Genomic DNA, 115082 nt, shown 5'->3' on the forward strand with positions numbered 1-115082 from the left:
GTTGATCCACAGAGCGCGCCATGCGGCGATGCGCGGCTTGGCCTGACAGTCAGTCAGGCGCTGCGCCACGCCCCACCACCTGGCGCGCTCTGTGGATCAACGCGGGCTACGCGGAGACTTTGAACAGGCTCTTACGGCGGGGATGGGGTGGTTACCCGTTGCAGGCCACAGTCCTTCAGCACCACCGGCCAGGGGAACAACGGGCCGGGGTCGAGCTTGCGCGACACGTCCAGCGACGGGTCGTCGCTCGCCGGCATGCGGGCGATATCCAGATCCTCGTGGCCGGCGATGGCGCGCAGCTTGGGAAACTCGTTACGCAGATGCGCCAGCAGAGTCTGCAGGGCGGCGATCTGCGCGGCGGGGTAGGGCTCGGCCATGGTCTGGTGACGGGAATCCCACCAGTGCGGATACCGCCCCAGGTTCACCAGCTCGATGCCGATCGAGTGGGGGTTGTGGCCGCGCACATGGTTGGCTACGCGGGTGCCGGGCACGTAGCGGTAAATCGAGCCGTCGCGGTCGATGTAGTAGTGGCCGCAGTTGCCGGTGCCGCTCTCGTGCAGCACCCTTTCGCCGTACTCGCGGGCGGTGGCCAGGTCAGGCAGCTCGGTGCAATGGATCACCACCAATTCGATGGCGCTCGCAGGGCGCTCGGGCAGGCGCTCGACGTAGGGCAGGGGCTGATCGTGGATGGTCGGGGATGACATGCAGGCGAGTCTCGCATGCTGCCGGCTATCATGTGCACCCTTGCAGTACGCCTTTGGAGACCGCTATGCGCGGCCAGATCATTCTTTCCCACGGTTCGGATTCCGGCCCGGACGCCACCAAGGTCAGCGCGCTGGCCGCGCTTGCCGAATCGCTGGGCTGGTCCACGCAGCGGCCCGATTATCGCGAGGACGATAGCCACGGACATGCCGGTTCGGTGGCGCCACGCATTGCGCGCCTGCGCGCCGCCATAGGTGCGTTGGACGCCCCGCCAGTGTTGGTAGGGTCGAGCATGGGCGCTTTTGTGTCCGGGCTGGCTTCGTTGGAGCAGCCGGTGGCTGGGCTGTTTCTGCTGGCCACGCCGGCGGCGATTCCGGGCTACGAGGTCGCGTTCGATTTGCGCCTCGACGTACCCACCGTGTTGATCCACGGCTGGCGCGATGAGCTATGCCCGCTCGACGACATGTACGAGTTCGCCGGGCGCCGACAGCTGCCGCTGCTGATACTGGACGATGACCACCGACTCGGTGCGAGCGTGGATGCCATCTCGCGTCAGTTCCGCCTCTTTCTCGATCAACTGGCGGTGACCCCGTGAGCGCTTTCTTCGCCACCTGCCCCAAGGGCCTGGAATACCTGCTGCGCGACGAACTGGTCGCGCTGGGGGCATTGGACGTGCGCGAGGCATTGGCCGGCGTGCATTTCTCCGGCTCGGTGGAAACCGCCTACCGAGCCTGCCTGTGGTCGCGTCTGGCCAGCCGTGTGCTGTTGCCATTGGCGGAGTTCGACGCCGCCACGGACGACGCGCTCTACGCCGGTGTGCAAACCATCGACTGGTCGCAGCACTTGGCGGCGCATGCCACGCTCGCGGTGGATGCGGGCACCGCGCAAAGCAAGCTCACCCATAGCCAATTCATCGCGCAGCGCGTGAAAGACGCGGTGGTGGATCAGTTCCGCCAGCGCGATGGCTCGCGCCCCGGCGTGGATACGGAAGAGCCCGATGTGCGCATCAACCTGCGCCTGCGTCGCGACCGCGCCACGCTGTCGCTGGACCTGGCCGGTACGCCGCTGCATCGCCGCGGTTGGCGCGAGCTGCAAGGCGAAGCGCCGCTGAAGGAGAACCTCGCCGCGGCCATGTTGCTACGCGCGCGCTGGCCGGAGGTTTACGCCCAGGGTGGTGCGCTGCTCGATCCCATGTGCGGTTCCGGCACCTTGCTGATCGAAGGCGCGCTGATGGCGGCCGACGTAGCCCCCGGTATGCGCCGCGAGTACTTCGGTTTCCTGGGTTGGCAACAGCATGACATCGCTGTCTGGCGCGGGCTGTTGGAAGAGGCGCGCCAGCGCGCCGACACGGGCTTGCGTGCATTGCGCAGTTGTTTCTTCGGCAGCGATGCCGACTCTCGCATGGTGCAGACCGCCAAGCGCAACGCCCAAGAGGCAGGCGTCGCCGGGTTCTTCACCCTGGACAAGCACGACGCGCTGCATGTATCGCCACCACCCGGCGTCACGCACGGCCTGGTCATCACCAATCCACCTTATGGCGAACGCCTCGGCGAACGCGACGAGATGCCCAGGCTCTATCGCGCCCTCGGCGAAGCCCTGCGCGCTCGCTTTGCCGGCTGGCGCGCCGCCGTACTCGCGGGCGATGCCGAATTGGGGCGCGCCATGCCGCTGCGCGCCGAGAAGAAGTACGCGCTTTACAACGGCGCACTGGAAACCGTGTTGTTGGTGTTCGAGCTGCATGCCCGCGACGAAACTCCGCGCGAAGCCAAGCCGCTATCGGCCGGCGCGCAGATGCTCAAGAACCGGCTGGAAAAGAACGTCAAACACCTGCGCAAACGGCTGGAACGCGAGGGTATTCATTGCTGGCGCGCCTATGACCAAGACCTGCCCGAGTACGCGGCGGCCATCGACGTCTACGGCAATGCCGGCGGCGATGTCTGGCTGCACGTACAGGAATATCGCGCGCCGGTAGACGTTCCCGTCGAGACCGCGCGAGTACGCCTGCGTGAGATCGTGCGCGTGGCCGGTGAGGTGTTCAGTGTTTCGCGCGAGCGCATCGCGCTGAAGACCCGTGAGCGCGGCAAGGGCGGCTCCAAGTACGGGCAGTTCGACCAGCGCGGCGAATTCGTCGAGGTGGAAGAGGGCGGGCTCGATTTCCTGGTCAATCTCACCGACTACCTGGACACTGGCCTGTTCCTGGATCACCGGCTGGTGCGCGCCAGGTTGCGCGAGCTGGCCGAGGGGCGGCGCTTCCTGAACCTGTTCGCCTATACCGCCACGGCCAGCGTCTACGCCGCGGCAGGCGGCGCGCGCGATACCACCAGCGTGGATTTATCCGGCACTTATCTGGACTGGGCTTCGCGCAATCTCGCCCTGAACGGTTTCAGCGGTACGAAGCATCGGCTGATGCAGGCGGACGCGATGGAATTCCTGCAGCGCGATCGGGAACGCTACGGCCTGATCTATGTCGATCCGCCGACCTTTTCCAATTCCAAGCGCGCCGAGGATTTCGACGTGCAGCGCGACCACGTGCGCCTGCTGCAGGCTTGTGCTGGCCGGCTGACGGGTGACGGCATCATCGTGTTCTCCAACAATTTCCGCCGTTTCACCTTGGATCAGGCGGCGCTGGAACCGCACTTCCAGGTCGAGGATTGGAGCGCTGCCAGCATCCCATTCGACTTCGCCCGTCGAGCCGATATTCACGGTTGCTGGCTGTTGCGTCCGCATCCGCAAGAGTCACCCTGGGGCGAGAGTGTGAGTTACGTCCGAAACAAGATTAAACGATAGGAAACAGCCTCGTTTTGCTCAGTGCGGATTCAGCCCTTGGGCACGAGCATGGACACCGGCAGACAACGCTAGGTGGTTCTTTCGGAACAAGCCTGAAGTCGTTGTCGAGCCAACCTCTCGGAGATCTGAGTCATGAGCAAGTCGAAGCTTTCCACCGTCAAGCGTGTCGCGCTGGCGACGGCTGTGCTGCTGGGCTGCACGGCAGTCACGCCAGTCTTTGCCCGTGGCCACGTCAGCGTGGGCATCGGCGTCAATCTGCCAGGCGTGAGCGTTGGCTATAACGATGGCTACTATCGTCCGTACTACGGTCCGGCCTACTACCCGGCTCCGGTGTACTACCGCCCGGCACCGCGCGTGGTTTATTACGACGACCCGGTAGTGGTAGAGCGCCCGGTGTATGTGCGTCACGTGTATGAAGAGCGCGGCTACTACCGCGAAGGCTATCGTCACCACCATCATCACGACGATGACGGCGATTGATCGTTGCCGCCTTAGCAATGCAAAAAGAGCCCGGCTTGCGCCGGGCTCTTTGCTTTCATCGGGTGAGCGTTACGGCTTGGCCGTAGCCTTGGGACGGTGGTTGCCATAGCCCCGCTGGATGGCCTGCTTTTCCATCTGGTCGAACTGGTCCTTGTCGATCTTGCTGACCGACTGGATCGCGCACGGGGGCTGGTGCGGCAGCGATTGCACGGTCTCACCGGTTTCGCCGCAAATCGCTCCGAGGCCGGCGATCCGGTTGGACTCGTTGGCCTTGAAGAGCAGGCTCCGGCCTATGCCCAGGCGCGGGCATTCGGATTCGAGCTTGATCAGGTAGTAGTTCGGGCCGTTGCTTACGACCGTGGTGCGCGTGTCCACCACGTACCACGCATTGATGCGGTCCGGGCGCATGCAGTCGCTTACCGGGCGCAGTGGCTCGTGCGCCTCCGCCGGATTGTCGGCAGGGTTGTCGGCCTGTTTGTCGGCATGGGCCAGTCCACTGGCGGCAGCCATCGTAAGGACGAGTATGGCGGTGGCGGTTTTCATGAGATCACCTCTTCGGTTGATTGAAACTCCGTGGATTGCGCGCGCATTTGAGCGCGACCTGACCGGCGCTTGTCAAGCGCTGGCTACCCTTGGATCACGCAATGTGAACGGTACCTCCGGCAAGGTGGCGCGCATGCGGGCCCACCCACTCCAACCACGTCGACAAGACCCGATGGCCCAGGCACGTGGAAAGGATGTTGCCATGACCCTTCAGCGCACGGCGTCCCAGGCCGAAGGATTGGCGCACCGTTTCCGCCAGGTACGGGCTCGCAGCCTGGCCTTGTGTGCCGGCCTCACGGCCGAGGACATGATGGTGCAATCCATGCCCGACGCCAGCCCGGCGAAGTGGCACCTGGCGCATACCACTTGGTTCTTCGAGCAGTTCGTGCTGGGACGGGATCCGGCTTACCGGCCGCGCCATTCGGAATGGCACTACCTGTTCAACTCCTACTATCAGACGGTAGGCCCGATGCATGCGCGGCCACAGCGCGGTCTGCTGTCGCGCCCCAGTCTCGAAGAGGTGCTCGGCTATCGGCAGCACGTCGAAGCGGCCGTGCAGGAACGGCTGACGGATGACATCGAGCCTGCATTGGCTGGCATCGTCGAACTCGGTTTGCAACACGAGCAACAGCATCAGGAGCTGCTGCTTACCGACATCAAGCATGCGCTGTCGCTGAGTCCGCTGCGGCCGGCTTACGACGCAAGCATGGTCGCCGCCGAACCCGGCTCGCCGGTGCCGCTGGCGTTTTTCGCCGGCCGCGAAGGTATCGCGGATATCGGTCATGCTGGCGACGGCTTCGCGTTCGACAACGAAGGCCCACGCCACCGCACATGGCTGCAGCCGCATCTACTTGCCAACCGCCTGGTCACGAACGCGGAATATCGGATGTTCGTGCAGGACGGCGGGTATCGGGAGCCCTTGCTGTGGTTGTCCGACGGCTGGGCGACGGTGCAGACAGAAGGCTGGCAACGCCCCTTGTACTGGCAGGAGGATCTCTCCAGCGAGTTCACCCTGGGCGGCGTGCAGGCCGTGGATCCGGCGGCGCCGGTGGCCCATCTCAGCTACTACGAGGCCGATGCGTTCGCCCGCTGGGCCGGCGCGCGATTGCCGACCGAAGCCGAATGGGAGAGTGCCGCTGAATCGCTACCGGTGCGAGGCAACCTGCTGGACGAGCGACCGCAGCATCCACGGGCCGCGGCTGGCGAAGGCCTGCTGCAGATGTACGGCGACGTGTGGGAATGGACGGCCTCGCCTTATGTCAGCTATCCCGGCTTCCAACCGCTGCCAGGCGCGTTGGGCGAATACAACGGCAAGTTCATGTGCGGCCCATGGGTGTTGCGCGGTGGTTCCTGCGCAACGCCGCGCGATCACATCCGCGCCAGTTACCGCAATTTCTTTCCACCGCAGGCGCGCTGGCAGTTCGCCGGCTTGCGCCTTGCCCGCAACCGGTGAGAGCGAGCCGATGAGCCTGCAAACTCTTGAGGCGCGCGATGACAATCGTCGCCCACCCGCCAGCGAACTATTGGAAATAGTCCAACGTGGCTTGCGCGCAGAACCGAAGCAGCTGCCATCGTGGCTGTTCTACGACGAACGCGGCTCGCAGCTGTTCGAGCGCATCTGCGAGCAGCCGGAGTACTACCTCACCCGCGCCGAGATCGCCTTGATGGACACCCACGCCGCCGAGATAGCGGCGGTGCTCGGCCCTGACGTGCGTCTCGTCGAATACGGCAGCGGCAACGCCATCAAGACGCGGCTGCTGCTGGAACATTTAGCGTCACCGGTGTCCTACGTGCCGGTGGAAATCGCTTCCGCATCGTTGCAGGCGAGCGTGCAGCGTCTGGCCGCACAGTTTCCGACGCTACCACTGCAGCCGCTGCATACCGACTTCACCCGCGCGCTGCGCTTGCCCATTCCGCCTCGCGCGCCGCGCCGCACCATCCTTTATTTCCCTGGCTCCACCATCGGCAATTTCGAACAGCGGGATGCGGTCCAGCTGTTACGCAAAATGCGCGAAGAGATGGGAGACGCTGGCGGCATCCTGGTCGGGGCGGACTTGAAGAAGGACGCAGCGACGATCGAGGCCGCCTACAACGACCGCGCCGGTGTCACGGTCGACTTCACCCTCAACATGCTGACGCGGCTCAATCGCGAACTCGGCAGCGATTTCAAGCTCGATACTTTTCGTCATCGCGCGCACTACAACGTGCTGGCTGGTCGCATCGAGACGCACATCGTCAGCACGTGCGCGCAGAAGGTGCGGGTTGGCCGCATGCAGGCGAATTTTGCCGAAGGCGAGGCGATGCTGGTGGAGTACAGCTGCAAGTATTCGCCCAGCGATTTCAAGGCGCTGGCGGCCAAAGCCGGCCTTGAAGTCGCGCGCGTGTGGTTTGATCCGGATGTGCTTTTCAGCGTGCAGTATTTGGTTCGGAAGGGGCAGTCCAGCCTGTTGTAGGAGCGTACCTTGTGCGCGAAGGCCCCGCGTAAGCAGGGCAGGTGTTTGCTTCGCCATGCAAACCGGCAGTCCTGCCGGTTTGTCGCCCACAAGGTGCGCTCCTACAGAGGACCTAGTTCGGTCGACGCGCTCCCAGCGACACCAACACTTCCTGCGCGGTGCGTATCCGCTCGCTGGCGCCTGGCAGCTCCAGAATCACTCTGAGCTTGTCCTGGCCGTCGAGCTTGTACACGCGCGGCTGGCTCTGGATCAGGCGGATGATCGCCATCGGTTCCACTTCGGGTTTGTCGCGGAAGGTGATGCGGCCGCCGTTGGTGCCGAAGTCGAGTTTGCGGATGCCCAGCGGGGTAGCCATCAGTTTCAGGCCGGCGACGGCGAACAACTGTTTGGTGGGATCGGGCAACAGGCCGAAACGGTCGATCATTTCCACCTGCAGGTCGCGTAACGCATCGTCGTTGCGCGCGCTGGCGATGCGCTTGTACAGCGTCAGGCGTGTGTGCACGTCGGGCAGGTAATCGTCCGGAATCAGCGCGGGCAGGTGCAGTTCCACTTCGGTTTCGTGCTCGGAGCTGAGGTCGAAGTCCGGTACCTTGCCGGACTTGAGCGCACGCACCGCACGTTCCAGCAACTCGGTGTAGAGGCCGAAACCGATCTCCTGGATCTGGCCGGATTGCTCATCGCCCAGTAGCTCGCCAGCGCCGCGAATTTCCAGGTCGTGGGTAGCGAGCGTGAAGCCCGCGCCCAGCTCTTCCAGCGAGGCCAGCGCTTCCAGTCGCTTCTCCGCGTCGGCGGTCATCGCCTTGCGGTCGGGCACGACGAGGTAGGCATAGGCGCGATGGTGCGAGCGGCCCACGCGGCCACGCAGCTGATGCAGCTGCGCCAGGCCGAAGCGATCGGCGCGGTTGATGATGATGGTGTTGGCGGTCGGGATGTCGATGCCGGTTTCGATAATTGTGGTGCACACCAGCACGTTGAAGCGCTGACGGTGGAAATCCGCCATCACCTGTTCCAGCTCGCGTTCGGCCATCTGGCCGTGGGCGATGCCGATGCGCGCTTCGGGAATGAGTTCTTCCAGTTCGCGTGCACTGCGCTCGATGCTGTCCACTTCGTTGTGCAGGAAATACACCTGACCACCGCGCTGCAGCTCACGCTGGAACGCCTCGCGGATAGTGGCCGGATCCCAGGCGGCGATGAACGTGCGCACGGCCATGCGGTGCGCGGGTGGCGTGGCGATCAGCGACAGATCACGCAGGCCGCTCATCGCCATGTTGAGCGTGCGCGGGATCGGCGTAGCGGTCATGGTGAGCAGATCCACTTCCGCGCGCAGCTTCTTCAGCTGTTCTTTCTGGCGCACACCGAAGCGCTGTTCTTCGTCCACGATCACCAGGCCGAGTTGCTTGAACTTGATGTCCGGCTGCAGCAGCTTGTGCGTGCCGATAATCACGTCGATCTGGCCATCGGCAAGGCGCTTGAGCGCCTCATTCACTTCTTTGGTGGATTTGAAACGCGACAACACGTCCACGCGCACCGGCCAGTCAGCGAAACGATCGGCGAAGTTGCGGTAGTGCTGCTGAGCGAGCAGGGTGGTCGGTACCAGCACGGCGACCTGCTTGCCGGCCGTGGCGGCGGCGAACGCAGCGCGCAGCGCCACTTCGGTTTTGCCGAAACCCACGTCGCCGCAGATCACGCGATCCATCGCACGCGGCGCGGCGAGATCGCCCAGCACGGCGTCGATGGCCTGTTCCTGGTCGGGCGTTTCCTCGAACGGGAAGCTGGCGCCGAATTCTTCCACCAGCTGACGATCGATCAGCAACGATTCGCCGCCGCGCGCTTCGCGTTGGGCGTAGATCGCCAGCAATTCGGCGGCCACGTCGCGTACTTTTTCAGCAGCTTTTCTGCGCGCGCGTTCCCACGCATCACCGCCCAATGAATGCAGCGGCGCGAGCTCCGGCGCCGTGCCGGTGTAGCGGCTGACCAGGCCGAGCTGGGCCACCGGCACGTAGAGCTTGTCGCCCTTGGCGTATTCGATGGTGAGGAATTCGCCCTCCATGCCGCCCAGTTCCATCGACACCAGGCCCTGGTAGCGGCCCACGCCGTGATCGACGTGCACAATCGGCGCACCGATGGTGAGTTCGGTGAGGTCGCGGATGATGCTATCGGGATCGCGCGCCGCGCCGCGTCGGCGCTTGCGCTCGGTGCGCACGCGCTCGCCATACAGCTCGCGCTCGGTAAGCACGGTGATGGCCGGCTTGGTGAGCGCGAAGCCCTGTTCCAGTGCAGCGATGGTGATGGCGAACTTCAAGCCATCGGCGGTGCCGGCGAAATGTTGCCAGCCTTCGATGCTGTCCGGCTTCAATCCCGCAGCGGCCAGTGTTTCGATCAGCGCCTCGCGGCGTCCTGCCGAATCCGCCGCGATCAGCACGCGTCCCGGATAGCTGGTGATGAAATGCCGCAGCGACGTGCCCGGTTCTTCGCCCTTGCGATTGAGTGGCAGTTCCGGTGCCGGCTGCGTGCCTGCCGCGACGGCATGTTCGTGTCCGCTCTCCACCACTTCCACGCGCAAGCGCCGGTTGAGCTGTTCGCGCAGTTGCTCGGGCGGCAAATAAATCTCGGCCGGCGGCAGCACCGGGCGCTCGATGTCGTGGGCGCGCTGGTCGTAACGCTCGCCGGTCTGGCTCCAGAACTGATCGGCGGCGTCGAGCGCACCTTCGCCCAGCAGGAACACCGCGTTATCGGCGAGGTAGTCGAACAGCGTGGCAGTCTGCGCGAAGAACAGCGGCAGGTAGTACTCAATGCCGCCTGGCGTCACGCCTTCCTTCATGTCCTGGTAAAGCGGACAGCGGCGGATATCGATGGGAAAGCGTTCGCGCAGCTTGCCGCGGAAATCCTTGGCGGCTTCTTCGGTCAGCGGGAATTCGCGCCCGGGCAGCAGTTCGACGCGGTCCACCGGATGCTGAGAGCGCTGCGTTTCCGGATCGAAGCTGCGGATGGATTCGATCTCGTCGTCGAACAACTCGATGCGATACGGCTCGGCGGCGCCCATCGGGAAGATGTCGATCAGCGCGCCGCGCACGGCGAAATCGCCCGGCTCCGACACCTGAGGCACGTTGCGATAGCCGGCTGCTTCCAGCCGGCGCTGCTCGGCGGACATATCCAGCTTCTGACCCTTCCGCAGCATCAACCCGGCGCCGGTGATATGGCTGTGCGGCGCGATGCGCTGCATCAAGGTGGCGATGGGTACCACCAGCACGCCGCTCTGCGTGGTCGGCAGGCTGAACAGCGTGGCGATGCGCTGCGAGACGATGTCTGGGTGCGGACTGAAAATGTCGTACGGCAGGGTTTCCCAGTCCGGGAAATGCAGCACCGGCAGGCCCCCGGCGAAGATCCTCAGCTCATCTTCCAACGCATGCGCGCGCTGCGTGTCGCGCGTGACCGCTACCAGCAGGCCGTTGTGCGAGCGGGCGGCCTCGGCCACCAGCAGGGCGCGAGCCGAGCCGTGCGGGGGCGTCCAGTAGCGGCGCTGCTTGGGTGTGGTGGGGAGCGGCGGATGAGGAATGAGGCTGGGCATGTGGCGCTGCGTTCCGTGGCGCCGCCAGAGGGCCGCGCTGGTGAAAGCGGGCAAGTGTAACGCGACCGCCCCGGAAGACCGGGGCGGTGTTCACGCGATGGGTTCGAATCGTCGCTCTGTTGTAGGAGCCCACCCTGTGGGCGGCCGGTCGCCCACAGGGTGGGCTCCTACAGGCGCAGCGAGATCTGCGCGGTGCCCGGTTCGTCGGGTGCCAGGCGCCGGGTGAAGCCCAGCTCCTTGCACAACTTGAGCATCGGACGGTTTTCCTGCAGCACGTAGCCCCAGATTTCCGACAAGCCGCGCCGACGGCAATCGTCGACCAGACGCTGCAGCAGCAGGGCGCCGAGGCCAAGGCGGGTCCAGTCCTGTTCCACCAGCACCGAGAACTCGGCGCTATCGGCGGCCTCGTCCACGTAGATACGGCCCACACCACGCATCTCGGCCGGCCGCTCGGACTCGTCCATCAGCACATAGGCGGTTTCGATCTGTGGGTCGAGACGGCACAGGCGCTGGGCCATCGGAGCGGGCAGCTCGGACATGGCGTGCAGGAAACGGCGGCGGATGTCCTCCGGGGACAGGCGCGTAAAGCAGCGCTGCAGCGCTGCGACATCACCGGGCTCGATGCCGCGCAGGCGCAGTTCGCGTCTGTCGCGGGTCGTCACCTGCTCGCCCTTGGCAGGCGAGGTAGCCGGCGTCAGGTGAGGCCGGGCAAACCGCTCGGTACTGCGCGGGGGCAGCAGGCGCCTGGAGGCGCTGGCGATTTCGGAGAGAGAGGTCATGAGCATGTCCATACTTTACCGTACTGTGTGCGGTGCAGCATGAATGAATGCGTATGAATCTGAGTGAATACTGCGTCCTTGCGGCGCAGTCATGGGTATTCATGTTGCGTCCCGGCATGGCTATGGGGCAGACAGCCCGGGGCCTGGCCTTCAGAATGCTCCCCCGGGTCTGTGCCCGGCGTCGGCAAGGAGTGAATGCGGTGGGCAAATCAGTTAAAGGCATGCCAGCTAAAGGCATGACCGCGAAGCAGCTGGAAGCGCTTTGCGGCCGCTGGCCCGGGGTAACCCGCGATATCAAGTGGGGTGCCGATCTGGTGTTCAGTGTCGGCGGCAAGATGTTCGTGGTGACGCCTTCGGACGGCTCGGAAGGTGGGCGACTGTCCTTCAAGGCGGCGGACGAACGCTTCCTGGAACTCACCGATCAACCCGGCATCATCGCGGCACCGTATCTGGCGCGAGCGCGCTGGATCTCGGTGATCGAGCCGCAGCGTTTCGACACGCGCGAACTGGAGGCTCTTATCCGCGACGCCTATACGCTGGTGCGCGCCAAGCTCACCAAGAAATTGCAGGCCGAGCTGGCACCGTTGCCGCCTGCCTGATGATCCCAGCGGAGAAAGCATGAAACAGCATATCGGTGGCCTCGCCCTGATTGTGGCCGACTACGACGATGCGATCGCCTGGTACACCCGCGTGCTCGGCTTCGAGCTGCTGGAAGACACCCAGCTCGATGCGGACAAACGCTGGGTGTTGCTGGCGCCGCCTGGTTCGCAGGAGACGCGTTTGCTGCTGGCGAAGGCTTCAACGTCGGAACAGTTGGCCAGCGTGGGCCACCAGGCCGGCGGCCGCGTGTTCCTGTTCCTGCACACCGATGACTTCTGGCGTGACTACCAGCGCATGAAAGCCGCGGGTGCCGTGTTCTGCGAAGAGCCGCGCGAAGAGGCGTACGGCACCGTGGTGGTGTTCCAGGATCTGTACGGCAACAAGTGGGATCTGCTGCAGCGCAAGTGACCTCAGCGAATGCCGACGCCCAGGCCTACGCCGAAATGCACGTTGTTCTTGCCGCCGTTCATCTCGCTGGCCGTCCACACGTGCGATTGACCAACGCCGACCAGCGGGAACACATAGTTGGCCTCGCCGACCTTGCCAGCGCGATTGCCGGTAAGGCGGCCGGTGAGGGTCATCAGCGCGCCGGCGGGATAATCCAGCGGTTCAACGTAACCCGGCATCACCGCGATGAAGCGGCCGATGCCGCTGTCGTTGGCCTTTGGACGTTGCGAGCCATCCAGCGGATAAGCCAATACTTCGATCTCGCTGCGGTCGGTCAGATTGCGCACGGCGACGATACGGCCGCCCCAGAGCACATCGGCATTGGTGTAACGCTCAGGCGCTTCCGCCACGTTGAACGGCGCGGCGGCGATGGTGCCGGTGGCCTTGTAGATGGGCGCTGGTGCGCAAGCGGCCAGCCATAGCAGCGAAGCGGGCAGCGCCGCGCGAAAGAGTGATTTGGCTAGGTGGGCGCGCATGATCGATCTCCATTCGCTTTATCTAGGAACGATGCGTAGAGCTTAGCCTCCGCCGCCGGCATGCGATAGCGCTCCTACCTAGGTCAGCCACCTGTCGAATCTTCCAGCAGCCAGTCGAGATGCCAGGTGGCGGGGCGTTCCTTCGACAGTAGGCGGCTCAGGGCGCGCAGCGGTTCGCGAAGGGCATCATCCAACTTCCACGGCGCGTTGAGGATGACCATGCCCGAGCCGTTGAGGCGCAGCGGGGAGTCGTCCGGATGCACCAACAGCTCTGCACGAAGCACGCGACGCGCACCGCAGCGTTGCGTCCAGCGCAGGAACGGCTGCACCTGACTGCGCTGCTTGATCGGATACCACACGGCGTACATACCGGTCGGCCAGCGCTGCAGGGCAGCCTTCAATGCCTGTTCGATCACGCGATACTCCGCCTCTTGTGCTTCGTAGGGTGGATCGATCAGCACCAGCCCGCGCTTCTCCTTCGGTGGCAGCAGGGCTTTCAACGCCTCATAGCCATTGCGCTCATGCACATGCACACGATGATCGAGACGAAACAGCTCGCGCAGCCGTGTCGCTTCCTCGGGATGCAATTCGCATAGCTGCGCGCTGTCTTCCGCGCGCATGGCGTTGGCAACTTGCAGAGGGGAGCCTGGATAGAGCTTCAGTCCGTCCTCATTGCCGGGCAGATCGAGGATCGCATCCAGCCAGCGCCGCAGTAGCGGCGGCAGGCTGCCGGCGTTAGAGGTGTCGGTCTTATGCAGGTCAGGGAACAGCAACCGCACGATGCCATCCTTGTACTCGCCGGTCTTGCCGGCCTCATGACTGTCCAGCGCGTAGCAGCCGCTGCCAGCATGAGTGTCGATCACGCAGAACGGCGTCGGCTTGGCTCGCAGCGCCTCGATCAGCGCGAGCAGTACGGTGTGCTTGAGGACATCGGCGAAGTTGCCGGCGTGGTAGGCGTGGCGATAGTTCATGGCGGCATCACCGGCAGGGCAGGCGATTATAGGCGTTGGAGGCTCCCATAGATGTTGGAGGCTCCAAACAGGCTCCTGCCGCATGGAGCCTGCTCAAGAGTTGAGCGATGCTGCCGCGGTTGGCTATGCTCGCCGCATGTCCCGCCGTTTCCTCCCACACCTGCGTCGCTGTCGCCTGCCGTTTGCGCTGGCGCTGTGTGCGTGGCTGATGCTGGTGAGCATGGCCTGGGCTCAGAGCGGTTGCTGCGATGACATGCCTGGCGCTGGCAGCGCGATGACCATGGATGGCCACATGGGCGGCCATGCCGGCGCGCACGATATGGATCATCACGCCAGTCATCCCGCGGGCCACACGGCGAGCGACTGCACCTGCACGCATGCGCCAGCGACGCTACCCACTGTGGCAGCACTCGGCCTGCCGTCGACCTTGCCCAGTACGGATGGGCTGGCCCAGCCAGACAACGACACGCCACAACCGGCGAGCAAACCTCCCTTGCGGCCTCCGGCCGCCTGATCTCCGCAGCGCTTCGACCGGCATCGCCGGTTGTTTCCCCATGCCTGCACAGCGGGCACATGCATGACGGAGTAAATCCATGAATACGCAGGACCCACGCGGCATGCTTTTGCCGCGACGGCGTTTCGTACAAGGACTGGCATTGGGTGGCGTGGCCGCCGGGCTGGGCTTGTGGCGCGGCAACGCTTTCGCTCAGTCGGTGACGGCCATGCCTCGCGCCGAACTGAGCGGCGATCATTTCGAGCTGGAGATCGGCGAGTTGCCGGTCGACTACACCGGGCGCAAGCGCATCGCCACCGTGGTCAACGGCCAGTTGCCGGCACCGTTGCTGCGCTGGCGCCAGGGCGACACGGTGACTTTACGTGTGCGCAATCGCTTGGCCGTGACCAGCTCCATCCATTGGCACGGCATCATCCTGCCGGCAGATATGGACGGTGTGCCGGGTGTGAGTTTCAAAGGCATTCCGCCGGGTGGCGAATACCTCTACCGCTTCACCGTGAACCAGGCCGGCACCTATTGGTATCACAGCCATTCGCGCTTCCAGGAACAGACGGGGCTGTACGGCCCCATCGTGATCGAGCCACGCGATGGTGAGCGGCACCCCACGCAGCGCGACTACACCATTCTGTTGAGCGAGTGGACGGATACCGATCCCGAGCGGATCTACGCCAACCTCAAGAAGCAAGGCGACTATTACAACCTAGGTAAGCAAACCGCGAGCGATTTTCTGCGCGATGCACGCCACCAAGGCTTGTCACAGGCGCTGGCCGAGCGGCGCATGTGGCAACAGATGCGCATGAACCCCACCGACCTGGCGGACGTCTCCGCCATGGCCTACACCTATCTTGCCAACGGGCACGCACCAGCCGGTAACTGGACCGGCCTGTTCAACGCTGGCGAAAAAGTGCGGCTGCGTTTCATCAATGGCGCATCGATGACTTTCTTCGACGTACGCATTCCCGGATTGAAAATGACCGTGGTGGCCGCCGATGGGCAGCCGGTGGAGCCGGTCACCGTGGATGAGTTCCGCATCGGCACCGCCGAAACCTACGATGTGATCGTGGAGCCTTCCGCCGATCGCGCCTGGACCATCTTCGCGCAGAGCATGGACCGCACCGGTTACGCGCGCGCCACGCTCGCTCCACGCGCGGGCATGGCGGCCGACGTGCCGCCGCTCGATCCGCGTGCCTTGCTGAGCATGGGAGACATGATGGGCTCGATGTCGCATGGCGGCATGGATCATGAGGGTATGAGCCACGACATGGCTGGCATGGACCCCATGGCGATGGGGCATGCCATGTCCGCACCCATGCAGCCGCTCAAGACCAGCGTGGAAGTGGACATGCGCGTGCCGCAACCGCGCACCAACCTCGACGACCCCGGCGTCGGCCTGCGCAACACTGGCAGGCGCGCGCTGACCTACGCCGACCTGCATGCCGTTGATGCGCCGATTTCCCCACGCGTGGATCGCGAACTCACCCTGCGCCTCACTGGCAACATGGAACGTTACCTCTGGTCCTTCGACGGTACGCGCTTCTCCAACGCCGAACCGCTGCGCCTGAAGTACGGCGAGCATGTGCGCATCACCCTGGTGAACGACACCATGATGACGCACCCCGTTCACCTGCACGGCATGTGGAGTGAGCTGGAGAATCCGCAGGGCGAGTTCCAAGTACGCAAGCACACCCTCGTCGTGCAGCCCGCGCAGCAAGTCAGCTATCGGGTAAGCGCGGATGCCATCGGCCGCTGGGCCTACCACTGCCATCTGCTCTACCACATGGAGGCGGGCATGTTCCGCGAGGTGGTGGTGGCATGAGCAAGTTGAGCATGGGGATCACGGCCCTGTGGCTGGCGCTTCCAGGGCTGGTGGCCGCGCAGGATTCGATGACCGGACACGAGCATCACCATTCCGATACGCCGCCGGCCAAGCAAGCCAGGTCGGTATCGCATGAACCTATGCAGCATGGCGACATGGACGCGATGCCCGGCATGGGGCAGGCGGCGCAGGCCACAGAGTCGTCACCGGCAGATCACGCCGGCCACGACATGGTGAAGATGGACACCCAAACCCTGCCCCCGAACAACCACATCTCCCCACCGCCGCCACAGACGCAACTCGGCGACATGTCCCCGCAACACATGGTCGAGATGATGCAGATGAATGATCTCGCCAACCGTGGCATGTGGCTGTTCGATCGGCTCGAACGCACGCGCAGTATCCGCGGCGACTACGCCACGGCATGGCAAGCCGAAGGCTGGTGGGGTAGCGATATCAACCGCGTGTGGCTGCGCACCGAAGGCGAGCGAACCAACGAAGGCACCCATGACGCTCGCGTCGAGGTGCTATGGGGCCACGCCTGGAGTACGTTCTGGGACTGGCAGCTCGGCGTTCGCCACGATTTCGGCCAGGGGCCGAACCGCCAATGGTTGGCTGCGGGTGTGCAAGGGCTGGCGCCGTACTGGTTCAAAACCGAAGCGACGTTCTACGCCGGTTCGCAAGGCAGAACCGCCTTGCGCCTCGAAGCAAGCTACGACCTGCGATTCACCCAGCGCCTGATTCTGGCGCCGGAGCTGGAGCTGAATTTCTACGGCAAGGACGATCCGCGCCGTGGCGTTCGTTCCGGCTTGTCGGACATGGAGGCCGGTGTGCGACTGCGCTACGAGTTCAGCCGTCGCTTCGCGCCGTATATCGGCGTGAACTGGACGCGTCGTTTCGCAGATCGTGAACGTTTGGGGGGCGAGCCTGCCCGCGATACCGCATGGCTCGTCGGCGTACGACTTTGGTTCTGAGGAAAGGTCATGAAAACGATCGTTGTCTTGCTATGTGTTGTGCTGCTGGCCGCGGCGGCCGCCGCGGCCTTTGTTACCTCGGGCGTCTATGACATCGGCGCCGATCAGCCGCACTGGCGGCTTACCGAGAAAATAGTGGCAACCTTGCGCGACCGTTCCATCGCGCATCAGTCTGCAGGTATCACCGTGCCCAACCTAGACGACCCGGAGCGCATCCACCGCGGAGCGCGCCGTTACGCCGAGATGTGCGCGGCCTGCCATCTCACGCCGGGGATGCGCAGCACGGAACTGCGCGAAGGGCTGTATCCGCAGCCGCCCGATCTTTCGCGCCGTGGCTTGGACGATCCGGCCGAGGCGTTCTGGGTCATCAAGCACGGCATCAAGATGAGCGCGATGCCGGCGTGGGGGCGCAGTCATGACGATGCGGCGATCTGGGAGATGGTGGCGTTCGAGCGGAAGCTGCCGACGATGGATGAGGCGGCGTTTGAGGCAATGGCGGGGATGCCTGGGAACGATGGTCATGGGGGTGGGCATGGGATGCATCATCATGACGAGGATGAGCATGAGCATCCGGCGAGTTCGTCGTCTGCGCCCGAAGGTGATTCGGATCACGAGCACTGAGTGCCGCTATTTGCTCCCTCTCCCCCGGTTACCGATTTGTGCACGGGGGGGGAGGGGCGGGTGCTCGCGGGAACGTCTCTCTCGTTATGCCAGCGACTGGTAGAAGGTGACGGCAGCTAGATAGCTTTCTGCCTGAATTGCCATCCTTGTCACACATTCCCATGTCTTCAGGCACATGGCGCCCCATCAGATGCACTTGTCAGCGTGAAACCTATTGCATCTAATTGCTGCGGCCCTTAGGAGGGCTTTCATGCCGACGGCAGAGCGGCCGATCTCTGCCCACCATGCAACAGGAGGGTTGTCATGCAGAACGCTGAAGCCTCGACCGCCGTAGAGGCGATTGCACGTCCTTTCGCACACCTCGTTGGCGTCCAGATGGAGATGGCACGCGATAAGAACGATGGCCAGTTTTACACCTGGGGCTCCCGCGACCAGACCTGGGGTGATCTTTTCGATCATGACAGTTGATCGTCGCCGCGTTTGACATCTGAGACTTCGCCCCGGTGGGGCGATGCCGAATCCGCTCTGAATGATCAGGGCGGATTTTTGTTATGAGGGAGCGGAAGATGAAGCATGCTGACGTTCTGATTTTGGCGCCACCGGATGACCCGCATGCGGGAGCCATACATTGGGCCTTGCAACATCATGGTGTCGAAGCGCACTGGTCGCCATCCCTGCGTATAGCGTCCGATGCGGCATACGGCGTTTGGTGTGACAACGAAGGCGCGTGTCTGGAAGGTCCATGCGATGGACAGAAAGGTTGGCGCTCGATCTGGCACAGGCGCCCCCGATTGCCAGAAGCCGGACCTTGCATGGAGCAGGACAGAAGCTTCCTGGCCATGCAATGGAAGCGATTCCAGAAGAATATCTTTCAGCAGGCCGATGGCTTGACCGGAGCGCTATGGGTTAATCGCCCGGATGCGGCTGAGCAGGCCGAAAACAAATTGCTGCAGCTGCAAACGGCTAGAGAGCTCGCGTTGACCATTCCCGAAACGGTGTTCACCAACCGGGCCGAGGACGTGCGCAAGATGGTGCGTCGATTTGGTCGGGTGATTTTCAAATCGTTCTACCCGCACAGCTGGCAGAACCCGGAAACAGGTGAAGCGATTGGTGCCGGCGTGGCTTTGCTGGACGAGAGTTCGCCTCTGCCCGAGGCATCGATCGCGATGTGTCCGGGCATCTATCAGCGCTACATCGACAAGGCATTCGATATTCGCCTTACCGTGATCGGCGAGCATTATTTTGCGGTAAAGCTGAGCAAAGGCGGCAACGAGGCCTTTCTCGATTGGCGGCCTTATTCGGAGGACGAGCAGTTGCGGTATGAGCCGTTCGAACTGCCGCATGCCTTGGAGCAGAAGTTGCGCGCTTTCATGCGGCAGATGGGCCTGGTCTTCGGTTGTATCGATCTGGTGATCGATCGCGACGGCAACGCGGTGTTCCTTGAAGTCAATCAGGCTGGGCAGTTTTTGTTCGTCGAGAGGTGCTTGCCGTCCTTGCCCTTGCTACGCGCCATGACGGCGATGCTTCTTTCCGGCCGCCCCGACTACCGCCTGGATGAGTGTGAACCAGTGCGCTTCAAGGATTTCCTTGAATCCGATGCGTTCATTCGGATGGATACTGCCGCGAGGCGCAAGGCGGAAGCGGAGGCTTCGGACTTGCTTTCGGTGGAGTCCTAGGGATGCTCGAATCGAGCAGTGAACAAAGCTCCCTCTCCCCTTCGGGGAGAGGGTTGGGGTGAGGGGTGGGTGCTCGCGACAGCGCTTCAAATTTCGTCATTCCGGCGAAGGCCGGAATCTAGTGGCGTAGTGCTTCGATTGTCGCGTTTACTTGCTCTGGCTCGCCTGCGGCGGGCTTCCGTCCTCCTGCCGGAGGCCGGGTCACTTCTCTTTGTTTGGTCAAAGAGAAGTAACCAAGAGAAAGACCACCCCGGTTACGCGCCCTCCGGCTTCGCCTGCGGGTCCGTGAGGTCTGGCCGGGCTTTTCGACACGACATCCCTGTCGTGTCGAAAAGGCATGGGCATCCGTGCCCATGCCCCTGCGGGCCTTATCGTCCAGCCCTCACCGCTGCACAGGGGTCCTAAGAGCAACAGCAAAAGCGCAAAACAAAAGCGCGGGTAAAACCCGCGCTTTTGTTGTTGCTGTGTCGCAAGGTGCTTATCAGTACGCCACAGTAATCCGCTGATTCAACGCATCATGTTTCTCGATGCGATCAAGCAGGGCGATGGCGTAGTCGGCGATGGAGATTTTGCTGTTGCCTTCGGCATCGGTCAGCAGTTGGTCGCCGCCGACGCGGTATGTGCCGGTGCGCTCGCCGGGCTGGATCATGGCCGCGGGGCTGATATAGGTCCACTCCACCGGAGCTTTGCTGGCGCGAAACACGTCGAGCGCCTTGCCCTGCGCTTCGGCTTGCGGCTTCCATTCGGCGGGGAAGTGCGGGTCGTCGATGACGCGCTTGCCGGGGGCGACTTCGAGGGAGCCGGCGCCGCCGACCCACAGCAGACGCTTCACGCCGGCCTTCGAGATGTTGTCGAGCAGTACGCCGGCGTTGGCGGGCACGCTATCGAGATTGCCATCGCGGTTGGCGGAGAGGCTGGCGGCAACGGCGTCGGTGCCGCGCACGGCGTCGATCCAGGTGCTGGGGTTGGCGACGTCGCCGGTCACGACTTTGAGCTTGGCGTTGCTCTGCGGGAGGCGGGACGGGTCGCGCACGACGGCGACAACGTCATAGCCGCGCGACAGTGCCTCGTCGAGGATGCCCTGGCCGATGTGGCCGGTAGCGCCGAACAGTGCGATTTTCATGAGCGATCTCCAGAGGAAAGGGCAGGGGGGAATAGGTTGGTACGGTGCACAGCTTGCGCTGCTTTATTGGTTCGATAAACGTGCCAATGAATAATTCACTGTAAAGTTGTACTTTACAGTGAAAAGCCCGGCGGAAAACGCCCGTGAACGCAGAAGTCAATCTCAATCGCCTGACCGTATTCGTCGCGCTGGTGCGCGCCGGCTCCTTTACCGCGGCGGCCGAGCAGCTCGGCCTGACCAAAGCCATGGTCAGCCAGCATCTGGCGAAGCTCGAACAGGAACTCGGCGTGACGCTGCTGATGCGCAGCACGCGCCGCATGTCGCTCACCGAGGCGGGTGCCACCTTCCATGCCGACTGCGTGCGCATCCTGGCCGACGCTGAAGCGGCGATCGAGCGGGTAGGGGCGAGTCACGACACGCCAACCGGCACGCTGCGACTCACTACGTCGCACGACTATGGCATCAACGTGGTCGCGCCGATGCTGGCCAGTTTCATGCGCCTGCATCCGGCATTACAGGTGGATCTGGTGCTCAGCGATCAGATCAGCGACCTCATTGCCGAACGTTTCGACCTCGCCATTCGCATGGGCTGGCTGCGCGATTCCAGTCTGCGTGCCACTCGCCTGGGCGGGTTCCGGCAGCTGATGGTGGCCACCCCGGCCTACCTTGCGGAGCACGGCACGCCACGCCGCCCGGAAGATCTCGCCACCCATGGTTTGATCGCCATGTCGGCGTTGATCTCGCCCTTGCGCTGGACCTTCACCAGCCACCGTGGCGCCCGTCGCACCGTGCGCATGCGTCAGGCGGCGCTGGCCAACAATGCCACCGCCGTACGCGGTCTGGTGCTCGCCTCGGCGGGCATGGCGGTGTTGCCAGATTATTTGGTGGAGGAGGACATCCGCGCCGGTCGGCTGGTGGCCTTGCTGGCGCAGTATCGGCTGCCCGAAGGTGGCATCTACGCGGTCTATCCGGGGCGAAAACCACCGGCGAAGGTACGCGCGTTTATCGAACACCTTGGCAATCGGGCGTGAGAAATAAGGAGTGAGGGAGCCCAGCTCTACTCACTTCTCACTTCTCTTCACTCACTTCTAGCGCTTCAGTCCACCACGCTATGACTCTCCGCCGTGCCGAGCAGCTCGGTTTGCGTGGGTTCCCGTTGCTTGCGATTGAGCAACGGGTGCACGAACACCGCGGCCAGGATCACCGCGACGCCGATATAGAACTTTCCATTCAATTCATGCTGTTCGCCCAGCATCAGGATCGCCAGCAGAATGGCGTAGACCGGCTCCAGATTGGTCACCATCTGCGTGCCGAACGCGCTCATATGCCGCAAGGCGACCAGTGCCAGTGCGAACGGCAGCAGTGTGCAACCGAACGACAGCAGCAACAGCAGCGATGCGTCGTGCAAATTCGGAATCACGAAAGCTGGGCCAGTGTGGGGTAACAAAGGAGCGAGCAGGGTGAGAAAGGCGGCGCCGGTGCCGAGCTCGATGCACGTGACGGTGAGCGGATCGGCATGCTCCACGAAGCGCTTGTTGAGCGAGCCGAACACCGCAACCAGCAATGCGGATACGGTGCCCACGGCGATGCCCATGCGCATATCGGCGGGCACGCCGCCCACCACCATCACCACGCCCGGTACCACGGCAACGCCGATCAACAGCTCGCGCGGATCGAACTTGCGCCGCGCGATCCACGGTTCCACCAGCGCAAGAAACACTGGGCCGAGTGCAATGCAGGTGGCCGCTACGGAAGCATTGGCGAGCTTGATCGCGGCATAGAAAGTGAGCCAGTGCAGCGACACCAGCGCGCCAATGCCCGCATAGGCCCAGCGCAGGCGTGCCGACATGGCCTTCAGGTCGCGCCACACCTTGGGCACGAGTAGCAAAGCCATCGATACCAACAGCATGCGCCACCACACCAACGGCAAGGCCGGCAGCGTGATCAGCTTGCCGAGGATGGCGGTGAAGCCCCATAGCAGAACGCAGAAATGAATCTGCAGGCGGGCCTTGGCGACGGCTTGCATGGGGTACGTTCGCGTGGAGGTGGCTCGGCATTCTAACTGGGCCGATGCTCCCGCGGAGCCCCATGTAGGAGCGCACCCTGTGCGCGAAGGCTCCGCGAAGCGGGAGCCTGTTTTGTTGTGCACTGGATAAGGCGCGGCCCTTGCGAGCCGTTTTACTCGGGCCATCCCTGGCCCTCGCCCTGCGGGCGGCTTACGCCGTGCAAACCGGCAGTCCTGCCGTTTTGTCGCGCACAGGGTGCGCTCCTACAAATACGGGACATCACCTCACAGAGCCAACGCCCCCGCCTATGGCATGCTTGTCGCCTCACTGAGGGACTAGAGCCGATGCCGCGTGAACACAGCATGGGGGGCGGGCGCGCCGGCCGCCGCGGAGCCGTTGAGGCCGAGCCTAAGCAGAGTCTGCGCGAGCGTTTCGTAGCCCTGCGCAACCTGCCGCCGTTTCTGCGTGGCATCTGGCAGACCAGTCCCTTTATGAGCATCGCCACCGTCGTGCTGCGGCTGCTGCGCGCGCTATTGCCGGTGGCGACGCTCTATGTCGGCAAGTTGATCATCGACGAGGCGATCCACCTCATTCGCACCGGCGGCAACCATGCCGACCTGTCGGCCTGGCTGGACAGCGGGGAGCTGCACCGTTTGTGGTGGCTGCTGGCGCTGGAATTCGCGCTGGCAGCGGGCTCGGACATCCTGGGCCGCATCGTCTCGCTGATCGACTCCCTGCTGTCGGAGCTCTACGCCAACACCACCAGCGTGCAGCTGATGGAACATGCCGCTTCGCTGGATCTGGAGGATTTCGAAGACGCCGACCTGCAGGATCGACTCGACCGCGCGCGCCGCCAGGTGGCTGGGCGCAGTTCGCTGCTGTCGCAGCTGCTGGGGCAGGCGCAGGACGTGGTCACCATCATCAGCTTCGCCGTGGGGCTGATGGTGTACGCGCCGTGGCTGATCGTGCTGTTGCTGATCGCGCTGGTGCCGGTGTTCGTCGGCGAACTGCATTTCAATGCGCAGAGCTACGCGGTGAATTACCAGTGGACGCCGGAGCGCCGCGAACTGGATTACCTGCGCATGATCGGCGCCAGCGCAACCACCGCGAAGGAAGTGAAGAGCTTCAGCCTCAATCGCTTCCTTATCGATCGCTACCGTGTGCTATCGCAGTCGATCTATCAGGCCAACCGCCGCATCGCCATACGCCGCGCTGGGTGGGGCGGGCTCTTCACCACCATCGGCACCATCGGTTACTACGCCGCCTACGCGATCATCGCGTTCCGCACCGTGCAGGGCCATTTCAGCATTGGCGACCTGACCTTTCTGTCGGCTTCGTTCCGCCGCCTGCGCACCTTGCTTGAAGGATTGCTGGTGGGCTTCTCGCAAGTAGCAGGGCAGGCGTTGTATCTCAATGATTTGTTCTCATTCTTCCTGATCAAGCCGGAGATCTTCACGCCCGAACACCCACGCCCCTTTCCGAATCCGATCCGCGAGGGCTTCGTGTTCGAGAACGTGGGGTTTCGCTATCCGGATGGGGAGCGCTGGGCGGTACGGCATCTGAATTTCCACCTGCGTGCCGGTGAGGTTCTGGCTCTGGTCGGAGAGAACGGTGCCGGCAAGACCACCCTGGTCAAGCTGCTGTCGCGGCTCTATGACCCGGACGAGGGGCGCATTCTGCTCGACGGTCATCCCTTGGCCGAATACGACCTGCAGGAGCTGCGCGCGAACATCGGCGTGATCTTCCAGGACTTTGTGCGCTACTACCTGAGCGCAGCGGACAACATCGCTGTCGGTCGCATCGACGAGCGCGGCGATCAAACGCGCATCGAAGCGTCGGCGCGCCGGAGCATGGCCAACGAAGTCATCAAGCGCCTGCCCAAGGGCTACCAGCAAATGCTCGGCAAACTGTTCAAGGGCGGTGTGGATCTATCCGGCGGCGAGTGGCAAAAGATCGCCATCGCACGCGCCTATATGCGTGACGCGCCGTTGTTGATCCTCGACGAGCCGACCGCGGCGCTGGACGCGCGTTCGGAGTTCGAGGTGTTCCAACGCTTCAAGGAGCTGTCCCATGGCAAGACGGCCGTGATCATTTCGCATCGCTTCTCCACGGTGCGCATGGCCGATCGCATCATCGTGCTCGACGATGGGCGGATCGAGGAGATCGGCAGCCACGCGGAGTTGATTGATGCGGCTGGGCACTATGCGGAGTTGTTTGAGTTGCAGGCGGCTGGGTATCGCTGAGGGATGCGGGACACGTAGGGGAGGGGGTAAGCCCTTGCGACAAACTCTCCCGTGCTCGTGCTCTCGGCAAACACTCATTTCCGCAAGGCAACCGCCTTCCCCTTCACCGGCGCCACCACCTTCACCGGCACCCGCATCTGCTCCAACACCGTCTGGCACGTATTCGGCGGCTCCTGATGGCTAGTGGCCACCAGCGGCAGCAACGCCGCGACAGGAGCCGCGAACACCCCTAGCGCCACCGCACCACCGCTGCGCAACAGCAATGGCCCCGTCTGCACACCGACGTCCGGATGCTTCAGCGTGCCCTTCACATAAAGCGGCGAGCGCAGCGAGAACACGCGGAAGCCCTTGGTATGTGGCTTCACGTCTAGATTGAGCTGCTCGCTGGCGAAGTTCAGCGTGCCATCGATATCGACCACCGCATCCTCGGTGTCGAACACGAACAACCGCGCGCTGAAAAGACCGTTGCTTGCGGCCAGATCGGAAGCCGCGCAGTTGATCTTGACGACTTTGTCGCCGAACAGTTTGCCGATGACGATGTTGCCGACATTGAGGCCGGCGGTTTCCAGCAGGGTCTTGCTGATCGCACCATCGTTCATCAACAGCTTCAGTTCGCCGTTGGCGCTGCCGAGCAGCGCGGCGACGGAATTGCCGTGTGCGGTGAGTGCGGCATCGCCGTTGATTTCACCGAAGCTGGTATTCATCGCCTCGAAGGTGGGGAACAGCTGCTTGAGCTTGAGCCGCCGCGCATGGAGTTTGAGCGAGCCGCGCATCGCCGCCTGGCTGCCGTCGAGTTGGATAGTGCTGTTCACCGTGCCGCCGGCCAGGCCAAAGCCCAGCGGCTCCAGGCGTAGCACGCCGTCCTCCATCACCAGATGCGTGGTGAGGCTGTCGATGGGCAGATCCTTGCCGCGCACGATGCGTGCGCTGCTGAAGGTCACGTCGGCGTCCATGCTCTTCCAGCGCTCGGTACGGAACGGTTCCACCGGCAGTACCTTGTCTGGCGGCTGCAGCGTGGTGTCCCCGCGCTGTTGTTTTTCGGCATTGGTATCCGCGCCGATCAGCGGCGCGAGATCGGCAAACTGCAGTAGTTGCGAGCGAGCCGTGCCGCTGAGTTTGGGGCGCGCGCCTCCGGTGCTGACCTCAAGGCTGCCGGCCAGATCGCTGCCGCCGACGCGACCGCGGAAGTTGCGATAGCTGTAGTGGCTGCCACTGCGATGCAGTTCCGCTTTGAGGTGACCTTCCGTGGCATACGGCGGTGTGTCGGGCAGGGTGAGGCCGGTGATCGGGTAGAGCTTGGCCATGCTGGTACCGGAGAACCACAGCTTCAGGTCCAATGCGCCAAGGTGCATGGGATCGGTCAGCGTGCCGGCCAGGGCGATATGACTGTCGCCGATATGTACGTCCGCCTGTACCGGGAAGGGCCGGTCGTCTTGCTGCAGGGCGATGACGCCGCCGGTCTTGCCACTGCCCTTCAGCGGTGTGCCCTCATAACTGCCATCGGCCTGCCAAGCGAACAGATAGGTGGTGGCGGACGCCGGGGTGCCCACCTTGTCTTCGTCTTTTTCCTTGGCGTTAGCCAGCACCTTCTTGGCGGAGCTGCCTGCGGTACGTCCCGCCTGTTCGCGCGCATCCGTCGCTTGCTGGGCCATGATCTGGTCGAAAGGGATGGCCTGCTGCAGCGGTTCCACCGTGATCTTGAGCTTCACCTTGCTGGCGGCATCGTCGAGTTCGATCACGCCGCGGTCGAAACCGATCGCCTGCAGGTCGAGCTGCCATGCCGATGGCTCGCTACTTGGCGGCATGGCGAAATCCCAGCTGGCGCGCCCCTGCGCATCGCGTTCGAGGTCGATCACCGGATGCTCCAGCTGAAGGCTGGGAATGACAAGGCGATGCGAGAGCAGGGGCAGCGGCGCGAGGCGAAAGCGCACGGCGTCGAGCTGCGCGAACTGCGGCTGCTTCGCCCAGCCGGTATTCGCGATGCGGATGTCCTTCGCCACAAATTCCGGCCAGGGCACCAGTGCGTTCAGCCCGCCTTCGTTGGGCTCACGCCGCCATGCCACGGTGAGGTCGCCCTGGATCGCAAAGGGCCGGCCGATGGCCTGGCTCACCTTTTCGTTGATGCCGGGCTTGATACGGCTCCAGTCGTAAGTGGCGATGACCACGAACGCGGCCGCTAGCGTCATGAACGGCACCGACGCCATCCAGAACAGCACTCTACGGCTGCGCTTCATGCCTTTATCTCGCGGGCTGGCCATGGCATGCCTCCCGGCAGCGACACATAACCGCAATGAGGAACTATGGGTATACGCCTACCTACCTGTAAGCGGGCTCGGCGAACTGTGCAGGCGCCGTGAAGGAAGCCGACATGTCGATTCTTCCCTCGCCTATTCGTCGAGGTGCTGCTGGGACGTGTTTTCTGGCTATCGCGGGGTGTTGGCCAAGGATAGGTTGGCCGATAGTTTCGACTGTATCTGTCACGGGAGACCAGGGGCGCTCCAAAGGCGGCCATTTACCAGTAACACCACGTGCCTCTGCGTTGTACCGGCTGTCCGCAGGGGCGGGAAGTGTTGCGCCGAAGTTCCCAGAGTCGAAGAAACACCATCCTGGCGAAGGTGTCGCGCGCAAGCGCGGCGTTTCTTTTTACGGGGTGTGCGCAATCTCGTTGGAGATGCCGCACTGCCGTTTCAGCTGAGGAGTCGAATATGAATCGTCTTCGTTTCAAGCTGTTGATTACCGCCATGAGCCTTGCCGCCGCCGACTCATGGGCCGGGCCGGCGAACGATGTCGCGATGGCTAGCCTTCATCACGCTACCTTGCTGCGTCAGGGCGACGCGGTAACGGGACCGTTGTCCTCGTCGCAACCCATGCATGTCGTGGTCGCGCTGAAACCGCGCAACCAGGATCAATTGGACGCCTATATGGCTTTCCCTGGCTTCAAGCCGCTGACGCCGGAACAGTACAACGCGCAATACGCGCCCACGGAGGCGCAGGCCGAGGCCGTAGCCGATCACCTCCGTCGCGCGGGCTTGACCGATGTGCGAATCGGACCCAACCGGCTGATGGTGGAAGCTTCTGGCCGTGCCGATGCCGTGCAGGCGGCGTTTGCCACTCACTTGGTGCAGGTGCGCACGCATGACGGTCGCGATGCCTATGCCAACGCTAGCGATGTGCAGGTTCCCGCGGCATTGCAAGACTCGGTGGTCGCCGTGCTCGGCATGCAGAATGTGCACAGGCTGCATACCAATATCCGTTCCGGGGTGAGTGCCGGAACCCCCGCGCTGCCCGGAGCGGTCTTTCCGCACAGTCCTACCGATTTTCCCGCCATTTACGGCGCGCGCGGTCTGCCTGCCGCGACCTCGGTGACGCCGGGCATCCTCACCGCGGGTGATATGACGGCAGCGAAAAGCCATCTGAAGCTCTTCACTGCGATAACTGGGTTGCCTAGTGTCAACGTGAAGCTGGTCGGTCCCGGCAGCAGCGATACGAGCGGCAATCCTGAGTGGGATTTGGATACCCAGGCCATCGTCGGGATGGGCGGCGTGCGGTCGCTGGTGTTGTATGACGGCGTGTCATTGAACGATCCCGATATCTACGCCACGCTCAATCTGGCGCTGACTGACCAGGTCAACGCGCCACCGATCATCAATGTGTCGCTGGGCGAATGCGAGAACGACGCCAGGGCGAGTGGCTTAGTCGCCAGCGACGCGATCTTCCAGGCCGCGCAGAGTCAGGGCAGGACCTTCTCCGTAGCTTCCGGTGACTCGGGTGCCGACGAGTGCGGCAATGGCGGCACCACGCCTTGGTACCCGGCGAGCTCGCCCTACGTGCTCGCGGTGGGCGGCACCACGCTTTCCGCCACACCGGTGCTCAATATCTGGAGTAGCGAAACGGCATGGAACGGCAGTGGCGGCAGCCCCAGTACGTTCGAGCCGATACCGTCGTGGCAACGTGGCGTTGCGGGGATCACTAACCAGACGTATCGCGCCGTGCCGGATATCGCGTACGACGCGGATATGAAATCTGGAGCCTTTATCGTCACCGATAGCAGTGTGCTGGGACGGCCGGCGGGTATGCCGGTGATCACTCCGCTCGCCGGCACCAGTCTCGCCTCGCCGATCTTCGTCGGCGGGTGGGCACGTATCATCCAAGCCAAGGGCTACAACCCGGGCTTCGCGCCGACGGTGCTGTATGCCCTCGCGCAAAGCCGGTTCTACACGACAGCGTTCCACGACATTACTTCCGGGAACAACATCAGCACTCCCGGCGGAAGCAATGGCTATTTCGCCGCGCCGGGCTGGGACTACACCACGGGCTGGGGCAGCCTGATCATCGATCAGGCGGTGAATCACATCCCGTAGCGAAGTCTGTGGCATCGCTCTGGCTCCTCCCCCGCATGCAGCTGTTTCTTGTGCACAACTCAACGCGTGCATGAGCATGCTTCTACTCCCTCTCCCCCGTTCACCGATTTGTGTGCGGGGGAGAGGGTTGGGGTGAGGGCGGGTGCTCGCATGAGCGTGGCTCTTTGCCTTCGCCTCCTCTCCCCTCCGGGGAGAGGATTGAGGTGAGGGGCGGGTGCTTGCGACACCGCTTCTACTTGGTCACCCCGGCGAAGGCCGGGGTCCAGTGGCGTTGCCCTCAATGTTCGCGTTATCGCGACCTGGCCGCTTACGCAGCGGGCAGGTCAAGAAAACGCATCGATTGTCGCGAACCCAGAACACATCACAGGAACCGATCGCTAGATCGCCACGCGGACCGACACGCGACGACGGAATCGGTAGACCGACGCCGGGGGCAAGTTCAACACGGCGCTGCCGACGCGAACGGCCTCTAGCCCAAGGTGCCGTAATTGCTCTGGCGACAGCGGGCAGCGCGGGCCATAGGTGAACTGGTGAAACGCGCCGTCGTTGCGCAACTGGCGCGAGAAGGCGCCGTCGACAATCGCCATGGCTTTTTCCCGCGGCATCGACAGCAGGGGCAGGCCGCTTACCACCACGCCCGCGCGATCATTGCCGAAGATGGGTTCGGCCTCGCCGAGGTGGGCGGCGTCCATGCTCAACACTCGGGTGTCCGGAAAGCGCTGCACCAATTTGCCGGCAAAGTCAGGGTCGGCTTCGATCAGGGCCAGCCGATGCGCCAGGACGCCTCGGGCCAATAAGGCCTCGGTGAATACGCCTGTGCCTGGGCCCAGCTCGATGACTGGCCCGCTGCGCGGTCCGATGTCGGCGGTGATCAGCCGGGCCAGGGCCGGGCCGGAGGGTGCGACCGCACCGATCCTTGCCGGGTTACGCAGCCAGGCGCGCAAGAACAGCAAGGGATCGGTGAAGGGCATCGTTCGGGTTTCCGTAACCAGTCTGCGGCTTAGCTATATATCCGACGTCGATGAACAAAATGTTCGGAAACGCCAGGTCAAGCAGGTCCGATCATAGGCCTGGGCACTGATCCTCAGCGCTTGCCCGCGGGCTGTTCCCGGACCGGAATGTTGATGCTGCACAGGTCGATCTTGCCGGCCGGGTTCCGATAGAAGTCGTCGCGACGGTTGCGTTTGGCTTCGATCAGGGCGGCGAAGGTGGGGCTGTCGGTCCGCAGCACTTCGATCTTCGCGCGCTCACTCTCAGGCAGGTCCGCGGCCAGGCTCACGGAGTCGATGGTGACGCGCTGCTCGGGTTTCTCATAGAAGCCCAGCGGGCCGGTGCCGCGCGGCAGGGCGGAGAGGAACTCCATGCCTTGCAGCACGCGGCCGGCGATGGCGAGGTTGCGATCCAGCCCCCGCGGGGCTTGGCCGATCACCGCATACAGTGAGCTGCCGCTGCCGGTTTCCGGCCCCACGTCGCGGGCGACCCCGACCATACCGTAACAATGCGTCAGCCACTCCTGTCCGGTGGCCTTGTCGCGCGCCACCGGGAAACCTTCGGAGAAGCCGACTTCGGGGGCGTACACGTCGCCGTCCGGCAGTGCGGTCCACGGCAGCTTGGCGTCGATCGGGCGGGTGTATTCGGAGGGCAGCGTCTTCTTGGCCTTGCCGAGCGAACGCAGCTTGTTCTTGTCGCCCTTGTCGTCGTCCTCGGGATCGGCCCACTGGGTGACGAAGTTGTCCTGCACACGCACGATGGCGAGCTTGTCGAAGTAGTGCTCCTGCACCAGGGTGCGGATGTTGGCGGCATGCAGCGGCGTGAAATCCGGAGCCAGCTCGATCACCACCTTGCCCTGCGGCAACTGCATCTGCAGCAGGTTCTTCGGGTCCGGCTTGCGCCACTCCTCGGGCTTGGATTTCTCCAGCAACTCCTTGGGCGTAGGCGTCTTGTTGGCCGTGGGCGTATCGGCCTGCGCCGCCGGCAGGGCCAGCGCGCAAAGCAGGGAGAAGCCGAGCAGCTGCGGAACGAGTCGGGACATGACGGACCTTGGCAGTGGTGGAGTCGCGGAACCGCAAGGTAGCAGAGCAGGCCAGCCTGGGGAGCGTCCCATAGGGGGGGGCACGGCTCTAGTGGCAGGCTCCAATCCAGGCCGGCGGCTGCGGCGCCAGCTGCTGCGCCACCGGCAGGTACCGCCCGTCGAGTTGCGCAGCCAGCCAATACAGCGTGCTGCTGGTCTTCGGGTCCCACAACCCGCTGTAGCCAGCCTCGCCGACGCGCGCCCGATCCAGGTCGAACTTCACCGAGGTGTGCACGAATTCCTGATGGCTGCGCTGCCCCTCTGCGTAGGGCTGCAGCCAGTCGAGCGCTTTGCCCAGGGAGGCGCCGCCCGGAGCGGTATGGCGCAGCCAGTCGCCACCGCTGTCAAACGGCTTCGCCGCCAAGGCCGCCTGCACCAGGGGCTGCAGGTCATACACCACGTAGTGCAGCGCGTCGCGTTCCTTGAAATCGATCACCGAACCGTCGGGCAGGATGTTGTCCGCCACCTGCTGTTGGAACAGCACGCGCGCAGTGTTGAGCATGGCGGTGTCGCCGAGAGCCGCCGCGACCATCGTCACCAGCTTGACGCGATGGCTCTGCCAGTTGTTGATGGTCGTGCCGCGCCTGGGTTCATGGAGCTGCTGTCCATGAAACTGCTGAATGCGTTCGATGTAACCGTTGCCGAGCTTGCGCAGCAACGCGCGCGTGGCGTCGCGCGTCTCGGGATGCAGTCCATTCGAGGCGAGCACGTAGGCGTCGATCAGCCCATCCAGATTGGTTTCGTCGATCGGATTGAAATCCGGCTGATAGGTGCTGGCCCAGGCGGCGAGATAGTCGTTCACCTGCTGCAGGTAACGCGGGTCGGCACTGAGCCGCCAGGCCAGCGCCGCCTGGCGCATCAACGGCCAATCTTTTTCCGCCGCGATGCTTTCGTCGCGGGTGCCCTGATGCGGCAACGTGCCCTCGGTGTGCACGTGGGGCAGGGCATGTGGCTGATCGCCAAGATGCTTTTCGGCTTCGGCGAGAATCTTCTGGGCAGATGCGTTCTGCTCGCCGGCACCCGGTGCCACGGGCTGGCACAGGCTCACGGGGCGAGGCGGTGTCATGTCCTTGCGTACGGACATGGCGGCCGCGCCGGACAGTGTGGTGGTCAGGCCCGCCACCAGACTAAGCGTCAGCGCGATCGTCCTTCGGGAAACACGTAGCATGCGGCGTCATTCCATTTCGTGTCGTAGCGGCTAGTGTGCCGTGCCCATGCACGCGCGACGCTCCGGCAAGATTCTGCGGTCAGCTTGGAGACAACCAGTCGGCGCCGTCAGGTTCGGAGGAACCGGTCTCGTCCAAGCTGCGCTGCGGACGCCTGGGATGTGCTCACGATGGCGAGCAGCAACTTGGCTCAGTTTGCGGTGCCGCCTCACCACCCGTGAAATCCTTGTACGCCTTATAGGCTTTCAGCGCCCACATCTCGCCCACGCAGCCGCCCATGGTTGCGGCGATGGCCAGGACTTCGCCCAATTCCTCCTCCGTCGCGCCCCGTGTCACAGCTTGTTGCACGTAGAAGGCAATGCATGGCTCGCAGCGCGCCGAGATCGACCACAACATGGCAGCGAGGGCTTTCTGACGGGCGGGTAGTGCGCCGTCCGTGAAGATGGCGGCTTGGCGCATTTGCTGGATGTGCTGTGTCGCGCCCTTCGTGACTTTGGCGAACTCGCCCATCAGATCGAGTGCGGGGTCGATGGTCTTCAACGACATGAGTGGGACCTCCTTGGTGTTGAATCGTGGCGGGTCGCTGGCGTCGGCCGTCGCCTGGGTCAGTGCGGCGGGCTGGGCCTTGGCATCGTCGCTCCCATGGGACTCGAAACATGCTCAGAGTAACCTTACTTCCGTAGTCAGCTACGGAGTCAAGATGTCATGACCTTCACGATTGGGAGCCTGGCGAAGGCTGCGGACGTCCATATCGAAACCATCCGCCCTTGAGCAGGCGGCATAGTCGGCGCGTTCCCTTTCTGAGCCATGCGACCTCCATGTCCGAAACGATCAATGTCGTGCCCATACCACGCATCAGCCTCGCGAAGGCCACCCGTGTATGGGCAAAGATCGGCCTACTGAGCTTTGGCGGCCCGGCCGGCCAGATCGCCATGATGCATCGTGAGCTGGTGGAACGGCGGCGCTGGATCAGTGAATCGCGGTTCCTGCATGCGCTGAACTACTGCATGCTGTTGCCCGGTCCCGAGGCAACCCAGTTGGCCATCTATATCGGCTGGTTGATGCATCGCACCGTTGGTGGCCTGATCGCCGGCTTGCTGTTCGTACTGCCGGGCGTCATCGTGCTGCTCGGCTTGAGTCTGCTGTACGCCTCGGTCGGGCAGGTGCCGATGGTGGTCGCGATACTCTTCGGGTTGAAGGCGGCGGTGCTCGCGGTCGTGGTCGAGGCGGTGTTGCGGATCGCACGCCGGGCGCTGAAAGGGCGCTTCTTCATCGGTGTCGCGATCGCCGCGTTTCTGGCGATCCACCTGTTCCGGTGGCCATTCCCACTGATCATTGCCGGGGCTGCCGCGCTGGGTATCGTGGCGTGGCGGTGGCGGCCGAGCTGGTTCCCGGTATCAGCGTCGGCCGAAACATCGGCGGGTGATGATTACCTGATCGATCGGGCGATGCAGCGTGGTGAGCTGACTCACACCGAACGATCTCCATGGCGCTCGCTGCGTGCCGCCGTGATCGGCCTGCTCCTGTGGGCCGCGCCGGTCATTGCGGTGGTCGTTGCGCTGGGACGCGACAGCGTGCTCGCTCGCGAAGGTCTGTTTTTCAGCGAAACCGCGGTAGTCACTTTCGGCGGCGCTTATGCCGTACTGGCCTTCATCGCTCAGCGCGTCGTAGTCAGCTACGGATGGCTGTCGCCGGCACAGATGCTCGACGGGCTGGCGCTGGCGGAAACCACGCCGGGGCCGTTGATCATCGTGGTTCAGTTCGTTGCCTTCATGGCGGCGTTTCAGCATCAGTCGGGTATGTCGCCCTGGCTTGTCGGCCTGATCGGTTCACTGCTCACCGTGTGGGTCACCTTTGTCCCGTGCTTCATCTGGATCTTCGTTGGAGGTCCCTATGTCGAAGCGCTACGCGGCAATCGCACACTGCATGCTGCGCTCAGTGCGGTGACTGCGGCGGTGGTCGGCGTGGTACTGAACCTGTCGGTATGGTTCGCCGAGCACACTGTCTTCGGTTCGGTGCGCACGGTTGATGTGGGGCCGATGCATCTCGACCTGCCGCAGCTCGCCACGCTAAACCCTGCAGCCTTGCTGCTAACGACTAGTGCCATGATCGCCATGCTTCGTTTCCGCGTCGGCATGGCATGGACGCTGGGTGTCTGTGCTGGCGTCGGTGCGATGCTTCGACTGATGCACGCTTGATAAATCCGCGAGCTGCTTCCCGGTTCACCAACGTCTGACATGCCTTTGAACCTGCTCCGCGAAACCGCGTATCAACGCTAGCAAGGTGTGGAAACCCTTGCAGCGCTCGCGGCTGCTGCTGAGCGCCTTAGCAACGCGGATAGATGGTGAAGCCTTTGAACATCGTTGCATGGCAACGGTGCAGGTCAGGGCGTTGCCGCCATTCCGCGAACCATTCTGCGCGGACAGGCGCTGTAAGCAGCAGCCGAAGCCGCCGGCATCAGCGATGGAGTATCGGCGAATGAACGCTGGCAACAGCACCCGCCATGGAACGCGGACAAACGCGCTTACCGTGATACATCGCCTGTTGCTGGCTATGTTGGCCTGGCTGGTGCTTCATCCCGCCAGCGTGCAGGCCGTGCCCTCGTTCGCCAGGCAGACGAAGCAGCCATGCGCGACCTGTCACATCGGTGGCTTCGGACCGCAACTCACGCTGTTCGGACGCCAGTTCAAGCTGCTGGGCTACACGATGAAGGTGGGTGACGACACGAAAATTCCGCTGTCGCTGATGCTGGTTGAATCGTTTACGCATACGCGCAAAGCGCAGGCCGACCCGCCCGCCAAAGGCTTCAGCCGCAACAACAATACTGAGCTGCAGCAGGCTTCGGTGTTCCTCGCGGGGCGGATCAGCGAGCACCTCGGCGTCCTGGCGCAGGCCACCTATTCGGATAGCAGCGGTCGGCTCGGCTGGGACAATATGGAGTTGCGGTATGCGCGAACTTTCAAGAGTGCAGGGCACAGCGGCCTGTGGGGGCTGTCGCTCAACAACAATCCCGGTCTCAGCGATGTGTACAACACCACGCCGGCCTGGCAATTCCCGTACATGTCTCCCGATCTTGCACCAGCCGCACCCGCTCAACCGATCCTGTTCGGCGGTTTGGCTGGACGGGTGGTCGGCGCCAGTGCCTATGCGCAGATCGATAGCGCGTGGTACGTCGAAGCAGGTGGCTACCGTTCGCTGTCGCCAGCTTTTTTGCGGCACGTCAACGCTGATTTCACGGGGCGTCTGGCGGGCATCACGCCGTACGCGCGGATGGCTTACTCGCGGAACATCGCCGGTGGCAACGTGGAATTGGGCGGCATCCTGCTGAGTGCACGCAAGGGATTGGCTGGAACCAACGCGACCGGTAACGCCGTGCCGCTGGCCGGCCCCACGGATCGCTACCGGGACATCGGCCTTGATGCCAGCTACCAGCACGTCGACAGCAGTACCCACGTATTCACGGTCAAGGCTCTGTACGTGGACGAACATCAACGGCTCGACGCGACCTATGCGGCCGGCGGTGCCGAGCATCGGCACAACACGCTGCGCTCGCTCAACATCAACGGCAGTTACTGGTACCGCAATACATGGGGAGTCACCTTGGGTGCGTTCTCCAATAAAGGCAGCGCCGACGCGCTGCTGTACCCCGGTACCGGCCGACCCGACACGAATGGCGGCGTGATCGAACTCAACTGGAACCCTTTCGGCAAAGCCGACTCGTGGAGTGCGCCTTTCGCCAATCTTCGATTGGGTGCCCAGTACACCTTCTACACACGCTTCGGCGGCGCCGTGCACAACATCGACGGAGCCGGTCGCCGGGCCAGCGATAACAACACGATGTTTGTGTATGCGTGGTTGGCGCTCTGAATGGCCGACGCACTTCATCTCGGCGCGTTATGCGCGCGCCGAGATGAGAGGTTGCGTGCTCAGAACATGTAGCCGATGCCGAGATTGAAGCGATCGTTCTTCGGATGGTCCTGGAACTTCTGGTAGTCCGCCTTGCACACGACTTGCGGATGCGGATTGAACGATACGCCGACAGTCGTGACCCGATCGGCATTCGCTGCATCGGCGAGGAAACCCGCTGGCATCTTCGACTGCGTGTTGAACTTCTCATAGCGCACGAACGGCGTGAGTTTCATGTCGCCGTGCTCCCACACCGTATAGGCGCCCTGCACCAGCCAGCCATAGAACGCGCTCGGCACGTAAGGGCGATTGGCCCCCGTGGCGGTGTTGAAGGCTTGCACCGTCGTGTCGATCTTCCCGGCATCGCCGATCGTGCCCTTGGCATACACCGCCGATAGATCCCAGCCATTCTGTTGCCAACGGGTATGGACGTCCCACAGCGTCACGCGGGCGCTGATGCCTGCGAAATTCGGCTTGGTGTTATCCGTCTTGAAATCGGCATTGGCATGCATCGAATTACCGGAGAACACGGCGCCACCGACCGTCCACCCCGGGATGCCCTGATAATTCACCGCAGCGTAGGCGGCGAGATCATGCGCCTTCGCCAACTGCAGCTCCTGATGGCTGGCATGGAGCGGCGAGCTGGCATCGTCGAGCTTGGCCGTGTCGAAACCCGTGGTGACGCCAACATCCCACTTCAGCCCGGCATCGGTGCTGCCGTAAAGGCCAAGGCCGCCTTCGCGCCAGGTCGAAGGGATGATGCGTGTCTCCACCTCGTTGCGCTCGACACCGTAGAACGCCGGCGGCTCGTGCGATTGATTCAGCAGACCGAACGGCATCAGGAACAAGCCGGCCTTGAGGTTCACCGCCGAGTTGAACTGGTAGTTCAGATAAGCCTGCTCGATCTCGCTCTCGCCCTGATCGTTGGCGCTGGTCACAGCGTGCTCCCACTCCACTTCACTGTTGAAACTCAACTGATCGGTAAAGCGATGGCCGAACAGGATCACAAAGCGTTTCAGATCAGCCTGGGAGCGGCTGCTGTCTTTGGTGTAGTGGTTGTAGGCGATCTCGCCATAGCCGCCGAAGCTGGTGTCCGAGGCGGTCGCCACCGGCGGTGGCGTGGTGGTGACTGCGGTGCTATTCGACGGGGATGGCGTGGTAGGGGCAGGCGACGCCACCGCTGCCATGGCGTTAGCCGTCTTCGCCTGCTGCCCCACCAGTGTCTGTGTCTGCGTGCGCAGATCCTTGATCTCCGCCGCCTGCGTCTGCAGCTGGGCCGCTTGCGCCTCCAGTTTCTGCTGGAGCTGCAAGATCATGGCCTTGAGCTCGGCTTCGCTGGCGTGCACTGGGTGTACGAAAGCGGCGCTGGCAACGGCCAGCGCGAAAGCGGTCTTCTTCATGTAGGAACCCCTAGAAATCAGTGAATGATATTAATTCTCATTAACTGACGCTAGGCTTTCAACGCGCCCGACGTACGCTCAAAGCGAGGGCGGCCCGCACATCAAGGGCGCTTGCCCAGAAAGACGTGCATTGCCCGTTCACCCGCGACGTACTTCGTGCATTCATAGCCCAGTGCACGCATGTCGAGACCGTGCAAGAGGGCCTCCCCGGAACCGAGCAGCACGGGTCGGATGGCGAGATGCAGCTCGTCAATCAGGCCGGCGCGGAGGTACTGCCGAATCGTCGATGCGCCACCGCCGAGGCGGACGTCGCGGCCACCCGCCGCAGCGGTCGCCTGCTCCAAAGCCGCGTGAATGCCTTCGGTGACGAAATGAAACTCCGTGCCTCCCGCCATCTTGAGCGGCGAACGCGGGTGGTGCGTCAGCACGAAGACGGGCGTGTGATAGGGCGGCTCGTCGCCCCACCAGCCTTTCCAGTGGTCGTCCGGCCACGGGCCGCGGATCGGTCCGAACATATTGCGCCCAAGAATCCAGGCGCCGATGCCGGCAAAGCCTTGCTCCGCCATGTCGTTGTCGACGCCCGCTTCCCCACCTTCTTCTCCATGCATGTTTCGCCATAGGCGCGTATGGAAGAACCACTCCATTAGCTCAGGTCCACCGATGCCGAGTGGATGCTCAAGATCCTGGTTTGGCCCGGCACCGTAACCGTCGATGGAGACGGCAAAGCTCTGGACGCGAAGTTTCGACATGGCATGCCTCGTTGCTTGATCCATAGGGCCTAAGGGTTCGTGCTTTCGCGCCAGTATGGAAGCTCAGGAATGTGCGATGCACACGCATGGTTTGCGCTCAGTGCGCTCCTCGCGGTAGCACGCGGATGATGTTCATCATGCCCAGATCTTCATGATTCAGGATGTGGCAGTGAAAGACGAAGTCGCCCACGTCCGGGCCGCGGAAGTCTATGCGCACCTTGACGCTAGGGTAGGGATGACTGGGGTCGCCGTCCCAGAAGGGCACCTGCACCATGTCGAGGTATTGACCTGTCACGCCAGGAACCTGCGGCGAGCCATTGATCTCGAAGTTGTCCTGCGACTCCACCAGAAAGTGAATTTGGTGCACATGGAATTCATGGTTTTCAAGCGTGCGATTCTGGATGACCCACTCTTCGACCGTGCCCTGGGTGGCTACGATGTCAGGCGGTAGATTGGGATCAAAAACATGTTTCGGCATGCCCTCCACCGCCATGAAGAAGCTGGTGGGTTGGATTTCGTCGAAATAGACGGTGCGATAAGCCGCCACCTTGGCCTGCGCGAGGCCCGCGAAACGTTGATGGCTGGTGCTTAGCTCGGTAAAGGCGGGCAGGCGATCCATGACACTCGCTTGCTGCGAAGCTATCGCGTCGCCGGGTAGTCGTATCGTCGCCAAAGGGCGCGCCGGATCATTGTCACCAAATGGTCCGGTATTAATGCCTTGCGTGACCAGTTGCGCCAGCTTCACATCGGGCCCCGGGGCATCCACGATGAATTCGGCACGCGACGCCGGAGGAAGCACGATGTGATCCAGTGCGATCGGATCGCCGGGTCGTTTGCCATCCTGCGAATTGAGCGGCACGCCGTCACGTGCCACCAGCTGCAGTTCTTGTGCTTGACCGTCCCATAGATACTGCAGGTCGAGGATGGTATCTGCGGCGGCATTGGCGACGCGCCAGAACTGTTGCTCGCCCCTTTGCATCACGAGCACCGCCGGCACGAATTGATTCGAGTCGGCGCTAGTGGGAGAGGTGATCGGAACGTAGTTGAGCGTGACGTCCCAGGACGGAATGCTTCCCCCGGGACTGGGCGCTCCCGGCACATTCTGATCGCGCACCACGAGCACGCGTTGTCGCAGCCCAGCGACCGCAGGCTGCACGTTCTCGATGCCATCCACAACGATCGCGCCCGCGGCGCCTCCTTGCAACGCCAGCTCGGACATGCCGTGGATGTGCGGGTGATACCAATAGAGTCCGGGCGGCTCGTTGCGCGGAAACTTCACGTCGTATTGAAACGTTTCCCCGGCGTTGATCAAGGTCTTGATCACCTCGTCCTGATGACACGCTGGCGAGGCATTGGCGCCATGGTAATGAATGTTCACGGAGCTGCTGTCCATGAACGAGGCGCCGCAATTGGGGGCACTCACCGCCATGCTTCCCGTGCCGGGAGGCAAATTATTGGTAATCGTGATTTGCAGCCGGTCGCCGGGACGAATGTGCAGTGTGGGGTTCTGCATGTGGTCCGGGGTCATAAAGCAGTAAAGCTTGCGACCCGCGTCATCCAGCCGGCTTTGATAGGAGAACCGCACGCGCAGTACGCCGTTGCGGCTGAACAACGCAGGCTCTTTCTCGATCACACTTCCTGCGACCGGGCGCGGGCAGGGATCGCTTACCTGTGGCACTGGCGTTGGGTGGCGAGAGGCTTGAGCGTCAACTTCCCCGACGCCAAACATTGTCGACAACGATACGAGCAAACTGCCGAACAACCACTTGGTCAGGCGCATAAAGATGACCCCCCGTGAATTGGACGTTCTGTTTACCAGTCGTAATTAGGATCCCCCAGCGAACCCGCGCACCATATGGGATGCCCCTGCCTTCTGTCTACACGGGGCTGGTTGTATCCAAGAGCCGGCTCGAAATCTCCTGAGCAGCATAGCCAAGGAGGTCAGCGGATGAAGGACAGGGCGGTGTCAGCTTGTGCTCGCCGTTCGTCCATCACCGCCGACACTTCTCCAGCCAGGCGAATGCGCGCTGCACCACCCCGCGCTTGGGCATGACCTTGAACATGTGCAATTCACACGCCTGGTGATCGGCACGGTGTGGCTTTTCTCGACAGCCTGCTAGTGCTTTTTGAGATTCTTGATTTCGTCTTCGAGATCTTTACGTAAACCCGACGTCGAAGCGCTCACCACATCGTCAATGCGCCACGATCCATCGACCTTGATCAGCTTCAGGTGAACCGGCTCGCTGACTTTTCCAAAATTGGTGAACTTCACGATCGCTGTCGCATGGACGTCATCGGCAGGATCAACGCGAATGCCTTGTACGACGATATCGAAATCCTGGCAGCCACAAAGCGGGTCGGCATCCATCGCGCCCATTTCGCCGTTCAAGGCAAGCGCATCCCGATGAAGCAGGTCCCGCAGCGAGGGCGTGACCAAGGATTCCAGTTGAGGAGGATCCTTCTCCGCTTTATAGGTCGCATAGACACGACGCAAGAAGCCTTCGGCGGACGCATCCGCTTTTGCGGCGTCTGCCGGCGTGGCATGAGAACACATCAGGCATGCCACCAACGCACATCCGGCGGCGCTGAACCATTGCAGTTTATTCATAAGTCACTCCGTTGATTGTTTTCGATAACAGGGTGCCGGCTGCGATCCGGACATGACCGTCCGCCGTCGACACTAAGCCGTCATTCCTTGGCGCCCGCGTGAACCAATAATTGGATCAGCGCAGCATCTTTGTTGTCCTTGGCCATGGACAAGGGCGTGTCGCCGCGTGCCGAAACAGCGTTTACATCGGCCTGATACTTGATCAGCAGTGCAGCCGTATCGGCATGCTTGCCTAGAATCGCGGTCATCAGCGGCGTATAGCCATCACCGTCGCCAGCCCCTTTGTCTGCGCCGGCTTTGAGCAGGGCTTCGACGATGTCGTTATGGCCAAGCATCGCTGCTTGGGTCAGAAACGTCGGCGAGGCGCGGCCGTCTTCGCGCAGGCTTAGGTCGATGTGCTGTTGGATCAGTTGGTTGACCGCCGACACCTGGTTTTTCTCGATCGCCTGCATCATGGATGCATAGCTTGGCGTGTGATTGGCAGGCTACGCACCGACACTGCCGCTTATGGCGAGGGATATGGCGAATAAAGGCACAAGCAAACGTTTCATGAAATCACCGAGATAAAGCGACGAACTGGCATGGCCAAGTCATGTAAATCAGATACATGGATGCCTTGCCAGGCTAATACGGAGGGCTTTGCATGTGGTGTACAGACGGAATGATAGCGAGATATTGAACATCTGATGAGCGGTGGCCTGGTGTTCACGGGCTGTGAAGGCTTGGCGTCTAGGTCATTTGGCCTAGCCGAGGGCGGCGGCTACTGAGATTCAGCGCAAATTTCCGGCCTTGCCAATGGTTGATGATCCCTGCGCTTTCGTGGCTTGGTCACGAGGCTTCAACGGACGTTACCCTCATCCCCAAGGACACGTAATGAAAGCCATGACGCGCAGGATGATTCCCTTTTGTCTGTTGCCGTCGTTGGCAGCTTCATATAGCAGTTTCGCGGCTGATGCAGGTCATAGCTGACATCCCTGTTCATGCACTGTCGCTGCAACGAAAGCGCACCCGCTTCACAACCATGTTTCTCCGTGGTCATCGCTGACCGCACTTCCCCCTCCGTTTTGACCACTCTTTACAGGGCTGTCATATGAAAAACGCTTACGCGCTGAATACGCCGAAAGAAAATCCAGGTGTAGCAAGTTATGTGCTTAGTCATGTCAGAACGTTTTTGCGTCCTCTGGCTCTTGCGATTCCCCTTGCCCTCTTTGCGATCAATGCAAATGCGGCGCAGGATGTCTCTGTTGATTATACGAATGTCCTAAGAAAACTGGATCATTTGGCTCTTGGCGGTGTCGATGAGAGTGCTTACGGGGCTCCTAATGTATTGGTAAACGATGCGCTGCAGCAGGCTAGGCTGAAGGCGCTGGGTGTTCCGTATATGAGAATTAATCTCAAATACAGCACGCCCGGCAATCCGAATAGCCCTATTGTTTGCGGGGCTAGCGGATGCGATACCAGGTGGAGCGGCGACGATTGGGTTAACCACATAAAGGCACTTGGGGCGGAACCTGTGGTTGAAGATCCCAGCAACCCCAGCGATCTGCCAAGCCTTGTGAAGCATTTCAATGTGGACACGAACAATCCTGTTCACCGATGGCTTGGTGGAATCAACGAGCCCAATATCCACGGGCAGACTGCGACGACATACAGCACGAATTTCAACGTGACTTACGACGCCATGAAGGCCGTGGATTCGACCATTCTCATTGGTGGTCCAACCATCGCATGGTACGACAGCGGGTTTCTTCAGACGTTCTTGAACATGTCGGGGAGCCGCGTGGACTTCCTTGATTTTCATGGTTACGCGCAAGGGACCACTCAGCTCACTTACGACGTACTGTTCGGCAAGGCTCAGACCTACGAGACGGACATCTTAGACCTCTATAAGCGTATTCAAGCGACCGTTCCCTCCAGGGCTTCAAATATTTCGATTGAAGTTGGCGAGTGGGATCTTGACGATGCAGGGCACGCGCTGGAATACACCCCGTTTGAAGCGGCATGGGGCGCGTCTACGATGGGGCATATCCTAAGAGCCGGTGGCATCGGGATGCTGTATGCGGACAAAGGCAATCTTCTGCTAAAGACCGGCGCGGAAGTGCCCAATGGCAAGCTCGATGATCCGACGCCGATGTATCATGCGTTAGGCATGTACACGGGAGAAGGCCTGTTCCCAAGTTTCGGAACGGACCTGGTGCAGGCGACGACGAGCATTCCCAATGTTGAGGTATATGCCTCGGACAATCCGAAGAATATTGTCGTTATCAATAAGGACCCTAACCTTTATCAGACCGCGACATTCGCCTTGAATGGGGTCTCTACAGGGTCTGCGGAAGTGTGGAGGCGGGATCAGTCGAGCGGGTCCTCCGCGAGCCCGGTAGATATGGGTGCGGTGCAGATTGTCAATGGTTCATTCTCATATAGCCTGCCTCCATTTTCCGTAACCACGTTTGTGGTCGGAGGGTCATCCACTCCTGCACCTGGTCCGTCGGTATCTGGGTTTTCGTTATACGATGCCGATACCAAGAAGTTGATCGGTGTGCTGCAGAACAATCAAACCATCTCCCTTTCCAAGCTGCCGACAACGCATTTGAATGTTGAGGCAACTACGGCGCCTGCCAATGTAGGAAGCGTGGTATTTGGGCTGGATGGTCAGGCCAATTTTCACGTAGAGAATTATTCTGGCTATTTCATGGAGGGGAAGAGCGGCAATTATTGGGCGCCGACGGTAGGGGCACACACGATTACCGCAACGCCTTACGCAGGAAAGCAGGCGCAAGGGCAACAGGGTAATGCTGGTTCCATTGCTATCCATGTGGAGCCGTAGGCGTTGGGGCTGAGGTATCCCAGCTTTTTCTACATGTGAAATCATGTAACTAATAGTTGGGATGCATGCGTCACGAAGCGTGTTTTTGCTCGTCATTCCGGCGCAGGCCGGAATCCAGTTGAATTGTCGTGCGAAGCACTCAAAACTGTTTTTGTGTGCTTCGCACGGCTTATTTAAACTGGATTCCGGCCTGCGCCGGAATGACGGCTCAAAACGTGGGGATACTTCAGAGTCGGGAGGGGGTGGACATGCGCGAAACCCTCTCCCGAGGATGCTCCTAAAGCTACTTCAACGGCGGCTGCGGCGTCCTCTTCTTTCTCGTGCCCATCGCTCCAGACGCGGCTGCTTGCAGGATGCGGCGGAAAGTGGGGCATTCCATATGACTCGACGCGGTGCAGGCAGCGGCGTGCCGGAGGCCGTCGCGCATGGCGCTCAGTTTGTGGATCGTCTGGTCCAAGACGTTCGCCTTGGCGGCGAGCATCTGCCGGTCGATGCGCAATTGCCCGTCCGCTGCCCACATCAGCGCGAGCTCATCCAGCGAGAAGCCGGCGGCGCGCCCCAGGGCGATCAGCGCTAACCGTTCGAGCACGCCGGGATCGAACAGTCGGCGTAAACCCCGTCTGCCGACCGAGGCGATCAGCCCCTTCATTTCATAGAACCGCAAGGTCGAAGCGGGAACGCCGGAACGCTTAGCCACCTCTGCTATGTCCAGGTACTTCACCCTCTTGACCTCAAGTCGACTTGAATTGGCACACTGCCGATCCCGCGCCTTGAAAGCAAGAAGGAGAATGAAATGGATGTCACCCGCCAGACCAATGACGAGCAGACAACACTTTGGAACGGCACTGGCGGTCGCGCCTGGGTCGAGTCGCAGGCGGTACTCGATCAGATGTTCGAACCGTTTGAGTGCCTGCTAGCCGAATCGGTCCCCGCCGGATCAGCACACCGCGTACTCGACGTTGGCTGCGGCACGGGTAGCACAACACTCGCTGTCGCACGGCGGCTCGGCGCGAAGGGGCGTTGCATCGGCATCGATATTTCCGATCCGATGCTCGCTGCCGCTCGGGTCCGCGCTGAAAGGGAGGGAGCGCCGGCAAGCTTCATCCGCGCAGATGCCCAGATGCACGCCTTCGAGCCCGCGAGTTTCGACGCGATCATTTCGCGCTTCGGCGTGATGTTCTTCGAAGACTCCGTGCGGGCGTTTGCGAACTTGCGACGTGCCGCAAGAGACGGCGCCGAACTCCGCTTCGTCGCTTGGCGGGGCCCTGAGGAAAATCCGTTCATGACCACGGCCGAGCGCGCCGCGGCGCGGCTTCTGCCCAACCTGCCGGCGCGTGCGCCGAACGCACCAGGACAGTTCGCCTTCGCGGACAAGCACCGGGTCTACCGCATTCTGGAGGAGGGTGGCTGGGCCGGGATCGACATCCGGTCGATCGATGTCGCCTGCACGTTTCCCGAGAAGGAGTTGATCCCCTACCTGACCCGGCTCGGCCCTCTCGGCCGCGTGCTGCAGGAGGTGGACGGCCCGACACACGCCCAGGTTATCGAAACGGTCCGCACCGCTTTTGATCCCTATGTGCATGGAGCGGAAGTGGGCTTTACCGCGGCCTGCTGGATGGTCGTCGCCCGGGTGCCGCTGTCATCGGCTGCGCCGAGAGAAGCGGCAAATGTCTGAGGCGGCGGCTTATCTGATGGGGGCTCTTGTGATCGGAGGGGGCGCGACGGTGGTCATGGACCTCTGGGCGGTTGCTCGACAACGGTTGCTCGGCATTCCTCCGCTGGACTATGGCCTAGTGGGGCGCTGGCTGGCCCATCTGGCGAGGGGGATCTTTCGCCACGACCCCATTACCGCCTCGCCAGCTGTGCAGGGTGAGCGCCTGATCGGGTGGACGGCTCACTATCTGATCGGCATCGCATTCGCGGGTGTGCTGCTCGCCATCTGGGGCCTTGAATGGATTTGCCGCCCGACCATCGTCCCCGCGTTGATGATCGGAGTCGGCAGCGTGGCGGCTCCGTTCTTGCTCATGCAACCGGGCATGGGTGCCGGCATCGCCGCCAGTCGCACTCCTCATCCCGCCACAGCGCGTCTGCGCAGCCTCGTCACGCACGGGGTTTTCGGTCTCGGCCTCTACTCGGCCGGTTGGGTCGCCCATGGGTTGGGCGTGTTTCGATGGTGGAGCTTTTGTTAGCGGCTCTAAATATTTCGGGTCTTCGTGGAAATATTCGATGCGTCTCGGTCTCGCAAAGTCTCCTGGCGCAACGTGCGCGTGAGCGTCTTGAGCTGCTCATAATGGGAGCCGTGCCAATAGATGCGCTCGCATCGGGCGCAGTGCATGAAACGGCGGAATCGCGCGTAAACGCGCGGTGGCACGCGACCGGCAACGGCGGCGCGCTCGACGGGTCGCAGCTCTCCGTTGCAGGCCATGCAGCGGGTGAATGGCTTCAGGTCCCGCTGTAGCGAAAAAGCACGAATCACTTCCTGGATCTGCTGCTGCGGATCGGTAGCGCGGACCCAGTGTCCGCGTGAAATAGCGCCACGTTTGAGCAGTCCCACGTCACGCGTCAGAAGAATGCGACGCTCGCGCACGGATGTGCTCGCCAGGCGCGCGTCATCGCAATGACGCTCGTAGACCGTATCGAAGCCAAGAAGCCGCAGTCGCCGCGCGAGCACACCGAGATGCACGTCCGCGACGAAGCGCGTACGGCGTAGCGGGCGAGGCCGCAAACGATAGAGCGGACGCAGGTCGAAACGCTCGAACATCGGGTAGACCGCGACGCGCTCCCCGCCGCGCAGCCGGTACGCGAAGCGAACCGATGTGCCATCGACCAGGATGAGATCGACCTCCGTGTGCGGCACGCCCAGCGACTCGATCGTATCCTTCACGGCCGGTGTACCGTCAAAGGCATGCGCGAACGTGCGTTTGCGTCGTGCCATGGGCAGAAAGTCGTTCAGCTCCTCGTAGAAGCGAAACTCTGCCGTGTGCAGGGACGATGGCGCTGCGTGCCGCAGTTCAGGCGAGTGAGCCATTGGTGACGAGGCCTCGATACGCGCCCTCTGTCTATCCGATGCGTCCGTGCGCTTGGCGTGGGCCGCTGACCGAAATGACCGAATCAGAGCCGATGCAGAGAGGACGACACAGTATGTGCTCTTTGTGCCGAGCGCGGCTCCTGGAAGGTGTCCGCGACCACCCGTGCATGTATCGGTTTGGACGCCAACGTGTGTGTGGCTGACTCGAACGTTGAGGGCGAAGAGGGGCTGGCGGTCCGTTTACACAAAATCTGAAGCACGCCCAATCATAGATAGGATCCCGCCGATCCAAGCGGTATCTTGGCCCGCCAAATCGCCAGATGTTGTGCCATTTCTTCCGCGTAGTTGTAGTCCGGTTCGGCGCGTTCCTGGATTTGCTGGAGTACTTCAAACGCAAAGTGCTCATCACCGTAGGTGCGCCAGTCTTCCATCAATGCCTTGTTACGGTGAGTTCCAAGCTGGAGCTCCATTCGGTGACGATTCAAAGCGCCTGCAAGGTTGATGCTTTGATCGACAAGTGTTCTGCCGGTGACGAGGTTTTTGATAGAGAAAATGCCCATCGGAGGCAGGGCCATTTTGTAAGCCCGTGTGAGCTCCTTGCGTCGAGTGCGCTCCATTACAAATGTTCCTCGGTAACACGGGTCGGCCATTGAAAATCCATGGTCGCACCGATGCCTTCTTGGATATGGGCGGGCCAATGCGCAGTCAGTTCACGCAATTTGAAAGCGTCGTTGGCAAACAAGGCGCGGACGGCCTCTTCGAAGTGAGGTCGATCCCCGGCCATGTCGCGCATGAACAGATAGCAGACTTCTTTGGCGCGGGCCATTCGGTATCGACCATCCCTATCCCTGCTGGCTTCTTCGACCAGCAGACGCAAGGTTGCATTTGCGCTGCGCGATTGCTCTGCCAGCCAGTTCCAATGGCGAGGCGGCAAGTTGATGCTTCGGCCTTCGAGTCGAGACGAGCTTGACGAGGTCAAGTCGTGTGCGTTTGTCACGTTCGGAGGGCCACTCACTTGGAACCTCCTGGCACGACGCTCGCGGTTTCCGACAGAGGCAGCAAACGCGAGTCCTCGATGGCTGCGGTTCGGTGTCCCATGCCGGCCAAATAGGCGTCGTGCGAGGCGAAAGCCGAGAACGACTCAACACTGCATTGCCTGATCAGCATGGCTATGTCCCAGCGCTCGTCTGGTGGTCCAATCAAGAAAGGCCCACCCGTACCAAGGAATTCGATGCTGCCTCCCGACGCGCGCAGGTAGGGCAGTGTGTGCTCGATATAGCGCTGAAAGGCCTCCGCTCCCGTGATGGGGGTTTGCGGTGCCAATTCGGGAGTCGCCGCATAGTCAGCCACGCCGCGCAGACGCAACAGGTTGAGCATGAGGATGTTGCCGCTCATTTGCCGCATGACAAATGCGCGACCTGAACTCTGGGTCGGTTCCAGATAGCGAGTGATTGGCTCTGATGCCGTCATGGCTAGGGAGTCCTGGCTGGGTTACTTGCCCCAAGGAGAAGTGGCTCCGGCGAGGAGCATGAGCGACTTTCCCGAGCTGCGATGTGGCTTGGCTGACCTTCGGCCGGTGAGGCGTCGGGCGCAAAATATACCCGGGTGTAATTTGATGGTCAATAACAGCCGGGTAAAAAGATGGCCTGGGGGAGTGCGGGTGGCGGACACGAGTGGCGATGGGGCCTGGCGGGCTATGTGCCGCGTTGAAGCCGATCGCGCTTGACCAGCAAAGATTCGCGGCGAAATACCACGTGCTCTTCGTGCCGTCCTGATGGCCACGGCTTCCGATCAGGGGCGTCCGAGTGAGTGGGCATGCTCGGCTCTGCGCTCTCGTGCCTGTACATCGTCGAGAATGCAAGCCGTGCCTGTTACGCCCTGCGGGTGCTTCGCCAAGACGTCACGCTTTTCGTGGCATATGTTCACGGCACAACTGGAGAGCGGCTGCAGGCGCACGTCGCCGACACGCCTTCGGACGCGCACTCACGCATCGCCCGCTCTCCTTGGGTGCCCCCGGCTTCCCGGTCCAACGCACGCACCGGGCCGAGAGGTTTCTTTCCGTAGCCAAACCAACTGCAAGGAGCTGCACGATGACCGCCAACAGCGTTTCAAGCGCCGCATATTGCCAGGGGTTTTTCGCCGATCACGGTGGAGCCGCCTACGTCGAGCAACTGAAGAAATCGGGTTTCAATACCGTGATCCTGGCGTTGGGGCACCCTCACGAACAGGCTGATATCTACTACGGCAACACGTTGATCATTCGTAATGGCGTCTACGTCGGCCCGGTCGGTTGGCCGGAGCTGGTCGCCAGCCTGCTCAAGGCGCCCACCACGGTCAATCGGGTGCTGTTTTCGATCGGCGGCGCCGATGTCGGCGACTTCGGCAATATCGCCAATCTGATAAAGAAATACGGCACGGGCCCGGAAACCGCGCTTTATCGCAACTTTCATGCGCTCAAGTCTCTATTCCCCGCCATCGAATGCATCGACCTGGATGATGAAGAGCAGCTGCAAGCTTCGGTCATCGTGCAGTTCAGCCTCATGCTCGGCCGGATTGGCCTCAAGACCACTTTTTGCCCGTACTACCAGCCAACGTTCTGGGTCGACTGTCTCAAGCAGATCGAAAAGGAGGCGCCCGGCCAGGTCGTGGGCTTCAATCTTCAGTGCTACTCCGGTGGCGGCGGCAATGAGCCGGCTCAATGGATCGCCGCTATCCGCCAGGTCATGGGCGATAGCTTCCCGGCAACGTTCGTCACGCCTGGGCTGTCTTCTTCGCAGACGCCCGACGAAGTGCGCGAACAGTTCGAAATATGGCGCACCAGCGGGATCAACAGCGGCTTCTTGTGGACTTACGAGGATGCCGGAAATCAGGCGCCTGCCTACGCACAAGCGATTCGCGACGGCTTGCAGCATCCCTTGCAAGGCAAGCCGCCGATCGGCAAGCCGGGTGAACGGACGACCGGCGACCGTGCTTGACATCATGCTCATGGCCGATGGCTGCCTTTCCCGGTAGCTAATCTCAGCGACGCGAGTTCTGGACTCCCTCCTTGCGACTGAAGGGAGTCCCCTTTTCGGGGCAAGCAGGGGGAGGGGGCATCTGGTTTGCCGCTTATCGCGGCACGTGAGCGAACAATGACCCCAAGAAAAAACCGCGCTGATGCACAGGCTAGCGTTCCTTGGGTCGGCGATTTGTAGTTCGTTTCTTGCGCTGAGGCGACGGTGCCGCTTCAAGCGCGCGGCGCAGTTGCGGCGCCTGCTCATGAATGTAGTTCCACAATCGATGCGCGACCGGCCCATGCGGTTGATCACAGCGCCTTGCCGCAACCAATTCCACAGTGTTACCCGGTAGGTAGCGGCCGGCAATGGATTGCAGATGTCCGTCGCGCAGTTCCTCTTCGATCAAGAAACGTGGCATATGGCCCCAGCCAAGGCCCTGAAGGATGATTTCCTTCTTCATCAACTGATCCGCCACCGTACATTGGTGCGCACCCTCGATCGTGAAATAGTCCCGGGGCGGCGAATGGCGCGCGGTGTCCCGGATGATGCACTGGGTGAACTCGCGCATCTGCTCAGGTTTGATCGAGCGCGAGACAGGCGATGGCAGAAAGCCCGCCGCGACCACCGGAATGAATGGCACTTCGCACAGATCCACCCACTCCACGCGTGAGTCGCTCTTGTCGACGTGGTGCAGGATCAGGTCGGCATCGCCGTCGAACAGCCGCTCCCACGGCCCGGTGACGGCCTCGAAGTGCACATGCAGGCGCGTTCCTGGGCATTGCGCGAAGAAGCGGCCGAGCATGCCGAGCACCTGCGGACGAGGGCACAGGTCGCCTATGACCACCTGCAGCTCGCTTTCTTCGCCCATCACCAGTTGTGCGGCATGGGTACGCAAGCCTTCCACTTCGCGTAGCAGCGATTGCGCACGGTGGTGGAATGAACGCCCATCCGCGGTCAGGCGTACCCGATAGCCGCTGCGATCCAATAGAGATAAGCCAAGCTGGCGTTCCAGTTTGGCGACGGCAGCGAATACCGCAGGGTGCGAGCGGTGCAATGCCGCGGCTGCCGCCTGGAAGCCGCCAGCGCGGACCACGGCATCGAAGCATTGCAGGTCATGAAGGGTGAATTCGGTCATGTCAGCGTTGATTACAAAGATTGTGCGATCTTTGTAATATCTATGCGATTCGGCCGCAACTAGGATTTGCTCCACGGCATCCGCCGTTGCAAGAGCAAGCATCCGATCCGGCCATGCCGACTCGGCGCTCTCAAGAAACGTCATTCAGAAGAAGACGCGCCGCAGATGAAACATCTATCTTTCTTTACCACCGGTGACGGTGCTCGTATGGCCTACCGATTCGATGGCGATGCCGACAAGCCGGTGCTCGTCCTATCGAACTCCATTGGCACCACGCTCCATATGTGGGATGGACAGATTTCGGAGCTGTCGAGGCACTTCCACGTCCTGCGCTACGACTTGCGTGGACATGGTGCATCCAGCGCTCCTGCGGGGGCCTATTCGATGGACCGGCTCGGCCGGGACGTCATCGAGTTGCTCGACGCGTTGGGTATCGAGCGGGTGCATTTCCTGGGCTTATCGCTGGGCGGCATGATTGGCCAATGGCTGGGCATCTATGCTCCGGAACGGATTGACCGCCTGATATTGAGCAACACCTCACCCTTACTCGGGACCGCCGACCAATTCGATCAGCGCATCGCTTCCGTGCTGCAAGCCAAGGACATGGTGGAGACCGCCGAGATGTTCCTGGGCAATTGGTTTCCGGCGCGCATGCTGGAAGCGAAGGAGCCTGTCGTTGAAGAGTTTCGCGCCATGTTGTTGGCCACAGATCGGCAGGGCCTCGCGGGGTGTTACGCGGCGGTTCGTGACATGGACCTGCGCCGGACCATCGCGCTTATCCCTAACCCGACCTTGGTGATTGCCGGCCAGTACGACACGGTGACCGCTGCCAGTCACAGCGAACTCATCGCCGCGACCGTGCCCGGATCAACACTGGTCGTTTTGCCTGCCGTGCATTTGTCGAACGTCGAATATCCGGCCGAGTTCTTGGGTGCTGTGCTGGAGTTTCTTCTCGGCAGGACCTGATGGCCTTCCGATGAGCGAGGTTTTGCCTTTGCTCTGGGGTCCCTGCGTATTCGCGGTTTCCTGCTTTGATGTTGGGCTATCGCAACCTGGCCGCGATAACGCGAACATCGAAGCGTCAACGCCACTGGACCCCGGCCTCCGCCGGGGTGACGAAGCAGGGGTGGCGTCGCGAGCACTCACCCCGCCTCAGTGCTCTCCCCGTGCACAAATCGGTGAACGGGGAGAGGAGGTATGGATCACCAAAAAATAGTCCTTCCCAAGATGTCGATTTCAACCGCCGTCGTTCGTCGACCGATAGAAACCCCTCTATCCATGGTGAAACACGATGGCTTTGAAGCTCTATGCCCACCCCTTTTCTTCCTACTGCCAAAAAGTGCTGACGGCGCTGTATGAGAACGGCACGCCGTTCGAGTGGCGCCTCTTGTCGGGCGACAACCCCGAGGTGTTTGAGGAATTCGTGGCCCTGTGGCCAGTGAAGCGCTTTCCTTTGCTGGTGGACAATGACCGCACGGTGGTCGAGGCGAGCACCATCATTGAATACCTCGGCCTCTGCCATCCGGGCCCCGTGGTCCTGCTGCCGGCGGATGCGCGTGCGGCCCTCGAGGTGCGCAGCATGGACCGCTTCTTCGATAACTACATTTCCACGCCGCAGCAGAAGATCGTGTTCGACAGCCTTCGGCCTGAGGCGGCACGCGACGCGCATGGCGTGGCGGAGGCGCGCGCGATGCTTGAAACCGCTTACGCCTGGCTGGACCAGCACATGGCCCAGCGCGAGTGGGCGGCCGGCGACCAGTTCAGCCTCGCCGACTGTGGCGCGGCACCCTTTCTGTTCTATGCCGACTGGACGCATCGCATCGATGTGTCGTTCTCCCATGTGATCGCCTACCGGAAACGGCTACTGGCCCGCCCGTCGTTCGCCCGCGCGGTGGACGAAGCGCGCCCGTATCGGCCGCTATTTCCGCTTGGCGCCCCCGATCGCGATTGACCGTTCCGTCCCGCCAAGGAGGTCAACTCAGGCTGAGCACGTGCTCACTCATGGAGTGGTTCCCTGGCCGGGAGTTAGCACGACGTTCGCTTTGCTGGCATGGCGCAACCGATGCAGGACCAGAAGACGAAACGCAGCGGGGATCACGAGCATGGATAGCAGCGGCGCGGTGAGCATGCCGCCCACCATCGGTGCCGCGATGCGCTGCATGACTTCGGAGCCCGCGCCGTGGCCCAGCAGAATCGGGAAGAGGCCGGCGAGGATGACGGCGACGGTCATCGTTTTGGGTCGTACGCGCTGCACAGCGCCTTCGCGAATCGCGTCGTTGAGCTGAGTGGGGCCTGCCTGGGGGTTAAGCACGAGGTGCTGCTCCCAGGCATGCCGTAAGTACAGCAGCATCACTACGCCGAACTCGGCGGCGACGCCGGCCAGGGCGATAAAGCCGATCATTGTCGCCACGGATACGGCGTGCCCCAGCAACAAGATCAGCCACAGCCCGCCGACGAGGGCGAGCGGTACGCTCGCCATGATCATCATTGCTTCGCTGGCTCGACGAAACATCGCATAGATCAGCCCGAAGATGATCACCAGCGCGATCGGCACCACGACTTTGATGCGCTCCATCGCGCTGGCCAGATACTCGAACTGACCTGACCAGGCCACCGTAATGCTTGGCGGCAACTTCACCTGTTTAGCCACGGCGCGCTGCAGATCGGCGACGACGGCACCGAGATCACGGCCGCTGGTATCGACGTAGACGTAAGTGGCCAGCTGGCCGTTCTCGCTCTTCAGCATCGGCGGCCCCGCATTCAGCGTGATGTCGGCGATTTGGCCAAGGGTCAGTTGCGCGCCGCTGGCAGCGACGATCGGCAACTGCCGCAAGGCCGCGACCGAATCACGATCGATGCGCGGATAGCGCAGCACGATCGGATAACGCTCTCGTCCCTGGACGATCTGCCCGATGGGGTTGCCACCCACCACCGTCGCGATCAGCTCCTGCACCTGCTGCTGGCTTAGCCCATAACGCGCTGCATCATCGGGGCGAATATGCACGTCGACGTAGCGGCCACCCGCGGCGCGTTCGGCAATGGCCGAGCTGACGCCGGGCACGGTCCTGGCGACGGCTTCGATCTGATCGGCCACGGTCTGCAAGGAGGAGGGATCGGGTCCGAGCACCTTGATGCCGATCGGACTCTTGATGCCAGTGGCCAGCATGTCGATGCGGTTGCGGATCGGCGGCACGAACAAGTTCGTCAGCCCCGGCACATGCACGGCCTTATCCAGCTCGTCCTTGAGCTTGTCCATGGTCATGCCCGGCCGCCACTGGTTCTTCGGTTTGAAGGTGATGGTGGTTTCGAACATCTCCAACGGTGCCGGATCGGTGGCCGTCTCCGCACGTCCGGCCTTGCCAAACACGTGATCGACCTCGGGCACGGTCTTGATCATGCGATCGGTGAGCTGCAGCAGCTGCGACGCTTTGCCGGCCGACAAACTTGGCAGCGCGGTTGGCATATACAGCAGCGTGCCTTCGTCCATCGGCGGCATGAACTCGCTGCCTAACCGACTGAAGGGAATCGCGGCGCTGAGCAGCAAAGTCCCGGCCAACACCAAGGTCGCCTTTGGATAACGCAGCACGGCTTCCAGGATCGGCCGGTACAGCGCGATCAGGCCGCGATTGAGCGGATTGTCGTGTTCGGCGCGGATGCGCCCGCGCACGAGGTATCCCGTCAGCACCGGCACGAGGGTGACGGCGAGCCCGGCCGCCGCTGCCATCGCGTAGGTCTTGGTGAAGGCGAGCGGCTTGAACAACTTGCCTTCTTGTCCTTCCAGCGCAAACACCGGCACGAACGACAGCGCGATGATCAAGAGGCTGACGAACAGCGCCGGCCCCACTTCGGCGGCCGACTCGGCGACCAGCGTCCAGCGTGCAGGGCCTTGGGGTTCCTCCCCATCGTGCGCATCACGCCAATGCTCCAAATGCTTGTGCGTGTTTTCGATCATCACCACCGCGGCATCGACCATCGCGCCGATGGCAATCGCGATACCACCGAGCGACATCAGATTGGCCGACACACCTTGCAGATGCATCACGATGAAAGCGGCCAACACACCGAGCGGTAGCGTGATCACCGCCACCAGTGCCGAGCGCACGTGGCCGAGGAACAGTGCGCAGACCAGCGCAACGACCATGAATTCCTCCAGCAACTTGCCCCACAGGTTCTCCACGGCCGCATCGATCAGTTGCGAACGATCGTAGGTCGGCACGATCTCCACGCCGGCCGGCAGGCTGTGTTTTAGCTCGGCGAGCTTGGCCTTCACCGCGGCGATCGCTGCCTTGGCGTTCTTGCCCGTGCGCAGCACGATGACGCCGCCGGCCACTTCGCCTTGGCCGTCCAGTTCGGTGATGCCGCGCCGGAAGCTCGGGCCGCGCCGTACCGTGGCGACATCGCGCAGCAGTACCGGTACGCCGCCGGTGTTGGCGGCAATGGGTACGCGTTCGAAGTCCTCGCGACTGCGCAGATAGCCTTCGCTGCGCACCATGAATTCGGCTTCGCCTTGTTCGATCACCGAGCCGCCGTTCGCGCCGTTGGCGGAGCGGATCGCCTCGACCAGTTGCGTCACCGTCACGTTGCGGGCGGCCAGCTGTTGCGGGTCAGGCACGATCTGCCATGCCTGTTCCATGCCGCCGAGGCTGGCCACTTCAGCGACATCTGGCACGGTTTTAAGCTGATAGCGCAGGAACCAGTCCTGCAACGCGCGCAGCTGACCGAGGTCGTGTTGCCCCGTGCGATCGGTCAGCGCGTATTCGTAGATCCAGCCCAAACCGGTCGCATCCGGACCCAGCGACGGGCTCACGCCCGAGGGCAAGCGATCGCGTACTTGGCTCAGATACTCCAGCACGCGCGAACGTGCCCAGTAGAGATCCGTGCTGTCGTCGAACAGCACATAGACGTAGGAGTCGCCAAAGAACGAGTAGCCGCGAACCGTCCTGGCCCCGGGCACCGACAGCATGGTGGTGACCAGCGGGTAGGTCACCTGATCCTCGACGACCTGGGGCGACTGACCTGGCCAGTTGGTGCGGATGATCACCTGGGTGTCGGACAGATCGGGCAGGGCATCGATCGGGGTTCGTATCGCAGCAAATACACCGGCCAACGCCAGCGTCATGGCGGCCAGCAGCACGACCACGCGGTGCGCGATCGCTGCGCGGATGACGGCGGCGATCATGGGTGTTCTCCCGGCATGGTCATGCCCGGCATCGGCGCGCTGGTCGCGGGTGCCGGCTTCGCGACAGGGTCATTCAAGCGCTCCAGCGACCCCGACAGGCTCGCCTCCGAGTCGATCAGGAACTGACCAGACACCACCACCTTCTCGCCACCGGTAAGGCCGTCGAGAATTTCGGTGTAACCGCCGGCCGCACGTCCAGCGCGTACGGCGACGGCGCGGAAGTGGCCGCTGTCGTCGGCGACGATCACCCGTGTGTGATCGCCCGTCGCAATCAACGCATCGTCAGGCACCACCGGCACGGCTTTGCCCGGCATCGGGTCGAGCTGCACGGTGGCGAACATGCCGGGACTCAACCTGCCTTGCGGGTTGGCGAGCACGATGCGTGCGCGCTGTGTACGCGTGGTCATGTCGATATCGGGCAGCAGCGTTTCCACGTGGCCGCGAAAGACTTGTCCCGGCAGCGCATCGACGTGAACGGTGACCGGCGTATCCGCATGCACCATGCCGGCCACGATCTGCGGCAAGGCCGCCTCGACCCACACCGTAGAGAGCCCGTTGATCGTCATTAGCGTCTGTCCGGCATTGACGCGCTGACCCTCACGCACATCCAGCGTACCGATCACGCCGGCTTGAGGCGCATGCAAGGTGATCTGGCCGCCGCTGCCAATCGTGCGGCCATCGGCAGGCGACAGGCCGAGTGCCTGCAAGCGTTGTTGCGCGGCGCCACGCAAGGCTTTCGCCTCCATCGACTGGACATGCTGCAGCGCCTGCGATTCAGCCACGGCGCTGCTCCACTGCGGCGCGAGCAGGTCAGCCAGCGGAGCACCCGCGGCGACGTTGGTATACGGGGCGCGCACGTACAGCTTGCTCACCACCGCGTCCACACGGGCGCTGACGACCGTGGCTTGGCGCAGATCCCAGCTGATCGTGCCGGGTACGCGTACCGTCGCCGGCAGCACGCGGCGCTCCACCGATGCCGTGCGTACACCGAGGTTTTGCACGGTTGCTGCATCGATGCGTACCGTGTTCGTGTCGGCGCCGGCATCGGCATATTTGGGCACCATCTGCATGCCCATCGACGACAAGCCGGGCTTGTCATGGTGCTCGGCGGGAATCATCGGGTCGTACCAGTACAACACCTTGGCACTGGCAGCTGGTGCTGGAGATCCTGTGATGGCGGGATGATCGGCGGAAGGTCCCGCCTGATCAGCACCGCGGCGGCCCGCCCAGTAAGCAGCCATCGCGGTAACGAGCAGCACGGCAAGAATGAAGGGGATCAACAGTGCGCGTTTCATGGGGTATTCCCCTCGGGCAGCAGGTAACTCAAGGCCGCCCAGGCACGACCGTAGTCGGTCAGCATGCGGGCAAAGTCGGTGTGGTGAGCGATTTCGTCGCGGCGTGCTTCCAGCAAGGGCTGGATATCGCCGCCGCCGCGATAGGCGGCTAACGCCAACGCGGCACGATCGTTGGCCTGCGGTAGCAGTTGGTCGAGATGCCGACGCACTTGCCGCCCTAACGCGTCCCATTGCGCCCAGGCCGCCTGCACGACTTCGGTTTGCTGCCGCCGTGCATCATCGTGCTCGGCACGGACGGCATCGAGATCAGCGGCACGCGCGCTGATGCCGCGGTCCTGCCGATCGCGAGTGAACAGCGGCAGGCTCACGCCGACCTGCAACGACACCATGTCGGACAGGCCCCGAACACGGGAGCCGTAATTCATACCGACACTCCATTCGGGATGCTTCTCGGCCCGCGCCGCCGCGAGAGCGGCTTCGGCAGCGTGTTCGCGTGCCGGCCAGTCCAGCAGGTTGCCTTGTTGATCGACGCTGGCCAGCAGAGCGGGTTCGTCACGGGGCAGTACCGCGAAATCCGGCGCATCAGCCAGTGGCTCGTTGACCGGAGCACCGAACCATCGCCCCAAGGTTGCCCGCGCCTGAGCTTCGCGCGAGGTGGCATCGTCGATACGGTTCTCCAGGTCGAGCGCTTCCATCCGCATGGCCAGCACGTCGGCCGCGGAGCCGGTGCCGCCGCGCAATCGCGCCTCGGCCACCGCGACATCCACGGTCCACTCGCGCCGCATCGCCTGCAGCATCTGGGCTTCATGGTGAGCGCCCCATGCGCCGATCCAGGCGGCGGCGACGTGTTGTTCGATCGCAAGCCGGGTCATGGCTGTGGTCGATGCCGCTTGCTCGACATTCGCACCGGCGGCATCGCGCTGCGCCTGCCGTTTGGTCCGCGACGGCAGCACTTGGGTAAGCCCGACCGTGCGCATGGTCATGGTGTCACCGCCAGCCGTAAACGCGCCTGGCCCCTGGATGGCCAGATTGTCGATACCGAAGGTGAGTTGAGGATCGGGCAGGGCGCCTGCGCGCCCAGCTTCTTCACGGGCGGCATCCTGCTTGGCAAGACGCACCTCCAGTAGAGGCGCCTGCACCAAGGCCCGTCGCGTCGCGGCGTCCAGTGTCAGGGCCGTCGTGGAGTCATCCGCCCATGCTGGGGAGGCGAAGAGACATAGGACGGCCCATAAAAGGCACGGCCAGTGGCGCGCCCGGAAGGCTCGCGTCCAGATTCGATACGAAAACATGACTAGCTCCGATCACAAAACCGTACGGGCCATGCACGCAGGCATGGCCACCGAGTGGTCAGCGATCGAGGGCTAAATCAACAGCGAGCAGAACCGCAACGTAGGCGGTGGATCGGGGCGAAGCAGCGCGACATCAGGCAAGGGCGCCTGGTCGGGTGCACGTACGATGGTTCCCAGCGAAGTGGGGGATGCGAGCGGCAACAAGAGCGGCGGAACCGCCGGTAGGCGGACGTCATGCGCCGAAGTCGCGTTACCGGCGCAGTGCTCCGCGCAACGCGCATCCGCATTTTGGTGAAGAAGCGATGCCTTCGCCTTGGAGGCCATGCCCATAGCTGCGCAATCGCCCGTCATCACGGTATCGGACGATGCCGTCGGCAACGTACAGACATAGGCAGCCATGGCTAGCTGCTGGAACAGCAGGCAAAACACCACCACCGCGGTCCATAGGGCGCGGCGACGGCGGCTGATGTGAAAACGCATGCGCATGGCGGGGCCATCTTAACGCAGCTGGAGTTGTTGGCGCCTGGATAAAGCGTATGCGGCACGAGGCATCTTTTTGCTCGTCCTCCCGGCGAAGGCCGGGATCCAGTTTTAATAAGCTGTGCGAAGCACACAAAAACTGTTTTGAGTGCTTCGCACGGCACTCCTGCTGGATCCCGGCCTGCGCCGGGATGACGGCTCAAAACCTAGGCGTACCTCAGCCTCGGCCCGTTTCGCTTCTCAGTTGAGCAACACCAAACCATGGCTTTACGCCTTTTGGCTTTTGCTCGCCTTCGGTCGAGCACCCGCCGGCGCGTTCTTCTTCAATTTGGTCTGGTTGTATTCAATGGCCGCACGGACAAGGCTCTTTAAAGCGCGCTGGTTGATCTTGTCACCCTCGAAAAAATCGATTGCCCGCCATGTGCTGCCACCGAGCCCCGCGTTGAAGAGTTTGTCGGGATCTTCAAGGTGCGCACCGTGAGAAAAGGTGAGCTTCACCTTCCCCTTGTGAGCGTTGGCGACCGCGATCATTCCATCGCGAGACCACACCGGGCTTCCCATCCACTTCCACTCCTCGACGATGTCTTTGTCGACCTCGAGGATGGCCTTGCGAACGTCGGCGAATGTCTTGCCACGCCAGTCCGTGATGCCTGCGATCAACTGGTCAATGCGTTCCGATGGATTCATGGGTTCCTCTGGGCCCTGTTTGGTCATGCGATGTTCAATCGATTGCTTACGGCTCAGCGCAACTGCTGGATGCGAATCATGTTGCCTGCGGGATCGCGGACGGCGCAGTCGCGAACTCCGTACGGCTGGTCGGTGGGTTCCTGGACGATATCGGCTTCGCGGGCTTGCAGCCGCTCGAAGGCGCCGCCGAGGTCCTTGGTGGCCAGGAGGAGGATGCCGAAGGTGCCCTTGGCCATCATCTCGGCGATGGTGCGGCGTTCGTCGTCGGTGATGCCGGGGCTGGCGTCCGGTGGATACAGGACGATGGAGGTGCCGGGCTGGCCGGTTGGGCCGACGGTGATCCAGCGCTTGCCGCCGTATCCGACGTCGTTGCGGACCTCGAAGCCGAGGGTGTCGCGATAGAAGGTCAAGGCGGCGTCCGGGTCGTTCTGCGGGAGGAAGCTTGAGTGAATGGTGATGTCCATGGCGGTCTCTCTCAGTGGTGGTGAAGTTGACGGCGATCAGTCTAGTTCCGGCTCGGTGGCCAGCGCTTCTCGATTCCTGATCGGTCGCGTCACGTGTTTCGCCACGCAGGACGGGATCCCCACGGTCGTATGCGCCTCCTGGCGCCGATAGGTGCTGGGTGACATGCCGACCAGCTCGGTGAACCGGGTACTGAAGGTGCCCAGCGACGCGCAGCCAACCTCGAAACAGACCTCGGTGACGCTGAGGTCGCCACGGCGCAGCAGCGCCATCGCACGCTCGATGCGCCGCGTCATTAGATAGGAGTAAGGAGACTCGCCGTAGGCGAGCTTGAACTGGCGGCTGAGGTGTCCGGCCGACATATGCACGCCACAAGCCAACGCCTCGACGTCCAATGGCTGCGCGTATTCCCGGTCGATCCGGTCGCGAACGCGACGCAACCGTGCGAGGTCGCGCAGATGCAGTGCTTCAGCGGGTTTGCTGGTCATCGGCAGGATCGTGTCACGTCGCACCGGCGTGCATCAAGTCCGTCGATGCGGGGCATCCTTTGTTCTGTGTTCGCGACAATCGATGGATTATCGGGACCTGGCCGCTTATGCGGCGGGCATTCCGTGGGTGTGGCGATGCCTTGGGTCGCTTTCTGTGCTGTTGCCGATGAATAGGTGCGGTGTTGCGACCTGGCCGCTTATGCAGCGGGCATTCCGGACGCCTGCCGGCGCCCGGGTCACTTTCTCTTTGCTGACCCAAAGAGAAAGTAACCAAAGAGAAATGGTCTGAGAGCATGCGGCGCGCTTCGTGGACGCGCTTTTTCCAGTGCCGGACGGTGGAGGCGTGGCGATACCAAAAGGCTCGTCCTCTCGAAATCTCCCGCGCAAGACGGAGAGAGACGAAAGCTATGCAAGGCGATACATCAGGAAACCATCCCAACGCCTGACACTGGAAAAGGTGCGGCTACAGAGCACATCGCCTGCTCTGAGGCCATTTCTCTTGGGTTACTTTCTCTTTACTCCGGGCATCCATGCCCTCCGCCCTTCGGGCCAGCTCCGCTGTTCGCACCCGCTCCTGCGGGTGCGTGGGCCAGCAAAGAGAAAGTGACCCGACTCGCGGCAGCGAGGCGGAACGCCCGCTGCGTAAGCGGCCAGGTCGCGATAGCGCATCGATTATCGCGAACACAGAACAAATCCCCCAGCACTGCTCTGCCGGCGTAGAGATTTTGAACAGGCTTTTTGAATGTCTTATTGAATGTAAGGCATGCCCACGATGGGGCATGTCAGTGAATGGCAGGGGAGTCGATAGTGCCCCTTTGGCCCCATTAACAGACCGCCGGTGAGCGCGGCGTGAGTGCAGCCGTGGACGTGGTGCCACGGCTCCATCGCTGCGTAGGTTTTTCGCCCACGGGGTGGGCTCCTACAAAAACTCAGGTGCCGCACATGTTTAATGTAGGAGCGCACCCTGTGCGCGAAAAAGCACCTCGCCACAGACGCGGATCACAAGGGCTTATACTCCGCCCAACGCGCTGACTCCGAGTAGCCCTATGCCTTGGCAGATGCGATGGGCCTGGCTGATTACGGCGAGCATGGGCTTGGCCCATGCAGGAACATTGTCGGTGCGGGTCGTCGATGCCCAGGGCAAGCCAGTCAGCGATGCCGTCGTGACACTAGCCGGGGCCAGCCAGCCTGCGGCGGCCCATGCGGCAAGCACGCGCTATATCGATCAAAAGAACGAGACCTTTATTCCCTACGTGCAGGTTGTGCGGCCCGGCGACAGCGTCGTGTTCCGCAATAGCGACACCACACGCCATCACGTCTACTCCTTTTCGCCGGTCAAATCCTTCGAGTTCATTCTTCGCCCGGGCGAAAGCTCGTCACCCGTCGTCCTGGACCGCGCGGGTACGGTGGCCGTGGGCTGCAATATCCACGACCACATGATCGCTTATCTGGTCATTTCGCCCGAGCAGGCACAGATGACAGCGCAGCAAGGCCTGGTCAAGTTCGACGCATTGGCGCCCGGCCACTACAGGGTGCAGGTATGGCATCCGCAATTGCATCCGGGCCGGCCGCAACCGGAGGCGCAGGCTGACGTAAGCAGCAATGCGGACGTATCGCTAACGCTGTCGCTGTTGCCAGACCCGCGCAGCTTTGTCGATCGCGAGCACGTGGACTATTAGACGCCATGCGCATCGTCGTCGGCTTCCGGCTTCGTCTTGCGCTGTTCGTCGTCACGATGCTGGTGATGGTGCAATCGTCCACGGCCATCCTGCTCTACACAACCACTCGCCAGGCACTGATCGCCGAGGGCGAGCGCCAGCTTGAAGCGAATGCGAAGGCTTTTATCGCGCAGATGGACGATGTCTCCACACGAGTCGCCACCAGTGTCGGCGTGCTTGCCCAGGATTATGGCTTGCGGGTGGCCATTGCCGAACGTGATCGCGGCACCGTGCTGTCGGTCTTGCGCAATCATGGGCGTCGCGTTGGCGCATCGCGCATGCAGCTGGTGAATCTGGATGGAACCCTTGAAGCGGATACCGCCGACAGTCAGGCTGCCGGTCGGCGCTTTGAGTTTGCCGATCTGCTTGAGCACGCGTTCGAAAAGCGCTCGGTTGCGGTCGCCACCTTGCATGGAAAGGCTTACTGGATCGTCGCCGTACCGGTCTATGCACCCCAGCCGGTAGGGCTGGTGGTTGTGCATATGCCTTTGGACGATGCCGAGCTGGCACATATGCAGCGCCTGACCATGCTGCCAGACAACGTCGTACTGGCAACACAGTCGTCGCAAGGTCGATGGATGGCCATGGCAAGCAATGATCGCGAATCGCTTTTTTCGCAGTGGCTTGGCCGGGTGAGCGGCGATTTCCCCATGCGCCTTGGGCTTCAGGACATTGCCGGGCATGAATATATGGTGCTCGCGCAGGCACCGCGTCAGCCACGCGGCAGTGCACCCGTGATCGTGGTGTTCGGCTATTCCCTGGACGATGCGCTACGCCCTTATCGCCACATTGCGCTGGTCTGGTCGGCGCTGCTGGCCATTGGCCTTACCGCCGGCTTGCTCGGCACATGGCTGATTGCACGCAATGTGTCCCGCCCGCTGGAACAATTGGCGGTCACGGCCAAGCGGATAGAAGAAGGCGACTACAGATCGCCGCCTCCGCTGCGTCGGCGAGACGAAATCGGCGAATTGGCAAAGGCGATCGGCACCATGGCGGTGGCGGTGCGGCTGCGCGAAGAGCGCATACGCCACCAGGCCACGCACGATGCCGCCACCGGATTGCCGAATCGGATCGCGATCGAGAACAGCATTGATCAGGCCATATCCGCAGGCACTGCGAGCGGGGCTTTGCTGATGATCGGGCTCACTCGCGTACCCGACATCATCAAGACGATGGGGCACGGATTATGCGATCGCTTGATGCGCGATATCGGCAAACGTATTCATCGGCTGATTGACGAAGGCGTGGTCGCACGCGCAACCGATAGCGAGTTCGTTCTATGGCTTGCGGACAAGACGCGCGATGGCGCTACACAAGTCGCATTGCGTGTCCTCGACAAGCTTGCGGCACCGTATACAGAGCCGGACTTGAGCATCGACACGGTGCCCGCCATCGGCATCTCGATGTATCCGGAGAACGCCACCGAAGCTGTGGCGCTGCTGCGCTACGCCGAAACGGCGCAGTTCTCCGCCATCGGCCTGGCCAGGCCATTGGCGTTCTATCAGCCAAACATCGATCCGCATCGTCCCGAACGACTGTCGCTGATGAGCGAATTGCGCGAGGCGGTGGAGCGAAATCAATTGGAGCTTCATTACCAACCCAAGCTCACGCTCAACACACGCCAGGTGGACGCGGCCGAGGCCCTGGTCCGCTGGCACCACCCCACGCGCGGCTGGGTGTCGCCCGATCAGTTTATCGGCATGGCGGAGGACACCGGCAATATTCAGCGATTGACCCGTTGGGTGCTCGAAACGGCGGTAGCGCAAGCTAGCCAATGGTTCGCGCAAGGACTTGGCATTCGGGTGGCGGTGAACCTTTCCGCGCGCGATCTTGGTGATGTGCATCTGCCGCAGCGCATTGCCCACCTTGTCGCGCAGCATGAATTGCGACCTGACTTGCTAAGCCTGGAAGTGACCGAGCGCGCTGTGATCGGTGAGCCGGAGTTGGCGATTGGCTTGTTGCGACAACTCGCCGATCAGGGCTTCGGCATTGCCATCGACGATTTTGGCGTAGGTCAGTCGGCATTCGCTTATCTGCGCAAGCTTCCCGTCAACGAACTGAAGATCGACCAGAGCTTTATCACCCACCTTATGCGCGATCCCAACGACCGGATCATCGTGCGTTCGGTCGTCGACCTCAGCCATCGGCTGGGCTTCAAGGTCACCGCGGAAGGGGTGGAAGACCAGGGCACGCTCGACTATCTGTCGATGATCGGTTGCGACTTCGCGCAAGGCTTTTTCATCGCCAGACCCTTGGACGCCGATGCACTGGGGGATCTGACTGCCATCGCCAAAGTCAGCGGAGGACGTGCATGAAACGCGAGCTATTTGCCCTTTGCACGGTGTGCGGCACATACGTATTTTCGCCAACTCTGCACGCACAAGATTTCAGCGTGCACGCTTACGGCGACGAACGCCTTGTGGCCGCACCTGATGAAACCAGTTGGACCCGTGGCGGTTTTGGCAAGACGCGTTACGGTGATGGCAAGACGCAATTTCACTTCGGGGGCGCTGCCGTGCTCGGCACGGCGCAAGTGACCCCTTCGCTGCTGGCGCTTGGCCAACTGCAGTACCAGACCAGTGGCCACTCCGGCCTTAGCCTGTTGGAGGGCTATCTGCGCTATCGGCCGGTCTCCACGTCGCCGTGGCGATGGTCGTTGAAGGCCGGCGCATTCTTCCCGCCGGTGTCGCTGGAGAACGACGCCATTGGCTGGACCAGTCCGTGGACACTCAGCTCTTCAGCCATCAATACCTGGGTGGGCGAGGAGCTGCGCGTCGTCGGCGGTGAATTTCAGTTGGAGCATCGCGGCGCCATGGCGAGTTGGGATCTGCGCGCATCGTTGTTTCGCCGCGACGATCCGTCCGGCTCCATACTGGCCTATCGCGGCTGGTCGGTCGGCGACCTCGTTGCAGGCATCGGCAGTCGTTTGCGCGAACCGGACGCCGAAGTGACCGAAAAGCACGGAAGGCCGCCGCGCTACTACGACCCGTTCCGCAGCATAGGGCCGTCGCATTGGGGCAACTATGTCAGCCTGACCTGGCATGCGCCGGGTGATACGCGAGTCAACCTGCTGCACTACGACAATCACGCCGACCCCAGTGCCTGGGCGCCCTATGCCGGCGGTAAGCGGCAATATGCGTGGCGCGATCGATTCTGGAGTATCGGTGCACGCACGGAGACGGGGCCGGTTACCTGGATAGCCCAGGCGATGGACGGCGATACCACATGGACGCGGATCCCCAATCTCCCGCAGAAAACGCGCTATCGTGCCGCCTTCGTTCTGCTCGGCTGGAATCGCGGCACGTGGCGTCCGACCTTGCGCGTGGAACACTTCAGTACGCAATTGCCAGACGATACGTCAGGCGATACGCCCGGCGAACACCAAGGTGAACACGGCAACGCCATTACCGCCGCACTAAACTGGCGTCCACGTGATTGGCTACGCTTCACGGTGGAAGCACTGCGGATCCGTAGCACCTCCACCTTGCGCGGCGAATATGGGTTGCCGGAACGTGTCGGCGATACCCAGGTTCAGCTCAGCACTCGATTGTTGTACTAGCTGCGATGCTTTATGGATTTCGACCACAGGGTGGGCTCCTACAAGAACTAGGTAACGCACGAGGCTATGGTAGGAGCGCATCCTGTGCGCGATCGGCCTGTTCCGCAGATCAACCCGTCACGGATGCCTGGATTCATCCACACCCCGCGAACCCATGAGGTGCCGCTGGCAATCCGAGAAGCGGGTCGCCGGATAGGGCGAGGCCAAGAGCGAGATCTTTCGGTGGCGTGCTCAACTGTATCCCGTGGAGATCGATATCTTGTCACTTCGCGTTAACCGTTTCTCTGCTAGCAAAGACTTTTCGTTTTCTATGGTTGCCACAACCAAGCTGTAAAGGCCTGTTAGTCCACTCACAATAAACAATCGGAGATTGCCATGACCACGCTACTGCCAAGTCGTCTTGCCCGCCGTATCGCCATCGCGCTGAGCTTGGTTGTATCTTTCGCGGCGCTGGAGGGATGCGATACCTATAATTGCGCGCAGTGTCACAATTTCGCATTCGCGCCGGCCAAACTGGTCTATGGCCATGCCCACCTTAGCGGCTTAAACCATGTGCGAATGGGGCCGTAGGGCGGAAATATTGAGCGCATGGGCGGAGGTGGTTTGCTCCGGCCTTGGCGGGTGGAATATCCGAGCGTTTCGCGCTGCGGTTGAGGATTCTTTCGTAGGCCCTTTCCGTACCACCCATTGAACCATTCGAACCCGACGAGGACGACCATGCCGAAACGTCGCTTTGCCTATGCTTCAGCACTCGCCCGCGTACTCGTGCCGCTCATCTCGCTCACTCTGGCCGCGGCTGTCGCTGCGGCCGACACTACCGTTGCTCAGCCGACGTGCTCGGCAACGGGCACGCCGCCGCTCGAAACCGTTGAGCCCGTCACGGAGCGGCCAATCTGCAAGGACGGTCAGGTGCTGTCGTTCGATCAAAACGGCGTGACGCGCTACGCCTGCCTCAACCTGCCGCTGCACGCCGCTGGCGGGACATCGAAATGGCCAATGATCGTGTACCTGCACGGCTCGATGACCACGCCCGATAGCCTGTATCGAGCCGGCCGCGCGCTGTTCAAGTTGAGCCGCAACTATCCGTTGTCGGCGCAGGCCGGCACCCAGGGGTTCATCTTGCTGGCACCGGAAGGCCGACGGGCCCAGGCATGGGCGTCGGGTGGCCCGCATACGGGAACGGGCTTTCACTGGGACGAGTGGCAGCGCGACCCGGCGAGCAATCTTGACGTGCAAGCGATCGACCGGTTCATCGATCAGGCGGTCACGACGGGCCTCGTCGATGCGAAGCAGATCTACGTGTTCGGCTGGAGCAACGGTGCGGATATGGCGGTGCTGTACGGCGCATGGCGCGCCGACCGCATCGCAGCGGTGGGCCAGTATGCCGGCACCGATCCATGGCAGCGCACGCCTTGCCCGGTGGACATGCCGTCGGGCAGACAGGTGCCGCTTACGCTAATGCGAAATATGTGCGACGCACTCGCCACCTGTAGCGACACCAGCAGCTGGAGCAGCACGCTGGAGAAGCAGAACTGGCCTCTGCGACGTGTCAATCTGACGTTGGACGGCAAGGACGCAGGGCCGAACGCGCAGTGCGTTCAGTCGTGCGAGAAAACGCGGGGTCTGTACGAGCATATTCGTTGGCCGCAAGAAGCGGTATTGGCTGATCGGATGCTCGAGTTCTTCAAGGCGCATGCGCTGCCTTGAGGGCCTGGCTGACCGCTGGATAGCAAAGTCTGTACACGGTTAGCCAAGGCAACGACTTAGGATGTCGTGATCACATAGCTCATTTGCACTTTGACAACCAAAGCATGTGCAGCGCTCGGCCTACGGGCCACCTGGCTAGGGAATTCCAGGGCGTATTCCCTGGCTACGATCCAGGAGGTAGGCGTGAAGGGGAGGTGGTTGTCTTCTCTGGTGCTAGCGATAGCAAGTACGAAGGCGGCCTTCAAGGCGTATGATCCGCGCCGATAAACCATGGTGTGTCCCAGGAGTGCCCAAGGGGCATGCGGCGGCAGGGCCCTGGTATCGAAAAGAAGCTGATCAGGGCGGCCAAGACGCATAAAAAAGGCCGCCAAGTAAATCGAAAGATAGTGTTTCCGACAGATAATTCGAGAGTTTTCAACATGACCCCGTTCACCGATTTCCTGCTTCATACGCCCATGGCTAGGAAGAGGGCACGTGCGATGAAGCAGAATCGCCCCCGAAAATCATCGCCAGCTTCCGTCCTCTTACTCGCACTGCTCGGGCTGACCGCGCTCCCATCATCGGCGGCCGATCTTGCGTCCCCCAGTATTGACGTACTCCCTTGGCCGCGCATGCCGGCCCCCGAGTTTGGCTGCTACATGGAGAAGGCACTCGGTTACCGCGACAGCACGTTCAATTGCGCGACCCGTGCCCGCCAGTTAGCCGTTTACGAGAAGAACCACGACGCGTGCGAGCATCCAAAGGCTTTCCACGACGGCCTGGACTTTCCGGATGCGTTGGCCGCGCGAGTACACCCCTTGGCCGAACACGTCGCCCTTCAGTTTCAGGGTGGAAGCCTTCAGGAAGTCATCATTACGCTCAAGGGTAAATACAGCGAAGCCGATGTCCGCAAAGCCTTTCGCCTACCGGCAAGTGGCCAGGCAATGCCCGAAAACATCATGCGGATCGAAATCGAAGACCACAATCCGTTGCAAGGTAAGCCGCAAACCGAAACCGATGTGAGAATCGCAGGATTCGATTTTCTGGATGCCATGGATCTCTGTGGCGGTGACTGAGGGGCACCTCGAATAAACTCTCTTCGCTCGTCATTCCGGCTTTCGCCGGGATGACGAGCTTGGCGCGTAGTTTTTCGAGGTGTCCTAGAGAGGCCGACTTCACTTTTAGCTCTTGATGAACGCCAGGATGTCCGCATTGAGGACATCCGCATGGGTCGTCAGCATCCCGTGCGGAAGGCCCGGATAGATCTTCAGCGTGGCGTTCTTGAGGAGCTTGGCGGACAGTACGGCGGCATCCTTGTATGGCACCACTTGATCGTCATCGCCGTGCATGACCAAGGCCGGCTGAGTGATCTTCTTAAGGTCCTCGGTGAAATCCGTCTCGGAAAAGGCCTTGATGCAGTCGTAGTGGGCTTTGGTTCCACCCATCATGCCCTGGCGCCACCAATTGCGAATGATGCCTTCGGACACTTTGGCGCCCGGTCGATTGAATCCGTAAAACGGCCCCGACGGAATGTCGAGGAAGAATTGCGCCCTGTTGGCGGCGACCTGCTTCCTGAAGCCGTCGAAGACTTCCATGGGCGTTTCGCCAGGGTTGCTCGCGCTCTTCACCATGATCGGTGGCACCGCGCCAACCAGAACAATTTTGGCGGTTCGCTCCATGCCATGGCGCGCAACGTAGGCAGCTACCTCGCCACCGCCGGTCGAGTGCCCAATGTGGATGGCGTTTCTGAGATCGAGCGCTTCGGTCAGGGCCGCCAGGTCAGCGGCGTAGTGAACCATGTCATTGCCATCGGCCGTTTGTGTGGAACGTCCGTGACCCCGGCGATCATGGGCGATCACCCGAAAACCATGGTCGAGAAAGAACAGCATCTGGGCGTCCCAGTCGTCCGAGGACAGAGGCCAACCATGACTGAAGACAATCGGCTGACCCTTGCCCCAGTCCTTGTAGAAGATCTCGACACCGTCTTTAGTGACGATCTTCCGACTCATTTGCTGGCCATCCATCGATGGATGCCTTGGCTTTTCAGGCGTAGCCGCTTTCGCCGCGCCTTTCGAAGAAAGCAGTGGAAGTGCCGCCGAGGCGGCAGCTACCGCGCCAGCGCCGAGCACCACTTTGCGACGAGACTTGCTGACGACGTCGACTTTATCTTTGCCGCTCATGACGACCTCCTCTAGGGGTGCTCTGATCTATTCGACGTAGGCGTCAGCAAAGGGAGCACTTATCCGATCCTGACCCTGTTGAGGGTGAATCCGTTGTCCCCTGCGAGTGGGGCGTGTCAGTACCGGTCGCGCACCCATTCGCCGACGATGTCACAAGCGCCGTGTTCGAAACGTCTATGACGTATGGGCTGGCTGGGGCCAGCGTTCGCTTCTCTTCGTCGTGATCTGTTTACATTCATCCAGCAACTCATGGCAAAGATGAAGAACGCCGTGACGAAGCCAAATGGGTACGCCCGTTTCCGACCTGGTGAGTCATCGCGTCATCGCGACCCTTGACCTAAGAAGGGGCCATTCGCGCCCCGCGCCTCAACCGTCGAAAACGATTTGCAGGATGATGTCGATTTCCGATTACCCCTTCGCCGTTCTAACGCGCGCCCGATGAGGCCGGCTCGAACTAAGGAGACAGACGATGCGTGTGATGGTGCTCGTAAAGGCTACAGAGGATAGCGAAAAGGGCTTTCTCCCCACGCCCGAGGCGTTCGAGATGCTCGAGGCGATGGGCAGATTTAATGAGGAGCTGGTCAATGCCGGCATCCTGCTCGCCGCCGATGGCCTCAAGCCCTCCTCGCAGGGCAAGCGTATTGCGTTCGATGGTCACGGCCGCATGGTCATCGATGGGCCTTTCGCCGAGACCAAGGAGTTGGTCGCAGGCTTCTGGCTCTGGGAGGTCAGGGACATGGATGAGGCGGTCGCCTGGGTGAAGCGCTGCCCCAATCCCATGCCGGGGCCGAGCGAGATCGAAATCCGACCGCTGTACGAGATGGCTGATCTGCAGCGGGAATCTGACGCCAAAGGCCACGAAAATCCATGACCCGAACCTGATACGCAGATTGCTCAACGGCTCTGCAGTTGCACTCACGCCTGCGGATCCGGGTGACGGGACCGCCGTGCTCTCAGCAGGCGCGAAGAATGTTTGCCAACGAAGCGCCGCTCGAACACCAAAATTAATACAACCGGCACAAGCCTTGATGTCATGCCCGCATATGGGAGTGACATCTAAGCCGGTGCGCGTTTGGAAACCAAAGTGGGTGCAGCAGAAGGGCGTTTTGTACGCATTTTTCTGGTGATGGCAGAAAACGATCGCTTGTGCTGCTAGCACAGATTTGAGCAAGTCGTGTGTGTCATGTCGCTGGGAATCGCATGCCTGATTGTGCCGACATCAGCACCCCGCGCCGTCCATATCGTCAAGACAGCTACGACAGCGATCCCCCAGGCTGGGCTCCGCCAACAACTGCCTGGTCGGCAAGCTGTGCATAACCGTGGAAATCTGGGCGATTGACATGCCCCCGGGAATCGTTGGCGTGACCATCACTTCTTACATATGGAGAGATAGCAATGTTGCGACATTCAATTCTTCCGAGGGCATTGGCGGCCGCTTTCATGGGACTGGCCGCTGTCGGCTGGGTGGGCACGGCATCCGCCGTTGAACCAGGCCCGCTCCAAGTCGACGCAAACAGCGCTGTGGCAAGCGGCGCAAGCATCATGATTGCGGAGGGTGTCCCGTTCCAGGCGGGTGACTACGCGCGGCCGATGAATGCGGACGAGCCGATTCGCTTGAACGTTGTACTGAAAATGCGCAACAAGTTGGAGCTTCGGCAGATCGCCGAGCAAGTAAGAGCGGGCAAGAAAGCGTCGCTGACGGAACAGGAACTGGCGGCCCGTTACTTGCCGACCAGTGATGAATCACGCCGTGTTTATGACTTCCTGGCTTCGAACGGCTTCAGCAAGGTCTATATATCGAAGGACCACATGATTCTGACTGCGGTGGGTACCGCCACAAATGTGCAGTCGGCCTTCAAGACGCAGGTCTATCACCTGAGTCGCGGTACGTTGAGCGGCGTCGCCAACAGGGATCCAGTAACAATTCCGGCCGCATTGAGCGACGTGGTGAGCGCCGTGCATGGATTGCGATCGTTCAAGGAGCGTGGCGTGTCGGGTGCGCTCGCGGCATCTGTAACGAGCGGTGTTCAGGGGATGAGCAAGGCTTCACCCCGCACGCAGGCGGCGTCGGGAACCGTCGCGTGTACGGAGTGCGTGCACGCTCCGTATGATCTTCCGTCCCTTTACGGCGCAAACAACCTGGCACCCGCCAGCAATCAGGTCGTCGCCGTTATCGGGGTGGGCGACCAGAGAAATACTACTTACTTGTATCAGCAATGGGCCGACAATTACGGCTTCTCGCACACTCCCATCAGTCTCTACTATCCAACCGGATACACGCCCGGGGATTACGAGGCGCAAACCGAGGCTGTACTGGACGTCGATGCGGTATCCACGATGGGAGGATCGCTCGCCGGGATTGCTTTTTATTCCGCACCCTCGACCGATCTCGGTGATGAACTGACGGCCGTTGCGGCCGCCGTCAACGACAATCGGTCAGTGATATCGCTTTCGTTCGCCGCTACCTGCGATGCCGATATCGGGCAAGCCTTGCGTGACAGCTGGGATACGGAATTGAGTGCTGCCGTCGCAAAAAACATCACGGTATTTGCGATCACCCAGGACCAAGGTGGTTACCCGGGTTGCTCTTCCGGAAGAAGCTCAACCGGATTCCCGGGAAGTTCGCCGTACGTGGTGTCCGTCGGGGCCTCGACCCTCTACAACTCGTCCAACTCGTATTCCGCCTACGATCACGAAACCTTGTGGTCGGGAAGCGAGAGTGGTCCAGCAGCCACGGAACCGCGTCCGTACTATCAGCAAGGGGTTGCTTCGATTGTTGGGAGCAATCGCGGCACGCCGGACTTTGTCATGGATGGCGATCCAAACACCGGCTTGTGGATCGTGACCGGTGGTTACGACAATACCGGGACCTATCAAACGCAGTGGCAAGTCTACGGCGGCACCAGCCTGGCCGCGCCGCTTCTCGCCGGGACCTACGCCCGCTTGCTGCAAAATGGCGTCCCTCCGTACTTCTGGCAGCAGACGTTCTACAACATTGGCCAGGGCCAAGTGAACCACACCCCAGGCCACTGTATGAATTGCTATAACTTGCTGACCGGTGGCAGCAACGGCGCCTATACGGTCGTGCCCGGCAAGTTCAATCAGGCTTCTGGTTGGGGCTCATGGAACGCCGGTGTGTTGACGACGAGAATGCTGTACCAACGATAGATTGACGCAGCGGGGACTGGTCGTCGTTGTCGTCGCGTACCAGATGGCGACACGACGTCAGTTCATCAAGGCAAGGTGTCGATCCCGGAAAGCACGTGTTTCCGGAAGTGAATTGCCTCGGGTTTCGCGAGAGCTCCAGCTCTTGAGAGGATGGAGCCTCCGTGATGCCCGGGGCGATTTATTTCCTGGTGTGCGGTGAACTTTGCTTTGACATGGAAAGCAAAGCCTGTTCAGACCTCAATGCATCAGGCGATTGGCCGGTCGCCTTCGCAGGCTGTTGCCGCACCGTGATAACCAAAGTGCGTACAAGGAGGCTTTGGCGGAGTGAAGGAGGTCGGGTGATATCGATTTGCGTCTTGGCGTTTTATCAGCATGAAGTACAGCTCGATGAGTTGTGCATCGGTAGGCCACCTGCATGTCGTTATCGAGAGGGTGTTGGCGCCGTATCCACAAGAAACTCGCCGATGATGGTGGATACGGCTTCTGGAGCGTGTTCGAAGCTGTAGTGACCGACGCCGGCCAGCCGGTGTGTGCGGGCTGACGGAAACAGTTCCTCAAACAGCGGAAGGAAGTGGCTCGCGCCCAGTGTGCGATCGGCCATTCCCCAGATGGCAAGCGCGGGCTTCAACTTTATTTCGCGCTTTGCATCGGCATCCGGTACTTCGAAGCGATGCTCGCCACGCGCAAATCCCTTTGCCCAGCCGATGGCGCCAAGACAGTCGGTCGGTCTGGCGAAGCGCGATCCGTAGGCGCGCAACCAGGTGTCGGTGATCACGCCGGCATGCTCTAAACCATTGATTTTCATTGTGCTGAGGATGTTGAATTCGACCCAAGGCCGATAGCTAGTTCTGCGAGTGGTCCAGATTTTACGTACCTGGCACCTATGCGCGATCGACTCGGCGTCTTCACACAGCCTCGACCCCGAGCGGCCATATCAGTGGCGGCGTGGTCGTTATGATTCTTTGCTCGCGTTCTAGCAATAAAAGTCTGCTTATATCGAGTCAAGCTATGCTGTATGTCGTATCGATCTGGTGATTCTTAGGGCGAGGCAATGCATCCTGTCGACATATTTGAACTCGTGCTTGTTCTGCTCGCCGTTGTTGTCGCACTGCATTGGGTGGCGCGCCGCGTAGGCCTCCCCCCGGCCACCGCGTTGCTCGTCGGGGGAGGCGTGCTTGCGTTCGTGCCCAGACTGCCGCCGTTCGCGCTCGATCCCGCACTGATCCTGGTGCTCTTCCTTCCACCATTGCTGATGGATGGGGCGTATTTCACCGCTTTCGGCCGCTTCCGGCGACACCTTCCAGGGATACTTTCACTCGCCGTCGGCACGGTTGTATTCACCACGCTGGCGGTCGGTGTCGTGACCCATTGGCTCGTCCCCAGCCTGCCGTGGGCTGCCTGCTTTGCCCTCGGGGCCATCGTCTCGCCACCGGATGCCGTGTCGGCTCGCGCTGTGCTTCAGCGAGTGAAGCTTCCCCGACGGCTTTCGGCGCTGTTGGAAGGGGAAAGCCTGCTCAATGACGCAACCGGTCTGGTGCTCTTCCGCTTCGCCGTCGTGGCAACGCTGAGTGGCGCATTTGATGCCGGCGCGGCCGCCTTGAACTTCCTATTCCTTGCCCTCGGTGGAATCGTTGCTGGCCTCGCGGTGTCGGCGATCTGGATCTTCGTCGTTCGGCGCCTGAGCGATCAGACGCTCATCATTATGGCCAGCACGCTCATGTGCTGGGTCGCCTATATCGTCGGCGAGACAGCCCATGTTTCTGGCGTGATAGCGACGGTTGTGGCGGGGCTTGTGCTCGGCTGGTACCAGCATGTCATCTTCCCGGCGCAGGTTCGGCTTCGCGGCAGTGCCTTCTGGGAGACGATGGTGTTTGTTCTGGAAGCCCTCGTCTTCATCCTTATCGGTTTCTCGCTGCGCGACGTGCTCGATCGAGTCGGTGGGATCGAGGCTGTCTCCACCAAGATGGCCATTCCCGTCCTTGGTGTCGTGCTGACCGTTACAGCGGCACGCTTTGTCTGGATCTTTGGTATCGACGGCCTGCTCGCCGGGCTCCGAGGCATGGGATTGAAACGCGCGCGGCCGCTGGGAGTGCGACAAGCGACAGTGCTGAGCTGGGCCGGCATGCGAGGGGTCGTGACGTTGGCCGTGGCGCTCACGTTGCCCGCATCCATGCCAGGTCGGGATCTGATGCTCGTCACCGCTTTCGCCGTGATCTTCGCCACCGTTGTCATGCAAGGCACAAGCTTGGGTTGGCTGATCAACCGGGTCCGGCCGGTTGATCAGGACGCCTTGGCGAAAATGCACTTGCCCGCATCGGAGGCGGCCATTGCCCGTGCCATGGCCGAGGCTGTTGAGTTGCATGCTTACGCGCCAGACGGCACGTTGATCCATCCCCGGCTGTTGGAGGAGTATCGCAAGCGCTCGGAAGTCACGACGCGTTACGCCGCAGATGCGGACTCGTTCATGGAAAGCGTTCAGGCGCATTTCGATGTCATGCTGCTGGCACTTGCCGCTGGACGTACGGAGCTGATCCGTATCCACCGCGCGGGACTCATTGAAGACGAAGTTCTTCATGAACTGGAGCGCGATCTGGACGTGGAGGAATTGCGCATCATTCTACAGCGTGGCGATTAGTCGCCATCCAGAAATTACGCGCCGACCAGATGCTTTTTGGCGAAGTGTTTTGGCTTCACTAATGGCTGGTCAGTTGTTGATATGAGTACCGGTTGCCGGCAACGGGTAGCTTTAGTGAAGGATCTAATGTCCGCAACCCTAAGCGGACACCGCAGCAGAGGGATCCCAATGAAATGCGGCAGCTTACGGCTGGTGCTTCCAATCATGCTCACCGCGTGTGCGACGGCTCCGATAGTTGGCGGCACGTACTCAGGTTCGTACTTCTACAACTTCGAATTTGCGTATCTGACGCCAGTTGGAAAGGATGAGCGTTGGTGCGTTGACGGCGACATGTCATCTGCCGAGCTGCCCGATGGGTGGGGGACGTCAGACGTGGTGGTTCAAGGTGTTGTAGAGCCCGTCGGGCACTACGGTAACCTTGGGGCCTGTCAACGCATCATCAAAGTTACGAAGGTGCTTCAGGTCAAGGATCGGCGTGGTCGTGGTTAGCAAAACGTCCGCCTCCGACCCGAAGCAATGAGATGGACTCCTCTTCGCCGTTGACTGGTGATTCGCAACTCCAGTCTGGCACTCATTGATGCCGAGGGCGGGGATGAGTCCATATACAGACATTACGGATTGACGAGCTTCGCTGTTGTAAAGCGCCTCGATCTTAGACCGGCGTGAACCTCAGTTTTAGCGGGATCAAGACCGCATCCTTCGCTTGGTGACCTGTCACTCTTCCGCAATACCATGGCATCATCGCCTGCGACCTCTTGCCCTGAATGACTCAAGGGAACGAGGCCAACTTCAATTTTGATGTGTCGTCTAATAAAGAGCCATTGGAGCTAGTGGTATGCGCAAGGTGATCGTCCTAGTTTCCCTCTACCTGATGATTCCGCTGCTCGCCTGCGCACAGACACCGACGATTGATCTTGCCGTGCCACCGCCAACGGCGCAGCGCTTCGCCATCGTGTCTGCCACAGCAAGGCATGGCACTTCCATGCGGTGGACAGCCACCGATGGCACAAAGATGGGTCGGGAAAGCATGCTTTTACGCGGCCTCGCCAATGAAACGGATAGTGCGTCGCATGCAGGCGGTGACGGCATGTTCGATCGCGTTATCGTTCGTGGCCATACATCTTTTGGCGATGCTGCCGAAATATTCGCGATAAAAAGCGACGTGGCCACGTGGAAGAGCGCGGTGGATGCCGGCTCGGCTGCTTACCATTCGCCCGCGGAATACCTCAGCTATGGCGGCCCGTTCGATTTGCAGGCCGATTTCATCGAGGCCCTTCTCGCTAGCCCTCACAAATCGCTTTCCATGTTACCTGGCGGGCAAGCGCATGCTGTAGTACTCGCTAGTGCCTTCGTCGGCGAGGGTGCTTCAAAAAAGAAAGTGACCGCCTATGTCATCACGGGGGTCAACAATACTCCCTTCGCAATATGGGCCGATGAATTGGGCAAGATGTTTGCCCAAATCGACTCGCTATCATACATACCTGAGGGTTATGAAGGCGCGGTGCCAATGCTGCAAAAGGTGCAGGGTGACGCATTGGCTTTACGTTCGCGCGACATAGCACAGAAGTTTCTGAAAATGCCTGCAGGACCGGTCGCGTTTGTAAATGTGCGCGCATTCGTCGATGGAAACCGATTCGTCGACGGTCAAACCGTTGTGGTGGATCATGGGCTCATCACGCAAGTGGGCCAGACTGGCAGCGTCAACGTACCCAAGAATGCGTATGTCATCGATGGAGCCGGTAAAACCTTGGTGCCAGGCCTGTGGGATGCCCATCAACACATCGGCGGCGACGCCTTCGGCCCGGAGCTGCTATCCCTGGGCATTACATCCGTACGTGATCCTGGCAACGTCAATACCCTTACGCTGTCGCGCATGGCCAGACGCGCGGAGGGTGAGCTGCTGAGCCCACACGTCTACCCGTCATCGCTGATCGATGGCAAGGGCCCTTTCACGGCGCAACTGGGTAGTGTCGCCACTTCCCAGGAGCAGGCTATTGCTCTGGTGCGGCAAGCGAAAGCGGAAGGCTTTGACGCGATCAAGATCTACGGTTCGTTCAATCCTGCATGGGTGAGCGCTACGACTGCCGAGGCGCACCGCTTGGGCCTGCATGTGCATGGGCACCTTCCCTTTGGGATGCGTCCCGCGCAAGCCATTACTGACGGTTACGATGAGATTACCCACATCTTCTATGTGATCATGCAGGCCATGCCGGATTCGGTGGTATCGGCAACGGGCCTTACCCGTGTGCAAGGGACAGCACGTTATTCCAAGGATGTTGATCTTCATGCGGAGCCGATGAAATCGCTGATCGCGACGATGGCGCAACGCAATATCATCGTCGATCCGACGCTTTCCGTCGTCGAAGCTTTCTACGTCCGAAACAATGGCGACCTTTCGCCTGCGTATGCGCAGTTTGCCGGCACCTTGCCCGCGAGCTTCGAGCGTAGTTTGCGCCAGGGCGGACTAGCCGTTCCTGACGGTCTTACACGTGCCGACTATCGCGCGAGCTTTGCCAAGCTGCAGAGCCTTGTTGGCGTCCTGCACGGAGCGGGAGTGCCCATCGTCGCGGGAACGGATGGTTATGGCATGGAACTGGTGCGCGAGCTCGAACTCTACGTGGGCGCCGGATTTTCAACCACCGAAGCGCTTGCGAGCGCGACCATTGTGCCGGCGCACCTGGTGGGTGCCGACAAACGTACCGGCTCCATCGACGTCGGCAAGACCGCCGACCTGCTGCTGGTCAACGGCAACCCGCAAGCCAACATCGGCGCACTGCGCCAGACCAAACTGGTGATGATGGATGGTGTGTTGATGGATGCCGACGCCTTACGTGCGGTTGGCGGTTTTTCCGGTGCGCCTGCGGACTAGAAGTGACGAGCCAAGTAGGAATGATCGTTCGCCACGGAGATCTGCAGCCATAGCCTCGTCGTGAAGGGGGTGCATCACAGGACCGCCTAAAAAGGTCCGATCCATAGCGGACACTCACAAAGTGACTGTGGCCGGAAAGCTGTTGCTATTTGGGCTGATGCATAGAGTAGTTTGCGTGTCGAAAATCGGGCTCTCGGGACTCATCAATAGCCGACTTGATCGGATCAATCCATACAGGGGGGGGGGCGGCATGGAAATCGGACGTGAGCGAGCGTTGGTTCTCCATGGTGGTGGATCGGCCGGCCATGCGTGGGAGATCGGCATCGTCGCCGGCCTGTTCGGTGCCGGGTTGGATGTGACCGAGGCCGATTTGATCATCGGGACGTCCGCCGGATCGACGGTCGCGGCCCAGATCACTAGCGTGAGCCCGGCCGAACTGCTTGCCGCCATCCTTTCCGCGGCACCCCAGCAATCGACTGGTCCGGGCGGCCCCGGGGGTGGACGCGTTCCCATGGGGGCGGCGGCGAACCATATGGAGATAACGAGCCGAATCATCGCCACTGCTGAGGATGCGGCCGACATGCGACGCAGAATGGGTGCGGCGGCGCTCGACATGGACGCGGCCTCGGGCGGCGCCGACCAAGCGCGGTGGCGCACGGTCGTCGCCGCTCGGCTGCCCAGTCAGCACTGGCCGGAACGGCCGCTGCTCATCACGGCGGTCAATGCACATACCGGTGAACCGGCCGTATTCGACCGCCATAGGGGAGTCGACCTCGTGGACGCTGTCGCCGCCAGCACGTCCAACGGCTTCGGTGTCCCTCCCTACCGCATCGGCGACAGCCGATACATCGATGGCGGCTACCGGCGCAACGAGAATGCCGATCTCGCAACCGGATACGCACGGGTGCTGGTGCTGTCACCGTTTGGTGGCAGATCACGGCATCCGCTGGAGTGGGGCATGCAACTTGCGGCACAGGTCGACGAACTTCGCGCGGGCGGCAGCCGAGTCGAGACGATCTTCCCGGACAGCGACTCGCTCAACGCGTTCGGTGCCAACATGATGGACCTATCGACGCGTCCGCCCTCCGCTCGGGCCGGTTACAGGCAAGGCATAGCCCTTGCCGAGCAGATCATCGAATTCTGGCGTTGATGCCTGCGAAATGAGTCGACTCGGTAGGCGTGACGACCCCTCATAGGGGGTTCCCCTTTCAAAGGTGCCCGTCAAAACCAGGCCAGTTCGCAGCTAACTATCTTCGATGACTTGTCGAATGCCGGTTCGGCCGTTCGTCGACTTCGTGAAGGCAGCCGATCGGCGCCTATCACGAGTTGACTGAAACACACCCATGGCCAGGAGGAATCCCATGCAAAAAGCGAAGCGCGCCATCCAAATCATGAGCTTTGTACTGCTTGCGATGTTCGCTGCATCGCAGCAAGCGGTGTCACAGGATGCGCAGAAGCCAGGTGTAACGCCGTCCTATCCGAAAATGGCGCCGGTCGACCAATACCTCATGGCGAACCGGGATGCCGAAATAGCCCTGGCGCGCAGTGCGGCGCCGGAGTCCATTTCCCGTGACGCTACGGTCCTGGTTCTGGGGCGCAAGGGCTACGAGAAAGCCGTCGAAGGCAAGAACGGGTTTGTCTGCGTGGTGGGTAGGGGGTGGATGGGGCCGTTTGACGGGCCCGAATTCTGGAACCCGAAAGTGAGGGCTGCCGATTGTATGAACCCCCAAGCTGCACGTTCGATCGTGCCCATCTTTTATCTAACCGCCAAGATGGCGATGGCTGGCCGTTCCAAGGCGGAGATGCTGTCGTCACTCAACGCCGCGTACAAGAATAAACAATTGCCGGACTTCGAAAGCGGCGCCATGGAATACATGCTGTCGAAATCGTCGTATCTGACCGACGACGGGGACCACAACATGCCTCATCTCATGTTCGACACCCTGGTCAAGGACAGTAAGGATTGGGGTTCCGGCGCACAGGGCTCGCCGGTTATGTCCAGCCCCTATTGGTTCTTCTCTCCGGACCAACAACCCCAAATGAAAGGGTTGCCGCCCATTCTCGTGTTCTTCGTCGGAGTCGCCAATTGGTCCGACGGAACGCCTGCGGACATGCATAGTCACTGATGCCGGGAACGTTGAGAGCATCCCCGCGTGTCAGCGGACCTTCTTGGTGTCATGCCCGTAGGGGCATGACACCGAGGCCAGCGCAATCAGTGATTGAACGATCCAGTGCATTGGTCGTTGTCGCAAGTGAAATCCACTTCGGATGCTCTGCCCGCAAAGAGCGGAACACCCTGCACCGTGGCGAGCGTCTTGCCATCCTTTTCCAGCGACACCAGGTAGGTTCCGGGTAGCAGCGCGGAGAGGTTGTAGCGGCCTTTGTCGTTAGGGGACCCGTGGCGGGTAACGCCCCTGTCGCTGTGCACCGTGATGGTGCTGTCGGTTGGGGCCTTGCCCAGAATGCTGGAGCTGGTCGACTGCGCGTATGCAGCGTTAAGTGCGATGGTGCCGAATGCGCTCACGGCTATCGCCGTCATGAGCTTGAGTGCGTAGTGGCGATTTTTATGCCGGTGCCCGATGGCTGCGGACTTCTTGCTGGTTTTCATGTGGGGGCTCGAAGGTTGTGGCGCGACAAATCGATCAACCGCTCACGCAGTAGTCGGTTTGCGATCGATGTCAATAGGATCGCGGCAGTGGGGTGGCTGCCGAGGTACTTATCTTCCTTGTTGGGGAGACGTCTCTTCTTGTGACGTCTTGGTTCACACCTGATCGCCTGAATCGGTCCGTTGGGTGATTCATGACGGAGGCGGGTTTAATTTAACCGAGAAGGCTTAGGTGGCGCATGTGAAGGTCGTAATGTTTTTTTGGCCACGAGCCCATTGCCATCACTTTTTTTGGCGCCATGGGGCGGAACGGCGTTGATCAATTCCTTCAACACCACCTCCAAACTGGAGAGCGCGATTCCTTAGGCTGGGTTCGCCACCGGGTTGTACAACATGCACACACATGGGTGTCGCCCACACATGGGCATGACATCAAAGTGTGTGACGGTCCGATAACCAAAGTTTGTGCTGCAGCGGCGCGTCATGCGCGCACTTAGCTTGTTGTAAACAGCAAAGCTTTTGCATTTATAAATAGATCAATCACTTAGATGGGCGGCCTCGCTGACGATTGGTGTGCTTTGACAAGCAAAGGTGTGTGCCGAGGCGGCGGCGTACCACTTATCGAGCGTTGGGCGGCATCGACCACGCCCATGACAGACCTAGCCATGTGACCACAAAGTGGTTACCGACTAAGCGAGGTATCGAGACGGGTAGTCCGTGGGAAAACGGGCACTGCGAATCCTTCAACGGCAAGTTCCGTGATGAACTGCTCAACGGCGAGATCTTCTACACCCTGCGCGATGCCCCGGCCGTCATTGAGCAGTGGCGCCATCATTACCACCATCCGACCGCACAGCGCGCCGAGCTATCGGCCGCCCGCACCGGAAGCGATCCTGATCCGCAGACCTCAACCCAACCTGCGGCTCGCCGCGTAAACCAACTTGGCATATGGACCAGTCAATGCAGGCGAGTCAGGGAAGTGCCGTTGGTTGGGCGGAGCTTTGTTGCGTTTGGCACTGTATATGGGGAGTTAGCGCAGCTACCATGATGAACGCCCCTAGGTTTTCCCCAGCCCAAGGCTTTTTGCTTTTGCACCCATCACGCATGGGTGCGAGAAACCTTTATGTCCAAAAATCTCCGCCGCTTTGCGCCCGTGTTAGCTGGAAGCCTATTGCTGGTCTCATGGGCCGTTTGCAAGGACGCGCACGCTAACCTTGTAGTCGCGGCGGACTCCGCCGATGCCAACATGGCTACTGATGTCCTTCCTTGCCATCGGTATGACGGCTTGCAGCCGCAAGGCACCACCAATCCGGCGATCAGCACCTGTGAAACCATGGTGCCGGATTTGGGCAAGTTTCGCGAAAAGTCGGCCGAGCATGGCTGGCTGCTTCAAGGTGGCATCGTTCTGGGCGGAACCTTCGACCTGCTGGATCATGGTGCGCATCCTCAGCTTTACATCGGGCAAAATCCTACTTACCGGGCTAACGGGTATGTAACCGCTACCTACGATCTATCCCGGGTGGGTTTTGCCGGCGCTTCGCAACTGGTGTTCAATGCGAACGTGCAACGGTTCACGTACGCCGGGGAAAATCCAACCGGTTTCGCCATCAACAGCCTCTATGTCAGTCAGCGCTTCAACGAGGGGCGCGTGCAGTTGCAATATGGCTTTGAGGAGCTAGGCAACCAGTTCTATGGTTTTGCACTCGGTACCAGTTCGACGACGTCGCCGGCAGGTGTCGGAAGCTCCATCCCCTACGAAGTCGGCTTCATCTTCAACAAGACGGCACCCGAGATCAACCTGCGCCTGGCTTCGACCAACAAGCATTTCTATGAGCGGATCGGCGTGACCCGCAGTGTGGATCCTGAGGGGGCGCAAGCGGATTGGGACCACAATAATTTCCTGGGGCTGAAGTGGCATATTCCCGGTGCCAAGGCGCTCCTCATCAATGAGTTGGGCTACCAGGTCGAAGCCGCTCCCAGCCAACGGATGATATGGCTGCGGCAGGGTGTGATGTATAACGAAAGCCGTTTTTCACGCTTCCACGGAGGCTATGCGAATGGCAACTATGCCTATTACCTGGTCGGCGACTATCAGTTGTTCCAGACCGATGCGACAAAGCCGTATCGAGGATTTTACGTCAATGTAAAAGCCGACTATGCGCCACCCGATCGTAACGTCTATACCGGAGATATCGGCGCTACGTTGTACATACTGGGTCCTTTCGGGCAGCCCGATGACGCACTCGCGCTGGGCTATACCTTCAATCGATTGAGCCGCTCCTCCCAGCGCATGCAACAGGCAAGCGGGATCGCCGCTGTGGACTACAGTCGCAACTATGCGCTGTCCTATGTCTACCGTGTGACGCGCGGCGTTTATCTCTCCAACCAACTGAGCTATACCGTCAACCCCATTCCGGCGCCGAAGCAGCCGGAAGCTTTGACGTGGATGAGTTCGTTGTCGCTGTCTTACTGAATTTGGTATTCGATCAATCCAGATAGGATCTGGTACGCCCCCGATTCCGTAGCCCCTTTCTCTTTTCACTCATTTCCGTGTTCGTCCCCAGAGGCCTAGGGTGCCTACCGCCGTCACGGCTGCAACACTCGCAACCGATCCTTCGGGTGCTCTTTGGCCGGATCGATCCGCAACGAGCGCTGGTAGTTGGTAATCGCCTGTGCCTTGTCGCCCAGCGCCTCATAACCTTCGGCCAGGCTGTCGTAGGTGTTAGCGCTGGCTGGATACAGCAGGACGTTGAGCTTGAACACGGCGACCGCGGTTGCGTGGTCGCCGTTGGCCAGCAACTGATAACCCCAGGTATTGAGACTGCTTTCGGAATGACGCTGTTGAGCCTCGCGCCGCAGGGCTTGATTGGCAGCTTCGAGGTTGTAGGTCATGCTGCGTTCCAGCAGCACTTGGCGCGAAGGGGCGTCCAGCGTAGTGGCGTACATCTTCGCGATCGCATTGACTACCAGCGCCGGGTTCTCCTTGTAGACGTAATGGCCGCTGCCGTAGGCGAGAATGCTTTGACGGTTGGCTGCCGTATCGACGAAGGCCCGATGGCAGGCCTGCCAGCGCTGTTCGTCGCCCTCGTTCCCGAAGGTCTTCTCCGCCACGATGTCGATGGCCGGCACACTGGCGGGGAAGGGCGTCTCGCGCATGAGTTCGACGGTGTGGGGAAACTCCCCGTACTGGACGTAGAGGCCGGGTCGCGTGTCCTTGAACGTCGCGCGTTTGCGTTCGTCCTCTTCACGCGAGGCGGCCATGAATGCCGGAGTGAAATAGCAGGCAACGTTGGCATCGATCAGCACGGCGCCGAGCACGCGCTCGGGATGCCTCGCCGCGTAAAGCGTGGCGAAGAAGCCGCCCAGAGAGTGGGCGACCAGGAACGTCTTGCCGTCGTAACCCAGACTCCGCAACGCCCGTTCCAGGTCGTCCGTGTTGTCGACCATGCGGGGTCGAAGCGGATCCAGCCCACTCTTGCCGAAGCCAGGGCGGTCGTAGGTGATCAGCGTCGCGCCGGTGATCTGGGCGATGGAAGGCAGCAGGTCACGCCAGACCCTTGCGTCGTCGCCACCGCCCGTTTCGAACAGGATTGGCGTGCCCTGGCCTTTGACGATATGGAAATGCAGTGCATAGCCGCCCACGTCCACTTGCATGTCGGCGGCAGGTTCCTCGGCGAGGGCAGCGGTTGGACGGAGCAGGCACGGCAAGGCCAGGATCGACAGGATCAGCAACAGCTGTTTCATGCGCTTAGTCCACTTCGTCAAGGGACTCGATTGCCTGAGATGCGCGGCTCCGGCCCAGGGTTTAACAGCCACAAAACGGAGTTACACAAAACAGGGGCAGGTTGACTTCCGATTCTCTTGGAAGTGAATCTGTCCCCGTTCTGCAATAGGTATCGAAGCTGCTTTGCGATGCTGTGGAGAAACGTTACAGGTCTGCGCTGAACAATTGATCTCTTCTAGCTATTGCCATGGTGCTGTCATACGTTGTCCACACTCTACGGAGCGTTTCGATCGACGGCTGAAGCAAGTGCGTTTTCTACGGCAATGAGCTGCTGAGGCGATGTGATGATTGTTCGATTGCATTTTAACGGGTAGGCAAGCGTCCGCCTCCGCAGCCTCTAGGTAAGCATGAAGATTTTGTTTTATACGCAGGGCATAAGCTTCGACCCAGACCTGCAAAGCCTTTCGCGCGCACTGCCTGAAGCTGAAGTGCGTCACTGGGAGCGGGGTGATACGGGGCCGGCTGATTTCGCGGTCGTGTGGCGACCGCCTCGTGAATTCTTTGTTGGCCGCGATGATTTGCGCGCGGTGTTCAACCTTGGCGCGGGTGTCGATGCGATTCTTGGTCTAGAGCGAGCGCATCCGGGCACATTGCCGAAACACACATTGCTTGTGCGGCTCGAAGATACAGGTATGGCGTCGCAGATGGCCGAATACGTCACCCACACGGTTTTGCGGTACATGCGTCGCTTTGATGAATATGCACATTTGCAAGCACTGCAACAATGGAAAGTTCTTGAGCGACATCCGCGCGAAACGTTTACTGTCGGCGTGCTTGGACTAGGCGTCCTTGGGGCACACGTAGCCGAGACGCTCTCATCGTTTGGATTGCCCGTGCGTGGCTTCAGTCGCAGCGCAAAGAAAATTGAAGGTGTCGATTGCTACGCAGGTGCGAATCAGTTCGACGCGTTTATAGACAAAGTGAAAGTTCTCGTGAATCTCTTGCCAAGTACGCCGGATACGGACGGCGTACTGAATGCGCGCACTTTTTCGAAACTCACGCGTGGCGCGTATCTCATCAACGTCGCGAGAGGCGCGCATTTGGTAGAGGGCGACCTCCTTGAGGCGCTTTCGAGCGGGCAAGTTGCGGCAGCAACGCTTGATGTATTTCATCATGAGCCATTGCCTGCCAGTCACGCGTTTTGGAGCCAGTCGCGGATTACGATAACGCCGCATTGCTCAGCCGAAGCACTACCTGATGAGAGCATGTGGCAGATTGCGCAGAAGATTCGCGAGCTCACACGTGGCGGGTCGATTGGTGGCATCGTCAATGTAGAGCAGGGATACTAAGTTTAGAGAACGCCAGAAGACGGGGCGGGGTGTTAAGTGAGTTGTCCTGGGAACTTGATGCAGTTCTTTCAGCGTCGGCTGGTGGACATCCAGGTAATGGCCACGGCAGCCTGCTGCAGGCAACAGCCGAATGGGGCCAGGTTCACTTATCCACAGTAGGAAGTGAGCCTGACCCCGATACCGGTTGTTATCGTCGGCAATCGGGCTTGGGTCTTGACTCAACACTCCCGGGCATACAATATATCCGTCACGGATATATTGTATGCCTGCCAGCCATCCCCAAAAACCAGCGTCACCATTGTCGCCGGCGGTGTTCCACATACTGCTGGCGTTGGTCGATTGCGAACGACACGGCTATAGCATCATGCAGGCCGTCGAGAGTGATACCGCGGGTGCACTGAAGCTTGGTCCAGGAACCCTATACGGATGCCTCAAGCGCATGCTCTCAGCGGGGCTCGTTGAAGAGTGCGAAGAACGTCCTGATCCGGATCTCGATGACGAGCGGCGACGTTACTATCGCGCGACCGATACGGGACTGCGCGCTGTTCGGGTAGAGGTAGCCAGATTGGCAGCGGTTGTCTCTGTGGCTCAAGCCAAAAAATTGCTTCCCCGAAATCTGCCGGTGATAGCGGGACCATCCAGATGAAGCCCAACCATCTCGCCGTCCGACTGCTGGAATGGGGTTTTGACGCACTTTTGCTGATCTATCCAAAACCCTTTCGGGAACGGTTTGGCCGGGAAATGCGGTTGGCGTTCAGCGCTGAGGCCGCGGATGTTCACCGAAGCGCCGGTGCGATGGCCCTGGTGCCGTTTTTCATTCGAATCATCATAGACAGCCTGGTTTCCTCCGGACGGGAGTATGTCGACATGCCACAACGTTTGCTTGCTATAGCAATGGTGTTGGTCCTGGTCGTCGTGGACTGGCTTACTTTTCACGATGTTTTCGAACCACATACGATGCGCGACTATTTGACGCTTGCAGCCTCGATCCTTGTCTTCGCGCATATTGCAGTCGACTTTCATCGTCGACGAATCGCCGCTCGATGACCTGCGTTGCGAAGAACGGCGTCGTGTCTCTGCGAAAAGACATACGTACCGCGCTGCGCCGGCTAAAGTGGGCGTGAGGTATGCGGCCGTCCGTTCGCTGTGTTCCGCGAATTGATTGATCCGCGCGTTGCGCTCGATGCCCGGTGGGTGGGGCCAGCGCGTCTTGTCCGCTTCCGACCCATTGCGGACCTCATAACGTAGCCCAGGAGCCGTTCTACGCAACGCCTCTTGGAAGGGTGCCCTCTTTCGACCTTATAGGTCGGCCCCCATTTTGGCGTCCAAGCCAGGCCCCTTCTTGGGTAGGCGTTTACGGGCCTGAGGGATCGCTCGTCCCTCCTGTCTCATAGCTGGCTGCGCCAACTGACACCATTGTTCGTACATCCCCCCTGACACCAATGTTTGTACAACGCGTCCATACATTGGTGTCATGCCCACTGGGCATGACACCAATGTATGTGTAGTTTTGGAGACCAAAGTGTGTGCAGTGGAGGCGTCTTGTGTACGTACTTTGCTGACTGTTGGATGGCAAAGGGTGTACAGGGCTAATTGAAACAAGTGCTTAGGCGGTCAAGGTTGCCGGGTGCATTTGCGATCTGACAACCAAAGTATGTGCCGGACAGGCCACTAGAACGCTTCAGGCGTCTTGCCTCCGAGAAGATAAAGTGACGGTGAGGTCGGAGTCATTCGCTGCCTTACCTGGCATGATTTATCGGGCTAAGCGTGCCGATGTCCTGAAGGGCATTCTAGGGCGTTCTGTGATCTACGCCACCCCGTTATTCCAGGACCGATTTGAAGAGAGGGCGCGGGCCAATATCGCTCGCTCACTCTCCGCACTGGAGCGTTAACGGCCCTTGCGTGCGCGGTATTCCCGAGAGTGTGCAGCCAAATAGGGTGACTACAGCCAGGAAATTCCCCGTGACGGCCTCGGCGGGCTGGCGCCCGCCGAGTTTCGACTTCAAAACGACCTGGCAGCCTCTGGCTCTCCCTGGCACTGATCTACGGGAAGTCGACCCTATCAACGGGTCAACTTACGATTAGGAGTCTTGTGCCTCTCCATCCTTCTTATGGGAATTGATGCGAAGCCAAATTGGGATCCAGAAGACCAGCGATATAACCCACTTTCGCGCGACTATCCTAAATAGGGGGCGTCCTACGACACGGCGAAGGATCTCGGGGAGCATGCGCCCGGGTGGGTACTTTCCCCCGCGTGCGCGAATGTAGCGTGGAGATGCCATGGACCACTGAAGGAAGTTTCGTATTTCCTCTTTCTGTATCTCTATCCAGTCGAGGTTCCAGACGCGTCCGAATCTTTGTTTGTAAGTACTGTTGAGGACAAAGTAATGGTCGGGTCGATGCGCCGGGCCGGAGGCATCTGACTCGACTATCTCGTCATCTTTGAAAAGATGAATGAGGTATACCGTTAGCGTCTTATAGGGCGTCTCAAGAGAGTTGTTTCGTCCAAGGTAAGCCCCGCGAGGAGGGATGCTTGGCATCGCAGCGAGCTTCGGTCTTTGTGTTATGTGATGGAGAGTGATGCAGTCTTCGTACGCCAACGTGTCATCGGCCGCCTCCACCCTTAGTTCGATTTTCCTAAGTGATTCGGAGGCATTTGTTGACCGTACTGCTATGAACGATGTTCTAGGACCAGGGGTGGCGATGGATTCGAGGTGGAGCGAGTATTCAACTTGCGCGCCCAGGGGTAGCCATTGCTGAGCGAATTCACTTCTATGGTCGTGACACTCCTGTGAGTGTTGATAGGTTTGCAAGAACAACCAACGCTCGATTCGCTCGCGAAGTCCTGCAAACAGAGGTAGTGAGACTCGCAGGTGACTCAGAAGGAAGGATTCAATCATGCGTGGCGATGTCCGGTTATTTGCTTCTACATAACAGTGTTTGGTGTTGCTGGATGCACATGTGTTTGCTCATTCGGCGGGTCCGCAGCTTCACAACTCCGGATCTGTTTGTGGCTCGGTAGGCATTGGTCGCAGGAGCTGTGCCACCCGGCTGCCGAACGCCGGGAACAGGTTCAGCGGGAAGGCCAGGTGGCCGTGTTGGGTTGCATCGGCCGGCCATGAGTAGAGGAGACCCCGCTCGTCATGAAGTTCCAGACGGTCGTTGTGGTGAAGCCACGTCGTGATCATTTTTGATGCCTCGTCTATGGGAAAATCCCAGGGCGACAGTAATGTCACGACGTCGACGGCTCCCCATTCGGAGCGGACGCCTTCGGCCCGCGGAAGATCACGACCCCGAAACGGTCGCCAGCGTCGTTGATGGTGAGCCCGAACTGCTCCGCTAGGGCTTTGCGTTCGGCGCGAGCCTCTTCTCCCCGACCCTCCGCCATGGCGTTGATATGCTGCAAAGCCTGTTCGAACTCCAGCATTCTGGCTTCCGCAGCGGCAGCCTCCGCCTCGCACTGTTGGCGCAGGTAGTTGAGGTGCCCTTGCACACACTTGAAGATTGTCTCGACCGCATCGTGTCCCAATGGCGTCATGCTGAAAAACGAGGCGTCGCGCATGTAGCTGTAGCGATTGAGCAGCGTGTGTGCGCGGTCGAGTAAGCGCTCGATCCGCTCATGTTCCAGGGCCATTGTGGGCGGCTCCTCGCTCATCGACAGTTTTGTGCTGCGATGGGCAATGAAGTTGTCCCGGAACAGGGCTAAAGCGGCAACATCTGGGTCAGTCCGCGCGCACAGTGCAATGTCCGCGGCGACCCGGGCTGGTTCTGGTGCTACTGCGTCATCGGGCAGCCACTGCGCGAAGGGGTCGTCCGCCTGGCGCTGTGCCGCCGCCCCTTTCCCGAAGTAGTGGCGGTGGTCACTGGTGAGTAGGAGTAACGAACGAAGATGAAGGGCACTAGGCTCTTGGTCGAATACCCGGCACAAGCACGAAAGCGCTGTGCGCTGGTGCGCCTCTAGTGTGTAAAGCCAAAACGCCGAGCCTTCCGTATGTACCTCAGGCCACTGCTCCATCTGGGTCCGCAGTGCCTTCGCCTGGTCCCAAAAGATGTGCGCGTCCACCACATCACGGGCTAGCGCCATGAGTAGCGCGCTGAACTGCTCTTCAGTGACTGATCGGTTTTTGGGAGTCATTGCGATACGCGCTTGTGGAGTGTGAATGTCGACTCCCCGTAAACGCACTCCATGCATAACTAGAGGCGGCCGGGTTGTTCTGATAGATTGCCCCGCTAGTCACTTTAGCGGTCCAGGTTCGCCTACGAGGCTGTTCCTTCCTCCGCGAGCGTTTCTTTTCCGGAGCGAGCTGCAATAAGCGGCATCCAGAACTGCGGGGCGAATGGCGTACGGAAATGCCGGCAGGCCATCATTACCAGTACGAACATGCCATGTCGTACGGCTGAAAATGCATCCAGTCCGACAATGGCATCGGATTCAAGCTTCCTGCCTTCACGGGCAATCAGATCGTTCACATCGAGGGGGAGCTGAATGGGAGCTTCCGTAGTCCCGCTTTCATACTGTGCAGGCTCGCGATACACGATTTGCTCAGTCGCTTCGTCTGCATACCAGAGCTGCAGACAAACGCCATTGAAAGAAGTGGATTGGGCGTTCTGCAGCATGCCATAGAGTTCGTCGTGGCCGAATACGACGCTCCAGTACATGATTGTCGGAACGAGCGTGCTCAGATCCTTCAGTTTGTCGACTTCGCTCTGCGTCAGGTCCCCCATCTCGAGTGCGACCAAATCGTCAAACGAATCCGTCGCAATAGGAAAGCACGCCGATGTCCTAAAGGCGTAGGAAACACGGTTTGCTATGGAGTCCAGCCATTCTTTGGCGTCATCGCTCTTTCCTGTCGCAGCAAGTAGCATAAAGGCAAGTGACAACTCGATCGAGTTGCCATCCAAACGAGGCGAACCCGACGATGGGTTGTTCTTTACAAGGCGTACGAGAACATCCGCGACCGCATTAGCGTTTTGAGCTGCGATACCACTGTTGTCGTCACTGGCATTTCGAATTTGTAAGAGCCCGATCTCCGCCAGAATGCCGATCTGCTCATAAACTTTGTCCGTCACGAGAACGTTTTCGCCCGCAAAGACGGAAAGCCCATCCTTGGCCAGAAAGTATGGCCGTAACTTGTGAAAATACGCTTCGCTAATACGACATTGAATCTGGTAAATATTCCAAAAGGCGGCCATTGCCGGCCTGTACTTGAGCAGATTTCGCGATCGAACGAACTCCCAAGCCCAAAGCGAGCATCTTTCACCGACCTTAAAGGCGTTGAGTAGATTTCCCTCCTCATTCGCCCACCGAAAGATAATCTCCAGTACGAGCGCGGCGGTCTTCATCTGGCGGATGAATCGCTTTCGTTGTGCGACGGTAACGTGTGCGTTGCCGTTATGGTTGTCGATCAGAAGCTTTCGAAGAAGCTTGTACGCGTGCCGAAGATCGTAGTCTCTCGAGCCAATCAGTGCGATGGCGCGACGTAGGTCTGCACGTTCCGAAGGATCGATTGCATACTCATCGAGAAGATGTTCTTCGATCAGATCTGCAAGGCGGTCACCTGACCAGAACTCGAAGGCCAAGCTACTGGTGGTGTGACCATCAACATAGCCCGTAAAGTCCTGCGTAGTCTCTTGCCTCAAATCTCCGGTGGAGCAGACCACCACTTTGACCGGCAAGCCCTTGTGCTCTGCGCGGACAGAAGTGCGAAGGTACGAGTCCTGAATTTGGTTCAACGTTGCCCGAATGGCATTGACACCGTCGTCCCAGTCTCTACGCCCTAGGTCACCGACCTTGAGCACAAAGAGGAATAGTGTCTTGATTCCGTGATCGTCCTTACCGACCGCTGCGACGTCCACGCCGTTCTGCCGTACACCAATCTGGGCGCGACTGATCGGGATGATCTTCATCCGTGATAGAAGGTCAGGAAGAAGGCGATCCAGTTCCCCGGACTCCTTTAGCTGACTGAGGAACTCCTTAATAATCAGCTTCATTGATCTTTGGGTTCCGCACTAAGAATGAACTGCCTTCGCTGCAGATCGCTTCCGACCTTGTCGATCGACTCGCTGCGCGGGAGAGTCACAGAGTGAGATGCTGCAGACATATGCATCCTTTCACCGACTTCGCCGTTCCGCATCGAGAACGAAGAACGACCCGCTTTCAGGTGGATCGTGGTAACAAGCTGGCGAAAGACGGATTTCATATTTGCTTCCTCAAAGGCAGCATTCATCATCCGCCGGTGCTCCTTTGTGAAACGATGCCGGTGCTCGGAAAGCGGCCGAAGCTCTTCGATTGTTGGGAGTGCATCGAGCGCATCGTAGTAATTCTTTAACGCCTCACGAATATCCTGTGCCAACTTCTTGATGGGCGCCTCATCCTCCGTGACAAGTACGGTCTCAAGGTGCTTTATCGTCGCCACGGGATAGTCGTATCCCACAAAGCTCGCCATCGCTTCTCGCACTAACAGATGGGTACGACTCTCTGCTGAGATGGTGTGTGTAAGCGACCAAATGAGAGAAATTTTCTGTTCCTCGCGGAGGACATTCGCCAGCACGCGGCGAGTCAGCTGCAGCAAGCCTGGCGGCGATAGGGCATCCAGAGTTGACGTCGGAAACCTAAGGTCGTCTTTCCTATGCAAGCCTAGATCGTCGAGAAATTTTCTCGCCATCTGCTGTATGCCAGCGTCATCGCTAGTAAGCCATCTGGCAAGTAGTGCGCCTAGCGTTTCATCATCCTTGGCCAAGGCTTCAAATATCTGGGGAAGCTCTTCTGATAGCGAAGGGGAGGCATCAGAGTTGGTGGTTGCCCAGGTTCTCAACCATTCTAGGCAAATGTCTTTTTGATTCGTGAGATACAGGCCACTTAGGATATGGTCGACGCCGTGATAAGAACCTGCTTCCTGATTGGCCTTGGCGGCCAGCAAGCGGAGCTTGTCGAGATACCAAGGCTGTGCTTTCAGATGCTCGACGCGATAGGCCAAGTGATCACCGATCTGGCGGGCAATGTATGGCTTATCAAGTGCTGCGATCTCATCGATCAGTACGTGTCGATCGGTAGCAGTGCTGATTAGATTTAGGCCGGCACCTGTCGCGGCAACAATCTGTCGCTCATCATCTGAATGCAGTCCCGCACGGACTACTTCTAAGGCTTTATCGATCTCCTCGGCTGTGCCACCGTCCCAGTTCAGCAAGCCCAGGGCATCTACGGCCGGCATTGAGACAAGTGGATTATGGTTCGCTACCAACTCATGGATGCGGGCGAGCCATGTAGCTCTATTGACGGAGACACCTTGGATGAGCGCTGTCCGCAGAAGAGGCGCTAGCGCCTCGGACGGGATGGCCAGACAACCCTTTACCACCTCGCCGATGGATGATGGATGCCCGTTCATCCATTCTCCAGCAGCGTGTTGCAGGAATCCTTGTGGGCCAACTAACCCGACCAAAATGAGCAGATTGGGTACGTCGATCTTGTCAAGAAGCGGCAAGCTCTCAGATATCCCCCTGGATACGGAGAACCCACGCGCTCCGTCTTGAGCTGCCTTAACGGCGATCTGAAGAACGTCAATTTGGCCCGAGTTGTGAAGCTGTGCGAGGGCTAGTCCGCTGAGATTGTCTTTGCGCGCCGTGCCAGATTCGAGCCAGCAATGATGTAAGGCTTCGAATAGCGCCGTTGGTGTCTCAACCGCGGGACCGATGACTGCAGTCTGGATATGTCTTATCGCCCTTGTTGTCGCCTCTTCCGGGTTTCGGAAAGTCACCCTCTCATTTGAGAAATTACAGGCTCCGTCAATTTCGTCTGACGTCAGTCCTAGCTCCTCAACAGTGATGGAATCCGGCTTCGCTAAAGAGAGCCAAGCCAACTTGTCCAACTTGGGTTCGGACTCGCTCATGTTTGTTCGATGGCCTGTCATGTTCGGCGGGATAACAAGAGATGGGGCATTAAAGTAGGAGCTCGGCTTCCGCCTGGCTCTGCTCTTGATGCCAGTTCTGCCAAGCGAGTTGTTCCTGTCGGAAGGTCGCGGGGCAGACCTTACGTGGACGGATAAGGTGGGCATCACCTTGCTCCTTGGCGAAAACAAAGCGGTCAGCGTGCTCAATGATCATTCGTCGCACCAGGTGTGCTGTACCTTCATCAAAGGCTGCGCCACGAGGGAAGGGCCGGCTGCCGATCTTGGTGTAGAGGAGATGCTTGGAGCTCAGGGGAAGAAGTATCTCGCCGTTGTTTCGCCCCCAGCCGCCCAGGAAATCGTAGTTTTGAGCATCCGAGAAATTAAGGCGAATGACCGGGTTGTCGCTAGTAGGCCAAGAGACGCCGTCTGGAGCGTGAAGGATTGTCCATCGGTGTGTCATTAAGCGCGATATGGTGCTAGTCAAAATATGTCGGGAAGATGCGAGCCATAGCTGCCGGCCGACGATAGTTTTAGCTTGGATTGTTCCCCCTCCGTCGGCGTTGCGGGCGATAGTGACCTTGAAAGGGAACAGGTCGTTTGTATCTCTCTTCGGCGCGGAGATATGGACTCCAAGACGAGCAGCCCTTTCAAGCTCTTCAACGGAGCTGGTCAGTATCTCGTTCATGAGAGGAAGCAGCGATTTGTGCTGTCGAGCAAGAAACTCCCTGAGGCGCACAGGTGTTCTTACATCCTGGGCCGCAAGAAATCTGATCAGCTGATTCCAATGCTGAGGACTGAGCCGCCCGCCATGGATAGCCCGGTCGATTGCTTCCTCGGCCGGACTTTCGAACTCGCGGTCTAGCCAACGTTCGAACTCGTCCGTCTCCCCCTGTCCGGCTACATACGTATACAAGTGTTGGTGAAACGCAATGCCTTTGATGGAGTGGTCTTTCCACAGAGGACAGTTGGCGCTGGGCACCAAGAGTCGGTACGTGGGTATTTTTCCATTGCGCGCCCATTGCTTCAAATAGAGCTTGGGTACGTAGTGATTGTCTTTGCGTAGTTGATCGCGAAGTTTCAAACGCCCCCCTTTGGAGAAGTTCCTTGTTGCATGTGAGGTGATCTGTCATTTCCCCGAACCTGAGTGGCACGGAGATTTAGATTCCTTTCACTCAGAGCATCGTGTATCGCTAGCTTCGAGAAGAGCAAAATCGATAGTCTGCTTCACCATGCGAATCGTGGTCTCATAGGAGCTTGCACCCACGCCGAAGAACAAGAAGATGAGAAATCCTCCAAAGATGCGAGGAAACGCTTCGTGCTTCAGTGCGTCAGAAACAACCGTAGAGAAGACCCAGTGAGATGCCGCCCAGACAAGGCCCGCCCAGCACACGCCGAGGATCCAATTGATGCGTGTAATGCGTTGCGAATTCACGGCATCCATGACTGAGATCCCAGATTGAAGCAGCTTTATGGTTGCCTCATCTGAGGCGATAGACCGGATATGTGCTGCGAGCTGCGTTGTCTGTTTAGGGCGGATGCCAAGGTGTGTGAAATGGCTCGGCAAACGAAAAATCACTGACCCCGCTGCAAGGAGGGCGGCAACCACCCAGCCCTGAGATGATTGTAGGTTCGCAGCCGGCGATCCGCTTGTGATTAGTAGGACGATAAAGAGAACGGCCCACCAAGCGGGAATCAGTGCAAGGGCAAGGGCGAACGACGCAATCTTCTCTTGCAAGCCAACCAGAATGAACCAGGGTACATGCACGATGGCGTCTAGTGCTGATTCCGCGTGTCGCCACTGGGTTTTGATGCGGGTGCCAATAACTAGCCGTTCGGCTTCCCTAACAATGGATACAGTTTCCTTAAAGATTGACATTGTCCACCCTCTCTGTCACTTCCCCGGATTCAATCAATGCGATGGTACAGACGCGGTGACTTTGGCGAAAATCTCAGCAAAAGTGCTCGTCGTGGATTTGGTCGCGGTCCAATAAGTTGTCCAGCGTATCTTTTTCAAGTTCGTAATCAATGACGCGATATCTGTTGCTGAGGCATTGAGCATATAGAGCTTCCTCAGTGTTTCCTCCCGAGGATGCTTGCCCGCCGGAAGAGGCCCCGCTCTGAGAAGATAGACCTTACTTGCTTCATCAAAGTATGACTTGCAGTTCGATTCAATAGCGCCCCTATCAGTCTTTATTGTGGCGATTTTTTCCTCGAGCGGGATCGAGGTTGGAATCATTCCATTGAGTTTGCTGAGAAAGCTCTCTAGGGCAAACGCCGGTCCTTGGGCCGCATCGTGAAGTCCGAGTTCGACTCTGATCGCAGCCTCGTCCTGGCTGTTAAAGCGAACTTTGAAGTCGCCATTATTTTTATGGTTCCCTAGTAGCTTGAAGCGAAGCATCGTTTGAGTGCGAGCGAGAAGTATGAATAGTTCGAGATCGCCCCAAACGATTTTTCCGGACGAATTCGTTGCCATGAAAAGGAGGAAAACAAACCTTCCGTTACCATCTGCAAGCGTAAAGGCGATAGACGGCTCGTGCCTGTTGATGGCTTCAACGAAGGCTGGGTGAAGTCCCTTGAAGTTAAATTCTTTCATCGCATCACTAGTCTCTGGGTGGCTTCGAAATGCTACCGAACAGTTGAAGAGCTACGGCGCGGCTATCCTTCTCGTGCCCGGTGGGACCCTTGAGGTCTGAAAGGAACATTTCCTTTGTGTTCAACCTCGACCTCCATGGTCCATAAGCCAGTCTCAAGGTGTGAGATTGACGGCCTTCCGCGGTCATGAGGACAAGAGGCGGCGATCTATCGAGGGCGTACTATCGAAGCCCACAACCCTGGTTGGGCGTCCATTGGAGAGCCAACCCAAATCGCACTTGGTGAGTTCCATGATTAATCATCGAGAAGAAGGCACTGCGAAATTGATCGCAGTGGTTCAACGAATGGTCGAGGAAAGCGGAGATCCGGTTAACTTCGATGCGGAGCATTGGGTCCGGGCTTGGTTGGATACGCCACTTCCAGCTTTGGGAAATCATCTGCCCATCTCTTATCTGGATTCTGATGGCGGCCTGGAGTTGTTGGAGTCTTTGCTGATTAGAACGCAGTCCGGTGCCTTCTCCTAGGCCAAGTCGTCATTCGTTAGTGACTGCTCCCGCGAGACCTTTGGGCTTGCGCGGTGGGGCCGCCCCATTCTGGCTATTACCCTGAGTTATTCGTTCATGTGGCGTTTAGGCTGGGGTCGCAGTTACGGGAATTTTGACCGCCCATACGTCCCAGGCCTTTCACACGGGAAAGCACAAGCATTGCCTTGTCTAAGACGTTGATTAAATGGCTTATCTTGGCATTCTCGAGTGGTTTGCGATCCGTCTCATTATGTGCGAGATGCATAAGTCGCACGTGCAAAATATCTCATATTAAACAAATGCTTAGAATTTCTTGGCGGAGTTGAGCCGCTAGCTGGTGTTATGGCACCTTCGGAACGAGGAATCCCAGAGTTTCTCGGGAGATCTAGTCCGGGAAGCGGGGGGCGCTTTCGAACCGGCAAATGACAGAGCAGTTGGTAAGGCGCTTGCTCGCGCAGGTTTTGCCTAGCCATTACGAGCCGAGACTGAAACACGCTGGCAGGAGTGCTAGAACCGCGACACAGCGCGACTAGCTGCGATTAAGTGCGACTTAGCTCAGAGGAGTGCGGAGATGGCTGGCATCCCAAATGTGTCTCTGGAAATCGACAGCTATCTTCCGAAGGCTCCACTACTGACTGCTGCTGAGACAGCGCGCTTGCTTGGATACCCCACAACGGGCGCCCTTGCGAAAGCGCGACAGACAGGTCGCCTTCCTATCGAAATGTTCCAAGTGCCGGGGCGCCGCGGATGGTTTGCGGCTACTCCAAAGGTACGGGCATGGCTTCAAGCGGTCATGAATGGAGACACGGCCGCAGTGATTTTGCCGAAGGAGGTCCAGCCATGAGCGGGTAGCGCGCATTTTTGAGCGCTACAAATAACGAAGCCTCGCGTGATCAGACGCGAGGCTCGTTGCGTAGGTGAAGCTTTCTGAGTTGCTTCCCCTTCATTTGTAGTGCCTTCCCAGCGTCACGTCAAGCACTTCGCCGCTTTCGCGGTGCGAGCCGTCCGCGCGTGCCTGGCATCTAGCGAAGGTTCTACCGTCGCTTGGATCCCTTGTGCGCCTCCGTGAGGAAGTCAGCACATGTTTACTGACGCACAGCGTCTTCTTTACTACCAGTCTCGAGGACTCAGCGCCGTCGTCATCCGCGAAATAGAGGAGATGCGGACGAATAGTCCCTCAAGGCGACTTAGCCAGCGGGGCATGAAGAACATCCTTGTGGACTCGCCTTCCCTAAAGAACCTAGGGCGAAGGGCGCTGGAGAGTTACACAGTCGAATATCTTTTCGCTTTGGAAATCGAGCTATTTGGCGTTTGCCACGAGTATTACGTGCAGGTGGAGCCGAAGAATATCGTCCGGTATGGACGCACGAGCACAGTGCATATTGATTTCATGTTGTTCGAGCCGGATGGAATCCGTCTGATTGAATGCAAGCCAAGCGAGGACCTATTGAAGCTCGCATCGAAGCGGCCTGACGAATGGGTTCGCCTTGATACCGGCTGGACCAGGCCCGCCGTGGATGCCTGGGCTGCTGAGCACGGTATGTCATATGCGATCTGGTGCCCTCCGGAGCCCCATGGCATCTATCAGGCCAATCTGCTGGCCCTTTACAGCTTCCTATCCTCTGAGAGCGACAAGGTGGCGGGCACGGAGGGCAGATCTAAGATCCGTAAGGCACTTGAGACAAGGCCGCTATCGCTGGGGGGACTTCCGGAGCATGTCCCTGGCGTGTCGGTTAAGCACGCTCTCGTGGCTCTCGCCATGGGGGAGATCTATGGACCTTTGAGATCGGTTCCAATCGACGAGCCGGACCGCTTTATGCTCTACGCGTCGAGGGAGCGATCTGATCAATGTGATAGTGAATTGCTCGCGCGCTTGCGGGACGGATTGGCTCAGCCAGACGTTGCCTCCCAACTTCTTCGGGCAAGGCCTGCTGATTACCTGCATGCCGTTAGTCGCCTCGAACGGATACGCCGGATGTTGAGCGGCGAAGAGCCAATAACCCGACGGTACGCTCCCCTGGTTAGACAGGTGCAAGAGGCGTCCTCCAAAGGTGAAGGCGAGCTCGAGGCATGCCTCACGCACTACGAGCGCGCGGGACGACGTGCAGGTCAGCTAACCGCTGATCAAGAAGCGGCCCTCAATTGGGTTATTGCTCGATATCGGAGTGATCCGCTGCTTCGATCGAAGCTCCAGGCGCATGATGCGTTGCGGATTCATTGTGAAGAGAAGGGCTTGCGAGCACCTTCAAGAACAACATTCCTGTTAAGGCTTCGTGCCAAGAGTCCGCTCCGGCGGGCATACACAGAGGGAGGCTACAGAGCGTTTCATGCGGCCGAAGAGGCAGTTGATCCTGGTGTTCGGACAATGCGCTGTCTCGTGCCCAAGCTCATGGTGCATGTGGACTCGACCAAGTTCGATCTTCGCTGCAGCCCGGACTTTCTGGCATCCCTTGGCTTCGATTGTCCGACCCTGTATGTCGCCATGGACTCAGCGACGGGAATGCCACTTGGACGGGCGGTCATGTTCGGAGCCGCTTGTCGAAACGCGCTTGCCGTGCTGATAAGGGACATCTTCCATCGGCAGGGATTCCTTCCTCGTTACTGGATAGTCGACAAAGGGTCCGAATATATCGGTGACTTCTTCGCTGGATTCTGTGAATACGCTGGGGCGACGCATATCCAGGCGCCCCCCGGCAGTCCGCGGAAGAATTCGCTCGCCGAGAATGCCCTTGGTCGTATAAATGCGGAGCTTGCGCATCGCTTCTTAGGAAGTACGGCACCGGACAGACAGGGCCGATCGGTGACGAGCCGGCAAAAGAGTCAATCGACGGCGTGCATGGCGTACGCAACGGTGGTTCAGCATCTTGATCAATACCTATTCAGTGACATGGTCGACGTTCGGCATGGCGTCAATCGCCTTAGCCCCAGGGAAAAGAATGACCAGATGGGTGAGCTATTTGGTCACCTTGGTCTCGTGGATGTTAAGAGCGTAGACGATTTCCTGATAGCGACATCCGTACCTATTGCGAGGGATATCAAAGTCGACCCATCTCGTGGGATTCGGTATCTGCAACGAAGGTATACGAGTGCGGATCTCTTGCGTGAAATCCGCTCGCAAAGGCCTGTCGAGATGCGACTGGACTGCGTCGATCCACATCGCATGTACGTCAAATTTTGCCGAAGATGGGTTTTGGCCAATACCGCTGAGAGTTTGAGGGTGGTGGGTCGTGATGATCTGTCGAAGCTGTTTGAGTCGCTAACGGACGAGGCCACGCGAAGCGGTAACACACGTTTGCGGGACAAGATTCGCATCAGTCGGCAAGCGAGAACTGAGGAGGCGAACCGTACCGCAGGTAGCACGCGACATCTCGAGCATCTGGCGAAAGAACCTAAAGACGAGGTGACGACAGCGCCGACAAGGGTGGCGATGTGGAGTCAATCGGGTGCGTCAGCAGACCCTTTCCCAACCGAGGATGCATGAGATGGCTGAACGTACCTCGGGAATCATCCTGCATCCGGCCTATGAACAGGCAAGATCGACTCTTACCCGCGCCCTAGACGCCACGATTCGTGGTCAGATCATTTTCGTCGTGGGCCTCTCTGGCGCGGGTAAATCCGAAATTCGCTACTCGGCCATGAGGTCCTTTGCGGGCCCGCCTACCAAGTGGTCGCAGGGGCATCTACCTGCATTCGCAGTGCGCGCCACGCCGAGCGATCGTTCAAATTTTAGCCCGAAAGAATTCACAACCCGGATGTATCTCGAGCTGCAGGAGCCCAATGTTGATTGGCTATTGAGCCGGTCCATGGTGGGTAGTCCCGATGGCGGACACGTCCGAGCGGACGCAAGGCTGAAAAGTGAGCTATGGGCCAAAATTCGGCGCAGTGGGCCGGAGCACCAACTGCGTCATTTTGTCGAGCGCATGGCAGTGACACGAGGTGTTCGAGCGATCTTCATTGAGGAGGCCGCATCGCTGACTTACACAGGGCGCCACAAGCAGCCAGGAGATCATATGGTGAACTATATGTGCCTGGCAGAGGAGGTCGGCAGCACACTCGTTTTGTTTGGCGTGCCACGGATGGCTGCGCTATGGGAAGGTAACGCTGAGATCCTCCGGAGATCTCGATTTGTCTTCGTCAACAGATACAGGCTTGATCTTCCGTCGGACCGGGAGAACTTCGAACGTCTCGTGCTTAGCGTGGGGAAAGGTTTCCGTTTCAGTAACGCGGGCTTACTGCGTCAATGTCTGGACCTAGCTTATGCGTCTAGCGCTGGCGTCTTCGGCGAGTTGGTCGCCTATTTGACGCGCGCGGATGATCTTCGGGCAAGCGAAGGCTCTGTCGCCATTACGAAGAAGCATATGGAGGATGCTATCAGCACAGATGCAGTGCTGAAGACGCTGTACGAGGATGCCGCACTTTTTGACTCGCTGAAGACTCCTGCAAATGCACGGCTTATACGCGGGCTCATGGATTCGCAGCGATGAGGGTGAAGGGGGAGTGCCTGGGCCCACAAATCGTTCCTCACTGGACGGTTCTTCCGCCCTTGCAACTGAAGGGGCTGGGAACCGCGCTTGTGGAGTCTTTGCATAGCTACGTAGGAAGGCTCATGAGAACAACGGGCCTAAACGCTGAACAGATCGGTACGTACGTACACCAAAGTACGAACGGCCTAGTGAGCGCCAAATGGTCGTCTCGCCCCCTGCTTGGACTCGGATGCCAGGAAGTTGCGCGCGTAGAAGAGCTTGAGCATCTGACCGGTGTGCCGACGCTTCGTTGTGGCACGTTGTGGGCCATGTCAGATGTTCTGTCTATCAATTCAAATCTTTACGGGGCCAAGCGGAGACAATGGTGTCCCCGATGCTATGAGGAGTGGGATGATGATTCTTACGAGCCTCTGGTATGGAGCATCGATATCGTATGTTCCTGCCCCGCGCATGGATGCGATCTGGAGCATGCCTGTCCGCACTGTGGTGCAGTTCAGCACGAAACTTACCGTCTACACAGGCGACTCTGCTGCCGATCATGTGGTCGCAGATTGGGACAAGGCGCCAAGCGGAGGCGCCGGCCTTCTTTCATGCGATGGATGAACTCGCAATGCCTGGAGCTCGTCGAATTCTGCGCGACGCCAAAAGATGCTCCACTGCGATGGTCGGACTATCTGGATTTCGTCGCTGGCGTTTGTCTAAGCGCGAGCTCGCATGGTGGATTAGGGCCGCACATGAGAGGGTTTCTGCAAGGAACTGATCAGCGAGTACGAAGGCAATCCCAGAAGCCGACCGTTAGAACCCTGCTGAACCTATGCGCGCTCCAGAGCATCTCGATGAGCGAACTCCTAAGTGCGCCTAGGGAGTCGTCGAGTCCGCTCTTGTTTAACCAGTGGGCAGGGCTGAATTATCTTCCACTACCATCGGCCAGCCAGGCGCGATGGATCTACGTCGCTACCAGGTGTATCGCGGACTTCATAGGCCGAAGGTCGCCTTACATGCCGCCGATTGGGTCTTTTGCCAAGCCGTTCGGGGTGAACTTGCCCGCATTGCGCGATGCTGATCAAGAGCTTTGCAGAAGCTATGAAGATCGATATCAGCGCCAAGGCTCAACTTCAAAACTTGGATCCTTGTACAAGGCCTATCTCTATTGCAACCGAAAGATGAGGCGTCGGCCGGCGACCAAGGATGCGTTCACCCGTGCATCCAGGCAAGTTGCGGCTGCAACAGCGATTGGCATCAAGGATGCCTCTATGGTTGTCGCGGGCTCGTTCGATGTAAGGGACTGTCTATCTGATTCCTGTATTGGGGCCTATCAGGAGGAGCTTACGGTGCGGGAGGCGCTTGAGTGGCTATTGGCCAAGTGGGAGGCGTCAAGAGTCAGTCATTGCGACCGGTGCTGATGTCTGCTTCCGACTCGATAGCGGAAATTGCCGATGAGCTCGTACGCGTAGCGGATCAGAAGCCCAACCGGTCAGCCCTTGTTGCCCAAGGCGCTAGATGACTTTGCCTGAGACGAAGTTGAGGGTGGTGCATCGACCTGGTTGGCCAGCATGGCCTTGATACGACCGCTCCTGCGTCGCCCCTTGTTTCGAGCTTTGTGCTTCACGCCCTGAGAGGTCGCTTCTAGTAGGCGCTGGTACGCCATTGCGTGTGACTTGGCATTGCTGATGAACGACGAGGCTTCTCGATATTGCCCGATGAGTGCTTTCAAGTAGACGACACGGCGCTCATTAGATTTTGCTTTGCCAAGTTCTTCTTTCAGAGCTCGAATCTTTCGATATCGAGCAGGAGGAATGGTCGCACCCTTTTCGGTGTTACATACCCCAGTCACGATGATAGGTGCGCCCGCGGGCCGAACCGAAAACTTATGGGCACTCAAGCCATGCCGGGCAATGATCTTTTTCGCCGGCGCGATGAATTTGGATGCCTTGGTAGCCCCAGAAACGACGATGTCGTCGACGTAGACAGTTATGGACAATTCCATTGCTTTCGCAAGGTTCGCCAGTTCATTGAACATATCGCCATACGCGAGAAACGACATGAGAGGACTCAGGGGGCTCCCTGTAGGAAGGCGGCGGCCCAAGCATGCAATTTCGGTCAGTCGATGCGCGACGTCCGGGCTACATTTAAGCTTGCCAAAGAAGAACTGGTAGACGTAGGAATCCCTTGTACTTTCGTAGAATTTCCTGACATCAAGCTTTGCCACTCCGTGTCCGTATTTGTGACACTGAGCGTTCGTCTTGTAGGAACGATTCTTCCGTGCAGAGTGTAGATAGTCGGGCAATTCGATCCGCTTTAGCAGATCCATAAGCCTCGCTTGGATTTTCGCAAGGTCGGGATCGGGCGACTGGATCTTGCGGGGCTTATGCACCAGGGCGGGGTGCTGGGAACCGTACTTATCGGCCGTCTCGAAATGGTTATAAAGTTTACGTTTATGCCGCCTGATCACAGCGAGTTCTGCTGTCGTACAACCCAATAGGGCGCACATCCGCTTACGGCTTTGCAGCCCAAACAGCGGTGAGCGCTCGATAGGATACTGAATCTCAGGCTGATACAAGCGCCGCACTCCTTTGAAGCTAAGCCCGCTTCGCGTCGACCCATTCGAGGAGGCGTAATGCTTTTTCGGTAGCCGCTTTTTTCACTTTTCCAGAGAGCTTTCCTTCCTCGAAGCCCTCGGAAATGATCACCAAGGAACTTAGTGGCACGGAAAAGTGTTTTGCGTATTCGTTTAAGAGATCCATCGAAGGAGTCTTTTTTCCTGACTCGACCTCAGAGAGGTAGGATCTCGAAATATGTAAATTAGAAGCAAGCTCTACTTGGCTGACATCGTGAAATGTCCTCACCAACTTTAGGGCGCGGCCTAAATATGCACTCATTTGGGTTCTCCAAGGGGATGCTTGCTAGGAGGTTAGCTTGGCCAGAAGACGTCCTTCACCTTCTTGACTACCAGGCCAAGCTGGACAATCAAGTTAATGAACTTCAGGAGCGTTCCGAGTCCTGAAAGAACAATGCTAGGTACTTTCGCCCAGACCTTGCTCTTCCCGTACCACCGCTTGCGCGGACCATGCGACAACTGTGATTCCAAAACGATCTTGCTTTTACGCATAAGTTGATTCCTTTTCATTGACGAGTAGCCGGGATGACTACCCCTTTCGGATCAATGAAAAAATTTATGCGTGGACGATCGCAGTTGTTTTCCCTCTTTCGCTGCACCCCGTCACCTTTCGGGACGGTCTTAGTCGTCAACTCGCCAGCTTACGATGACGTTCCGATCGTTCGGGGATGGGGACTAAGAGCGGGTCGGGGCCGAAACCCCACGAGCCGATACATCTGACTCACTGAAACCGAAAGTAGTCGTCCTCTATTCGTTTTGGTGTCGCTGAGAGTAGACATCTGTTCGCTGAGAGTCAACATTTTTTTGTGGCGTATCGAGCGTTTGTTGAACTGTGCGATGAGCGATGGGTCACACGGCATGGGTTCCGGCTTGCAGTAATGTATAGCAAAATCATATAGATATGACTTTATGTCGAGGGCTGGATTTGGTGGCGCCGATAGGAATTCCCCCGCTACGCCGCTAGCGGCAATTAGCGTCGCCTACCAGCCAATCTGTCGAGGTCAATCGCGCGCGCGGGATCGGGTGAGCTGCGAGTGCGGCTGCGCACTGTGCATAGATGAGCGATTGCGCCGTTAGATGGGCAAACGACCAATCCCCCTCAGTTATCGCCCGTCCCGCGTATCTCATGGGTGACTGCGCCGGCTGACACCATTGTTTGTACATCCCCTCTGACACCAATGTTTGTACAAGCGGTACATACATTGGTGTCATGCCCACCACATGTAGTCGCAACGGTCATGACTTCCGGCGCATGTACTAGTGTTAACTAAACACTATGGTTCACTCACGGGTAAGTAGCCCTGAGGGTGAGCCGATGGACGACAGCGCCGGTCTGCTGAAGAAATTCCAGAAAGAGCTATCGGCGGGCACGGTGTCGATGGTGTTGCTTGCCGTGTTGGGTCAGTCGCGGCAGCCGATGTATGGCTACCAGATCGCGAAGCGGCTAGAAGAGGTGGGCGAGGGGGTGCTCGCCGGCAAACAGAGTGCGTTGTATCCGGTGCTGCGCAATCTCGAAGGGGCTGGCCTGCTTGGGAGTGAGGTGGAGCCCTCGGTCAGCGGGCCGCCGCGCCGCTATTACCGAATTACGAAGTTGGGGCGCGAAGTGCTGCGCGAGTGGGTTGCGGCTTGGAACGCGACTCGCGATTCCGTCGATACCGTTTTGCAAGGAGGGGTGAAATGAATACGCCGCGCACCATTGCGGAATACCTGGACCAGTTGCGTGCCGCACTTCGCGGCGCCGATCCCGCGCTAATACAGGACGCGCTGTACGACGCCGAGGAACACTTGCGCGCCGAGTTGGCCGAACAGCCCGGTCGCAGTGAAACGGACATGCTGGCTCACGTGGTGGGCACGTATGGCGCGCCGGAGGAAGTGGCGGAGATCTATCGCGATCAGGAGATCAAGATCCAGCGCGCGCTGCGTCCGCCGCTGCCGCCGAAGCGGCATTCGCTGCCTGGACGCTTTTTTGGCGTTGCCGTCGATCCGCGCACGTGGGGTGCGATGTTCTACATGCTACTGGCGCTAGCCACCGGCATCTTCTATTTCACCTGGGCAGTGACGGGTGTGGCGCTGTCGGCCGGATTTTCCGTGCTGATCATCGGCATTCCCTTCATCGTGCTGTTCTTCGGTACGGTGCGTGCGCTGTCGCTGCTGGAAGGGCGCATCGTGGAAGTGATGCTCGGCGTGCGCATGCCGCGTCGGCCGCCATACCCGGCGCAACCTGCGCAATCGCTGATGAAGCGCATCGGTACCATGTTTACTGATGGTCGCACCTGGACCACGTTGTTCTACATGGTGTTGATGCTTCCGCTGGGCATCTGCTACTTCACCCTCACAGTGACGTTGATGAGCGTATCGATCGCTTTTGCGGGTGCGCCTGTGGCCTTCTTGTTCGACAATTTTTCCGACAATGTCACCATCAATCTTGGTACGGGGCCTCATGCACCCGGCTGGGGTGATGCGGCCGTGCTATGCGTCATCGGTGTGTTGTTGTTTTTCGTGACCTTGCACTTGGTGCGAGCCCTGGGTCGCATGCAAGGGCAGATTGCCAAGAGCCTGCTGGTATCGCAGGCGTCGCCCTGATTCAGTCGCTGCTGTGCAGGCCTTTGCTTACGCCACCGGTCCCGCTTATGGGTGTTGCTGAATCGCTACGCTCCGGCCTGGCGTTCGCGCGTGCTCCAGGGTGCTGGCCCGGCTGGACTGCTGGCGGCGGTCCTTGGCATCAAGATGGACGATGACGCTTCCGATGCCGAAGTGGCCCGCGGCGCCGCCCGCTAAGATGGCGCCGCGCTGTGACGATACGCAAGACAGAACTGCCGGCGCACTGATAGGCGTCATGTTATGGATGGAGAGCACGATCGATGTTGAGCGCTTTGCAGTTTCTGGTGGGGCGGTGGCAGGGCGAGGAACAGATTGCCTCCACGCGCTGGGGGCAAGGAGGTCCGGCCGTTTCGAGCGTGGTCGCGCGCATGGAGCTCGGCGGTAAGGCGCTGGTGCTGGATTACGACGAGCAGCGTGACGGGCAGCCGGCGCTCAAGGCGCACGCGGTATTCGTGGCCGGGACGGAGCACGATCAGTTCGACATGTACTGGTTCGACAGCTACGGCTTCGTTCCCGCCGCAGCTGCGCCGGGACATTGGGATGGCCTGCGTCTGGTCTTTCTGCGCAGTTCGCCGCGCGGGCAAACGCGACACATTTATCAGCCGCGGGGTTATGACGCTTACAAACTGACGCTGGAGAGTTCCTTCGACGGCGGCATCCATTGGGAGCCGGTGCTCACCGGGCGATATCGCCGGCAGGACTGACAGCCCGCAAGCAACGTGAGATGCGTGTGTGTAGGGGCGCACCCTGTGCGCGAAGGCCCTGCGTTAGCAGGGCCGCTGTTGTAAAAAGCGCGGCCTTATCAGGTCGTCTCGCGCACAGGGTGCGCTCCTACAGGGGGCTTTGTGCCTGTGTTTAGGCTAGTTGCATGTCTCTTGGTCGCGCGCCTGGGAATACCGTTTGCAATTGCGCGGTGGACAATCCCCATGTGCGGCTGAACAACCCGCCGAGCAGATCGCGGTAGTTGTTGAGCACCGGATAGTCGCGGTTCTGCAACAGGCTCTGCGCATTCACCGCTACTTGCGAGCCGGCGATGCGGCCGCCGTTGATCTTGCCGCCAAGTACCCAATACACCGTGCCGTGACCGTGGTCGGTGCCCTTGTTGCCGTTCTCGCGGAAAGTGCGGCCGAACTCGGACACCACCACTACCACGGTGTTGTTCCACTCGTCGCCCAGTGCATCCGCATAGGCGGCCAGACCCTGGCCGAGGTTGGTGAGGTTGGTCGCCAGGCCGCCGGTGGTGCTGCCCTGATTCACGTGCGTGTCCCAGCCACCCACGTCGACGAAGCCCAGCCGGTACTGCTGGCGCATCAGGGTGGCGATGCGCTGCGTTTCCGCGGCGAAATTCTTCGCTGTGGCTGCCCCGCGGTTGGCTTTCTGCATCTCGTCCTGCAGATCCTTGGACACTTTCTGGCGCAACTCGAGCCCATCGGCCGCCGCCGCGGCGAGGCTGGTGCCCTTGTACATGTCGGCCAGAATCGCCGATTGCCGCTCATCGAATGCCGGCGTGGCCACGCCACGCAGCGAGATGTTCGGAATGTCCTTCTTGCCGCCCTGGAAGCTCAGCGGCAGCGCGTCGGTGAAGGCGATCGAAGGCACGTCGGTGAGCGCACCCGACAGGCGCGCCATGAAGCCGGAGCGGTAGTCGCTGCGTGGCGCAGTAGGTTCGCCGGACTCGATGTTGTCCTGCGTTTCGAAGTGGCTGCGCGACATATCGTCGGTGCCGGCAAACGGCACGAAGGCCAGCTGCTTGCGCTGCCACAGCGGATAGAGCGAGTCGCGCAGCACCGGGTTCAGGCCCCACTGGTTGTCGAGTGCAATGGCGCTGTTTGGGTTGGCGGCGTCAGGACGGGCGATAGCCAAGGTAGGGCGCGACTCGTAGTAGAAATCGCTGCCGTACGGCACCAGCAGGTTGTTGCAGTCGTAGCCGCCGCGCAGGAACACGAGCAGGAAGCGCGGTGCGCTGGCTGGCGCGGCGAACAGGCGGCCGGAGAAGGAGAGTGCGGGCGCGGCGACAGCGGCGGTCGCGGCGGCGAGCAGGAATTGTCGGCGGTTCATGATGGGCCTCGACGTGGTTCGTGTGGTTTGTCGCAAGAGCGTTACCCCCTCCCAGCCTCCCCCTGCCCCACGGGACTAGCTTCGCGTCGCAAGCAAGGGGAGGAGCCAAGAGCTTGCGACACCCTGCTCCCTCCCTTGCTTGCAGGGGAGGGCTGGGGAGGGGTAAGCCCTAGCGATAAGGCTTCATTCCTTGCAGCTGTTCTTTAGCGGTAGTTGAAGTCAGGAGACGACAACAGAAACGTATTCCACTCCTGCTGCGATGCAGCCTTGGCGAGCGCATCCCGCGTCGGCGTTGAGAGACGCGGATCGATCGCGTCGTAATACAGCTTGGACGTCAGCATCGGAAATCCGGGCGCGGTGGCATTGCTGCCTTCGGGCACGAACAGGCGGTTATTGCCGGTGCCGATGGCGCGGGCGATCTCGAAGCGTTTGGCCATCTGTCCGGAGCTGGCCCAGCCGCTGGCGTCGAGCGGCCAGCCATCCGGTGTCAGGCGCCCATAGATCGGCTCTCCCAGCTGGTTGAGCCAATTGAGCATCGGCTTGGCGTTGACCACCGGCTTGCCGTCGTAGGCCAGTCGCAAGGAGGACACGACGAACTGCGTCGGGTCCTTGAACTTCTTGCCCTGGCCGGCGATGAACTCCTTCGACTCGAGCATCGTGCGCAGTACTTTGGCGATGTCGCCGTCGGTGCGCTGGAAGGTCTTGGCCATCTTCGCCACCAAGGCCGGCGGGGGATCGTCGGCGACGAAGTAGCGGGCCAGCTTGGTCGAGATGAATTGCGCGCAGGCTGGCTGACGGGTGATCAGGTCGACCGCCTTTTCCACTTCATCGAAGCCGCTGCCCTTGATACGCTGGCCCAGCAGCACCTTGTCGCTGAAGTCGTGGCGCGCCGGATGGAATTCGAACAGGCCGTTGCGCACGTAGAGCGACGCGAATTTAGGATTGAGTTTTTGCGGGCGATCCTGCTTCGGTGCGATGCCGACGCCGGTAAGGATCAGTGCGAGCTGCTGTACATCCTGCTGCGTGTAGCCGGAGCCCACGCCTAGCGTATGCAGCTCCATCAGCTCGCGCGCGTAGTTTTCGTTGACGTGGCCTTTCGCATTTTGCGCATTGTCCAGAAACTCCAGCATGGCCGGGCTTTCCAGCGAGGCCATCACCAGGTCTTTGAACTTGCCTAGCGCATGCGGGCGGATGCTGCCTTCCGAGTATTCGCCCACCACCCAGCGCACGCGCCCCTTGGCGCCGTATACGCTGAAATGATTGAGCCAGAACCACACCATCTGTTCCTTCAGCTGGTTGGAGCCGTAGACGGCGCGCAGCAACTCGGTTTGTTGCGCTTGCTGCAGCAACTCGTTGGAGTGTTGTTGCTGGGCCTTCTGGGCGGCAACCTTGTCGTCGCCGTCCGGCATGTCCTTGATACGTTGCTGCTCGGCCTGCATGGTGGCGATCAGCTGATCGGGCGGTGTGCGCACCACTTCATAGCTGCTGATCAGCTCTGCGATCTCGGGCGGCAGGCGGTCGTCGCCCTTGCTGCTGAGCTGCTCATCCAGATAGCGCGCCCGGCCCAGCTCGCGGTAGCGAGCCACGCTGGCGCTATCCAGGTCGAAACCATCGCGCCGCAGCCAGGCGATGTCGTCGGCGCTGAGCGGTTCGGCGGTTCGAGCGGTGGCTATGGCGGGCCCCATAGCAAGCGCAAAGGCGAGCAGGGGAGATAGTTGACGTAGTGCTAGGCGGGTGCGGCGCATGCGTCTTGGCTTCCTGGCGAGGGACGACGGCGGATGTTGGTGTGAAGTCTCAACGCAGCACATTGCCGTTCGCCGACAACGGTAATTCATGGCCCGAGTCGTATTGGGACACGATTCATGCGAAGAGCAGGAAATCGCTTCGCGTCGCAGGAATTTGCGTGCGCTCTCAGAACTCGTCGACGAACTCTACGATGGCACCCAGCAAGGATGCCTCGACCTCTGCCACGTTATGCACGGCGTCGGCATGCAACGCATCGGGCGCGCGCACTTCGATGCAGACCAGCTCACCGCCGTTATCGTCCACCAGCTCGCTGGAGCTGGAGTCGTCCCGCGTGCCACTCATGAGATCGTCCACTTCTTCCACGTGCTCGATGCCATCGATGCCGTGCAAGGCATTGATCAGGGTGTCCACGGTGTCGCGGTTACCGGTCATGCGGATGCGGATCATGGGCATGTTGGGCTCCTGGGCGATCCGGCGCCCTGTTTATGATGAGCCAAAGCGCGTAAGCGCAAGGTGATCCCGGTTGTCTCGGCTACCATGCAGCGTTTGCCGGAGACCCCGCGATGACCAAGGCCTACGACCGCGCCTATTTCGACAAGTGGTACCGCGACTCGCGTCATGCGGTAGGTTCGCCGGCCGAGCTTCGGCGCAAGGTCGCCATGGTGGTGGCGCAAACCGAATATTACCTCGCCCGGCCGATCCGCAGCGTGCTGGATGTGGGCTGCGGCGAGGGGACGTGGCGCGCGCCGCTACGGGCCCTGCGGCCGGATATTCACTATCGCGGCCTGGACGCGAGCGACTACGTGGTGACGCGTTACGGACGCAGCCGGAATATCGGTCTGGCGCGCTTTGGCCAGCTGGCGGAGCTGCGTTTCGACCGGCGCTTCGACCTGATCGTGTGCACCGACGTGCTGCATTACCTCAAGCCGGCCGAAATCCGCGCCGGCTTGACCGGTATCGGCGACATGCTGGAGGGCATCGCGTTTCTTGAGGTGTTCACCAGCAAGGATGACGTGGCTGGAGACCACGACGGGTTCAACTCGCGCACGCCGGCCTGGTATCTGAAGGAGTTCGGCAAGGTGGGGCTGTTGTCGTGCGGGTCCCACTGTTATCTGGGGCCGCGGCTGGAGCGGCATATTGCGGCGCTGGAGCGGGCGCAGCTGATTTAGCTCGGTCAGGGCTCTCAGAGCCTCCAGTGCAGGAGCCCACCCTGTGGGCGAAAGCCCAGCGAAGCTGGGCTGATGTCCTGCCGGAGCGACCCCTAGGGTGGGCGCTTCACTCGGGCCATCCTCGGCCCTCGCCGTGCAAGCTGGCACTCCTGCCGGGCTGTCGCCCACCGGGTTGGCTCCTACAAGGGGGCGGAGGGGTGTTTTGTTGTGACGCTCAAACGAGCATCACATCCACCCCAGCGCCACGCAGCAAATCCACCACCTTCGCCTCGGCACTGTTGTCAGTAATGACGCGATGCAAATGCTGCACAGGCGTAATGACGGACAAGCTGCGCTGCCCCAGCTTGCTGGCATCGAACACCGCGATGGTTTCGCGCGAGACGCGAATCATCAATGCGTTGAGCGAGGCTTCGAGCGGATCGGGCGTCGTGACGCCAACGACCGGATCGAGGCCATCGACACCGAGAAAGAGTTTGTCGGCGGAAAGCTTGGACAACGCCTGCTCCGCATCCGGACCCACCAGCGAGTACGAGGTATCGCGCAATAGCCCGCCGAGCATCATCACGCGGATATGCGGCAGGCCGGACAACTCCAGCGCGATGTTGAGCGCGTTGGTGATGACCGTGAGCGACTCGAACTTCATCTGGCGGATCTGCCGCGCAATCTCCACCGTGGTGGAGCCGGAGTCGAGGATGATCGTTTCGCCATCGTGGATCAGTCGCGCCGCAGCCTGGCCGACGCGCAGCTTCTGCGCGTGGTAGCGCGTCTCCTTGATGTTCAGCGGCGTGTCGTGCGAGCTGGCCGCGATGGCGGGCAGGGCGCCGCCATGCGAGCGCGCGATGGCGGAGCTGCGCGCCAGTGCTTCGAGATCGTTGCGGATGGTGACGGTGGAGGTGCCGAAGCGGTTGGCCAGTTCATCCACCGTGGCGCGGCCCTGGTCTTCGACGTAGTCGACGATCAGGCGCCGGCGTTCTTCAACCAGCAGGCGGCGCGAGGGGGCGGATGCTTGGTCTTCACTCATAGGGGATGCGCAGAAGTCGGGCGGCGTTGTCATGGTATACCTTGCGCAGGATAGCGTCTGGCAGGTCCAGCCCATAGATCGACCAGCGCCCTTGCGGCGGCGTCTCGGCCGGCGCGTAGTCGAAGTACTCGTCGTCGGTTTCCAGAAAGCGGTAATAGATCTCGTACAGCGCGTCGCCGAATAGCTGCTGCGGCACGTCGTCGCCGTAAGGGGAGGGCACCGCATCGGTGCCGAACAGAATGCGGTCCTGGTAGCGCTCGAAGAAGCGCCGCGCCGTGCGCGGCTGGCGACCCAGTTCGCCGATGCGGGCGCTGATGTCCACCACCGTGTTGGGGTAGCGGTCCAGGCAGGCGGAAACCGCTTCGAGGTTCTCCGCGCCATTGCCCACGTGCATCAGCGCGAACGTGGTGTTGGGGTGGCGGGCGATCATGCGGTCGCGCGCGGCGAGGATCTCGGCATTGCTGGGGAATGCCGGGCCGTAGAACGACCAGTCCGGATGCCGGCTGAGTTCTTCGTAGCGTTCGTTGCTGGCGTCGGTGGGAAGAAAGAACGCCTCCGGGTCAGAGACATGCAGGAACACCGGCATGCCGTAGGCCGCGCACGCCTCCCACATCGGATCGAAGCGGCGATCGTCCACCGCCACCAGCGGACCGGAGTCGATCTGCTCGCGCAGGTAGAGGCCCAGGGACTTGAGCAGCTTCAGGCCGCGCGCGCCGATGCGATGAGCATGAGCGATAGCGTCGCCCTGCAGTTGCGCGTAGTTGGCTTCGGGAAACAACTCGTAGGACGGCTCGGTCAGTGTGAGGAAGCGCCCAGGCGCGGCCTCGTCGAAGGTACGGATGCTTTGTTCCAATCCCTTGCCGGTGCCGCCGGTGAGATTCACCAGGGTGCGGATGCCTTTGCGATCCATCACCGGCAACAGCTCGTCGGGCAGGGCAAATACGGTGATGTCCTCACCGACCGACACGCCGTTGCGGACGTTGCTGGTCCAGGTGAGATGCGTGTGCATGTCGATCACCGGAAAGCGTGGTCGCGCCACGCGCGTCTGCTTCACATGCAGCATGCTGCGCGGCTTGAAGTCGTACAGACGCAAGCCGCTCTTGCTGAGGTCCGGTGAGGTCGCGAGCTGGTTCTTGCTGCTTTCGACGCGCACGGTGCCGACGCCGGTGGGCGGTGCGCAGCAGAAGCAGGAACGGGGTTGGCTCATCGTGTGGTGCCTCGGTTCTTCTTCCTCTCCCCTCCGGGGAGAGGATCGAGGTGAGGGGGCGGGTGCTCGTGATCCGGTTTGTTCGAATCGCTCTTCGATAAGCGCTATCTCGAGCACCCACCCCTCACCCCAGCCCTCTCCCCCGTAAACAAATGGGTAAACGGGGGAGAGGGAGTTAAAGGCGCTCAGCGCGGGTACTTGGCCATGATCTTGTGCACTTCCTTGGTCAGCGCGATGGCCTGATCCAGCGGGCGCAGCCACATGTTGCGGCCGAACATCACGCCCTGGGCGCCGGAGGCCATGTAGAACTCGACCTTGCGCAGCACCGCCGCGTCGTCGTCGTTCTTCTCGCCGCCGGAGAACAGCACCATGGTGCGGCCGGCCGAACGCACTACGCGCCGGCTGCGCGCACCGGCGTCTTCCTGCAGCTGGTCATACGGTGCGGGTGCGTTGGTGCGGTTGTCGTTGGGTTCGTGCAACTTGACGATGTCGGCGCCCATTTCCAAGGCGACGCGCGCGGCGTAGTCCTGCGCGAACAGGGAGTTCTTGCCGCCCTTGGCTTCGATGGCTTCGCCGCGTGGGTACGACCACATCACCAGCGGCATGCCGAAGCGCTCGCAATCCTGGCGCACTTTTTCGAACTGGCGCAGCTCGTCGTGCTGGCGTGGCGAACCGACGTACATGGTGTAGCCGACGGCATCGGCACCGAGACGCACCGCGTCTTCCACCGATGCGAACAGCGGCGAGGTGGCCTCCGCATCGCTGGGGATATTGGTCT

99 protein-coding genes and 1 pseudogene (1 of these 100 running past the window's edge) are annotated in these 115082 nt (G+C 60.5%); 49 read left to right on the forward strand and 51 right to left on the reverse strand.

The genetic code is table 11. The annotated features are described in order from the left end of the window. Positions 1 to 131: 131 nt before the first annotated feature. Positions 132 to 704 (reverse strand): N-acetylmuramoyl-L-alanine amidase, encoded by a 573-nt coding sequence (locus OUZ45_RS10875; RefSeq protein ID WP_266170084.1) that lies wholly within the window; start codon positions 702 to 704, stop codon positions 132 to 134. A 65-nt stretch (positions 705 to 769) separates the two neighbouring features. On the opposite strand from OUZ45_RS10875, the gene OUZ45_RS10880 reads away from it, so the two are divergent. The 3 genes from OUZ45_RS10880 to OUZ45_RS10890 all read left to right on the forward strand — a co-directional run bounded on the left by OUZ45_RS10880 (position 770) and on the right by OUZ45_RS10890 (position 3969). Continuing rightward, positions 770 to 1297 (forward strand): alpha/beta hydrolase, encoded by a 528-nt coding sequence (locus OUZ45_RS10880; RefSeq protein ID WP_266170085.1) that lies wholly within the window; start codon positions 770 to 772, stop codon positions 1295 to 1297. Further along, a complete protein-coding gene (rlmKL, locus tag OUZ45_RS10885; protein ID WP_266170086.1) occupies positions 1294 to 3489 on the forward strand; it encodes a bifunctional 23S rRNA (guanine(2069)-N(7))-methyltransferase RlmK/23S rRNA (guanine(2445)-N(2))-methyltransferase RlmL in 2196 nt (731 codons plus the stop codon). The genes OUZ45_RS10880 and rlmKL overlap by 4 nt, the downstream gene beginning before the upstream one ends. 132 nt (positions 3490 to 3621) lie before the next feature. Continuing rightward, positions 3622 to 3969, forward strand: coding sequence for a hypothetical protein (locus OUZ45_RS10890; RefSeq protein WP_266170088.1), 348 nt, complete (start codon positions 3622 to 3624; stop codon positions 3967 to 3969). Between the two features lie 69 nt (positions 3970 to 4038). Here OUZ45_RS10890 and OUZ45_RS10895 read toward each other — a convergent pair whose 3' ends face one another. Further along, positions 4039 to 4512, reverse strand: a complete 474-nt coding sequence (locus tag OUZ45_RS10895; protein WP_266170089.1) for a DUF6491 family protein — start codon at positions 4510 to 4512, stop codon at positions 4039 to 4041. 202 nt (positions 4513 to 4714) lie between these two features. Here OUZ45_RS10895 and egtB point away from each other — a divergent pair, with 202 nt between their 5' ends. Both egtB and egtD read left to right on the forward strand, forming a co-directional pair. Then, positions 4715 to 5965, forward strand: a complete 1251-nt coding sequence (gene egtB, locus OUZ45_RS10900; RefSeq protein WP_266170091.1) for an ergothioneine biosynthesis protein EgtB — start codon at positions 4715 to 4717, stop codon at positions 5963 to 5965. 10 nt (positions 5966 to 5975) lie between these two features. Beyond that, positions 5976 to 6965, forward strand: coding sequence for an L-histidine N(alpha)-methyltransferase (egtD, locus tag OUZ45_RS10905; RefSeq protein WP_266170092.1), 990 nt, complete (start codon positions 5976 to 5978; stop codon positions 6963 to 6965). Between the two features lie 112 nt (positions 6966 to 7077). Here egtD and mfd read toward each other — a convergent pair whose 3' ends face one another. Beyond that, the gene (gene mfd, locus OUZ45_RS10910) at positions 7078 to 10533 is read right to left on the reverse strand and encodes a transcription-repair coupling factor (protein WP_266170093.1); all 3456 of its coding nucleotides are present in this window, start codon (positions 10531 to 10533) and stop codon (positions 7078 to 7080) included. A 167-nt stretch (positions 10534 to 10700) separates the two neighbouring features. Next, complete coding sequence (locus tag OUZ45_RS10915; RefSeq protein WP_266170094.1) at positions 10701 to 11312, reverse strand: GNAT family N-acetyltransferase; 612 nt, start codon at positions 11310 to 11312, stop codon at positions 10701 to 10703. 236 nt (positions 11313 to 11548) lie between these two features. On the opposite strand from OUZ45_RS10915, the gene OUZ45_RS10920 reads away from it, so the two are divergent. Both OUZ45_RS10920 and OUZ45_RS10925 read left to right on the forward strand, forming a co-directional pair. Further along, positions 11549 to 11911, forward strand: a complete 363-nt coding sequence (locus OUZ45_RS10920; RefSeq protein WP_266170095.1) for an MmcQ/YjbR family DNA-binding protein — start codon at positions 11549 to 11551, stop codon at positions 11909 to 11911. 19 nt (positions 11912 to 11930) lie between these two features. Beyond that, a complete protein-coding gene (locus OUZ45_RS10925) occupies positions 11931 to 12320 on the forward strand; it encodes a VOC family protein (protein WP_266170096.1) in 390 nt (129 codons plus the stop codon). A gap of 2 nt (positions 12321 to 12322) precedes the next feature. Here OUZ45_RS10925 and OUZ45_RS10930 read toward each other — a convergent pair whose 3' ends face one another. Both OUZ45_RS10930 and OUZ45_RS10935 read right to left on the reverse strand, forming a co-directional pair. Beyond that, complete coding sequence (locus tag OUZ45_RS10930; RefSeq protein ID WP_266170097.1) at positions 12323 to 12835, reverse strand: Slp family lipoprotein; 513 nt, start codon at positions 12833 to 12835, stop codon at positions 12323 to 12325. A gap of 83 nt (positions 12836 to 12918) precedes the next feature. Beyond that, on the reverse strand, positions 12919 to 13806 hold the full coding sequence (locus OUZ45_RS10935; protein ID WP_266170098.1) for a 23S rRNA (adenine(2030)-N(6))-methyltransferase RlmJ: 888 nt from the start codon (positions 13804 to 13806) through the stop codon (positions 12919 to 12921). 136 nt (positions 13807 to 13942) lie between these two features. Between OUZ45_RS10935 and OUZ45_RS10940 the strand changes: the two genes are divergently transcribed. The 6 genes from OUZ45_RS10940 to OUZ45_RS10965 all read left to right on the forward strand — a co-directional run bounded on the left by OUZ45_RS10940 (position 13943) and on the right by OUZ45_RS10965 (position 19407). Continuing rightward, positions 13943 to 14320 carry a hypothetical protein gene (locus OUZ45_RS10940; RefSeq protein ID WP_266170099.1) on the forward strand — a complete coding sequence of 126 codons (378 nt, stop codon included), beginning with the start codon at positions 13943 to 13945 and terminating at the stop codon, positions 14318 to 14320. Between the two features lie 79 nt (positions 14321 to 14399). Continuing rightward, positions 14400 to 16136 (forward strand): copper resistance system multicopper oxidase, encoded by a 1737-nt coding sequence (locus OUZ45_RS10945; RefSeq protein ID WP_323137547.1) that lies wholly within the window; start codon positions 14400 to 14402, stop codon positions 16134 to 16136. Then, complete coding sequence (locus OUZ45_RS10950) at positions 16133 to 17110, forward strand: copper resistance protein B (RefSeq protein WP_266170100.1); 978 nt, start codon at positions 16133 to 16135, stop codon at positions 17108 to 17110. The genes OUZ45_RS10945 and OUZ45_RS10950 overlap by 4 nt, the downstream gene beginning before the upstream one ends. Positions 17111 to 17119: 9 nt before the next feature. Further along, complete coding sequence (locus tag OUZ45_RS10955) at positions 17120 to 17731, forward strand: c-type cytochrome (protein ID WP_266170101.1); 612 nt, start codon at positions 17120 to 17122, stop codon at positions 17729 to 17731. Between the two features lie 303 nt (positions 17732 to 18034). Beyond that, positions 18035 to 18199, forward strand: a complete 165-nt coding sequence (locus OUZ45_RS10960; protein WP_266170102.1) for a hypothetical protein — start codon at positions 18035 to 18037, stop codon at positions 18197 to 18199. 344 nt (positions 18200 to 18543) lie between these two features. Then, a complete protein-coding gene (locus OUZ45_RS10965) occupies positions 18544 to 19407 on the forward strand; it encodes an ATP-grasp domain-containing protein (protein WP_266170103.1) in 864 nt (287 codons plus the stop codon). A gap of 481 nt (positions 19408 to 19888) precedes the next feature. Here OUZ45_RS10965 and OUZ45_RS10970 read toward each other — a convergent pair whose 3' ends face one another. After that, positions 19889 to 20530, reverse strand: coding sequence for an NAD(P)-dependent oxidoreductase (locus OUZ45_RS10970; protein ID WP_266170104.1), 642 nt, complete (start codon positions 20528 to 20530; stop codon positions 19889 to 19891). Positions 20531 to 20673: 143 nt separating this feature from the next. Here OUZ45_RS10970 and OUZ45_RS10975 point away from each other — a divergent pair, with 143 nt between their 5' ends. Continuing rightward, positions 20674 to 21561, forward strand: a complete 888-nt coding sequence (locus tag OUZ45_RS10975; RefSeq protein ID WP_266170106.1) for a LysR family transcriptional regulator — start codon at positions 20674 to 20676, stop codon at positions 21559 to 21561. 65 nt (positions 21562 to 21626) lie between these two features. On the opposite strand, the gene OUZ45_RS10980 is transcribed toward OUZ45_RS10975, so the two are convergent. Continuing rightward, the gene (locus tag OUZ45_RS10980; RefSeq protein ID WP_266170107.1) at positions 21627 to 22556 is read right to left on the reverse strand and encodes a DMT family transporter; all 930 of its coding nucleotides are present in this window, start codon (positions 22554 to 22556) and stop codon (positions 21627 to 21629) included. A gap of 342 nt (positions 22557 to 22898) precedes the next feature. On the opposite strand from OUZ45_RS10980, the gene OUZ45_RS10985 reads away from it, so the two are divergent. Further along, positions 22899 to 24779, forward strand: coding sequence for an ABC transporter ATP-binding protein (locus OUZ45_RS10985; RefSeq protein WP_266170254.1), 1881 nt, complete (start codon positions 22899 to 22901; stop codon positions 24777 to 24779). A 74-nt stretch (positions 24780 to 24853) separates the two neighbouring features. Here the strand turns inward: OUZ45_RS10985 and OUZ45_RS10990 are convergent, their stop codons facing one another. After that, entirely contained in the window at positions 24854 to 27013 is a 2160-nt protein-coding gene (locus OUZ45_RS10990; protein ID WP_266170108.1) for an AsmA family protein, read from the reverse strand. Positions 27014 to 27484: 471 nt separating this feature from the next. Between OUZ45_RS10990 and OUZ45_RS10995 the strand changes: the two genes are divergently transcribed. Next, entirely contained in the window at positions 27485 to 29140 is a 1656-nt protein-coding gene (locus OUZ45_RS10995; RefSeq protein WP_266170109.1) for a S53 family peptidase, read from the forward strand. Between the two features lie 377 nt (positions 29141 to 29517). Here OUZ45_RS10995 and OUZ45_RS11000 read toward each other — a convergent pair whose 3' ends face one another. From OUZ45_RS11000 to OUZ45_RS11015, 4 genes are all read right to left on the reverse strand, one after another. Continuing rightward, on the reverse strand, positions 29518 to 30111 hold the full coding sequence (locus OUZ45_RS11000; RefSeq protein ID WP_266170110.1) for a class I SAM-dependent methyltransferase: 594 nt from the start codon (positions 30109 to 30111) through the stop codon (positions 29518 to 29520). Between the two features lie 113 nt (positions 30112 to 30224). Continuing rightward, the gene (locus OUZ45_RS11005; protein ID WP_266170111.1) at positions 30225 to 31172 is read right to left on the reverse strand and encodes a peptidylprolyl isomerase; all 948 of its coding nucleotides are present in this window, start codon (positions 31170 to 31172) and stop codon (positions 30225 to 30227) included. 88 nt (positions 31173 to 31260) lie between these two features. Further along, positions 31261 to 32379: an alginate lyase family protein gene (locus OUZ45_RS11010; protein ID WP_266170112.1), complete on the reverse strand. Its 1119-nt coding sequence runs from the start codon at positions 32377 to 32379 to the stop codon at positions 31261 to 31263. A 163-nt stretch (positions 32380 to 32542) separates the two neighbouring features. Then, positions 32543 to 32923: a carboxymuconolactone decarboxylase family protein gene (locus OUZ45_RS11015; protein ID WP_266170114.1), complete on the reverse strand. Its 381-nt coding sequence runs from the start codon at positions 32921 to 32923 to the stop codon at positions 32543 to 32545. Between the two features lie 272 nt (positions 32924 to 33195). Here OUZ45_RS11015 and chrA point away from each other — a divergent pair, with 272 nt between their 5' ends. Continuing rightward, positions 33196 to 34575, forward strand: a complete 1380-nt coding sequence (gene chrA, locus OUZ45_RS11020) for a chromate efflux transporter (RefSeq protein ID WP_266170116.1) — start codon at positions 33196 to 33198, stop codon at positions 34573 to 34575. 280 nt (positions 34576 to 34855) lie between these two features. After that, positions 34856 to 36244: a cytochrome C gene (locus OUZ45_RS11025; protein ID WP_266170117.1), complete on the forward strand. Its 1389-nt coding sequence runs from the start codon at positions 34856 to 34858 to the stop codon at positions 36242 to 36244. A gap of 59 nt (positions 36245 to 36303) precedes the next feature. Here the strand turns inward: OUZ45_RS11025 and OUZ45_RS11030 are convergent, their stop codons facing one another. The 5 genes from OUZ45_RS11030 to OUZ45_RS11050 form a co-directional block, all read right to left on the reverse strand. Next, positions 36304 to 37683, reverse strand: coding sequence for a porin (locus OUZ45_RS11030; RefSeq protein ID WP_266170118.1), 1380 nt, complete (start codon positions 37681 to 37683; stop codon positions 36304 to 36306). Between the two features lie 101 nt (positions 37684 to 37784). Continuing rightward, positions 37785 to 38432, reverse strand: coding sequence for a dihydrofolate reductase family protein (locus OUZ45_RS11035; protein WP_266170119.1), 648 nt, complete (start codon positions 38430 to 38432; stop codon positions 37785 to 37787). A 97-nt stretch (positions 38433 to 38529) separates the two neighbouring features. Next, positions 38530 to 40212 carry a multicopper oxidase family protein gene (locus OUZ45_RS11040; protein WP_266170120.1) on the reverse strand — a complete coding sequence of 561 codons (1683 nt, stop codon included), beginning with the start codon at positions 40210 to 40212 and terminating at the stop codon, positions 38530 to 38532. Between the two features lie 336 nt (positions 40213 to 40548). Continuing rightward, complete coding sequence (locus OUZ45_RS11045) at positions 40549 to 41040, reverse strand: DUF3828 domain-containing protein (protein WP_266170121.1); 492 nt, start codon at positions 41038 to 41040, stop codon at positions 40549 to 40551. Positions 41041 to 41120: 80 nt separating this feature from the next. Next, a complete protein-coding gene (locus OUZ45_RS11050) occupies positions 41121 to 41495 on the reverse strand; it encodes an ankyrin repeat domain-containing protein (RefSeq protein ID WP_266170122.1) in 375 nt (124 codons plus the stop codon). A gap of 635 nt (positions 41496 to 42130) precedes the next feature. On the opposite strand from OUZ45_RS11050, the gene OUZ45_RS11055 reads away from it, so the two are divergent. Next, positions 42131 to 43867, forward strand: coding sequence for a hypothetical protein (locus tag OUZ45_RS11055; RefSeq protein WP_266170123.1), 1737 nt, complete (start codon positions 42131 to 42133; stop codon positions 43865 to 43867). Positions 43868 to 44150: 283 nt separating this feature from the next. Here OUZ45_RS11055 and OUZ45_RS11060 read toward each other — a convergent pair whose 3' ends face one another. Continuing rightward, positions 44151 to 44588: a helix-turn-helix domain-containing protein gene (locus tag OUZ45_RS11060; RefSeq protein ID WP_345781259.1), complete on the reverse strand. Its 438-nt coding sequence runs from the start codon at positions 44586 to 44588 to the stop codon at positions 44151 to 44153. A gap of 72 nt (positions 44589 to 44660) precedes the next feature. Between OUZ45_RS11060 and OUZ45_RS11065 the strand changes: the two genes are divergently transcribed. Both OUZ45_RS11065 and OUZ45_RS11070 read left to right on the forward strand, forming a co-directional pair. Beyond that, positions 44661 to 45542, forward strand: coding sequence for a class I SAM-dependent methyltransferase (locus OUZ45_RS11065; RefSeq protein WP_266170124.1), 882 nt, complete (start codon positions 44661 to 44663; stop codon positions 45540 to 45542). Then, positions 45535 to 46056: a DUF2938 domain-containing protein gene (locus OUZ45_RS11070; protein ID WP_266170125.1), complete on the forward strand. Its 522-nt coding sequence runs from the start codon at positions 45535 to 45537 to the stop codon at positions 46054 to 46056. Before OUZ45_RS11065 ends, OUZ45_RS11070 begins: the two co-directional genes overlap by 8 nt. Positions 46057 to 46061: 5 nt before the next feature. Here the strand turns inward: OUZ45_RS11070 and OUZ45_RS11075 are convergent, their stop codons facing one another. The 4 genes from OUZ45_RS11075 to OUZ45_RS11090 all read right to left on the reverse strand — a co-directional run bounded on the left by OUZ45_RS11075 (position 46062) and on the right by OUZ45_RS11090 (position 48290). Next, entirely contained in the window at positions 46062 to 46895 is an 834-nt protein-coding gene (locus tag OUZ45_RS11075; protein WP_266170126.1) for a Mut7-C RNAse domain-containing protein, read from the reverse strand. A gap of 266 nt (positions 46896 to 47161) precedes the next feature. Beyond that, on the reverse strand, positions 47162 to 47512 hold the full coding sequence (locus OUZ45_RS11080) for a GIY-YIG nuclease family protein (protein ID WP_266170127.1): 351 nt from the start codon (positions 47510 to 47512) through the stop codon (positions 47162 to 47164). After that, positions 47512 to 47829 (reverse strand): DUF2239 family protein, encoded by a 318-nt coding sequence (locus tag OUZ45_RS11085; RefSeq protein ID WP_266170128.1) that lies wholly within the window; start codon positions 47827 to 47829, stop codon positions 47512 to 47514. The genes OUZ45_RS11080 and OUZ45_RS11085 overlap by 1 nt, the downstream gene beginning before the upstream one ends. A 77-nt stretch (positions 47830 to 47906) precedes the next feature. Beyond that, positions 47907 to 48290 (reverse strand): DUF1330 domain-containing protein, encoded by a 384-nt coding sequence (locus OUZ45_RS11090; RefSeq protein ID WP_266170129.1) that lies wholly within the window; start codon positions 48288 to 48290, stop codon positions 47907 to 47909. Positions 48291 to 48985: 695 nt separating this feature from the next. On the opposite strand from OUZ45_RS11090, the gene OUZ45_RS11095 reads away from it, so the two are divergent. After that, complete coding sequence (locus OUZ45_RS11095; RefSeq protein WP_266170130.1) at positions 48986 to 49870, forward strand: hypothetical protein; 885 nt, start codon at positions 48986 to 48988, stop codon at positions 49868 to 49870. Positions 49871 to 50060: 190 nt separating this feature from the next. Here OUZ45_RS11095 and OUZ45_RS11100 read toward each other — a convergent pair whose 3' ends face one another. Further along, complete coding sequence (locus tag OUZ45_RS11100; protein ID WP_266170131.1) at positions 50061 to 51026, reverse strand: LysR family transcriptional regulator; 966 nt, start codon at positions 51024 to 51026, stop codon at positions 50061 to 50063. Between the two features lie 66 nt (positions 51027 to 51092). On the opposite strand from OUZ45_RS11100, the gene pcaD reads away from it, so the two are divergent. Together pcaD and OUZ45_RS11110 are read left to right on the forward strand one after the other, a co-directional pair. Continuing rightward, positions 51093 to 51992, forward strand: coding sequence for a 3-oxoadipate enol-lactonase (pcaD, locus tag OUZ45_RS11105; RefSeq protein ID WP_266170132.1), 900 nt, complete (start codon positions 51093 to 51095; stop codon positions 51990 to 51992). A gap of 325 nt (positions 51993 to 52317) precedes the next feature. Further along, positions 52318 to 52977: a glutathione S-transferase family protein gene (locus OUZ45_RS11110; protein ID WP_266170133.1), complete on the forward strand. Its 660-nt coding sequence runs from the start codon at positions 52318 to 52320 to the stop codon at positions 52975 to 52977. Between the two features lie 48 nt (positions 52978 to 53025). Here OUZ45_RS11110 and OUZ45_RS11115 read toward each other — a convergent pair whose 3' ends face one another. The 7 genes from OUZ45_RS11115 to OUZ45_RS11145 form a co-directional block, all read right to left on the reverse strand. Then, positions 53026 to 56205, reverse strand: a complete 3180-nt coding sequence (locus OUZ45_RS11115; protein WP_266170134.1) for an efflux RND transporter permease subunit — start codon at positions 56203 to 56205, stop codon at positions 53026 to 53028. Continuing rightward, a complete protein-coding gene (locus tag OUZ45_RS11120; RefSeq protein ID WP_266170135.1) occupies positions 56202 to 57500 on the reverse strand; it encodes an efflux RND transporter periplasmic adaptor subunit in 1299 nt (432 codons plus the stop codon). Before OUZ45_RS11120 ends, OUZ45_RS11115 begins: the two co-directional genes overlap by 4 nt. After that, positions 57497 to 58639 (reverse strand): TolC family protein, encoded by a 1143-nt coding sequence (locus OUZ45_RS11125; RefSeq protein WP_486599078.1) that lies wholly within the window; start codon positions 58637 to 58639, stop codon positions 57497 to 57499. Before OUZ45_RS11125 ends, OUZ45_RS11120 begins: the two co-directional genes overlap by 4 nt. Before the next feature lie 222 nt (positions 58640 to 58861). After that, a complete protein-coding gene (locus tag OUZ45_RS11130; RefSeq protein WP_266170136.1) occupies positions 58862 to 59275 on the reverse strand; it encodes a hypothetical protein in 414 nt (137 codons plus the stop codon). 261 nt (positions 59276 to 59536) lie between these two features. After that, positions 59537 to 59983, reverse strand: a complete 447-nt coding sequence (locus OUZ45_RS11135; protein ID WP_266170137.1) for a DUF1801 domain-containing protein — start codon at positions 59981 to 59983, stop codon at positions 59537 to 59539. A gap of 26 nt (positions 59984 to 60009) precedes the next feature. Then, entirely contained in the window at positions 60010 to 60420 is a 411-nt protein-coding gene (locus OUZ45_RS11140) for a VOC family protein (RefSeq protein ID WP_266170138.1), read from the reverse strand. Positions 60421 to 60456: 36 nt separating this feature from the next. Next, the gene (locus tag OUZ45_RS11145; protein ID WP_266170139.1) at positions 60457 to 60906 is read right to left on the reverse strand and encodes a helix-turn-helix transcriptional regulator; all 450 of its coding nucleotides are present in this window, start codon (positions 60904 to 60906) and stop codon (positions 60457 to 60459) included. 1046 nt (positions 60907 to 61952) lie between these two features. Between OUZ45_RS11145 and OUZ45_RS11150 the strand changes: the two genes are divergently transcribed. The 6 genes from OUZ45_RS11150 to OUZ45_RS11175 all read left to right on the forward strand — a co-directional run bounded on the left by OUZ45_RS11150 (position 61953) and on the right by OUZ45_RS11175 (position 68945). Then, entirely contained in the window at positions 61953 to 62585 is a 633-nt protein-coding gene (locus OUZ45_RS11150; protein ID WP_266170140.1) for a cupredoxin domain-containing protein, read from the forward strand. Between the two features lie 5 nt (positions 62586 to 62590). After that, a complete protein-coding gene (locus tag OUZ45_RS11155) occupies positions 62591 to 64939 on the forward strand; it encodes a putative bifunctional diguanylate cyclase/phosphodiesterase (RefSeq protein ID WP_266170141.1) in 2349 nt (782 codons plus the stop codon). Then, a complete protein-coding gene (locus OUZ45_RS11160; protein ID WP_266170142.1) occupies positions 64936 to 66183 on the forward strand; it encodes a porin family protein in 1248 nt (415 codons plus the stop codon). The genes OUZ45_RS11155 and OUZ45_RS11160 overlap by 4 nt, the downstream gene beginning before the upstream one ends. 375 nt (positions 66184 to 66558) lie before the next feature. Further along, positions 66559 to 66753: a hypothetical protein gene (locus OUZ45_RS11165; RefSeq protein WP_266170143.1), complete on the forward strand. Its 195-nt coding sequence runs from the start codon at positions 66559 to 66561 to the stop codon at positions 66751 to 66753. A gap of 147 nt (positions 66754 to 66900) precedes the next feature. Next, positions 66901 to 67890 carry an alpha/beta hydrolase family protein gene (locus OUZ45_RS11170; RefSeq protein WP_266170144.1) on the forward strand — a complete coding sequence of 330 codons (990 nt, stop codon included), beginning with the start codon at positions 66901 to 66903 and terminating at the stop codon, positions 67888 to 67890. 299 nt (positions 67891 to 68189) lie between these two features. Beyond that, positions 68190 to 68945, forward strand: a complete 756-nt coding sequence (locus OUZ45_RS11175) for a hypothetical protein (protein WP_266170145.1) — start codon at positions 68190 to 68192, stop codon at positions 68943 to 68945. Between the two features lie 105 nt (positions 68946 to 69050). Here OUZ45_RS11175 and OUZ45_RS11180 read toward each other — a convergent pair whose 3' ends face one another. Next, the gene (locus tag OUZ45_RS11180; protein WP_266170257.1) at positions 69051 to 69878 is read right to left on the reverse strand and encodes an alpha/beta fold hydrolase; all 828 of its coding nucleotides are present in this window, start codon (positions 69876 to 69878) and stop codon (positions 69051 to 69053) included. A 640-nt stretch (positions 69879 to 70518) separates the two neighbouring features. Between OUZ45_RS11180 and OUZ45_RS11185 the strand changes: the two genes are divergently transcribed. Next, entirely contained in the window at positions 70519 to 70920 is a 402-nt protein-coding gene (locus tag OUZ45_RS11185) for a YciI family protein (protein WP_266170146.1), read from the forward strand. Between the two features lie 569 nt (positions 70921 to 71489). Continuing rightward, complete coding sequence (locus tag OUZ45_RS11190; protein ID WP_266170147.1) at positions 71490 to 73217, forward strand: S53 family peptidase; 1728 nt, start codon at positions 71490 to 71492, stop codon at positions 73215 to 73217. A 421-nt stretch (positions 73218 to 73638) separates the two neighbouring features. On the opposite strand, the gene OUZ45_RS11195 is transcribed toward OUZ45_RS11190, so the two are convergent. After that, positions 73639 to 74022, reverse strand: a complete 384-nt coding sequence (locus tag OUZ45_RS11195) for an alpha/beta fold hydrolase (protein ID WP_266170148.1) — start codon at positions 74020 to 74022, stop codon at positions 73639 to 73641. A 246-nt stretch (positions 74023 to 74268) separates the two neighbouring features. Between OUZ45_RS11195 and OUZ45_RS11200 the strand changes: the two genes are divergently transcribed. The 4 genes from OUZ45_RS11200 (at position 74269) to OUZ45_RS11215 (ending at position 80847) form a co-directional block, all read left to right on the forward strand. Further along, positions 74269 to 75852 carry a Na+/H+ antiporter gene (locus OUZ45_RS11200; RefSeq protein ID WP_266170149.1) on the forward strand — a complete coding sequence of 528 codons (1584 nt, stop codon included), beginning with the start codon at positions 74269 to 74271 and terminating at the stop codon, positions 75850 to 75852. 835 nt (positions 75853 to 76687) lie between these two features. Continuing rightward, positions 76688 to 78721 carry an amidohydrolase family protein gene (locus OUZ45_RS11205; protein ID WP_266170150.1) on the forward strand — a complete coding sequence of 678 codons (2034 nt, stop codon included), beginning with the start codon at positions 76688 to 76690 and terminating at the stop codon, positions 78719 to 78721. A gap of 250 nt (positions 78722 to 78971) precedes the next feature. Beyond that, positions 78972 to 79871: a patatin-like phospholipase family protein gene (locus OUZ45_RS11210; protein WP_266170151.1), complete on the forward strand. Its 900-nt coding sequence runs from the start codon at positions 78972 to 78974 to the stop codon at positions 79869 to 79871. A gap of 211 nt (positions 79872 to 80082) precedes the next feature. Next, positions 80083 to 80847 (forward strand): hypothetical protein, encoded by a 765-nt coding sequence (locus OUZ45_RS11215; protein ID WP_266170152.1) that lies wholly within the window; start codon positions 80083 to 80085, stop codon positions 80845 to 80847. Between the two features lie 86 nt (positions 80848 to 80933). Here OUZ45_RS11215 and OUZ45_RS11220 read toward each other — a convergent pair whose 3' ends face one another. Then, on the reverse strand, positions 80934 to 81329 hold the full coding sequence (locus OUZ45_RS11220) for a carboxypeptidase-like regulatory domain-containing protein (RefSeq protein ID WP_266170153.1): 396 nt from the start codon (positions 81327 to 81329) through the stop codon (positions 80934 to 80936). 697 nt (positions 81330 to 82026) lie between these two features. On the opposite strand from OUZ45_RS11220, the pseudogene OUZ45_RS11225 reads away from it, so the two are divergent. Continuing rightward, positions 82027 to 82261: pseudogene (locus OUZ45_RS11225) on the forward strand (integrase core domain-containing protein); the annotation flags it as partial. Between the two features lie 188 nt (positions 82262 to 82449). Further along, on the forward strand, positions 82450 to 83799 hold the full coding sequence (locus tag OUZ45_RS11230; RefSeq protein WP_266170154.1) for a carbohydrate porin: 1350 nt from the start codon (positions 82450 to 82452) through the stop codon (positions 83797 to 83799). Between the two features lie 113 nt (positions 83800 to 83912). On the opposite strand, the gene OUZ45_RS11235 is transcribed toward OUZ45_RS11230, so the two are convergent. Further along, positions 83913 to 85070 carry an alpha/beta fold hydrolase gene (locus OUZ45_RS11235; RefSeq protein WP_266170155.1) on the reverse strand — a complete coding sequence of 386 codons (1158 nt, stop codon included), beginning with the start codon at positions 85068 to 85070 and terminating at the stop codon, positions 83913 to 83915. Positions 85071 to 85457: 387 nt separating this feature from the next. Between OUZ45_RS11235 and OUZ45_RS11240 the strand changes: the two genes are divergently transcribed. The 3 genes from OUZ45_RS11240 to OUZ45_RS11250 all read left to right on the forward strand — a co-directional run bounded on the left by OUZ45_RS11240 (position 85458) and on the right by OUZ45_RS11250 (position 87446). Then, positions 85458 to 86399, forward strand: coding sequence for a 2-hydroxyacid dehydrogenase (locus OUZ45_RS11240; protein WP_266170156.1), 942 nt, complete (start codon positions 85458 to 85460; stop codon positions 86397 to 86399). 262 nt (positions 86400 to 86661) lie between these two features. Next, positions 86662 to 87045: a PadR family transcriptional regulator gene (locus OUZ45_RS11245; RefSeq protein ID WP_266170157.1), complete on the forward strand. Its 384-nt coding sequence runs from the start codon at positions 86662 to 86664 to the stop codon at positions 87043 to 87045. After that, entirely contained in the window at positions 87042 to 87446 is a 405-nt protein-coding gene (locus OUZ45_RS11250) for a hypothetical protein (protein WP_266170158.1), read from the forward strand. The genes OUZ45_RS11245 and OUZ45_RS11250 overlap by 4 nt, the downstream gene beginning before the upstream one ends. A gap of 1943 nt (positions 87447 to 89389) precedes the next feature. Here the strand turns inward: OUZ45_RS11250 and OUZ45_RS11255 are convergent. The 7 genes from OUZ45_RS11255 to OUZ45_RS11285 all read right to left on the reverse strand — a co-directional run bounded on the left by OUZ45_RS11255 (position 89390) and on the right by OUZ45_RS11285 (position 96878). Then, positions 89390 to 89635, reverse strand: coding sequence for a hypothetical protein (locus tag OUZ45_RS11255; protein WP_266170159.1), 246 nt, complete (start codon positions 89633 to 89635; stop codon positions 89390 to 89392). Beyond that, positions 89632 to 90534, reverse strand: a complete 903-nt coding sequence (locus tag OUZ45_RS11260; protein WP_266170160.1) for an AbiU2 domain-containing protein — start codon at positions 90532 to 90534, stop codon at positions 89632 to 89634. Before OUZ45_RS11260 ends, OUZ45_RS11255 begins: the two co-directional genes overlap by 4 nt. A 122-nt stretch (positions 90535 to 90656) precedes the next feature. Then, positions 90657 to 92390, reverse strand: a complete 1734-nt coding sequence (locus OUZ45_RS11265; RefSeq protein WP_266170161.1) for a hypothetical protein — start codon at positions 92388 to 92390, stop codon at positions 90657 to 90659. Continuing rightward, positions 92387 to 94285, reverse strand: coding sequence for a hypothetical protein (locus OUZ45_RS11270; protein WP_266170162.1), 1899 nt, complete (start codon positions 94283 to 94285; stop codon positions 92387 to 92389). Before OUZ45_RS11270 ends, OUZ45_RS11265 begins: the two co-directional genes overlap by 4 nt. 49 nt (positions 94286 to 94334) lie before the next feature. Beyond that, positions 94335 to 95366 (reverse strand): DUF4238 domain-containing protein, encoded by a 1032-nt coding sequence (locus tag OUZ45_RS11275; protein ID WP_266170163.1) that lies wholly within the window; start codon positions 95364 to 95366, stop codon positions 94335 to 94337. 87 nt (positions 95367 to 95453) lie between these two features. Then, complete coding sequence (locus OUZ45_RS11280; protein ID WP_266170164.1) at positions 95454 to 96161, reverse strand: hypothetical protein; 708 nt, start codon at positions 96159 to 96161, stop codon at positions 95454 to 95456. Between the two features lie 33 nt (positions 96162 to 96194). Continuing rightward, complete coding sequence (locus tag OUZ45_RS11285) at positions 96195 to 96878, reverse strand: hypothetical protein (RefSeq protein WP_266170165.1); 684 nt, start codon at positions 96876 to 96878, stop codon at positions 96195 to 96197. A gap of 289 nt (positions 96879 to 97167) precedes the next feature. On the opposite strand from OUZ45_RS11285, the gene OUZ45_RS11290 reads away from it, so the two are divergent. The 4 genes from OUZ45_RS11290 (at position 97168) to OUZ45_RS20840 (ending at position 103288) form a co-directional block, all read left to right on the forward strand. Beyond that, entirely contained in the window at positions 97168 to 97401 is a 234-nt protein-coding gene (locus OUZ45_RS11290) for an antitoxin Xre/MbcA/ParS toxin-binding domain-containing protein (RefSeq protein ID WP_266170166.1), read from the forward strand. Between the two features lie 1081 nt (positions 97402 to 98482). Next, positions 98483 to 100882 carry an integrase catalytic domain-containing protein gene (locus OUZ45_RS11295; protein WP_266170167.1) on the forward strand — a complete coding sequence of 800 codons (2400 nt, stop codon included), beginning with the start codon at positions 98483 to 98485 and terminating at the stop codon, positions 100880 to 100882. Between the two features lies 1 nt (position 100883). Next, positions 100884 to 101885, forward strand: a complete 1002-nt coding sequence (locus OUZ45_RS11300) for a hypothetical protein (RefSeq protein ID WP_266170168.1) — start codon at positions 100884 to 100886, stop codon at positions 101883 to 101885. After that, positions 101882 to 103288, forward strand: coding sequence for a TniQ family protein (locus OUZ45_RS20840; protein ID WP_425601686.1), 1407 nt, complete (start codon positions 101882 to 101884; stop codon positions 103286 to 103288). The genes OUZ45_RS11300 and OUZ45_RS20840 overlap by 4 nt, the downstream gene beginning before the upstream one ends. A 71-nt stretch (positions 103289 to 103359) precedes the next feature. Here OUZ45_RS20840 and OUZ45_RS11305 read toward each other — a convergent pair whose 3' ends face one another. From OUZ45_RS11305 to OUZ45_RS11315, 3 genes are read right to left on the reverse strand one after another with little or no spacing between them, the layout of a single operon-like run. Then, positions 103360 to 104445 (reverse strand): reverse transcriptase family protein, encoded by a 1086-nt coding sequence (locus OUZ45_RS11305; RefSeq protein WP_266170169.1) that lies wholly within the window; start codon positions 104443 to 104445, stop codon positions 103360 to 103362. 19 nt (positions 104446 to 104464) lie between these two features. Then, entirely contained in the window at positions 104465 to 104764 is a 300-nt protein-coding gene (locus tag OUZ45_RS11310) for a helix-turn-helix transcriptional regulator (protein ID WP_266170170.1), read from the reverse strand. Positions 104765 to 104796: 32 nt separating this feature from the next. Continuing rightward, entirely contained in the window at positions 104797 to 104994 is a 198-nt protein-coding gene (locus tag OUZ45_RS11315; protein WP_266170171.1) for a hypothetical protein, read from the reverse strand. A gap of 823 nt (positions 104995 to 105817) precedes the next feature. Here OUZ45_RS11315 and OUZ45_RS11320 point away from each other — a divergent pair. From OUZ45_RS11320 to OUZ45_RS11330, 3 genes are all read left to right on the forward strand, one after another. Further along, positions 105818 to 106183 carry a PadR family transcriptional regulator gene (locus tag OUZ45_RS11320; RefSeq protein WP_266170172.1) on the forward strand — a complete coding sequence of 122 codons (366 nt, stop codon included), beginning with the start codon at positions 105818 to 105820 and terminating at the stop codon, positions 106181 to 106183. Then, positions 106180 to 107085 (forward strand): sensor domain-containing protein, encoded by a 906-nt coding sequence (locus tag OUZ45_RS11325; protein WP_266170173.1) that lies wholly within the window; start codon positions 106180 to 106182, stop codon positions 107083 to 107085. Before OUZ45_RS11320 ends, OUZ45_RS11325 begins: the two co-directional genes overlap by 4 nt. Before the next feature lie 278 nt (positions 107086 to 107363). After that, positions 107364 to 107807 carry a DUF1579 domain-containing protein gene (locus tag OUZ45_RS11330; RefSeq protein WP_266170174.1) on the forward strand — a complete coding sequence of 148 codons (444 nt, stop codon included), beginning with the start codon at positions 107364 to 107366 and terminating at the stop codon, positions 107805 to 107807. Between the two features lie 151 nt (positions 107808 to 107958). On the opposite strand, the gene OUZ45_RS11335 is transcribed toward OUZ45_RS11330, so the two are convergent. From OUZ45_RS11335 to OUZ45_RS11345, 3 genes are all read right to left on the reverse strand, one after another. Beyond that, entirely contained in the window at positions 107959 to 109161 is a 1203-nt protein-coding gene (locus OUZ45_RS11335) for a DUF1501 domain-containing protein (protein ID WP_266170175.1), read from the reverse strand. Positions 109162 to 109364: 203 nt separating this feature from the next. Further along, positions 109365 to 110906 (reverse strand): DUF1800 domain-containing protein, encoded by a 1542-nt coding sequence (locus OUZ45_RS11340; RefSeq protein WP_266170176.1) that lies wholly within the window; start codon positions 110904 to 110906, stop codon positions 109365 to 109367. A 166-nt stretch (positions 110907 to 111072) separates the two neighbouring features. Next, a complete protein-coding gene (locus OUZ45_RS11345) occupies positions 111073 to 111360 on the reverse strand; it encodes a hypothetical protein (RefSeq protein WP_266170177.1) in 288 nt (95 codons plus the stop codon). A gap of 110 nt (positions 111361 to 111470) precedes the next feature. Here OUZ45_RS11345 and OUZ45_RS11350 point away from each other — a divergent pair, with 110 nt between their 5' ends. Beyond that, entirely contained in the window at positions 111471 to 112076 is a 606-nt protein-coding gene (locus OUZ45_RS11350; RefSeq protein WP_266170178.1) for a class I SAM-dependent DNA methyltransferase, read from the forward strand. Positions 112077 to 112290: 214 nt separating this feature from the next. Here OUZ45_RS11350 and OUZ45_RS11355 read toward each other — a convergent pair whose 3' ends face one another. The 3 genes from OUZ45_RS11355 to OUZ45_RS11365 all read right to left on the reverse strand — a co-directional run. Beyond that, the gene (locus OUZ45_RS11355) at positions 112291 to 113097 is read right to left on the reverse strand and encodes a DeoR/GlpR family DNA-binding transcription regulator (RefSeq protein WP_266170179.1); all 807 of its coding nucleotides are present in this window, start codon (positions 113095 to 113097) and stop codon (positions 112291 to 112293) included. Further along, entirely contained in the window at positions 113090 to 114304 is a 1215-nt protein-coding gene (locus OUZ45_RS11360) for an amidohydrolase family protein (RefSeq protein ID WP_266170180.1), read from the reverse strand. Before OUZ45_RS11360 ends, OUZ45_RS11355 begins: the two co-directional genes overlap by 8 nt. Positions 114305 to 114489: 185 nt before the next feature. Continuing rightward, positions 114490 to 115082, reverse strand: the 3' portion of a protein-coding gene (locus OUZ45_RS11365; RefSeq protein ID WP_266170181.1) for a class I fructose-bisphosphate aldolase. Its footprint extends 325 nt past the window's final position; only the last 593 of its 918 coding nucleotides appear in the window; its start codon lies beyond the right edge, outside the window; it ends in the stop codon at positions 114490 to 114492.

Origin of the sequence: Dyella subtropica (genome assembly GCF_026283965.1) — a bacterium.
Taxonomy (GTDB): Bacteria; Pseudomonadota; Gammaproteobacteria; order Xanthomonadales; family Rhodanobacteraceae; genus Dyella_D; species Dyella_D subtropica.

Excerpts from the sequence above, each read along its gene's own strand:
- OUZ45_RS10875 (WP_266170084.1), bottom strand. The coding sequence starts at position 704 with ATGTCATCCCCGACCATCCACGATCAGCCCCTGCCCTACGTCGAGCGC.
- OUZ45_RS10880 (WP_266170085.1), top strand. The coding sequence starts at position 770 with ATGCGCGGCCAGATCATTCTTTCCCACGGTTCGGATTCCGGCCCGGAC.
- OUZ45_RS10890 (WP_266170088.1), top strand. The coding sequence starts at position 3,622 with ATGAGCAAGTCGAAGCTTTCCACCGTCAAGCGTGTCGCGCTGGCGACG.
- OUZ45_RS10895 (WP_266170089.1), bottom strand. The coding sequence starts at position 4,512 with ATGAAAACCGCCACCGCCATACTCGTCCTTACGATGGCTGCCGCCAGT.
- egtB (WP_266170091.1), top strand. The coding sequence starts at position 4,715 with ATGACCCTTCAGCGCACGGCGTCCCAGGCCGAAGGATTGGCGCACCGT.
- egtD (WP_266170092.1), top strand. The coding sequence starts at position 5,976 with ATGAGCCTGCAAACTCTTGAGGCGCGCGATGACAATCGTCGCCCACCC.
- mfd (WP_266170093.1), bottom strand. The coding sequence starts at position 10,533 with ATGCCCAGCCTCATTCCTCATCCGCCGCTCCCCACCACACCCAAGCAG.
- OUZ45_RS10915 (WP_266170094.1), bottom strand. The coding sequence starts at position 11,312 with ATGACCTCTCTCTCCGAAATCGCCAGCGCCTCCAGGCGCCTGCTGCCC.
- OUZ45_RS10920 (WP_266170095.1), top strand. The coding sequence starts at position 11,549 with ATGACCGCGAAGCAGCTGGAAGCGCTTTGCGGCCGCTGGCCCGGGGTA.
- OUZ45_RS10925 (WP_266170096.1), top strand. The coding sequence starts at position 11,931 with ATGAAACAGCATATCGGTGGCCTCGCCCTGATTGTGGCCGACTACGAC.
- OUZ45_RS10930 (WP_266170097.1), bottom strand. The coding sequence starts at position 12,835 with ATGCGCGCCCACCTAGCCAAATCACTCTTTCGCGCGGCGCTGCCCGCT.
- OUZ45_RS10935 (WP_266170098.1), bottom strand. The coding sequence starts at position 13,806 with ATGAACTATCGCCACGCCTACCACGCCGGCAACTTCGCCGATGTCCTC.
- OUZ45_RS10940 (WP_266170099.1), top strand. The coding sequence starts at position 13,943 with ATGTCCCGCCGTTTCCTCCCACACCTGCGTCGCTGTCGCCTGCCGTTT.
- OUZ45_RS10945 (WP_323137547.1), top strand. The coding sequence starts at position 14,400 with ATGAATACGCAGGACCCACGCGGCATGCTTTTGCCGCGACGGCGTTTC.
- OUZ45_RS10950 (WP_266170100.1), top strand. The coding sequence starts at position 16,133 with ATGAGCAAGTTGAGCATGGGGATCACGGCCCTGTGGCTGGCGCTTCCA.
- OUZ45_RS10955 (WP_266170101.1), top strand. The coding sequence starts at position 17,120 with ATGAAAACGATCGTTGTCTTGCTATGTGTTGTGCTGCTGGCCGCGGCG.
- OUZ45_RS10960 (WP_266170102.1), top strand. The coding sequence starts at position 18,035 with ATGCAGAACGCTGAAGCCTCGACCGCCGTAGAGGCGATTGCACGTCCT.
- OUZ45_RS10965 (WP_266170103.1), top strand. The coding sequence starts at position 18,544 with ATGGAGCAGGACAGAAGCTTCCTGGCCATGCAATGGAAGCGATTCCAG.
- OUZ45_RS10970 (WP_266170104.1), bottom strand. The coding sequence starts at position 20,530 with ATGAAAATCGCACTGTTCGGCGCTACCGGCCACATCGGCCAGGGCATC.
- OUZ45_RS10980 (WP_266170107.1), bottom strand. The coding sequence starts at position 22,556 with ATGCAAGCCGTCGCCAAGGCCCGCCTGCAGATTCATTTCTGCGTTCTG.
- OUZ45_RS10985 (WP_266170254.1), top strand. The coding sequence starts at position 22,899 with ATGGGGGGCGGGCGCGCCGGCCGCCGCGGAGCCGTTGAGGCCGAGCCT.
- OUZ45_RS10990 (WP_266170108.1), bottom strand. The coding sequence starts at position 27,013 with ATGAAGCGCAGCCGTAGAGTGCTGTTCTGGATGGCGTCGGTGCCGTTC.
- OUZ45_RS10995 (WP_266170109.1), top strand. The coding sequence starts at position 27,485 with ATGAATCGTCTTCGTTTCAAGCTGTTGATTACCGCCATGAGCCTTGCC.
- OUZ45_RS11000 (WP_266170110.1), bottom strand. The coding sequence starts at position 30,111 with ATGCCCTTCACCGATCCCTTGCTGTTCTTGCGCGCCTGGCTGCGTAAC.
- OUZ45_RS11005 (WP_266170111.1), bottom strand. The coding sequence starts at position 31,172 with ATGTCCCGACTCGTTCCGCAGCTGCTCGGCTTCTCCCTGCTTTGCGCG.
- OUZ45_RS11010 (WP_266170112.1), bottom strand. The coding sequence starts at position 32,379 with ATGCTACGTGTTTCCCGAAGGACGATCGCGCTGACGCTTAGTCTGGTG.
- OUZ45_RS11015 (WP_266170114.1), bottom strand. The coding sequence starts at position 32,923 with ATGTCGTTGAAGACCATCGACCCCGCACTCGATCTGATGGGCGAGTTC.
- chrA (WP_266170116.1), top strand. The coding sequence starts at position 33,196 with ATGTCCGAAACGATCAATGTCGTGCCCATACCACGCATCAGCCTCGCG.
- OUZ45_RS11025 (WP_266170117.1), top strand. The coding sequence starts at position 34,856 with ATGAACGCTGGCAACAGCACCCGCCATGGAACGCGGACAAACGCGCTT.
- OUZ45_RS11030 (WP_266170118.1), bottom strand. The coding sequence starts at position 37,683 with ATGAAGAAGACCGCTTTCGCGCTGGCCGTTGCCAGCGCCGCTTTCGTA.
- OUZ45_RS11035 (WP_266170119.1), bottom strand. The coding sequence starts at position 38,432 with ATGTCGAAACTTCGCGTCCAGAGCTTTGCCGTCTCCATCGACGGTTAC.
- OUZ45_RS11040 (WP_266170120.1), bottom strand. The coding sequence starts at position 40,212 with ATGCGCCTGACCAAGTGGTTGTTCGGCAGTTTGCTCGTATCGTTGTCG.
- OUZ45_RS11045 (WP_266170121.1), bottom strand. The coding sequence starts at position 41,040 with ATGAATAAACTGCAATGGTTCAGCGCCGCCGGATGTGCGTTGGTGGCA.
- OUZ45_RS11050 (WP_266170122.1), bottom strand. The coding sequence starts at position 41,495 with ATGATGCAGGCGATCGAGAAAAACCAGGTGTCGGCGGTCAACCAACTG.
- OUZ45_RS11055 (WP_266170123.1), top strand. The coding sequence starts at position 42,131 with ATGAAAAACGCTTACGCGCTGAATACGCCGAAAGAAAATCCAGGTGTA.
- OUZ45_RS11065 (WP_266170124.1), top strand. The coding sequence starts at position 44,661 with ATGGATGTCACCCGCCAGACCAATGACGAGCAGACAACACTTTGGAAC.
- OUZ45_RS11070 (WP_266170125.1), top strand. The coding sequence starts at position 45,535 with ATGTCTGAGGCGGCGGCTTATCTGATGGGGGCTCTTGTGATCGGAGGG.
- OUZ45_RS11075 (WP_266170126.1), bottom strand. The coding sequence starts at position 46,895 with ATGGCTCACTCGCCTGAACTGCGGCACGCAGCGCCATCGTCCCTGCAC.
- OUZ45_RS11080 (WP_266170127.1), bottom strand. The coding sequence starts at position 47,512 with ATGGAGCGCACTCGACGCAAGGAGCTCACACGGGCTTACAAAATGGCC.
- OUZ45_RS11090 (WP_266170129.1), bottom strand. The coding sequence starts at position 48,290 with ATGAGCGGCAACATCCTCATGCTCAACCTGTTGCGTCTGCGCGGCGTG.
- OUZ45_RS11095 (WP_266170130.1), top strand. The coding sequence starts at position 48,986 with ATGACCGCCAACAGCGTTTCAAGCGCCGCATATTGCCAGGGGTTTTTC.
- OUZ45_RS11100 (WP_266170131.1), bottom strand. The coding sequence starts at position 51,026 with ATGACCGAATTCACCCTTCATGACCTGCAATGCTTCGATGCCGTGGTC.
- OUZ45_RS11110 (WP_266170133.1), top strand. The coding sequence starts at position 52,318 with ATGGCTTTGAAGCTCTATGCCCACCCCTTTTCTTCCTACTGCCAAAAA.
- OUZ45_RS11115 (WP_266170134.1), bottom strand. The coding sequence starts at position 56,205 with ATGATCGCCGCCGTCATCCGCGCAGCGATCGCGCACCGCGTGGTCGTG.
- OUZ45_RS11120 (WP_266170135.1), bottom strand. The coding sequence starts at position 57,500 with ATGAAACGCGCACTGTTGATCCCCTTCATTCTTGCCGTGCTGCTCGTT.
- OUZ45_RS11130 (WP_266170136.1), bottom strand. The coding sequence starts at position 59,275 with ATGCGCATGCGTTTTCACATCAGCCGCCGTCGCCGCGCCCTATGGACC.
- OUZ45_RS11135 (WP_266170137.1), bottom strand. The coding sequence starts at position 59,983 with ATGACCAAACAGGGCCCAGAGGAACCCATGAATCCATCGGAACGCATT.
- OUZ45_RS11140 (WP_266170138.1), bottom strand. The coding sequence starts at position 60,420 with ATGGACATCACCATTCACTCAAGCTTCCTCCCGCAGAACGACCCGGAC.
- OUZ45_RS11145 (WP_266170139.1), bottom strand. The coding sequence starts at position 60,906 with ATGACCAGCAAACCCGCTGAAGCACTGCATCTGCGCGACCTCGCACGG.
- OUZ45_RS11150 (WP_266170140.1), top strand. The coding sequence starts at position 61,953 with ATGCCTTGGCAGATGCGATGGGCCTGGCTGATTACGGCGAGCATGGGC.
- OUZ45_RS11155 (WP_266170141.1), top strand. The coding sequence starts at position 62,591 with ATGCGCATCGTCGTCGGCTTCCGGCTTCGTCTTGCGCTGTTCGTCGTC.
- OUZ45_RS11160 (WP_266170142.1), top strand. The coding sequence starts at position 64,936 with ATGAAACGCGAGCTATTTGCCCTTTGCACGGTGTGCGGCACATACGTA.
- OUZ45_RS11165 (WP_266170143.1), top strand. The coding sequence starts at position 66,559 with ATGACCACGCTACTGCCAAGTCGTCTTGCCCGCCGTATCGCCATCGCG.
- OUZ45_RS11170 (WP_266170144.1), top strand. The coding sequence starts at position 66,901 with ATGCCGAAACGTCGCTTTGCCTATGCTTCAGCACTCGCCCGCGTACTC.
- OUZ45_RS11175 (WP_266170145.1), top strand. The coding sequence starts at position 68,190 with ATGCGGCGGCAGGGCCCTGGTATCGAAAAGAAGCTGATCAGGGCGGCC.
- OUZ45_RS11180 (WP_266170257.1), bottom strand. The coding sequence starts at position 69,878 with ATGAGTCGGAAGATCGTCACTAAAGACGGTGTCGAGATCTTCTACAAG.
- OUZ45_RS11185 (WP_266170146.1), top strand. The coding sequence starts at position 70,519 with ATGCGTGTGATGGTGCTCGTAAAGGCTACAGAGGATAGCGAAAAGGGC.
- OUZ45_RS11190 (WP_266170147.1), top strand. The coding sequence starts at position 71,490 with ATGGGACTGGCCGCTGTCGGCTGGGTGGGCACGGCATCCGCCGTTGAA.
- OUZ45_RS11195 (WP_266170148.1), bottom strand. The coding sequence starts at position 74,022 with ATGAAAATCAATGGTTTAGAGCATGCCGGCGTGATCACCGACACCTGG.
- OUZ45_RS11200 (WP_266170149.1), top strand. The coding sequence starts at position 74,269 with ATGCATCCTGTCGACATATTTGAACTCGTGCTTGTTCTGCTCGCCGTT.
- OUZ45_RS11205 (WP_266170150.1), top strand. The coding sequence starts at position 76,688 with ATGCGCAAGGTGATCGTCCTAGTTTCCCTCTACCTGATGATTCCGCTG.
- OUZ45_RS11210 (WP_266170151.1), top strand. The coding sequence starts at position 78,972 with ATGGAAATCGGACGTGAGCGAGCGTTGGTTCTCCATGGTGGTGGATCG.
- OUZ45_RS11215 (WP_266170152.1), top strand. The coding sequence starts at position 80,083 with ATGCAAAAAGCGAAGCGCGCCATCCAAATCATGAGCTTTGTACTGCTT.
- OUZ45_RS11220 (WP_266170153.1), bottom strand. The coding sequence starts at position 81,329 with ATGAAAACCAGCAAGAAGTCCGCAGCCATCGGGCACCGGCATAAAAAT.
- OUZ45_RS11230 (WP_266170154.1), top strand. The coding sequence starts at position 82,450 with ATGTCCAAAAATCTCCGCCGCTTTGCGCCCGTGTTAGCTGGAAGCCTA.
- OUZ45_RS11235 (WP_266170155.1), bottom strand. The coding sequence starts at position 85,070 with ATGAAACAGCTGTTGCTGATCCTGTCGATCCTGGCCTTGCCGTGCCTG.
- OUZ45_RS11240 (WP_266170156.1), top strand. The coding sequence starts at position 85,458 with ATGAAGATTTTGTTTTATACGCAGGGCATAAGCTTCGACCCAGACCTG.
- OUZ45_RS11245 (WP_266170157.1), top strand. The coding sequence starts at position 86,662 with ATGCCTGCCAGCCATCCCCAAAAACCAGCGTCACCATTGTCGCCGGCG.
- OUZ45_RS11250 (WP_266170158.1), top strand. The coding sequence starts at position 87,042 with ATGAAGCCCAACCATCTCGCCGTCCGACTGCTGGAATGGGGTTTTGAC.
- OUZ45_RS11260 (WP_266170160.1), bottom strand. The coding sequence starts at position 90,534 with ATGACTCCCAAAAACCGATCAGTCACTGAAGAGCAGTTCAGCGCGCTA.
- OUZ45_RS11265 (WP_266170161.1), bottom strand. The coding sequence starts at position 92,390 with ATGAAGCTGATTATTAAGGAGTTCCTCAGTCAGCTAAAGGAGTCCGGG.
- OUZ45_RS11270 (WP_266170162.1), bottom strand. The coding sequence starts at position 94,285 with ATGAGCGAGTCCGAACCCAAGTTGGACAAGTTGGCTTGGCTCTCTTTA.
- OUZ45_RS11280 (WP_266170164.1), bottom strand. The coding sequence starts at position 96,161 with ATGTCAATCTTTAAGGAAACTGTATCCATTGTTAGGGAAGCCGAACGG.
- OUZ45_RS11285 (WP_266170165.1), bottom strand. The coding sequence starts at position 96,878 with ATGAAAGAATTTAACTTCAAGGGACTTCACCCAGCCTTCGTTGAAGCC.
- OUZ45_RS11290 (WP_266170166.1), top strand. The coding sequence starts at position 97,168 with ATGATTAATCATCGAGAAGAAGGCACTGCGAAATTGATCGCAGTGGTT.
- OUZ45_RS11295 (WP_266170167.1), top strand. The coding sequence starts at position 98,483 with ATGTTTACTGACGCACAGCGTCTTCTTTACTACCAGTCTCGAGGACTC.
- OUZ45_RS11300 (WP_266170168.1), top strand. The coding sequence starts at position 100,884 with ATGGCTGAACGTACCTCGGGAATCATCCTGCATCCGGCCTATGAACAG.
- OUZ45_RS20840 (WP_425601686.1), top strand. The coding sequence starts at position 101,882 with ATGAGGGTGAAGGGGGAGTGCCTGGGCCCACAAATCGTTCCTCACTGG.
- OUZ45_RS11310 (WP_266170170.1), bottom strand. The coding sequence starts at position 104,764 with ATGAGTGCATATTTAGGCCGCGCCCTAAAGTTGGTGAGGACATTTCAC.
- OUZ45_RS11315 (WP_266170171.1), bottom strand. The coding sequence starts at position 104,994 with ATGCGTAAAAGCAAGATCGTTTTGGAATCACAGTTGTCGCATGGTCCG.
- OUZ45_RS11320 (WP_266170172.1), top strand. The coding sequence starts at position 105,818 with ATGGACGACAGCGCCGGTCTGCTGAAGAAATTCCAGAAAGAGCTATCG.
- OUZ45_RS11325 (WP_266170173.1), top strand. The coding sequence starts at position 106,180 with ATGAATACGCCGCGCACCATTGCGGAATACCTGGACCAGTTGCGTGCC.
- OUZ45_RS11330 (WP_266170174.1), top strand. The coding sequence starts at position 107,364 with ATGTTGAGCGCTTTGCAGTTTCTGGTGGGGCGGTGGCAGGGCGAGGAA.
- OUZ45_RS11335 (WP_266170175.1), bottom strand. The coding sequence starts at position 109,161 with ATGAACCGCCGACAATTCCTGCTCGCCGCCGCGACCGCCGCTGTCGCC.
- OUZ45_RS11340 (WP_266170176.1), bottom strand. The coding sequence starts at position 110,906 with ATGCGCCGCACCCGCCTAGCACTACGTCAACTATCTCCCCTGCTCGCC.
- OUZ45_RS11345 (WP_266170177.1), bottom strand. The coding sequence starts at position 111,360 with ATGCCCATGATCCGCATCCGCATGACCGGTAACCGCGACACCGTGGAC.
- OUZ45_RS11350 (WP_266170178.1), top strand. The coding sequence starts at position 111,471 with ATGACCAAGGCCTACGACCGCGCCTATTTCGACAAGTGGTACCGCGAC.
- OUZ45_RS11355 (WP_266170179.1), bottom strand. The coding sequence starts at position 113,097 with ATGAGTGAAGACCAAGCATCCGCCCCCTCGCGCCGCCTGCTGGTTGAA.
- OUZ45_RS11360 (WP_266170180.1), bottom strand. The coding sequence starts at position 114,304 with ATGAGCCAACCCCGTTCCTGCTTCTGCTGCGCACCGCCCACCGGCGTC.